Source organism: Delftia sp. JD2, assembly GCF_001682645.1.
Taxonomy (GTDB): domain Bacteria; phylum Pseudomonadota; class Gammaproteobacteria; order Burkholderiales; family Burkholderiaceae_C; genus Comamonas; species Comamonas acidovorans.
In genome coordinates, this window is record NZ_LFJT01000001.1 from 1 (window position 1) to 113654 (window position 113654).

Annotated in this window: 98 protein-coding genes and 1 pseudogene (1 of these 99 running past the window's edge); 44 read left to right on the top strand and 55 right to left on the bottom strand. The window is 69.2% G+C overall.

Annotation, left to right across the window (positions count from 1 at the left end; genetic code table 11):
* From ACM14_RS00005 to ACM14_RS00040, 8 genes and pseudogenes are all read right to left on the bottom strand, one after another.
* Positions 1-928, bottom strand: a pseudogene (locus tag ACM14_RS00005) (Fe-S oxidoreductase); the annotation flags it as partial.
* Positions 929-950: 22 nt separating this feature from the next.
* On the bottom strand, positions 951-2015 hold the full coding sequence (locus tag ACM14_RS00010; protein ID WP_043823294.1) for a homocysteine S-methyltransferase family protein: 1065 nt from the start codon (positions 2013-2015) through the stop codon (positions 951-953).
* 233 nt (positions 2016-2248) lie between these two features.
* Positions 2249-2920, bottom strand: coding sequence for a helix-turn-helix domain-containing protein (locus ACM14_RS00015; protein WP_175403214.1), 672 nt, complete (start codon positions 2918-2920; stop codon positions 2249-2251).
* 53 nt (positions 2921-2973) lie between these two features.
* Complete coding sequence (locus ACM14_RS00020) at positions 2974-4059, bottom strand: membrane protein (protein ID WP_012202106.1); 1086 nt, start codon at positions 4057-4059, stop codon at positions 2974-2976.
* Between the two features lie 61 nt (positions 4060-4120).
* Positions 4121-5275: an FAD-binding oxidoreductase gene (locus ACM14_RS00025; protein ID WP_175403215.1), complete on the bottom strand. Its 1155-nt coding sequence runs from the start codon at positions 5273-5275 to the stop codon at positions 4121-4123.
* 151 nt (positions 5276-5426) lie between these two features.
* On the bottom strand, positions 5427-6860 hold the full coding sequence (locus ACM14_RS00030; RefSeq protein WP_065344901.1) for an efflux transporter outer membrane subunit: 1434 nt from the start codon (positions 6858-6860) through the stop codon (positions 5427-5429).
* Positions 6853-10047 (bottom strand): efflux RND transporter permease subunit, encoded by a 3195-nt coding sequence (locus ACM14_RS00035; RefSeq protein ID WP_034397640.1) that lies wholly within the window; start codon positions 10045-10047, stop codon positions 6853-6855. The genes ACM14_RS00030 and ACM14_RS00035 overlap by 8 nt, the downstream gene beginning before the upstream one ends.
* A 13-nt stretch (positions 10048-10060) precedes the next feature.
* Positions 10061-11275 (bottom strand): efflux RND transporter periplasmic adaptor subunit, encoded by a 1215-nt coding sequence (locus ACM14_RS00040; protein WP_065344902.1) that lies wholly within the window; start codon positions 11273-11275, stop codon positions 10061-10063.
* A gap of 448 nt (positions 11276-11723) precedes the next feature.
* On the opposite strand from ACM14_RS00040, the gene ACM14_RS00045 reads away from it, so the two are divergent.
* From ACM14_RS00045 to ACM14_RS00055, 3 genes are all read left to right on the top strand, one after another.
* Complete coding sequence (locus ACM14_RS00045) at positions 11724-14867, top strand: hypothetical protein (protein WP_065344903.1); 3144 nt, start codon at positions 11724-11726, stop codon at positions 14865-14867.
* A 31-nt stretch (positions 14868-14898) separates the two neighbouring features.
* Positions 14899-16626, top strand: coding sequence for an SWIM zinc finger family protein (locus tag ACM14_RS00050; RefSeq protein WP_065344904.1), 1728 nt, complete (start codon positions 14899-14901; stop codon positions 16624-16626).
* Between the two features lie 307 nt (positions 16627-16933).
* Positions 16934-18910, top strand: coding sequence for a reverse transcriptase family protein (locus tag ACM14_RS00055; protein WP_065344905.1), 1977 nt, complete (start codon positions 16934-16936; stop codon positions 18908-18910).
* A gap of 23 nt (positions 18911-18933) precedes the next feature.
* On the opposite strand, the gene ACM14_RS00060 is transcribed toward ACM14_RS00055, so the two are convergent.
* Positions 18934-19767, bottom strand: a complete 834-nt coding sequence (locus ACM14_RS00060; RefSeq protein ID WP_012202098.1) for an AraC family transcriptional regulator — start codon at positions 19765-19767, stop codon at positions 18934-18936.
* A 31-nt stretch (positions 19768-19798) separates the two neighbouring features.
* Positions 19799-20182, bottom strand: coding sequence for a hypothetical protein (locus ACM14_RS00065; protein ID WP_016447388.1), 384 nt, complete (start codon positions 20180-20182; stop codon positions 19799-19801).
* 223 nt (positions 20183-20405) lie between these two features.
* Here ACM14_RS00065 and soxR point away from each other — a divergent pair, with 223 nt between their 5' ends.
* Positions 20406-20909 (top strand): redox-sensitive transcriptional activator SoxR, encoded by a 504-nt coding sequence (gene soxR, locus ACM14_RS00070; protein WP_065344906.1) that lies wholly within the window; start codon positions 20406-20408, stop codon positions 20907-20909.
* Here the strand turns inward: soxR and hutG are convergent, their stop codons facing one another.
* The 13 genes from hutG to ACM14_RS00135 all read right to left on the bottom strand — a co-directional run bounded on the left by hutG (position 20910) and on the right by ACM14_RS00135 (position 35862).
* Complete coding sequence (hutG, locus tag ACM14_RS00075) at positions 20910-21773, bottom strand: N-formylglutamate deformylase (RefSeq protein ID WP_065345020.1); 864 nt, start codon at positions 21771-21773, stop codon at positions 20910-20912.
* Positions 21774-21787: 14 nt separating this feature from the next.
* Entirely contained in the window at positions 21788-23188 is a 1401-nt protein-coding gene (locus tag ACM14_RS00080; protein WP_065344907.1) for a formimidoylglutamate deiminase, read from the bottom strand.
* Positions 23185-24330, bottom strand: coding sequence for a histidinol-phosphate transaminase (locus tag ACM14_RS00085; protein ID WP_065344908.1), 1146 nt, complete (start codon positions 24328-24330; stop codon positions 23185-23187). Before ACM14_RS00085 ends, ACM14_RS00080 begins: the two co-directional genes overlap by 4 nt.
* Entirely contained in the window at positions 24327-25715 is a 1389-nt protein-coding gene (locus ACM14_RS00090; RefSeq protein ID WP_065344909.1) for an FAD-binding oxidoreductase, read from the bottom strand. Before ACM14_RS00090 ends, ACM14_RS00085 begins: the two co-directional genes overlap by 4 nt.
* A 10-nt stretch (positions 25716-25725) precedes the next feature.
* Positions 25726-27021 (bottom strand): imidazolonepropionase, encoded by a 1296-nt coding sequence (hutI, locus tag ACM14_RS00095; RefSeq protein WP_065344910.1) that lies wholly within the window; start codon positions 27019-27021, stop codon positions 25726-25728.
* A gap of 29 nt (positions 27022-27050) precedes the next feature.
* Positions 27051-27611, bottom strand: a complete 561-nt coding sequence (locus tag ACM14_RS00100; protein WP_063328066.1) for a HutD family protein — start codon at positions 27609-27611, stop codon at positions 27051-27053.
* Between the two features lie 23 nt (positions 27612-27634).
* A complete protein-coding gene (hutU, locus tag ACM14_RS00105) occupies positions 27635-29368 on the bottom strand; it encodes a urocanate hydratase (RefSeq protein ID WP_012202089.1) in 1734 nt (577 codons plus the stop codon).
* Positions 29369-29407: 39 nt separating this feature from the next.
* Positions 29408-30979: a histidine ammonia-lyase gene (gene hutH / locus ACM14_RS00110; protein WP_065344911.1), complete on the bottom strand. Its 1572-nt coding sequence runs from the start codon at positions 30977-30979 to the stop codon at positions 29408-29410.
* Positions 30980-31092: 113 nt separating this feature from the next.
* Positions 31093-31809, bottom strand: a complete 717-nt coding sequence (hutC, locus tag ACM14_RS00115; RefSeq protein WP_034397623.1) for a histidine utilization repressor — start codon at positions 31807-31809, stop codon at positions 31093-31095.
* Positions 31810-31890: 81 nt separating this feature from the next.
* Positions 31891-32670 carry an ABC transporter ATP-binding protein gene (locus ACM14_RS00120; protein ID WP_012202086.1) on the bottom strand — a complete coding sequence of 260 codons (780 nt, stop codon included), beginning with the start codon at positions 32668-32670 and terminating at the stop codon, positions 31891-31893.
* Positions 32671-32819: 149 nt separating this feature from the next.
* Positions 32820-33659 (bottom strand): ABC transporter permease, encoded by an 840-nt coding sequence (locus ACM14_RS00125; RefSeq protein WP_047217588.1) that lies wholly within the window; start codon positions 33657-33659, stop codon positions 32820-32822.
* 63 nt (positions 33660-33722) lie between these two features.
* Entirely contained in the window at positions 33723-34697 is a 975-nt protein-coding gene (locus tag ACM14_RS00130) for an ABC transporter substrate-binding protein (protein ID WP_012202084.1), read from the bottom strand.
* Positions 34698-34971: 274 nt separating this feature from the next.
* Positions 34972-35862 (bottom strand): LysR substrate-binding domain-containing protein, encoded by an 891-nt coding sequence (locus ACM14_RS00135; RefSeq protein ID WP_034397621.1) that lies wholly within the window; start codon positions 35860-35862, stop codon positions 34972-34974.
* Positions 35863-35956: 94 nt separating this feature from the next.
* On the opposite strand from ACM14_RS00135, the gene ACM14_RS00140 reads away from it, so the two are divergent.
* The 3 genes from ACM14_RS00140 to ACM14_RS00150 all read left to right on the top strand — a co-directional run bounded on the left by ACM14_RS00140 (position 35957) and on the right by ACM14_RS00150 (position 40512).
* Positions 35957-37198 carry a CaiB/BaiF CoA-transferase family protein gene (locus tag ACM14_RS00140; RefSeq protein ID WP_065344912.1) on the top strand — a complete coding sequence of 414 codons (1242 nt, stop codon included), beginning with the start codon at positions 35957-35959 and terminating at the stop codon, positions 37196-37198.
* Between the two features lie 10 nt (positions 37199-37208).
* Positions 37209-38360 carry an acyl-CoA dehydrogenase family protein gene (locus tag ACM14_RS00145; RefSeq protein WP_065344913.1) on the top strand — a complete coding sequence of 384 codons (1152 nt, stop codon included), beginning with the start codon at positions 37209-37211 and terminating at the stop codon, positions 38358-38360.
* A gap of 220 nt (positions 38361-38580) precedes the next feature.
* Positions 38581-40512: a RecQ family ATP-dependent DNA helicase gene (locus ACM14_RS00150; protein ID WP_043780224.1), complete on the top strand. Its 1932-nt coding sequence runs from the start codon at positions 38581-38583 to the stop codon at positions 40510-40512.
* Positions 40513-40519: 7 nt separating this feature from the next.
* On the opposite strand, the gene ACM14_RS00155 is transcribed toward ACM14_RS00150, so the two are convergent.
* The 5 genes from ACM14_RS00155 to ACM14_RS00175 form a co-directional block, all read right to left on the bottom strand.
* Positions 40520-40840 (bottom strand): helix-turn-helix domain-containing protein, encoded by a 321-nt coding sequence (locus ACM14_RS00155; protein WP_016452227.1) that lies wholly within the window; start codon positions 40838-40840, stop codon positions 40520-40522.
* Positions 40840-41202: a type II toxin-antitoxin system RelE/ParE family toxin gene (locus ACM14_RS00160; RefSeq protein ID WP_065344914.1), complete on the bottom strand. Its 363-nt coding sequence runs from the start codon at positions 41200-41202 to the stop codon at positions 40840-40842. The genes ACM14_RS00155 and ACM14_RS00160 overlap by 1 nt, the downstream gene beginning before the upstream one ends.
* Positions 41203-41282: 80 nt before the next feature.
* On the bottom strand, positions 41283-42092 hold the full coding sequence (locus ACM14_RS00165; protein WP_065344915.1) for a DUF4198 domain-containing protein: 810 nt from the start codon (positions 42090-42092) through the stop codon (positions 41283-41285).
* Between the two features lie 6 nt (positions 42093-42098).
* Positions 42099-42587 (bottom strand): hypothetical protein, encoded by a 489-nt coding sequence (locus ACM14_RS00170; RefSeq protein WP_065344916.1) that lies wholly within the window; start codon positions 42585-42587, stop codon positions 42099-42101.
* A gap of 172 nt (positions 42588-42759) precedes the next feature.
* A complete protein-coding gene (locus tag ACM14_RS00175) occupies positions 42760-45174 on the bottom strand; it encodes a TonB-dependent hemoglobin/transferrin/lactoferrin family receptor (protein WP_065344917.1) in 2415 nt (804 codons plus the stop codon).
* A gap of 278 nt (positions 45175-45452) precedes the next feature.
* Here ACM14_RS00175 and ACM14_RS00180 point away from each other — a divergent pair, with 278 nt between their 5' ends.
* The 4 genes from ACM14_RS00180 to ACM14_RS00195 all read left to right on the top strand — a co-directional run bounded on the left by ACM14_RS00180 (position 45453) and on the right by ACM14_RS00195 (position 50191).
* Positions 45453-46826 carry an aspartate aminotransferase family protein gene (locus ACM14_RS00180; RefSeq protein ID WP_065344918.1) on the top strand — a complete coding sequence of 458 codons (1374 nt, stop codon included), beginning with the start codon at positions 45453-45455 and terminating at the stop codon, positions 46824-46826.
* Between the two features lie 7 nt (positions 46827-46833).
* A complete protein-coding gene (locus ACM14_RS00185) occupies positions 46834-47907 on the top strand; it encodes a GNAT family N-acetyltransferase (protein ID WP_065344919.1) in 1074 nt (357 codons plus the stop codon).
* Complete coding sequence (locus tag ACM14_RS00190; RefSeq protein WP_065344920.1) at positions 47889-48800, top strand: hypothetical protein; 912 nt, start codon at positions 47889-47891, stop codon at positions 48798-48800. The genes ACM14_RS00185 and ACM14_RS00190 overlap by 19 nt, the downstream gene beginning before the upstream one ends.
* Positions 48801-48868: 68 nt before the next feature.
* Positions 48869-50191, top strand: coding sequence for a cyclopropane-fatty-acyl-phospholipid synthase family protein (locus ACM14_RS00195; RefSeq protein WP_065344921.1), 1323 nt, complete (start codon positions 48869-48871; stop codon positions 50189-50191).
* Here ACM14_RS00195 and ACM14_RS00200 read toward each other — a convergent pair.
* The 9 genes from ACM14_RS00200 to ACM14_RS00240 are packed head-to-tail and all read right to left on the bottom strand — an operon-like array spanning position 50154 to position 58200.
* Entirely contained in the window at positions 50154-51380 is a 1227-nt protein-coding gene (locus ACM14_RS00200) for a DegT/DnrJ/EryC1/StrS family aminotransferase (RefSeq protein ID WP_065344922.1), read from the bottom strand. The two genes, ACM14_RS00195 and ACM14_RS00200, sit on opposite strands and share 38 nt — an antisense overlap.
* Positions 51373-51867, bottom strand: coding sequence for a multidrug efflux SMR transporter (locus ACM14_RS00205; protein WP_012202071.1), 495 nt, complete (start codon positions 51865-51867; stop codon positions 51373-51375). Before ACM14_RS00205 ends, ACM14_RS00200 begins: the two co-directional genes overlap by 8 nt.
* Before the next feature lies 1 nt (position 51868).
* Complete coding sequence (locus tag ACM14_RS00210) at positions 51869-52237, bottom strand: EamA family transporter (protein WP_012202070.1); 369 nt, start codon at positions 52235-52237, stop codon at positions 51869-51871.
* The gene (locus ACM14_RS00215) at positions 52227-53168 is read right to left on the bottom strand and encodes a carboxylesterase (protein WP_065344923.1); all 942 of its coding nucleotides are present in this window, start codon (positions 53166-53168) and stop codon (positions 52227-52229) included. Before ACM14_RS00215 ends, ACM14_RS00210 begins: the two co-directional genes overlap by 11 nt.
* Complete coding sequence (locus ACM14_RS00220; RefSeq protein ID WP_065344924.1) at positions 53165-53869, bottom strand: MtnX-like HAD-IB family phosphatase; 705 nt, start codon at positions 53867-53869, stop codon at positions 53165-53167. The genes ACM14_RS00215 and ACM14_RS00220 overlap by 4 nt, the downstream gene beginning before the upstream one ends.
* The gene (locus ACM14_RS00225) at positions 53862-54806 is read right to left on the bottom strand and encodes an HlyD family secretion protein (RefSeq protein ID WP_065344925.1); all 945 of its coding nucleotides are present in this window, start codon (positions 54804-54806) and stop codon (positions 53862-53864) included. The genes ACM14_RS00220 and ACM14_RS00225 overlap by 8 nt, the downstream gene beginning before the upstream one ends.
* A complete protein-coding gene (locus tag ACM14_RS00230) occupies positions 54803-55561 on the bottom strand; it encodes an ABC transporter ATP-binding protein (RefSeq protein ID WP_013800028.1) in 759 nt (252 codons plus the stop codon). Before ACM14_RS00230 ends, ACM14_RS00225 begins: the two co-directional genes overlap by 4 nt.
* Positions 55562-55576: 15 nt before the next feature.
* Positions 55577-56731 (bottom strand): ABC transporter permease, encoded by a 1155-nt coding sequence (locus ACM14_RS00235; protein WP_012202065.1) that lies wholly within the window; start codon positions 56729-56731, stop codon positions 55577-55579.
* Positions 56728-58200 (bottom strand): efflux transporter outer membrane subunit, encoded by a 1473-nt coding sequence (locus ACM14_RS00240; RefSeq protein WP_043795644.1) that lies wholly within the window; start codon positions 58198-58200, stop codon positions 56728-56730. Before ACM14_RS00240 ends, ACM14_RS00235 begins: the two co-directional genes overlap by 4 nt.
* Positions 58201-58544: 344 nt before the next feature.
* Between ACM14_RS00240 and ACM14_RS00245 the strand changes: the two genes are divergently transcribed.
* From ACM14_RS00245 to ACM14_RS00255, 3 genes are all read left to right on the top strand, one after another.
* Complete coding sequence (locus tag ACM14_RS00245) at positions 58545-59549, top strand: fimbrial protein (protein WP_065345021.1); 1005 nt, start codon at positions 58545-58547, stop codon at positions 59547-59549.
* 133 nt (positions 59550-59682) lie between these two features.
* Positions 59683-60408, top strand: a complete 726-nt coding sequence (locus ACM14_RS00250) for a response regulator (RefSeq protein WP_013800025.1) — start codon at positions 59683-59685, stop codon at positions 60406-60408.
* Positions 60393-61571 carry a cell wall metabolism sensor histidine kinase WalK gene (locus tag ACM14_RS00255; RefSeq protein WP_043823338.1) on the top strand — a complete coding sequence of 393 codons (1179 nt, stop codon included), beginning with the start codon at positions 60393-60395 and terminating at the stop codon, positions 61569-61571. The genes ACM14_RS00250 and ACM14_RS00255 overlap by 16 nt, the downstream gene beginning before the upstream one ends.
* Before the next feature lie 42 nt (positions 61572-61613).
* On the opposite strand, the gene ACM14_RS00260 is transcribed toward ACM14_RS00255, so the two are convergent.
* A complete protein-coding gene (locus tag ACM14_RS00260; protein WP_012202060.1) occupies positions 61614-62222 on the bottom strand; it encodes a TetR/AcrR family transcriptional regulator in 609 nt (202 codons plus the stop codon).
* 96 nt (positions 62223-62318) lie between these two features.
* Between ACM14_RS00260 and ACM14_RS00265 the strand changes: the two genes are divergently transcribed.
* Positions 62319-64013: an acyl-CoA dehydrogenase family protein gene (locus ACM14_RS00265; protein WP_065344926.1), complete on the top strand. Its 1695-nt coding sequence runs from the start codon at positions 62319-62321 to the stop codon at positions 64011-64013.
* A 45-nt stretch (positions 64014-64058) separates the two neighbouring features.
* Positions 64059-65579: a class I adenylate-forming enzyme family protein gene (locus ACM14_RS00270; RefSeq protein ID WP_065344927.1), complete on the top strand. Its 1521-nt coding sequence runs from the start codon at positions 64059-64061 to the stop codon at positions 65577-65579.
* Between the two features lie 33 nt (positions 65580-65612).
* On the opposite strand, the gene ACM14_RS00275 is transcribed toward ACM14_RS00270, so the two are convergent.
* On the bottom strand, positions 65613-66725 hold the full coding sequence (locus ACM14_RS00275; protein WP_065344928.1) for a siderophore-interacting protein: 1113 nt from the start codon (positions 66723-66725) through the stop codon (positions 65613-65615).
* A 147-nt stretch (positions 66726-66872) separates the two neighbouring features.
* A complete protein-coding gene (locus ACM14_RS00280; protein ID WP_065345022.1) occupies positions 66873-67901 on the bottom strand; it encodes an AraC family transcriptional regulator in 1029 nt (342 codons plus the stop codon).
* Between the two features lie 135 nt (positions 67902-68036).
* On the opposite strand from ACM14_RS00280, the gene ACM14_RS00285 reads away from it, so the two are divergent.
* The 3 genes from ACM14_RS00285 (at position 68037) to ACM14_RS00290 (ending at position 71683) form a co-directional block, all read left to right on the top strand.
* The gene (locus ACM14_RS00285; protein ID WP_065344929.1) at positions 68037-69236 is read left to right on the top strand and encodes a threonine ammonia-lyase; all 1200 of its coding nucleotides are present in this window, start codon (positions 68037-68039) and stop codon (positions 69234-69236) included.
* 106 nt (positions 69237-69342) lie between these two features.
* The gene (locus ACM14_RS31935) at positions 69343-69492 is read left to right on the top strand and encodes a hypothetical protein (protein WP_013800017.1); all 150 of its coding nucleotides are present in this window, start codon (positions 69343-69345) and stop codon (positions 69490-69492) included.
* Positions 69493-69817: 325 nt separating this feature from the next.
* Positions 69818-71683, top strand: coding sequence for a phosphoenolpyruvate carboxykinase (GTP) (locus ACM14_RS00290; protein WP_063327825.1), 1866 nt, complete (start codon positions 69818-69820; stop codon positions 71681-71683).
* Positions 71684-71976: 293 nt separating this feature from the next.
* Here ACM14_RS00290 and ACM14_RS00295 read toward each other — a convergent pair whose 3' ends face one another.
* Complete coding sequence (locus ACM14_RS00295; RefSeq protein WP_012202052.1) at positions 71977-72396, bottom strand: hypothetical protein; 420 nt, start codon at positions 72394-72396, stop codon at positions 71977-71979.
* A gap of 141 nt (positions 72397-72537) precedes the next feature.
* Between ACM14_RS00295 and ACM14_RS00300 the strand changes: the two genes are divergently transcribed.
* From ACM14_RS00300 to ACM14_RS00385, 18 genes are all read left to right on the top strand, one after another.
* Positions 72538-73497 (top strand): LysR family transcriptional regulator, encoded by a 960-nt coding sequence (locus ACM14_RS00300; RefSeq protein WP_013800015.1) that lies wholly within the window; start codon positions 72538-72540, stop codon positions 73495-73497.
* A gap of 48 nt (positions 73498-73545) precedes the next feature.
* Positions 73546-74445 (top strand): metallophosphoesterase, encoded by a 900-nt coding sequence (locus ACM14_RS00305; RefSeq protein ID WP_065344930.1) that lies wholly within the window; start codon positions 73546-73548, stop codon positions 74443-74445.
* A 63-nt stretch (positions 74446-74508) separates the two neighbouring features.
* Positions 74509-74931 (top strand): universal stress protein, encoded by a 423-nt coding sequence (locus ACM14_RS00310; protein ID WP_012202049.1) that lies wholly within the window; start codon positions 74509-74511, stop codon positions 74929-74931.
* A gap of 210 nt (positions 74932-75141) precedes the next feature.
* Positions 75142-78813 carry a fibronectin type III domain-containing protein gene (locus ACM14_RS00315; RefSeq protein ID WP_254661978.1) on the top strand — a complete coding sequence of 1224 codons (3672 nt, stop codon included), beginning with the start codon at positions 75142-75144 and terminating at the stop codon, positions 78811-78813.
* Positions 78814-78977: 164 nt separating this feature from the next.
* Entirely contained in the window at positions 78978-79658 is a 681-nt protein-coding gene (locus ACM14_RS00320; RefSeq protein WP_065344931.1) for a fumarylacetoacetate hydrolase family protein, read from the top strand.
* On the top strand, positions 79655-80416 hold the full coding sequence (locus ACM14_RS00325) for a fumarylacetoacetate hydrolase family protein (protein ID WP_065344932.1): 762 nt from the start codon (positions 79655-79657) through the stop codon (positions 80414-80416). Before ACM14_RS00320 ends, ACM14_RS00325 begins: the two co-directional genes overlap by 4 nt.
* A gap of 27 nt (positions 80417-80443) precedes the next feature.
* A complete protein-coding gene (gene hpaE / locus ACM14_RS00330; protein ID WP_017405675.1) occupies positions 80444-81901 on the top strand; it encodes a 5-carboxymethyl-2-hydroxymuconate semialdehyde dehydrogenase in 1458 nt (485 codons plus the stop codon).
* 45 nt (positions 81902-81946) lie between these two features.
* Complete coding sequence (locus ACM14_RS00335) at positions 81947-82939, top strand: tripartite tricarboxylate transporter substrate binding protein (protein ID WP_065344933.1); 993 nt, start codon at positions 81947-81949, stop codon at positions 82937-82939.
* Positions 82940-82959: 20 nt separating this feature from the next.
* The gene (locus tag ACM14_RS00340) at positions 82960-83286 is read left to right on the top strand and encodes an aromatic ring-opening dioxygenase subunit LigA (RefSeq protein WP_065344934.1); all 327 of its coding nucleotides are present in this window, start codon (positions 82960-82962) and stop codon (positions 83284-83286) included.
* Between the two features lies 1 nt (position 83287).
* Positions 83288-84106, top strand: coding sequence for an extradiol ring-cleavage dioxygenase (locus ACM14_RS00345; protein ID WP_065344935.1), 819 nt, complete (start codon positions 83288-83290; stop codon positions 84104-84106).
* The gene (locus ACM14_RS00350; protein WP_065344936.1) at positions 84107-84535 is read left to right on the top strand and encodes a 5-carboxymethyl-2-hydroxymuconate Delta-isomerase; all 429 of its coding nucleotides are present in this window, start codon (positions 84107-84109) and stop codon (positions 84533-84535) included.
* Positions 84536-84694: 159 nt separating this feature from the next.
* Positions 84695-85528 (top strand): 2-oxo-hept-4-ene-1,7-dioate hydratase, encoded by an 834-nt coding sequence (hpaH, locus tag ACM14_RS00355; RefSeq protein WP_065344937.1) that lies wholly within the window; start codon positions 84695-84697, stop codon positions 85526-85528.
* Between the two features lie 45 nt (positions 85529-85573).
* Positions 85574-87028, top strand: a complete 1455-nt coding sequence (locus ACM14_RS00360; protein ID WP_065344938.1) for an NAD-dependent succinate-semialdehyde dehydrogenase — start codon at positions 85574-85576, stop codon at positions 87026-87028.
* A gap of 18 nt (positions 87029-87046) precedes the next feature.
* Complete coding sequence (locus ACM14_RS00365) at positions 87047-87868, top strand: aldolase/citrate lyase family protein (RefSeq protein WP_012202038.1); 822 nt, start codon at positions 87047-87049, stop codon at positions 87866-87868.
* Between the two features lie 86 nt (positions 87869-87954).
* Positions 87955-88443: a homoprotocatechuate degradation operon regulator HpaR gene (gene hpaR / locus ACM14_RS00370; protein ID WP_016447335.1), complete on the top strand. Its 489-nt coding sequence runs from the start codon at positions 87955-87957 to the stop codon at positions 88441-88443.
* A gap of 44 nt (positions 88444-88487) precedes the next feature.
* The gene (locus ACM14_RS00375; protein ID WP_013800004.1) at positions 88488-89123 is read left to right on the top strand and encodes a PolC-type DNA polymerase III; all 636 of its coding nucleotides are present in this window, start codon (positions 88488-88490) and stop codon (positions 89121-89123) included.
* 190 nt (positions 89124-89313) lie between these two features.
* On the top strand, positions 89314-89817 hold the full coding sequence (locus ACM14_RS00380; protein ID WP_065344939.1) for a flavin reductase family protein: 504 nt from the start codon (positions 89314-89316) through the stop codon (positions 89815-89817).
* Positions 89818-90027: 210 nt separating this feature from the next.
* Entirely contained in the window at positions 90028-91461 is a 1434-nt protein-coding gene (locus ACM14_RS00385) for an amino acid permease (RefSeq protein ID WP_065344940.1), read from the top strand.
* On the opposite strand, the gene ACM14_RS00390 is transcribed toward ACM14_RS00385, so the two are convergent.
* Positions 91458-92657, bottom strand: coding sequence for a DUF5666 domain-containing protein (locus ACM14_RS00390; protein WP_065345024.1), 1200 nt, complete (start codon positions 92655-92657; stop codon positions 91458-91460). The genes ACM14_RS00385 and ACM14_RS00390 overlap by 4 nt on opposite strands.
* 148 nt (positions 92658-92805) lie before the next feature.
* Here ACM14_RS00390 and ACM14_RS00395 point away from each other — a divergent pair, with 148 nt between their 5' ends.
* From ACM14_RS00395 to ACM14_RS00405, 3 genes are read left to right on the top strand one after another with little or no spacing between them, the layout of a single operon-like run.
* The gene (locus tag ACM14_RS00395) at positions 92806-93516 is read left to right on the top strand and encodes a PepSY domain-containing protein (protein WP_224986229.1); all 711 of its coding nucleotides are present in this window, start codon (positions 92806-92808) and stop codon (positions 93514-93516) included.
* Entirely contained in the window at positions 93516-94196 is a 681-nt protein-coding gene (locus ACM14_RS00400; RefSeq protein WP_013800000.1) for a response regulator transcription factor, read from the top strand. Before ACM14_RS00395 ends, ACM14_RS00400 begins: the two co-directional genes overlap by 1 nt.
* Positions 94186-95523: a sensor histidine kinase gene (locus tag ACM14_RS00405; protein ID WP_065344941.1), complete on the top strand. Its 1338-nt coding sequence runs from the start codon at positions 94186-94188 to the stop codon at positions 95521-95523. The genes ACM14_RS00400 and ACM14_RS00405 overlap by 11 nt, the downstream gene beginning before the upstream one ends.
* 19 nt (positions 95524-95542) lie before the next feature.
* Here the strand turns inward: ACM14_RS00405 and minE are convergent, their stop codons facing one another.
* The 7 genes from minE to ACM14_RS00440 form a co-directional block, all read right to left on the bottom strand.
* On the bottom strand, positions 95543-95806 hold the full coding sequence (minE, locus tag ACM14_RS00410) for a cell division topological specificity factor MinE (RefSeq protein ID WP_012202033.1): 264 nt from the start codon (positions 95804-95806) through the stop codon (positions 95543-95545).
* 6 nt (positions 95807-95812) lie between these two features.
* Positions 95813-96625, bottom strand: a complete 813-nt coding sequence (minD, locus tag ACM14_RS00415) for a septum site-determining protein MinD (RefSeq protein ID WP_012202032.1) — start codon at positions 96623-96625, stop codon at positions 95813-95815.
* A 49-nt stretch (positions 96626-96674) separates the two neighbouring features.
* Positions 96675-97421 (bottom strand): septum site-determining protein MinC, encoded by a 747-nt coding sequence (gene minC / locus ACM14_RS00420; protein WP_034397562.1) that lies wholly within the window; start codon positions 97419-97421, stop codon positions 96675-96677.
* Positions 97422-97589: 168 nt separating this feature from the next.
* Complete coding sequence (locus ACM14_RS00425; RefSeq protein WP_065344942.1) at positions 97590-98378, bottom strand: crotonase/enoyl-CoA hydratase family protein; 789 nt, start codon at positions 98376-98378, stop codon at positions 97590-97592.
* A 24-nt stretch (positions 98379-98402) separates the two neighbouring features.
* On the bottom strand, positions 98403-99431 hold the full coding sequence (locus ACM14_RS00430) for an acyl-CoA dehydrogenase family protein (RefSeq protein ID WP_065344943.1): 1029 nt from the start codon (positions 99429-99431) through the stop codon (positions 98403-98405).
* 84 nt (positions 99432-99515) lie between these two features.
* Positions 99516-100673 (bottom strand): acyl-CoA dehydrogenase family protein, encoded by a 1158-nt coding sequence (locus tag ACM14_RS00435; protein ID WP_065344944.1) that lies wholly within the window; start codon positions 100671-100673, stop codon positions 99516-99518.
* Positions 100674-100761: 88 nt separating this feature from the next.
* Entirely contained in the window at positions 100762-102825 is a 2064-nt protein-coding gene (locus ACM14_RS00440; protein ID WP_065344945.1) for an acetoacetate--CoA ligase, read from the bottom strand.
* A 195-nt stretch (positions 102826-103020) separates the two neighbouring features.
* Between ACM14_RS00440 and ACM14_RS00445 the strand changes: the two genes are divergently transcribed.
* The 3 genes from ACM14_RS00445 to ACM14_RS00455 all read left to right on the top strand — a co-directional run bounded on the left by ACM14_RS00445 (position 103021) and on the right by ACM14_RS00455 (position 106654).
* A complete protein-coding gene (locus tag ACM14_RS00445; RefSeq protein WP_012202026.1) occupies positions 103021-104328 on the top strand; it encodes a solute carrier family 23 protein in 1308 nt (435 codons plus the stop codon).
* Positions 104329-104535: 207 nt separating this feature from the next.
* Entirely contained in the window at positions 104536-106050 is a 1515-nt protein-coding gene (locus ACM14_RS00450; protein WP_065344946.1) for an acetyl-CoA hydrolase/transferase family protein, read from the top strand.
* Positions 106051-106180: 130 nt separating this feature from the next.
* On the top strand, positions 106181-106654 hold the full coding sequence (locus ACM14_RS00455; protein WP_012202024.1) for a hotdog fold thioesterase: 474 nt from the start codon (positions 106181-106183) through the stop codon (positions 106652-106654).
* Here the strand turns inward: ACM14_RS00455 and ACM14_RS00460 are convergent, their stop codons facing one another.
* The 6 genes from ACM14_RS00460 to ACM14_RS00485 form a co-directional block, all read right to left on the bottom strand.
* Positions 106655-107356 carry an ABC transporter ATP-binding protein gene (locus ACM14_RS00460; protein ID WP_034348629.1) on the bottom strand — a complete coding sequence of 234 codons (702 nt, stop codon included), beginning with the start codon at positions 107354-107356 and terminating at the stop codon, positions 106655-106657.
* Between the two features lie 4 nt (positions 107357-107360).
* Positions 107361-108119, bottom strand: coding sequence for an ABC transporter ATP-binding protein (locus ACM14_RS00465; RefSeq protein ID WP_065344947.1), 759 nt, complete (start codon positions 108117-108119; stop codon positions 107361-107363).
* Positions 108112-109197, bottom strand: a complete 1086-nt coding sequence (locus ACM14_RS00470) for a branched-chain amino acid ABC transporter permease (RefSeq protein WP_065344948.1) — start codon at positions 109195-109197, stop codon at positions 108112-108114. Before ACM14_RS00470 ends, ACM14_RS00465 begins: the two co-directional genes overlap by 8 nt.
* Positions 109198-109200: 3 nt before the next feature.
* On the bottom strand, positions 109201-110073 hold the full coding sequence (locus ACM14_RS00475; RefSeq protein WP_065344949.1) for a branched-chain amino acid ABC transporter permease: 873 nt from the start codon (positions 110071-110073) through the stop codon (positions 109201-109203).
* Between the two features lie 50 nt (positions 110074-110123).
* Positions 110124-111287, bottom strand: a complete 1164-nt coding sequence (locus ACM14_RS00480) for an ABC transporter substrate-binding protein (RefSeq protein ID WP_013799988.1) — start codon at positions 111285-111287, stop codon at positions 110124-110126.
* A gap of 164 nt (positions 111288-111451) precedes the next feature.
* A complete protein-coding gene (locus ACM14_RS00485; RefSeq protein ID WP_065344950.1) occupies positions 111452-113044 on the bottom strand; it encodes a benzoate-CoA ligase family protein in 1593 nt (530 codons plus the stop codon).
* A 174-nt stretch (positions 113045-113218) separates the two neighbouring features.
* Between ACM14_RS00485 and ACM14_RS00490 the strand changes: the two genes are divergently transcribed.
* On the top strand, positions 113219-113654 hold the beginning of the coding sequence (locus ACM14_RS00490) for a helix-turn-helix transcriptional regulator (protein WP_013799986.1). Its footprint extends 479 nt past the window's final position; the window shows 436 of its 915 coding nt (coding positions 1-436); it begins with the start codon at positions 113219-113221; the stop codon falls past the right edge of the window.

Genomic DNA, 113654 nt, shown 5'->3' on the forward strand with positions numbered 1-113654 from the left:
GCAGGCCCGGCTCCGTGGCCTGCGCGCCCGCCAAGGGCAGCGCAGCGCCCGCAGGCAGTGCCGCCGCCGTGAAAGGGGCCGCACCCGGCGCGGAAGCCGATGCGGCCGCCAGCGCCATGGCCGCGCCCTGCGCCTGGGCCCAGGCCTGGGGCACCTGCAGGCTCAGCGTGAAGCCGCGCTCGCCCTGGGGCGTCAGCAGCGTGCCCTGCTGCACCCACCAGCTTTGCAGCGCGGGCAGGGTCTGGGTTGCGCCGCCTGCAACACCTCCAGGCGCGCTGGCACCGGCCTGCGGCGCCAGCCCCGATCCGGCCAGCAGCGCATCCACCACCTTGGCCTTGGCGGCTGCCACGGCCAGCGTCACTGCGGCAGCAGAGGGCTGCAGGGAGGCTGCGGCCTGCAATGCAGGCGAGGAAGACGCCGCCTGCGGCGCGGCGCCGGCCTGGGCAGAGGCCGATGTTCCCGTCTGCGGACTCTGGGATGGCTGCGCTTGCCCTCCGGACGCCGCTGCACCAGCTGTCGTGCCGGCGGCCAGCGCCTGCAGCAAGGCCGCCGAACCCGGCTGGGCCGCGAGCAACTGCAGGGCCTGGCCCTGCTGGGTACCTACTTGGGCCAGCAAGGCCTCCAGCAAACGGCCCAGCGCCTCGGACACGCCGCTGGCCGGCCACTGCGGCGCGGGCGCGCCGGGGCTGGACTGGACCTGGCGCGCCAGCTGGGCCACCAATTGCTCGAAGGCCTGCAGGCGCAGGCTTTGCAGCATCTCGGGCGACCAGCGCACGGCCGTGGCCGCTGGCGGCGTGACGGGAATGGAGGGTGATGCGGGTGACGCGGGTGAAGCCGGCGCCACCGCAGCGGACGGAGCCTGTGGCGCCACCGGCGCGCCAGCGGCCGGGCCGGAGGCAGGCGCCGCCACTGGCAGCGGCGAACTCATGTCAGAGGCTCCGCCCAGGCCATCAGGCCGATTCCGGGTAGAACAGGCGGCGCGTGGGCGTGCTGCCCACGGCCTTGGCGATGGCGCCGATGTGGTCCGGCGTGGTGCCGCAGCAGCCGCCCACGATGTTGACCAGGCCTTCGGACGCGAATTCGTGCACCAGGCGGCTGGTGACTTCTGGCGTTTCGTCAAAGCCCGTGTCGCTCATGGGATTGGGCAGGCCGGCGTTGGGGTAGCAGCTGATGAAGGTCTCGGGCGCGGCCTTGTTCAGTTCCTGGACGTAGGGGCGCATCAGCGCCGCGCCCAGCGCGCAGTTCAGGCCGATGGACAGCGGGTTGGCATGGCGCACGCTGTGCCAGAAGGCCGTCACCGTCTGCCCGGACAGGATGCGGCCCGAGGCATCGGTCACCGTGCCGCTGATCATGATGGGCAGGCATTCGCCGCTTTGCTCGAAGGCCTCGTCCACCGCGAACAGCGCGGCCTTGGCATTGAGCGTGTCGAAGATGGTCTCGACCAGGATGACGTCGGAGCCGCCCTCGATCAGCGCCAGCGTCTGCTCCAGGTAGGCCTGGCGCAGCTGCTCGAAATTCACGTTGCGCGCGCCCGGATCGTTCACGTCGGGGCTGATGCTGGCCGTCTTGGGCGTGGGGCCCAGGGCACCGGCCACGTAGCGCGGATGGCCGGGCGTGCTGTACTTGTCGCAGGCCGCGCGGGCCAGCTGGGCGCTCTTGAGATTCATCTCGCGCGCCAGATCGGCCATGTGGTAGTCGTCCTGCGCAATCGTGGTCGCGCCGAAGGTATTGGTCTCGATCAGGTCGGCGCCGGCGGCCAGGTACTTGTCGTGGATGTCGCGGATCACGTCGGGGCGGGTGAGCGACAGCAGCTCGTTGTTGCCCTTGACGTCATGCGGGAAGTCCTTGAAGCGGTCGCCCACGCTGCCGGGGCCCGTGTAGCCCTGGCCCCGGTACTGGGCCTCTCCCAGCTTGAAGCGCTGGATCATGGTGCCCATGGCGCCGTCAAGAATGACGAGGCGCTTGGCAAGGATGGCGGGAAGCTCTTTGGCGCGGGTGTACTGGGGCAGGCTCATGGGGAGCGATTGTAGGAACTCCGGGGCGGCCGTGCCGGGCACGAGGATTCCCCCAGAAAACCTGTCTGCGCCCCAAACAAGAGGCGCGACCTATGAAACTAGCGCACCCCCACGCCAGAGACACCGAGGAAGGGCCTATGCCGGCCGCGCCGCCCCGCACCGAGGGTGTCGTCCCCCTCCCGCGTAGCGAGAGAGGGGGAAGCGGCGCAGCCGCTCAGGGGGTGCTAACCATTTCAGCTGCAGACAGAGACGACTTGAGCCGGCTGGCGGCTCAGGCTCACATACACATGGCCCACGCCGCTGTCGAAATATGCGGCCTCGTGGCGGCCCAGCTCCACCGATTCGCCGTTCTCGAACAGGATGCGCACCCGGCCCGAGAGCACCATCACGAACTCCTGGCCCGCATGGCGGATGGTCTCCGAGAATTCCCCGGCCTCGCGCGCATTGATCACGGCCACCAGGGGCTGCATCTTCTTGCCCGGGAAGGCGCCGCACAGCACGCTGTAGAGGTACTGGTCGGTCTCGTAGCGCTGCACGTCCTCGAAGCAGTCCTTGACCACGGTGGGCGTGTCGCCGGCCGCCTGCTGGGCGTCACCGACCATGAACAGCCGCGTCATGTCGATGTCCAGCGCGTTGCCCAGCATGAGCACCTTCTCGTAACTCAGCGCGATCTGGCCGCGCTCGGCCTTGGAGATGGTGGACACGGCCAGCCCGCTGCTTTCGGCCACCTGCTGCAGCGTCAGGCCGCGCTCCTTGCGCGCCTTGCGCAGCTTGGCGCCCACTTCGTGCTTGCCCGCAGGCATGGCGGCGGCCGTGCGGGCGCCCGGCAGCACGGCGGCGAGGACCTGGTCTGGCGTGGGGAGAGGGCTGGACCTGGGGCTGGATCTGGTGCGGGGGCTGGGCATGAAGCGGGCGATCGGGGCTGGCGACCGCCCGATTCTAGGGTCAGGCCCGGCCGTCAGGCGCCGCGCAGGCCGGCCCCGGGCGCCTGCCTGCGGCCCATGCGCAGCCAGCCCACCAGCGCGCAGGCCATGAGGGCGAAGCCGATGTAGCCATAGACCGGGTAGACCATGCCCACCAGCGTGATGAAGCCCGCGAAGCTGCCGCCCAGGGCCAGCACGCCCGCCACGCCCGTGCCCCAGCGAAAACGCGGCGTGCCGGCCGGCAGGATGCGGGCCACGAAGGCATAGAGCATGCCCACGGCCGTGTTGAGGATCATGCCGAAGATGACCAGCGACATCAGGTGCCCCAGCCAGGGCGAGATCTGCGTGGCCAGCGACAGCATGGGCATGGACAGGCCGCCCAGCGTGTCCATGCGCCAGTACATCGCGGCCGCGATCATCAGCATCAGCAGGCCCAGCAGCAGCCCGCCCGCCACGCCGCCCCACAGCGCCACGCGGCGCGAGCTGGCCTGCCCGCCCATGATCACCAGGAAGGGCATGCCCGCCACCACGTTGTAGGAGACATAGAGCAGCGCCGCCACCAGCCAGTGGCCCGCGCCCCGGGGCTGGGAGGCGGCGGCGGCCTCCAGCGCGGCCATGTCGCCGTGGGGAGTCAGCAGCACGTAACCGGCGACTACCACGGTCATGAACACCAGCAGCGGCGTGACGGCGCCGATGAAGGCGATCACCCGGCCCACGTCCAGGCAGACGATGAGCACCGTGGCGACGGTGGCCAGCACGCTGCCCCAGACCTCGGGCAGGCCCAGCCACTGGTGCAGCAGCGAGCCTGCGCCCGCCAGCATGACCACGGTGATGGCAAACAGGAAGAAGGTGATCAGCACATCGAACACCATGCCCACATGCCGGCCCAGAAGGGCCTGCACCACCTCCTTGTGCGAGCCGGCCTGCAGGCGCTGGCCCATGGTGGAGAACGCCATGGACAGGAAGACGAAGGCCAGGGCCGCCACCAGGCAGCCCGCCAGGCCGATGGCGCCAAAGCCCGCGAAGAACTGCAATATCTCCTGCCCCGAGGCGAAGCCCGCCCCGACGATGACGCCGACGAAGGCGCCGGCAATCCTGCTCACTTCCTTGAATGCACCCATGCCTGTCTCCTTGGATTGTTGTGTGTTGCGGGGGCTGAAAAGGTGAAAAAGGGATGACGGGTCAGGCCGCGAAGCGCGCCGGACTCAGCCGCAGGGCATCGACGCCTTGGGCCAGCAGCTCGGCGGGCAGCGGCTCGCGCATCAGCAGCGCGGCCGCGGCGGCCGAGGCGCCGGCCGCCGTCTGTATGCCATAGCCGCCCTGCCCGGCCAGCCAGAAAAAGCCCTCGCGCTGCGCATCCCAGCCGATCACGAAGTCGTCGTCGGGCGCAAAGCTGCGCAGCCCGGCCCAGACATGGCGCGGCCGGCGTATGCGCAGGCGGGTCAGTGTCTCGATGCGGTCTATGCCCATGGCCACGTCCAGCTCCTCGGCCACCACATCATGCGGCGGCACGGGATCGGCATTGGCGGGCGAGCCCAGCAGCTGGCCCGCATCGGGCTTGAAGTAGAAGCTCTCGTCCACGCCGATCACGGCAGGCCAGCCGTGGATGTCCTCGCCCTCGGGTGCGGCAAAGGTGAAGGCCGAGCGGCGCCGGGGCTCGATGCCCAGCGGCCGCGCGCCGCACAGCCGGGCCACGGCATCGGCCCAGGCGCCTGCGGCATTGACCACGGCGCGGGCGCGGACCTGCGACCCGTCCTGCAGCACCAGGGTCCACAGGCCCTGGCCATCACCATCCACCTCACGCTCGGCGCCGGACAGTTCGGCGCCGCAGCGCAGCCGCGCACCGGCACGCGCCATGCCGCGCAGAAAGCCCTGGTGCAGTTCGGCCACGTCGATGTCCATGGCGTCCAGGTCATGCACGGCGCCCACGAGCAGGCTCTCCTGCAGGCAGGGCACCAGGGCGCAGGCCTGGCGCGCGTCGATGCGCTCGGCGCGCAGGCCGTCGCGGCGGTACATGGCCAGGGCCTCGTCCAGCTGGGGTTCCTGGCCGGCCGTTCCTATGTAGAGCACGCTGCGCGGCTGCAGCAGCGCGTGCTCGCAAAAACCTTCGGGCGGCGCGCTGTAGAAGCCACGGCTGGCGCGTGTCAGCGCGCGTATCTGCGCGGTGCCGTAGCTCTCCATGAACATGGCGGCCGAGCGGCCCGTGGCGTGGTATCCGGGCTGCGGCTCGCGTTCCAGCACCAGCACCGAGGCGCCCGCACCGGCCAGCCGCCAGGCCACGGAGGCACCGGCCATGCCGCCACCGATCACGGCGAAATCCAGAACCTGGCTTTCCATCATCCATCGCTCCATTTTTTTCCAATGAGAAAATTATCCGATAAGAAAAGAATGAGGCAAGCCCCTGGTCCTCGTGGTTTTCACCGGGTACGCAGCACAAGAAAAAAGGGACGGCGCCTGGCCGTCCCTTGTGGCAATGCGCGCCGCACGCTCAGGCCGGCGGCAGCTTTCCGTCCCAGCCACCGGCCAGGGCCTGGTACAGCGCCACGGCGGCGCGCAGGCCGCGCGCACGGCTGTCGGCGGCCGCGTCCTGGGCCGCATACAGGTCGCGCTGCGCATCCAGCACTTCGTACAGGCCCACGCTGCCCAGGTGGTAGCGGCGCAGCGCCAGTTGCTCGGCACGCTGGCGCTGCTCGGCGGCCTGCGCCAGGTGGGCGTCTTCGCTGCGCGTGCGCTGCAGGCGCACCAGGGCGTTCTCCGTGTCCTCCAGCGCCAGCAGCACGGTCTGCTGGTACTGGGCCAGCGCGGCCTGGGCGCCGGCCTCGCTGGCCGCGATGCGCGCCCGCACGCGGCCCACGTCGAGAAAGGACCAGTCCACGCCCAGGAACACGCTGCTGCGGGCGCTGGCGCCCTCGAACAGCGAGCCGCCGTGCAATGCCGTGCTGCCCAGCAGCCCGCCCAGCGACAGGCGCGGGAACAGGTCGGCCGTGGCCACGCCGATGCGTGCCGTGGCCGCATGCAGCCGTGCCTCGGCCACGGCCACGTCCGGGCGCCGGCGCAGCAGGCCGGCCGGCGTGCCGGGGTCGATGGCCGGCGGCAGCTGCGGCAGGGCGGCAGGCACATCCAGCGCGGCGATCAGCGCCTCGGGCACCTGGCCCGTGAGCACGGCCAGCCGGTGCTGCGCCATGGCGATCTGCGCCTGCAGCGCGGGAATGCGCGAGCGCGTGGCCTCCAGCTGGGCCTGGGCGCGCGCCAGGTCGAACTCGGTGCCGCTGCCGTGCGCCAGGCGCAGCTGCACCAGGCGCAGCGTGTCCTGCTGGTTGGCCGCATTGGCCTGCGCCAAGGCCAGGCGCTGCTGCCAGCCGCGCAGGTCGGCATAGCTGCCCGCCACCTGGGCCGCAATGGCCACCTGCAGGGCCGCCAGGTCGGCCGCATCGGCGCGCAGGTCGGCATGCCGCGCCTCGATGCTGCGCCGCACGCGGCCGAACACGTCGATCTCCCAGCTGGCGGCCAATCCGGCCGTGTAGCTGCGCTGGCTGCGCGGGCCATAGAAGGCCTCGCTCTCGCTGAGCTTTTGCTGCGTGGCCCGGCCCGACATCGTGACCGTGGGCAGCTGGTCGAAGCGGCTTTCGCGCAGCAGCGCCTGGGCACCGTCCAGCCGCGCCAGCGCCACCTGCAGGTCCTGGTTGTCGCCCAGCGCGCGCTCCACCAGCTGCGTCAGTTGCGGGTCCTGGAACTGGCGCCAGAAGGCGGCATCGGGCTCGGCCTGGGGGGTGGCCGGTGCAGGCTCGGCCCGCGCGAACTGCGCTGCGGCCCGCGGCGCCGCAGGCGCCTTGAAGTCGGGGCCGACCGCGCAGCCGCCCACCAGGGCGGCGGATGCCAGCGCCAGCGCGTGGCGGCTCAGGGACTTGCGTATCTCAGGCATGTGGGGACTCCAGGGAGGCGGGCTGGGCAGGCCCGGTGGAATGCGCAGGCGCATGCCCCGTCAGCGCGCGGCCCGAAAGCCGGCGCAGCGTGACGTAGAACACCGGCGTGAGGAACAGGCCGAACAGGGTCACGCCCAGCATTCCCGAGAACACGGTCACGCCCGTGGCCGCGCGCACCTCGCTGCCCGCGCCGCCACCGATGAGCAGGGGCACGGCCCCCGCGATGAAGGCGATCGAGGTCATGACGATGGGCCGCAGCCGCAGGCGACAGGCCTGCAGCGCGGCATCGACGATGCCCACGCCGCGCAGCTCCAGCTCGCGCGCGAATTCCACGATCAGGATGGCGTTCTTGCAGGCCAGCCCCATCAGCACCACCAGTCCCACCTGCACGAAGACGTTGTTGTCGCCGCCGGCCAGCCAGACGCCGAACAGCGCCGCGCAGATGCACACGGGCACGATGAGGATCACGGCCAGCGGCAGCGTCCAGCTTTCGTAGAGCGCGGCCAGCACCAGGAAGACCAGCATCACGGCAATGGCGAAGACCACGGCCGCGGCGTTGCTCTGCTCCACCTGCTGGTAGCTCAGGTCGGTCCAGGCCAGCTCGATGCCGCGCGGCAGCGTGCGCTGCGCGATCTCCTGGAGCTTGGCCAGCACCTCGCCCGAGGACAGCACGCGCGGGTCGGAGTCGCCGATCAGATCGGCCGCCGGGAAGCCGTTGTAGCGCAGCACCGGGTCGGGGCCGAAGCTGGGCACCACGGTGACCATGGAGCCTATGGGCACCATCTCGCCGCGTGCATTGCGCGTGCGCAGACTGGCGATGTCCTCCACGGTCTGGCGGTGGTCCGCGTCGGCCTGCAGCATCACGCGCCAGACGCGGCCGAAGGCGTTGAAGTCATTGACGTAGACCGATCCCAGGTAGGCCTGCAGCGTCTGGAACAGGTCGGTCAGCGCCACACCCTGGGCCTTGGCCTTGGTGCGGTCCACCTTGACTTCCAGCTGCGGGATGTTGGACTGGTAGCTGCTGACCGGGTAGGTCATGCCCGGTGTTTTGGCGATCTCGGCCTGGAAGGCCTGCAGCGCCTGCTGCAGCGCCGCGTAGCCCAGGCCCGCGCGGTCCTGCAGGAACAGCGAGTAGCCCGAGCCGTTGCCCAGGCCCTGGATGGGCGGGGGCATCAGCGCATAGGCGAAGCCGCCTTCGATCTGCGAGAACTTGGCGCCCAGCTCGGCATTGATGGCCTCGGCGCTGCGCGTGCGCTCGCCGAAGGGCTTGAGCATGATGTAGGCGCTGGTCAGGTTGGGCGTGGTCGTGGACTGCAGCGCGTTGAAGCCCGCGAAGGCGGCGACCATGTCCACGCCTTCCACGCTTTTGGCGGCATCGACCATCTGGCGCGTGACCGCATCCGTGCGGTTCAGCGAAGCCCCCTCGGGCAGCTTGGCGCCGCCGAACAGGTACAGCTTGTCCTGCAGCGGGATGAAGCCGCCCGGCACGGCCTGGAACAGCACGGCCGTGCCCGCCAGCAGCGCCGCATAGACCGCGAACACCAGGCCCCGGCGGCGCAGCGAATGCCCCACCGAGTTCTGGTAGCCGTGGGCGCTGCGGTCGAAGAAGCGGTTGAAGGGCCGGAAGAGCCAGCCCAGGCTGCGGTCCAGCCCGCGCGCCAGCGGATCGCGCGGCGCGCCGCGCGGCTGCAGCAGCTTGGCCGCCAGCGCGGGCGACAGCGTCAGCGAGTTGATGGCCGAGATCACCGTGGAGATGGCAATCGTCACGGCGAACTGCTTGTAGAACTGCCCCGTCACGCCGCTGAGAAAGGCCATGGGCACGAAGACCGCGCACAGCACCAGGGCGATGGCGATGATGGGGCCCGAGACCTCCTTCATCGCCAGGTGGGCCGCCTCCAGGGGCGTGTGCCCTTCCTCGATGTAGCGCTCCACGTTCTCCACCACGACGATGGCGTCGTCCACCACGATGCCGATGGCCAGCACCAGGCCGAACAGGGTCAGCGTGTTGATGGAGTAGCCCAGCAGGTACAGCCCCGCGAAGGTGCCGACGATGGACACGGGCACGGCCAGCAGCGGAATGATGGAGGCGCGCCAGGTCTGCAGGAAGACGATGACCACCAGCACCACGAGGATGACGGCCTCGATCAGCGTGCTCTGCACCGCCTTGATGGAGTCGCGCACGAAGACCGTGGGGTCCCAGACCGTCTCGAAGGCCACGCCCTCGGGCAAGTCCTGCGAGAGCTTGTCCATGGCCGCGTAGACCTGCTCGGCCACGCCCAGCGCATTGGCGCCGGGCGACAGGAAGATGCCCACGGCCGCCATGTTCTTCTTGTCGCTCCACGAGCGCAGCGTGTAGTCGCTGGCGCCCAGCTCGATGCGCGCCACGTCGGCCAGGCGCACGACCTGGCCGTCCGCACCGCCCTTGAGCACGATGCTGCCGAATTCCTCGGGCGTCTTCAGCCGCCCGCGCACGTTGATGGACAGCAGCTTGTCCGCGCTCTGCGGACTGGGCTGCGCGCCCAATTGCCCGGCCGAGACCTGGATGTTCTGCTCGCGGATGGCGGCAATCACCTCGGGCGCCGTGAGCTGGCGCGCGGCCACCTTGTCCGGGTCCAGCCACACGCGCATGGCGTAGTCGCCCGCGCCGTAGATGCCCACGTCGCCAATGCCCGGAATGCGCGCCAGCACGTCCTTGATCTTGAGCGTGACGTAGTTGCGCAGGTACAGCGCGTCATGCTGGCCGTCCTGCGACACCAGGCCCACGTACATCAGCGGCGTGGACGACTGCTTTTGCGTGGTCACGCCGAACTGGCGCACCTCCTCGGGCAGACGGCTCTGGGCCTGGCTGACGCGGTTTTGCACGCGCACGGCGGCCGTGTCGGGATCGACGTCGGGGCGGAAGGTGGAGACCACCTGCAGGCTGCCGTCGGACGCCGCGACCGACTTCATGTACATCAGGCCTTCGACGCCGTTGATGGCCTCCTCCAGCGGCACGGCCACCGACTCGGCGACCTCCTTGGGATTGGCGCCCGGATAGGTGGCGCGCACCACCACGCTGGGCGGCACGACCTCGGGATACTCGCCCACGGGCAGCTGCGGAATCGCGACCAGCCCCACGGCGAACAGGATGATGGAGAGCACGACCGCGAAGATCGGCCGGTCTATGAAGAATTTGGAGAAGTCCATGGTGCTTCCCGGTTCACTGCGCGGCCACGGCCGGCGCCTTGGCCACCGCCGCCTGCCCATCGCCGGGCGCAGGCTTGGGGCTGATGGGCATGCCGGGGTAGTAGATGCGCTGCAGCCCGCCGACCACGAGCCTGTCGCCCGCCGCCAGCCCCTTGTCCACCACGCGCCGGCCATCGACCATGCGGCCCAGCTCCAGGTCACGGCGCTCGGCCTTGTTGCCCTCGCCCACCACATAGACGTACTTGCGGTCCTGGTCGGTGAGCACGGCCTTGTCGTCGATCAGCAGCGTCTGCCGCTCGCCGCCCACGCCCTGCGCGTCTTGCAGTTGCACGCGCGCGAACAGGCCCGGCGTCAGCATGCGGTCGGGATTGGGCAGGCGGGCGCGCATGCGCACCGTGCCCGTGCCCGCGTTGAGCTGGTTGTCGGTGAAATCCAGGCTGCCCGCATGCGGAAAGCCTTCGTCGCCGGCCAGCCCCACACGCACGGGCCGCTGCACGCCGGGCCGCCCCTTGGTGTCCTTGGCGGCCTGCTGCTGCCGCAGGAAGCTGTGCTCATCCGCATCGAAGTAGACATACACCGGGTCCTGCGAAACCACGGTGGTCAGCACGCTCTGGTCGGCCTGGGCCAGGTTGCCCACGGTGAGCAGGGCGCGGCCCGCGCGGCCGGAGACCGGCGCGCGCACCTCGGTGAAATCCAGGTTGAGCCGGGCTGCCGCCAGCGCGGCCTCGGCGGCGCGCACCTGGGCGGCGCTCTGGGCCAGGGCGCCGGCGCGCGTATCGGCCTCCTCGCGCGAGACGGCATGCTCGGCCACCAGCTGGCGGGCACGCTGGTCCTGGGTGCGGGCCAGCGCGGCGCCTGCGCGCGTGCGCTCCAGCTCGGCCTCGGCGCGGGCCAGGGCGGCGCGGTAGGGCCGCTGGTCGATCACGAACAGCAACTGGCCCTTCCTGACCTCCTGCCCCTCGCTGAAGGCAATGCGCTCGATATAGCCCGACACGCGCGGGCGCAGTTGGACCGACTCCACGGCATCGATGCGGCCGTTGAACTCGTCCCAGACGCGCACGCTGGCCGGCACGACCTCGCTCACCAGCACCTCGGGCGCAGGCGGCGGGCCGTCGCTGGCGTGGGCATCGCCCACGGCCTGCGGTCGGCAGCCGGCAAGCAGGGCCAGCGCCGCCAGGGCGCCTCCAAACAGGGCACGCCGCAACGGCGGCGGTGGAAGAACGGGCATGGATCGACTCTCCTTGAGGGGGATGGGCAAGGCCCTGCTGCCGGGGCTGCGGCGGGGCCGGAAAAAGGGGCGGGACCGCAGGCTCTGGAGGCCTTCCAGGCGGTTGCTCACAATGGGTTGCATTCTTCAAGTTCAAGTGAACTTGAAGTCAAGATCCGCGCGCAAAGACACCACGAAAATTGAGGACGGTTTACCCGGGACATTGCTGGCCGGATCGGACAAGCGCAGCGGCAATTGACCAGGAACGACCTGAGAAGACCTGGACAGGCGCGCACAGACGGACACACGCGCGTTGCCGCACCTGCAGGACGCCACCACTACACTGCAAGGCCATCTGACCCAGGGTGGCGGCCAGGTATCACCAGGAACCGCCAGGTACCGCCAAAAACGCCGACGAACGCCGACGAACGCCGACACCCTCCATGGAAAAGCACTGGATGCCTGCCGCATGAATCTGCTTGCTCACGCCACACTGTCCCGGCCACAGGGACGCAACGAACGCATCAGCACCGTGAGGGTGCTGGCCCTGGAGATGCCGGGCGGCGACACCACGGCCACCGCAGCGCGCCATGTCGTGACCTTGCAGGTCACGCAATTGAAGGCCGGCGTCGTCGCGCAGGTCGATGACAGCACGCTCACCCCCTTGCCCCAGGCGCTGGAGCCTGCACGCCAGCGCGCGCTGGCCTACCTGCGCCAGCGCCTGGGCGCGGGCGATGTGCTGCAGTCCCATGAGGGCTTTGCGGAGCTGGATGCTGAAGCAGGCCCGGCGCCCTCCCCCGGCCCGGCCCCGGGACAGGCCACGGTGCCGCCAGGCCTGCCGGAGTCGGCCCTGCAGGCCGGCGCCATTTCCGCCCTGTGCAAACGCCTGGACGGCAGCGCCTGGCGGCTGATGCCCTCGGGCCAGCAGGCCCGGCTGGTGTGGCGGCTGGCCGAGTATGCGGACCCCGCGCGCGGCGGCGCCGCCCAGCGCCTGCTGCATGCCCAGGTTCCACGCCTGGTGGCACTGCTGGGCACGGGGGACGATCTGCTCGACTACTGCCTGGCCTACCTCATCGGGCGCCTGGGCGATGGCGGCGCGGCGGTGGCCCTGCAGGCGCTCTCGCAACGCGGCACCAGCGAGGCCACGCGCGATCTGGCACACCAGGCCTGGCTGGCCCTGCTCGCGCCGCAGGAACGCCAGGCGGCGCTGCAGGAGTACCAGGCGCAGTGGGCCGGGATCCCCCCGCAGGAAAACGGCCCGAAAGAGGACGGACCGCAGGCCGAACAGGCCTTCTTCCAGGCCCTTGGGCCACAGGCGCTGCTGGCGGCCGATGCGCTGGGCGCGCACGACGGCGCCGTCCACCAGCAGCTGCTGGCCTGGATGGAGCGCATCCCTTTCACGCGCGCCTGGTGGCCGGCCCTGCGGCGCATCCACAAGCGTGCCGAGTGGCGGCGCGACCACGCCCTGCTGGCCGTGCTGCATGCGCGCTTCGATGGCCCGCGCGACGAGGGTGCCGTCTTCAGCCGCGACACCTCGCTGTACCTGCGCCTGCGCGGCTGGCGCCAGCTGCGGCGCATGGCCTCGGCCGACCACAGCGAAAGCGCCGCCCATGCCGCAGCCCTGCTCCAGGCCATGGACCGCTGCTGCGCGGGCCAGCCTGCCTCGCGCTCCGGCCGCCTGCCCGAATCGCGCTGGCTGCTCGCCGCCCGGCTGCTGCTGCCGCGCTGGCCGCAACTGCATGCCTCGGCCCGCGCCCACACCTGGTACACCGACGAGCCGCTGGACCTGCAGCAGCTGCCTGCGCAGCGCGTGGAAGGGCTTTCGGCCATGTGGGACGCCCACCCCGGGCAACTGCTGCAACTGGTGGGCCGTTCGCAGTCCACGCTGCTGCTGTGGTCGCTCACGCGCGCCCTGCAGGACCAGAAGGCCTTTCTGGACGGCCTCGATGCAGCGGCCACCGCGCCGCTGCTGCACAAAACCTATGCACCGGCGGCTGCGCTGGGCCTTCAGATCGCCCAGCAGCGCATGGTCTCGCTGACCGACGATGCGGCACGCCGGCCCTGGCTGCTGGCGCTTGCGCAATGCGGCGACGGGCCTGCCGCCAGCTACCTGGGCGCCTGGCTGTCGCGTGACCGCGCAGGCGCCGCGCGCGATGCCGAACTGGTGGCCGCCCTGCTGCTGTCACCGGCTGCCAGCTCGCGCACCCAGGGCCTGGCCCTGCTGTTTTATGCCGATGGTGCAGCCGTGGCCCTGGCCTTGCTGGCGGCGCTGCCCACGCTGGATGCCGAAAGCCCCGCGCTGGCCGATATCCGCGATGCTGTGCAGGCGCTGTTCGATGGCAACGGCCCGCTGGCTGCGCAGGCCGCCAGCGTCCCGGCCCCGCCGCTGCACCACCTGCTGGCGCACTCGGTGACGGCGCTGGTGGAGATGGCCACCACCTGGCTGCTGGCGCATCCGCAGGGCCTGCGGACCCTGCCCCCGGCGGCGCTGCGCGGGCTGCTGGAATCCGAGGAACCTGCGCGCATGGCCTGCGGCATCCGGCTCATGGGCAGCCTGGCCGATGACCTGCTGTGCGAGCAGGCCGCCATGCTGGCCGAATTCGCCGTATCGCCGCATGCCGCCTTGCGCGCAGCGGCAGCGCCCCTGGTCGAGCGACTGGCCGGCACCCCCCTCTACAACACGCGCTGCAATGCCCAGATCGCCGAACGCCTGCACGAAGTGCTGTTCCGCGCGGAAAAGGCCGAAGGCGTCCACGACGCGGCGCTGCGGCTGCTCACCGGCCCGCTGGCCGCCGTGGCCCCGGCCCGCGATGGCTCGGGCATCTGGCGCGCCCTGCAGGCGCAGGCCAAGGGCGCACAGCGCTACGGCGCCTGGGGCCTGAAGGCGCTGGACCTGCAGGCCTACACGCTGCGCCAGTGGTCCACGCTGGCCCGGCATGCCGATGCCGACGTGCGCGCCTTGAGCCGCCAGAGCATTGATGCGCAGCTCACCCCCATGGACCGGACCCTGCCCGAGCAGGCCGAACAGCTGATGCCGCTGGCCGACGCCCTGTTTGCCGACACGCAGCAGTACGCACGCGAGATGTTCGGCCAGCGGCTGCCGGACGGCGCCCTGTCGCCGCAGCTGCTGCTCGGCTGGGTCGATCACGCCCAGCCCTGGGTGCAGGCCCTGGGCCGCCAGCGGCTCGCGCAGCACATGAGCGCGCCCGAGGCCAGCCTCTTCCTCACGCGCCTGGCCCAGCACCCCGCCACCAGCGTGCAGCTGTTCGTCACGCAATGGCTGCTCGCCCTGCCCGACGAGCCCGCACCGCAGCGCGCGGCGCGCCTGCAGGAGCTGCAGCCCTACTTCCTGGCCGTGCTCAGCCAGGTGCACCGCGCACGCGCCAGCAAGACGCGCGTGCTGCATTTCCTGCGCAGCCAGGTGCAGGCGCCCGAGACCGCCGCCGTGGTGGCGGCCATCTTTGCGCGGCAGGTGGTCAGCGCCAGCCATGCCGACCAGCCCGACTATGTGGCCGGGCTGCGCGACATCGTGCAGCGCCATCCCCAGCTGGCGCAAAGCTTCATGCAGCCCCTGGCGGCGGAGCGGCGCGGCCAGGCCCCATCTTCAACCTGAGCGCCGCAACAAGGCACGGAGTCGATCGGACATGGAATTTCGCTATCAGTACTACGGCAGCACGCAGGTCAACGACACGGCGGCCGAGCAGGCCTTCTCCTTCGCGCCCGACCTGCTGCGCCCACCCACGCGCTTCGACGGCCTGCTCCGGCGCGACGGCCCGGCCTACCTGCAGGTGCGCGAAGGGCTGTCCGCGCTGCACAGCGTGGTGGTCAGCGACCTGCGCACGCGCGGCCGCGACAAGACGGCCTACCGCGAATGGCTGCAGGAGCACGAAGCGCAAATGCTCGCCACCTTCATGGCCGACACCGGCGGCGCCCAGGCGCGCGCCAAGGAAATCAGCGCCGAACTCAAGGACCTGCGCGAGACCCGCAACCAGGTGCTCTCCCCCTTCTACAAGGCCCAGCGCAAGTACTTCGACTGGCTGTTCGTGGCCAACCGCGATGCCTGGTATGTGCTGGACCCCGTGATCACCGTGCACCCGGACCGGCTGCTGTTCGAGGCCTTCAGCCAGGACGAATCGAGCTACTGCGCGGTCAGCATCCGGCACGAGGCCTTCGAGCATGCGGGCGAGCGCATCTGCGGCACGACCAACATCGATTACTCGGCCAGCCTCTACGAAGAATTCCAGAAGATCCGCAACTACCGGGACACGCGGCTGACGCTGGACCCGGCCGGCTTTGCCGTGCAGGTGGGCGGCGACCCCGCGCTGCGCGAGGAAAAGATCGACCTGCCCGACAGCTGGCTGCGCGGCTTCGTGCAGGTCTCCAGCGCCATGGCCCTGCCTGCCACCGTGCTGGAGCTGCACCCCATGGACCTGTTCAACATCTGCGCGCGTCTGCGTGCCCGGCGCGAGCGCCACGGCCCGCGCGCGCTGCGCTTCGAGCTGGCGCCGGGACAGCCGCCCACCGTGGTCTTCGAGCCCTGGGAGGAGCGCCTGGCCACCCGGCGCTCGCACGTCGTCAGCGATGCCATGGGCACGGGCGGCGGCACCATCCGCCTGTGGGGGCGCCGCCGCCTGCTCACGCTGGAGCGGCTGATCTCCCAGGCCACGCGCGTGCGCGTGCACCTGCTGGGCAGCGGCATGCCCAGCTTCTGGGTGATCGAGCTGGGCCTGGTCACGGTCACGCTGGGCCTGTCGGGCTGGAGCGCCAACGACTGGGCCGCCAGCGCACGCTTTCACCTGATGGCGCCGCAGGCCGAGGTCACGCCTGCCGATGTCCAGACCGTGGGCCGGCAACTGCAGTCGTGCTGGCAGGCCGGCGCGCAGGATCTGGCCCAGGCCACGAGCCTGGCCCCGGCCCAGGTGCACACGGCCATGACACGCTGGATGCAGGCCGGGCGTGCGGTCTACGACCTGGACGCCGGGCGCTACGCCTGGCGCGAGCTGCTGCGCGAGCCGCTGACGGCGCAGCAATTGCAGCCCGCCAATCCAGAGCAAGACAAGGCGCTGGCCCTGGTGCGCGGCAAGGCCATTGCCCCGCCGCGCATCGACCGCAAGGACGGGTTCAGCCGCATCACCGGCCAGATCCCGCGCGCCGACGGCAAGCGCCTGTTCGACACCCAGCTCGAACTCGATGCCGACGAGCGCCTGACCGATGCGCGCTGCAGCTGCAACCACTACCAGCAGTACCGGCTGCGCCAGGGGCCCTGCGAGCACATGATTGCGCTGCGCCTGGTGGCGCAGCCCCAGCTCGAAGCCGCCCGCCAGCCGACCGGCCCGCAGATGAAGGCCGCAGGACAAGGAGAAATCGCGTGAACCGCTTCAATTGCTCTACACTGCCACGCGGAGCGACGCGCAGGCTCTTGCAATCCGGGTGGTGTTTCGCCACCCTTGTGAACTGCCGTTTCATGCACCACGGGCGCCGTTTTCACTGTGCCACCCCAGCGACGGTATGCGTTTTCCTGAGTGGCTTGCCACAAGCGAAACACGCATACCGTCGCGGGGTGGCGTCGAGCGAACAGCTCCCGTCCCGTGAGCCCTGCGGGCTCTTCGACGAGAAGCGCGTCGCTCCATTTCTTTGCCCACCGCACAGCGGCCGGGCCCGCCTTGCCGGGGTGGCCGCATGAGCCAGCCGCAACCCACACGCGCCGAGATCTACGAGCGCATCAAGGCCTCCAGCAAACAGGAAGTCATCCTCGACGAGATGCAGCGCCTGGGCTTCTGGCCCAAGGGCGAGGGACAGCCGCAGCTGGCCGCAGCCCACATCCAGCGCGAAGGCGAGCTGCAGCGCGAGCTGGCCGAGCTGCGCCAGCAGATCGCCGTGCGCCAGAACCCCGAGCGCGCACTGCGCCAGATGCGCAAGGAGCGCATGCAAAAGGCGCTGGCCCAGCGCGAGGAAACCAAACGCCGCCAGGCCCAGGAGCGCCACGACAAGGCGCTGGCCTGGCATGCGAAGCGGGCCACGCACGTGGGCTATCTGGGCCCAGGCGTCTCCGCTGCCCTGCAGGGGCCGCAGGCCGGTGAGGCACCGCCTGCTGCCGGGGAACGCCGGCAGGCCGACCCGCAAAGGCTGGCCCGGCATGGCCTGCCGGAACTTGCCGATGCGGCGCAGCTGGCCGATGCCATGGGCATCACCGTGGCCGAGCTGCGTTTCCTGGGCTTTCACCGCGAGGTGGCCCGCACCCACCACTACCACTCGTTCACCCTGCCCAAGAAGACCGGCGGCGAGCGGCTGATCTCCGCTCCCATGCCGCGCCTCAAGCGCGCGCAGTACTGGGTGCTGGACAACATCCTCGCCAAGGTGCCCGCGCACGATGCCGCGCACGGCTTCCTGGCCGGCCGCTCCATCGTGAGCAATGCCGCGCCGCATGCGGGCCACGACGTGGTCATCAACCTGGATGTGAAGGACTTCTTTCCCAGCATTGCCTTCGGCCGCATCAAGGGCGTGTTCCGGCATCTGGGCTATGGCGAGGCCATGGCCACCCTCCTGGCCCTGCTGTGCAGCGAAAACCGCGCCCAGGCCTGGCAGGTGGATGGCGAGAAGCTCTTCGTCGGCGGCAAGGCGCGCGAGCGCGTGCTGCCCCAGGGCGCGCCCACCAGCCCCATGCTCACCAACCTGCTGTGCCGCCGCCTGGACCGCCGCCTGCTGGGCCTGGCCAGGCAGCTGGGCTTTGTGTACACGCGCTATGCGGACGACCTGACCTTCTCCGCCTCGGGCGAGGCCGCGCGCGACAACGTGGGCCGGCTGCTGGGCCGCGTGCGCTGGATACTGCGCGACGAAGGCTTCACGCCCCACCCCGACAAGGAGCGCGTGATGCGCAAGGGCCGCCGCCAGGAGGTCACCGGGCTGGTGGTGAACGCGGACAAGCCCGGCGTATCGCGCGAGACGCGCAGGCGCCTGCGCGCCGCCCTGCACCGCGCCACGCAGGCCAGCGCCGGCAAGCCGGCGCACTGGCAGGGGCAGGCAGCCCAGCCCTCGCAATTGCTGGGACTGGCGCAGTTCGTGTACCAGGTCGACCCCGTGCAGGGCGGCCCGCTGCTGGGCCAGGCCCGCCAGCTCACACGCAGCCCCATCGACCGCGCCAACGATGCCCTGCTGCAGGCCAGCCGGCAGGACCGCGCGGCGGCGCGTGCGCAGCCGCCCGCAAGCGCACAGTTCCGGCGTCTGGCCGCCAGCGGGCAGGCGCCTGCGCTGGCCAGCGGCAAGACGTGGTGGCAACCGGCCGAGCCGGCGGCACCCGTGATCGAGAAGACCGACCAGCAGCGGCGCGAACAGCGGCTGCAGGAGCGCGAGGCCGCGCGCGCCCAGGCAGCTGCGGCCGCCCGGCCGGCCGTGGACACGCCGCAGCAGCAGCCCGCACAGGCGCCGAGCCCCGACGCACAGGCACCCGGCCCATCGCCGATGCCCGGCCTGCTGACCTACTGGACGCAGATCGTGATCTGCTTCTTGCTGGGCACGGTGTTCCAGGCGCGCCTGATCACGCTGATCGGCATCGTGCTGGTCCTGCTCCTGCGCTACCGGCGCATACGGCGCTGGGATGTCTTTGCCGCTGCGATGGTGGTGGCCGTGCTGCTGGGCCTGGGGCTGCGGCTGTCGTGATGTTCGCGGGGCCGCCGCAGGCCTCAGAGGCCTGCGCCGCCGCCCGCCACGGGTGCGCTGCGCAGCGCCAGGAAGCGGCGCGGCGAGGTGCCCACCGCCTTGCGGAACATGGTCACGAAGGCGGGTGCGCTCTCGTAGCCCAGGGCATCTGCCACGGTCTGTATGCGCAGTCCCTCGGACAGCTTTTGCAGTGCGGTGAGCACATGCAGCTGGCGGCGCCACTGGTTGACCGTAAGCCCGGTCTCGGCCAGGAACAGCCGCGTCATGCTGCGCTCGCTCATGCCGATGCGCTGGGCCCAGTCGGCCAGCCGTGCCTGCAGCTGCGGCTGCTCGCACAGGGCGTTGGTCATGCGGCGCAGGCGCCGGTCGTGCGGCAGGGGCAGGTGCAGTCCTTCGGGCTGCGCCGCCTGGATCTCGTCGAGCAGCACCTGCATGAGCCGGCCATCGCCGCTGTCGGGCTCGTAGTCCTGCGGCAGGCCCTGCACGCGGTCCAGCAGCGCACTGAGAAAGGGCGAGACGGCCAGCGCATGGCAGGGTCCGGGCACGGGGCGCACGGCCCCTGCCTCGACAAAGACCACGTAGCCGCTGGCCGCACCGCTGCAGCTGACGCGGTGCAGCGTGCCGCCCGGAATCCAGGCGGCGCTGCGCGGCGGCACCACGCAGACGCCCGCATCGGTCTCCAGCGTGATCAGCCCCGCATGGGTGACCATGAGCTGGCTCTTGCGGTGGGCATGGAAGTTCATCCCCCAGTCGCCGGGGCCCGACCGCATGGGCAGGACGATCACGGGACGGTCCACATGATCGGGGTCCCATCTCTCGGGCAGGACTTTGAGCAGGGCGGAATCCACGGCATTCATGGTGTTTCTCTCAGTTCATGTCAATCGGTCATCAATCGGACCCGAGCAGCTCCCGTGCACGCTGCTGCGCCTCCTCGGGGGAGGCCACCAGCAGCATGGGATAGCCCCAGGCCTTGCCGAACATCTGTGCGAAGGCCTCGGCCTCGGCGCGCTTGTGCGCATCGGGCTCGGCATGGACCAGGGCGCGCACCAGGCTTTTGAGCTCGGGGCGGCGGGCCTTCATCCACAGCACGACCTGCTTGCGCTCCTCGGGCGAGCGCTCCTCCTGGGACATGTCGCCGTCGCTGAAGAAGACAAAGGCCTGGCCGCGGGCCAGCAGGGCCGAGAAGTCCTCCAGCAAGCGGTCCACGGGCACGGCCTTGTCGCGCTCGTAGCCCATGCGGACCAGGGGAAAGCTGCTGCTGTCGATGTACATGGAAACCTCCGGCCGATGCCATTCAATACAAATGAGACCCATTACTGTATGAATGAACGGCAGCTGCGTCATTGCAGCACTCAGCCAAAGAATTTCGCAGTCCAGCCAGGACGCTCGCATGGGCGGTACAGACCCGGTTGCCCTGTTCCTGCGCTTTCGCTCAGAATGGCCGCATTCTTCGAGTTCAAGTGAACTTGAAGTCAAGCCACAAAGGAAAGCCACCATGAAAACCGAGGATGATCCGCTGCTCAGCATCGGCGATGTGGCGCAGCGCAGCGGGGTCAAGGCCTCGGCGCTGCGCTTTTACGAGTCGCTGAACCTGATCGAGTCCGTGCGCAGCGCCAGCGGCCACCGGCGCTACCACCGCTCGTCGCTGCGGCGCATCGCCTTCGTGGTGTTCGCCCAGCGCATCGGCTTCACGCTGGAGGAGATCGCCGAGCAGCTGGCCAAGCTGCCCAGCCGCCATGTCCCCACGGGCGGGGACTGGCAGAAGATGTCGCGGGTCTGGAAGCAGCGGCTGGACGACCGCATAGGCGAGCTGCAGCGGCTCAGCGAGAGCCTGGACCAGTGCATTGGCTGCGGTTGCCTGTCACTGCGCCACTGCGTGCTGCACAACCCCGGCGACCTGTGCGCACAGAACGGCCCGGGGCCGCGCCGCTGGCTGGGCGACCCGCCGCCCGTGGCCATGGGCGGGACCTGCCCGGGCCACTGCCACGACGAAGGCTGATCAGGACACGCGCCGTGTCGTGACGAAGTCCAGCACCGCCTGCAGCATGCGCTGCAGCGTGGGCTGGATCTGTTCGGCGCGCTCGGGCAGGTAGTCGAAGGGCAGGGCTTCCTGCATGTAGCTGCACTGCGTCATCTCCAGCTGCACGGCGTGGATGCCGGCCTCGGGCTGGCCGTAGTGGCGCGTGATGTAGCCGCCCGTGAAGCGGCCGTTGAGTATGGCGGTGTGGCCCGGCGCGGTCTGCGCAATGGCCAGCAGATGCTCGGCCAGCTCCAGCGCGCAGCTCGTGCCCTTGCCGGTTCCCAGGTTCAGGTCGGGCAGCTTGCCTTCGAAGAAACGCGGCAGCACCGAGCGGATGGAGTGCGCGTCCCACAGCGCCACGGTGCCGTGCACGGCCTTGAGGCGGTCCAGTTCGGCGCGCAGCTGTGCGTGGTACGGGCCCCAGATGGCTTCGCGGCGCGCGGCGATTTCGGCGTCTGCGGGCACATCGGCCGGGTCGGCGTACAGCGGCGTGTCGTCGAAGGTGTCCACGGGGCACAGGCCGGTGACGCTCTGGCCCGGGTAGAGGCTGGCGCCATCGGGCGGACGGTTCAGGTCCACCACATAGCGCGAATGCGTGGCCACCAGGATGGAGGCGCCCATGGCCTTGGCGAACTCGTACAGGCGCGGCAGGTGCCAGTCGGTGTCGGGCACGTGGCGGGCTTCCTCGGTCAGGCGCGCGGCGATGTCGGGAGGCACATGGGTGCCCGCATGCGGCATGGAGATCAGCAGCGGCGCCGTGCCCTGGTGGAAGACGAATGGAGGGGGAGCGGTATCGGTCATGGTGTGATTCTGTAGCGGTTCTGGCGGGTTGTGCGAACCCATGGCATGCATGGGCCTCAGGATTGCAGGGTGGCCGCGCGCGCCGCGACAAAGCCATGGGCTGCCGCCTCGTGCAGCGCATGCCGTCCAGCCTGCACGCGGCGCTCGCCGCCCACCCACAGGCTGTGCAGGGCGCTGCTGCGGTGGCTGCCAAAGACATGGGCCGAGACCATGGCCTGCACCGGCAGGCCGGCCAGTGCCACATGGCCTGCGTCCAGCGCCAGGAAGTCGGCCTGCTGGCCCACAGCCAGCCCGGCCACGGAGCGGCCTGCGGCCTGGGCGCCGCCCTGCACGGCGGCGGTCCACAGCGCGGTGCCCACCTGCGGGTCGGGGCCGGCCAGCACGTTGCGCTGGCGCAGCGACAGGCGCTGGCTGTATTCGAGCATCAGCAGTTCCTCGGCAGCGTTGACGCAGGCATGGCTGTCCGAGCCCACGCCCCAGGCGCCGCCGTGGCCCAGCCATTGCGGCATGTCGAAGATGCCATCGCCCAGGTTGGCCTCGGTGGTGGGGCAGATGCCGGCCACGGCGCCGCTGCGCGCGGCGCCCGCGTATTCACCGGGCGTCATGTGGGTGGCGTGGACCAGGCACCAGCGTGCGTCCACGGGGGCATGCTCCAGCAGCCATTGCACGGGGCGCTGGCCGCTCCAGGCCAGGCAGTCGTCCACCTCCTGGGTCTGTTCGGCAATGTGGATGTGGACGGGCGCGCGCGCGTCCAGCGCCGTCAGGCCCTCCACGGCCACGCGCAGGCTGTCGGGCGGCACGGCGCGCAGCGAGTGCGGCGCCAAGCCCAGGGCCGCACCCTGGTCACGGGCCTCGGGCAGCAGGCGCTGCAGCAAGGCCAGCATGTTGTCGGTGCTGCGGATGAAGCGCGCCTGGTCGGCGCGCGGCGGCTTGCCGCCAAAGCCGCTGGTCTGGTAGAGCACGGGCAGCAGGGTGATGCCCATGCCGGCCTTGCGCGCGGCGCGCAGCAGGGCCAGGGACAGCGTGGCGTCGTCGGCATAGGGCCGGCCATCCCGGTCGTGGTGCACGTAGTGGAATTCGCAGACCGAGGTGTAGCCGGCCTCCAGCATCTCCACGTACAGCCAGGTGGCGATGGCCTCCAGCGACTCGGGCGTGATGCGCGCGGCAAAGCGGTACATGAGGTCGCGCCAGCTCCAGAAGCTGTCCTGGGCCTCGGCGCGGTATTCGGTCAGGCCCGCAAAGGCGCGCTGGAAGGCATGCGAGTGCAGGTTGGGCATGCCGGGCAGCACGGGGCCGGGCGCGCGCGGCGCGCTGCCGGGCGGGGCGTCGGCCTGCACGGCCAGCAGGCGCCCTGCGCCATCCCAGCGCAGCAGCACATTGCGCGCCCAGCCCGTGGGCAGCAGCGCGTGCTCGGCGAACAGCGTGCAGCTGTCGTGTGTCGGGTCGATGCCGCTCATTGCACAGCCTCCAGGATGTCGGCCAGCGCGCGGACGAAGCGCGCGTTGTCGGCCTCCGTGCCCACAGAGACGCGGATGAAGTGCTCGAAGCCCGGCTCCTTCCAGGGCTTGGTGATGATGCCCCGGGCCAGCAGCGCCTCGTTCACGGGGCCGTTGGGACGGCCGATGTCGATGAACAGGAAGTTGGCGGCCGAAGGCGCCATCCGAATTGCGGGCAGTGCAGGCAGGGCGGCCAGCCGCTGCGCCAGCACATCGCGCAGGCGCACGGTCTCGGCCACGCCGCGCTGCATGAAGCCCTCATCGCCCCAGGCCGCCAGCGCCGCCGCCTGGGCCGCCTGGTTGACGTTGAAGGGCGTGCGCACGCGGTCCAGCAGTTGCACCAGGGCCGCGTCGCTGGCCAGGCCATAGCCCACGCGCAGGCCTGCCAGGCCCCAGGCCTTGGAGAAGGTGCGCAGCACGATCCAGGGCATGGCACGGTCGCGCAGCAGGGCCAGCACGTCGGGGTAGCCGTCGGCGCGCAGGGCGTACTCGTAGTAGGCCTCGTCCACCACCAGCAGGGTCTGCGGCGGCGTGGCGTCCAGCAGGCGCGCGAAATCCCCGGCGCTGAACATGCAGCCCACGGGATTGGAGGGATTGGCCAGCATGGCGATCTTGGGGCCGCGCGCCAGCGCCTGGCACCAGGCAGCGACATCGAAGTCCAGCGCGGGCGTCAGCTCCAGCAGCTCGACGCGGGCGCCCATCATGCGCGGGTAGATCTCGTGCAGGCCGAAGGCCGGGCGCTGGGTGAGCACGCGGTCGCCGGGCGAGAGAAACGCCTGGCACAGCATCTGCAGGATGTCCTCGGAGCCGTTGCCCACGGCAATGGCCTCGGCCGGCACGCCGGTGCGCGCCGCGATGGCCGCGCGCAGCGCCGTGCATTGCGCATCGGGATAGGTGCCCACATGCAGGGCCAGGTCGGCCAGGGCGCGGGCCACGGCAGGGCTGGCGCCAAAGGGGTTCTCGTTGCTCGCCAGCCGCGCGATCTCGGTGACGCCGTAGCGCGCCCGCACGGCCTCGGAGGACAGGCCTGCGTTGTACGGCGGCAGCGGCGGCACTTCGGGGCGTGCCAGGGTGTGGATCGCGTGGATGGCGGGAGCGTTCATAGGTCGAATACCTTGCCGGGGTTGAACAGATGCAGGGGGTCCAGCGCCTGCTTGATGGCGCGCATCACGGCCAGTTCGGCCGGCGTGCGGCTGGCGCCGAGATAGGGCTTCTTGTGCAGGCCGATGCCGTGCTCGGCCGAGACGCTGCCGCCGAACTCGCCGACCAGGTGGTACAGCGCGGCCTCGACGCCATCGCAATCACCGTTGGCGGTGGCACCGTCCACCGAGACATGCAGGTTGCCGTCGCCCACATGGCCGAAGAACAGCGAGTGGTGGCCGGGCCAGCGCGCCTCGAACGCGGCGCGGCAGGCATCGGCGAAGCGGCCGATGTCGGCCTGGGGCAGGCTGACGTCGAAGTTGACGGGCGGATGCATGTTCGTGTTGAGCTCGGCCGGCGCCTCGCGCAGCTTCCACAGCTGGCGCGCCTGTGCCACGGACTGGGCGATGACGGCATCGGCCACCTCGCCGGCCTCCATGGCCTCGCCCAGGGCCTCTTCCACGTCGGCGCGCAGCGTGGCCTCGTCCTTGCCGTCCACATCGATCAGGGCCAGCAGCGCATGCGCCTGGCCAAAGGGCGGCTGCAGCTTCTGCCAGCGGATGGAGGCCTGGATGAAGCTGTCCCACATCAGCTCGAAGGCCGCCACGCCGTTGCCAAAGCGCGATTGCATGCGCGAGAGCACGGACAGCGCCGCATCGAAGTCCGGCACGGCCACCAGGGCCGTGGCGCGGGCCTGGGGCGCGGGGCGCAGGCGCAGCAGCACGCGCGTGACGATGCCCAGCGTGCCCTCCGAGCCGATGAAGAACTGCTTGAGGTCGTAGCCCGTGTTGTTCTTGAGCATGGGGCGCAGCATGGGCAGCACCGTGCCGTCGGCCAGCACCACCTCCAGGCCCAGCACCTGCTCGCGCATCATGCCGTGCTGCAGCACGCCGTTGCCGCCCGCATTGGTGGCCACGTTGCCGCCGATCTGGCAGCTGCCGCGCGCGCCCAGGTCCACGCCAAAGACCATGCCTGCGGCCACGGCCGCCTCCTGCACGGCCTGCAGCGTGGCGCCGGCCTGCACGGTCATCAGCGCGGTGCGCGCGTTCACGTCCTCGATGGCGTTCATTCGCTCCATGGAGACGGCCACGGCACCCGGCACGGGCACGGCCGCGCCGGCCAGGCCCGTGAGCCCGCCCTGGGGCACGACAGGCACGCGGTGGGCCGTGCACAGGCGCATGAGCGCGCTGACCTCGTCGGTGCTGCGCGGGCGCACCAGGGCCAGCGGGCGCTGGGGCGGCGTGCCGCTCCAGTCGGTGTGGTAGCGCGCAGGCACATCGTCGCCGCGCTGCGCCACTTCGGCGCCCAGGGTGGAAATCAATTCATCGAGAAACAGTGCATGGGACATGAGCAGGCTTTCAGTGGCTCCCCTGCCTGCGGGTCCGCACGATGCGGCCCTGGCGCACGATGGTGCAGTCCGGCCGGTTGCCGAACCAGTAGGCCAGCTCGGCCGCATGGCGCACGGGCCAGAGCACGAAGTGGGCGGGACGGCCGGCCGCGATCAGGCCATGCTCGTCCTGCAGGCCCAGGGCTCGCGCGGCATGGCGGGTGATGCCCGCCAGGGCCTCGGGCACGGTGAGCCGGAACAGGGTGCAGGCCATGTTGGCCATGAGCAAAAGGCTCAGGCAGGGGGAGGTGCCCGGATTGTGATCGGTAGAGACGGCCATGGGAACGCCCGCGGCGCGCAGGCCCGCGATGGGCGGCATGTGGGTGTCGCGCAGCGTGTAGTAGGCGCCGGGCAGCAGCACGGCCACGGAACCCGCGCCGCGCATGGCGGCAATGCCGGATTCGGACAGGTGCTCGATGTGGTCGCACGACAGCGCGCCATAGCGGGCCGCGAGGGCCGCCCCCTCCATGTTCGACAGCTGCTCGGCATGCAGCTTGACGGGCAGGCCCAGGCGGCGTGCGGCCTGGAAGACCTGCTCGGTCTCGGCCAGCGAGAAGGCGATGCGCTCGCAGAACACATCGACCGCATCGACCAGGCCCTCGGCCGCCAGCGCGGGCAGCATGGTGCCGGCGACGAGGTCGATGTAGTCCTGGCTGCGCCCTGCGTACTCGGGCGGCAGCGCATGCGCGCCCAGGAAGGTGGTGCGCACGGTCACGCCCAGGGCCTGGCCCAGGCGCCGGGCCACGCGCAGCTGCTTGCGCTCGTGCTCCAGCGCCAGGCCGTAGCCCGACTTGATCTCGATGGCGCAGACGCCCTCGTCCAGCAGCTGCTGCAGGCGCGGCAGGGCCTGGGCGAACAGCTCGTCCTCGCTGGCCTCGCGCGTGGCACGCACGCTGGAGACGATGCCGCCGCCGGCGCGTGCCACTTCCTCGTAGCTGGCGCCGTCCAGGCGCATGGCGAATTCGTTGGCGCGCTCGCCGCCATAGACCAGGTGGGTGTGGCAATCGACCAGGCCCGGCGTGGCCAGCATGCCCTGGCCGTCATGGCGCGGCAGGGACGCATATGCGGGCGGCAGGGCCTGCTGCGGCCCCACCCAGGCCACGCGGCCCTGCTGCACCACGATGCAGGCATCCTCCCCGTCACCCACGGCCTGGCCGGCCTCGAACATGTCAGGCGCCAGGCGCAGGTTCTGCCAGCAGCCGTCGGCCGAAGAGGATGGAGCGAGTGCGCAAGCGGATGCAGAAGCGGGTGCGTGGGGCTCGGTCATGGGGGGGATTCCTTGGATGTCGTGGGTCGTCAGCAGGCTTGCAGCAGCACCTGCACCAGCCGCGCGTCGTCGGTCTGCGGCACCAGATGCTGCGGGTCGGGCTGCTGCGCGCTCCACCACAGGCCCTGGCCGGGGATGAGCGCAGCGCCATCCGCCTGCCAGTTGCCCTGCAGCACCATGCACAGGCCGGCGTCGGCGCGGCCGGCGTCGGCAGCGCTGTCCAGCACCTGAACCTGCGCCCGCCACCGGCCGCGCCGCGCCATCACGTTGAAGTCGGTGGAAGTGCCGCCCAGCAGCGAGCAGCCCAGCGCCACATCGCCGGAGAAGGCAAACGGCTGCCAGCGCGCGTCCAGCACATGGTCGATGCCTTCGCCGCGCAGGTGCACGCCGTCGCCATCGAGCAGCATGATCTGCCGGTCCACGCCCGCAAAGGCCGAGAACGGGCCGGGCTGGTCAATGGTGGCCACGCTGATGCGCCAGCCGAAAGCCTCCATGCCCGCCCCGGGCGGCCAGCAGGCGATCTCGCGCGTGCTGCCGCCCCCGTTCTTCCAGGGGCTGGCGGCGATCTGGTTCAGGTCGAAACGCTGCATGGCCGTGGTGTCCTGCAAGCGGCTCACTTGACCATGGGCAGGTTCAGCTGATGGCGCTTGGCCGCAGCCACGGCAATGTCGTAGCCCGCATCCGCATGGCGCATGACGCCGGTGGCCGGATCGTTCCAGAGCACGCGGCCCAGGCGGGCGGCGGCCTCGTCCGTGCCATCGGCCACGATGACCACGCCCGCATGCTGGGAGTAGCCCATGCCCACGCCGCCGCCGTGGTGCAGGCTGACCCAGGTGGCGCCGCCTGCGGTGTTGAGCAGGGCGTTGAGCAGCGGCCAGTCGCTGACGGCGTCCGTGCCGTCCTTCATGGATTCGGTCTCGCGGTTGGGGCTGGCCACCGAGCCGCAGTCCAGGTGGTCGCGGCCGATCACGATGGGGGCCTTGAGTTCGCCGTTCTTCACCATCTCGTTGAAGGCCAGGGCCGCCTTGTGGCGCTCACCCAGGCCCAGCCAGCAGATGCGCGCGGGCAGGCCCTGGAAGCTGATGCGCTCGCGCGCCATGTCCAGCCAGCGGTGGGTGTGCTTGTTGTCGGGGAACAGTTCCTTGATCTTGGCGTCGGTCTTGTAGATGTCCTCGGGGTCGCCGGACAGGGCCACCCAGCGGAACGGGCCCTTGCCTTCGCAGAACAGCGGCCGGATGTAGGCGGGCACGAAGCCGGGGAAGTCGAAGGCGTTCTTCACGCCCTGGTCCAGGGCCACCTGGCGGATGTTGTTGCCGTAGTCCACCGTGGGAATGCCCATGGCCTGGAAGTCCAGCATGGCCTGCACATGCTGGGCGCAGCCCTGGGCGGCGGCGGCCTTGAGCTGGGCATGGCGCGACGGGTCGGCGGCGGCGGCACGCCACTCGTCCACGGTCCAGCCCACGGGCAGGTAGCCGTTGATCAGGTCATGGGCCGAGGTCTGGTCGGTCACGATGTCGGGGCGGGCGCCGCCGGCCTGGGCGCGGCGCACCAGCTCGGGCAGGATTTCGGCGGCATTGCCCAGCAGGCCGATGGAGATGGCCTCGCCCGCAGCCGTGTGCTGGGCGATGAGCTCCAGCGCGTGGTCGATGTCGCGCGCCTGCTTGTCCAGGTAGCGCGTGCGCAGGCGGAAGTCGATGCTGCTTTGCTGGCATTCGATGGCCAGCACGCAGGCGCCGGCCAGCACGCCGGCCAGGGGCTGGGCACCGCCCATGCCGCCCAGGCCCGCCGTGAGGATCCACTTGCCTGTGAGGTCGTTGTTGTAGTGCTGGCGGCCGGCCTCGACAAAGGTCTCGAACGTGCCCTGCACGATGCCCTGGGCGCCGATGTAGATCCAGCTGCCGGCCGTCATCTGGCCGTACATGAACAGGCCCTTCTGGTCGAGCTCGTTGAAGTGCTCCCAGTTGGCCCACTGGGGCACGAGGTTGGAGTTGGCCAGCAGCACGCGCGGTGCGTTCTCGTGCGTCTTGAACACGCCCACGGGCTTGCCCGACTGGATCAGCAGCGACTCGTCGGCCTCCAGCTTCTTGAGCGACTCCAGGATCTGGTCATAGCACTCCCAGTTGCGCGCCGCGCGGCCGATGCCGCCGTAGACCACCAGGGCCTTGGGGTTCTCGGCCACGTCGGGGTCCAGGTTGTTCTGCAGCATGCGGTAGGCGGCCTCGGCCAGCCAGTTCTTGCAGTGCAGTTCGCTGCCGCGCGGGGCGCGGATGACGCGGCTGGCGTCATAGCGGGGATTGGTGGCAGCCGTGGCAGCGTTGGCGTTGAGGATGGCGTCGTTGGCGTTCATGGCGATCTCCTGGATGCGGGGGGTGAGCGGTTGCGGGGTTCAGGCAGCCTGGTGGCTGGGCAGGTGGCGGACGATGACCTGGGGCCAGTCCGTGGCAAGCGCCCACTGGCGCATGGTTTCGATGTCGGGTGCCAGGTAGCGGTCACGGTCCAGGTGCGGAACCTGGCTGCGGATCAGCGCGTACTGCGCCTCGATCAGTTCGGAGCTGTTCAGGCTGCGGTCGAAGTCCATGCCCTGGGCGGCGGCCATGGCTTCCACGCCCACGATGACGGCGGTGTTGCGCGCCATCTCGCCCAGGCGCCGCGCGCCGTAGGTGGCCATGGAGACATGGTCTTCCTGGTTGGCCGAGGTGGGCAGGCTGGTGACGCTGCTGGGATGGGCCAGGCACTGGTTCTCGGCAGCCAGGGCGGCGGCCGTGACCTGGGCGATCATGAAGCCCGAGTTCACGCCGCTGTCGGCAATCAGGAAGGCCGGCAGGCCCGACAGGCCGGTGTCCAGCAGCAGGGCCATGCGGCGCTCGGAGATGGCGCCGATCTCGGCCAGGGCCAGGGCGATGATGTCGGCCGCGAAGGCCACGGGCTCGGCGTGGAAGTTGCCGCCCGAGATCACGTCGCCGTTGTCGAAGACCAGCGGGTTGTCCGAGGCGGCGTTGGCCTCGATCACCAGCACGCGGGCCGCATGGCTGAGGTTGTCCAGGCAGGCGCCCATGACCTGGGGCACGCAGCGGATGGAGTACGGGTCCTGCACGCGGCCGCAGTGGGGGTGGGAGGTGTCGATGGCGCTGCCGTCCAGCAGCTCGCGCACGGCGGCGGCCACGGCGATCTGGCCGAGCTGGCCGCGCGCCTCATGGATGCGGGCGTCAAACGGTTTGACCGAGCCCTTGATGGCCTCCAGCGTCAGGCAGCCCGCCACCAGGCCGGCCGCGAACACGCTCTCGCCCTGGAACAGGCCCACCAGGGCCAGCGCTGTGGACACCTGGGTGCCGTTGAGCAGGGCCAGCCCTTCCTTGGGGCCGAGCACGAAGGGCTCCAGGCCCACGTGGCGCATGGCCTCGGTGCCGGACACCACCTGTCCATCGATCTTGGCCTGGCCTTCGCCGATCAGCACGCAGGCCAGGTGCGACAGCGGCGCCAGGTCGCCCGAGGCGCCCACCGAGCCCTTGGCGGGAATCACGGGCAGCACGTCGGCATTGGCCAGGGCCAGCAGCGCATCGACCAGCTCGGGGCGCACGCCCGAGTGGCCGCGCGCCAGGCTCACGGCCTTGGTGGCCAGCACCAGGCGCACCACGGCGTCAGGCAGCGGATCGCCCGTGCCCACGCTGTGCGACAGCACCAGGTTGCGCTGCAGCTCTGCCAGGCGGTCATGGGCGATCTTGGTGGAGGCCAGCTTGCCGAAGCCGGTGTTGATGCCATAGACGACCTGGTCCTCATCCACGATGTGCTGCACATGGGCCTGGGCGGCGCGCATGCGCTCGTAGGCGGACGCCGCCATGGACAGGCGCACGCCGCCCTGCTGGATGGCCCGCAGCTGGGCCAGGCTGACCTGGCCGGGCTGCAGCGTCAGCGCGGTGCCGGGACGGGAGGTGAGGCCGGGAGTCGTGATGGTGTTCATGGTGATGCCCTGTCGGTGTCTGGGAGGGTGTGCCGGGATGGATGTCTATGCCTGTCTATACAATATCAATCGAAGCGGAACAGCGCAAGAGCGGGAACCCCGCCTTTCAGGCCTCAGCCGTCGTGCGATCCGCCGTCGGTGCGAAAGCGGCTGCCCAGCCGGTAGCGCATGCCCGGATGCACGCAGTGCACCCAGGTCACGGGCGTGCCCAGGTACCAGGTGCGGCGCGTCAGCGTCAGGCAGGGCTGGTCGGCGTCCATCTGCAGCCAGCGCGCCTGCTCGGGCGTGGGCAGCATGGCGTCCACCACATGCTCGATCTGGTCGAAGGGCACGTTGCGCACCAGATACACCGAAGGCTGGATCAGCGAGAAGTCCTGCTCCATGAAGTCCGGTGCCATGCGCGGGTTCACATGGCGGTCTTCCAGCTGCACGGGCACGTCGTTCTCGAAATGCACGCCCTGCAGGTGGAACACCGAGCTGCCCGCAGACAGCTGCAGCGAAGCGGCCGCCTCGGGCGAGGCCGACTCTCGGCGCACGCTGATCAGCTCGAAGCGGTGGTCATGCCCGCGCTGGCGGATCTCCTCGGCGATGTTGGCGATGCGCAGCAGCGTGGACTGCGGCTTTTCCTCGGCCACGAAGGAGCCCACGCCTGCCACGCGCACGATCACGCCCTGCTCGGCCAGCTCGCGCAGCGCGCGGTTGGCCGTCATGCGGGCCACGCCGAACTCCTGCACCAGCTCCTGCTCGGACGGCACGCGCTCGCCGGCCGACAGCGAGCCATCGGCGATCTTGCGCAGCACATGGTCCTTGACCTGCTGGTACAGGGCCATGGGCACCTCCGCCGTCGTTGCGGAAAGTCGGGAAGCCGTGGAACGCGAAGACATGGTGTGGGCAGTGGTCATGGAAAAGCGTCAGTGTGCAGCAGCGGCCAGCGACTCTGCGCGAATCTCTTCGGTCAGCCGGGCTTTCAGCTCCATGAACTCGGGCGAGGTCTTGACCGTGTAGTGGCGCGGATGCGGCAGGTTCACGGGAATATCGGCCTTGATGCGGCCCGGGCGCGCGCTGAACACGGCCACGCGGTTGGCCATGAAGATGGCCTCGTCGATGTCGTGGGTGACGAACATCACGGTCTTGCGCTCGGCCTCCCAGATGCCCAGCAGCAGCTCCTGCATGAGCACGCGGGTCTGGTTGTCGAGTGCGCCGAAGGGCTCGTCCATGAGCAGGATCTTGGGATCGTTGGCCAGCGCGCGCGCAATGGCCGTGCGCTGCTGCATGCCGCCCGACAGCTGCTTGGGAAAGTGGTTCTCGAAGCCGCGCAGCCCCACCTTGGCGATGAAGTAGTCGCTGCGCTCCTTTTGCAGCGCCTCGCTCACACCCTTCTCGCGCAGGCCGAAGCGGATGTTCTGCGCCACCGTCAGCCAGGGGAACAGCGTGTAGCTCTGGAACACCATGCCGCGGTCGGCGCCCGGGCCGTCCACGGCGCGGCCGTCCAGCAGCACCTGGCCCGTGGTCGGAAAATCCAGCCCTGCCGCAATGCGCAGCATGGTGGACTTGCCGCAGCCCGAGGGGCCGAGGATGGTGACGAAGTCGTTCTCGCGGACCTCGAAATCCACAGGCAGCAGGGCCTGCGTGCTCGTGCCCTTGTGGCTGGTGAAGGTGCGCGAAACACCTTGAATAGACAAAAGATTCATCAAGATTCTCCAGGGCGCTTGTCAATATTCACGACGGCTGCAACCGGCGCGACTCACCTCAGAGACACCGAGGAAGGGCCGCCCCGCACCGAGGGTGTCGTCCCCCTTCAAGGGGGAAGCGGCGCAGCCGCTCAGGGGGTAGATCCTTTTCACAGGGTGCTCCACTCGAACATGCGACGGTTCAGAGATTTGAAGATGAAATCGGACACCAGGCCGATGAGGCCGATCACGATGATGCCGAAGATGATCTGGCCCGTGTTCAGCAGCGCCTGGCTGTCGGTGATCATGTGGCCGATGCCCGAGGACGAGCCGATCAGCTCGGCCACGATCACATAGGTCCAGGCCCAGCCCAGCACCAGGCGCAGCGTCTCGGCAATGCCGGGCGCGGCGCCCGGAATCAGCACGCGGCGCACCACGCCGGTGTTGGAGGCGCCCAGCGTGTAGGCGGCCTCCACCAGGTCCTTGCGCGCGCCGCCCACGGTGACGGCCACCATCAGCGTGATCTGGAACACCGAGCCGATGAAGATGACCAGCAGCTTCTGCGTCTCGCCCACGCCGGCCCACAGGATCAGCAGCGGGATGAAGGCCGAGGCCGGCAGGTAGCGGCAGAACGAGACAAAGGGCTCGAAGAAGGCCTCGACCGGCTTCCAGGCGCCCATGGCAATGCCCAGGGGCACAGCCACGACCGAGGCCAGGATGAAGCCGCCCATCACGCGCCAGACCGTCATGCCGATGTCGTGCAGGAAGCCGTACTCGGTGAACAGCAGCACGCCCTCGCGCGCCATGGTCATGGGGCTGGCCAGGAAGGTCGGGGAGACGAAGCCGCCCAGCGTCACAGCCGCCCAGACGAGAAAGAACAGCACGAAGAAGGCCACACCCAGCACCCACTTGGCCGTGGGGCTGACGGGCTCCAGCGGCGCCATGCGGCGGCGGCGGACGGGGGCTGGCGCCGCGGCGGGCGCGGGAGCGTGCGGTGTGGCGTGGGTCATGGGCTTGTTAGCCGGCTGGACTGCGGAAGTGGATGCGGCTTGCATGGTCATCCCCTGGCGGGCTTACTGGATGAAGCTGGCGTCGTACATCACGCCATAGTTCTCGGGGATGGAGCGGATGATGCCGGCCTCCTTGAGGATCACGGCCGACTCCTTCATGAAGGGCACCAGCTCGTTGGCGAAGAATTTCTGGTTGGCTTCCTTGTCGGACCACTTCAGGTAGGAGGCCGACTTGCCGAACTGCTCGCCACCCTGCTTGACGGCCGCGCCCATGATCTCGAAGGACTTGGTCTTGTCGGCCTCGATCATGGCCACCGCATCGAAGTACGACTGGGCCAGGGCCTTGGCGGCGGCCGCGTTGGCCTTGAGCCACTTGGGATCGCAGCCCACCGTGTCCATGACCATGGGGTAGTCGATGGTGGTGGCCAGGATCTTGCCCGCGGCCGGATTGGCGCGGATGGTGGACAGGTAGGGCTCGTAGCTCATGGCCGCATCGTTCTGGCCGGCCACGAAGGCCTGGGCCGCGGGCTGGGGCTCCAGCGAGACGGTCTTCACATCCTTCATGGTCATGCCGTTCTTGTGCAGCATCCAGGCCAGGCCGAAGTACGGCGCCGTGCCCGGCGCGCTCACGGCCACGGTCTTGCCCTTGAGGTCGGCAAAGCCCTTGACGTCATTGCGCACGGCGATACCGTCGGCGCCATAGGACTTGTCCATCTGGAAGATCTGCACGATGGGCACGCCGTTCGTGTTCCAGGCCACATGCGTCTCGATGGTGGTGGCCGCGCACTGGATGGCGCCCGAGGCCAGGGCCAGGTGGCGGTCCTTCTGCGGAATCATCTTCAGGTCCACCGCCAGGCCGTTCTTCTTGAAGATGCCGGCCTTGTCGGCCAGGGTCAGCGGCGCGAAGCCGGTCCAGCCCGACATGCCCAGGGTGATCTTGGTCTCCTGCGCGGCAGCGGGCTGCAGTGCGGCGGCAAGGCAGAGGGCGGCGGCCAGCGGCCCCAGGGGCAGGCGGCGGAACGTGGGGATCGAACTCATGTGGCACTCCTCGGTCGGGAAAGCAAGTTGGCGATGGCAGTTTCGGGGTCCGCAGGCAGACCAGTGCGGGAGCCCGAAGTGTGTTTTTGCCGACCGGACATGTATATACAGGATTACCCGGCAAACCGGTGATGGAGCGAGCATCCTGCATCTACCTGCGATCAACACGGAGAGCAACAGCAAATGCCGTGCCAACCAAGCTTGTCCATACAACCTGGGGAAAATCCCGGGTAACAGCTCACCACCGTGGTGCATGCCACGGGGCTGCGCGCCGCTACGGTGCAATCACGGCACGCGCCACCTTCAAGAACGGTGCAATCAGCGGCGAGGCATTGCCCGCCGGCACGGCCAGCACCACGCCCTGGGGGGCCACGCGGCCCCGGATGCGGCGGCAGGCCAGGCGCTGGCCATCGTGGGCGCGGTCCACCACCGGCCGCGTGGTCAGCACGCTCAGGCCGTGGCCATTGGCTACCATGGAGCGCAGCATTTCGATGGAGGCGAACTCATGGGCCACCAGCGGCGTCACGCCGGCCTCGCGGAACAGCGACAGGAAATACTCGCGGCTGTGCGGCAGGTTGATCAGCACCAGCGGGTAGCGGGCCACCTCGGCCAGCCCCACGCTGGTCCTGGCCGCCAGCGCATGGCGCTGCGGCAGCAGCACATAGGGCGGCAGCGCCGCCACGGGCAGCAGCTCCATGCGGGGACGCGCCAGGCCCGTGTCGTACTGCAGGGCCGCATCGAGCTCGCCGCGCTCCACCTGCTGCGTGAGCGAGGCGATGTCGCCCTCCACCAGCTCCAGCGCAATGCCGGGGTGCAGGCGCTGCATCTGCGCCAGCAGGGCCGGCACCCAGCGCGCGCCCAGCGTGCTCAGAAAGCCCAGGCGCAGCACGCCCGCCATCGCCGCCGTGCGCGGCCCCTGCAGGCTGCGTGCGCCGTCCAGCAGCGCCTGGGCCTCGCGGCTGCGCACCGCGCCCGCCGCCGTGAGATCCAGCCCCCTGGCATGGCGGCGCACGAACAGTGCCTCGCCCCACAGCGCCTCCAGGTCGGCAATCGCCTTGGAGATGGACGGCTGGGACACGCCGATGGCCTCGGCCGCGCGCGCCGTGCTGCCATGGCGTGCGGCGGCCACGAAATACTCCAGCTGGCGCAGGCTGATTTGGATCATCTTTTTGAATGCAGTGAATCAGGAATGAATATTTTCCATTGATTCAATCACGCGCCAGCATGCAGCCATAGACCACCCGTCCAAGGCTGCCCCCATGACCGAGTCCACCCCCCTCACCGCCCGCCCGCTGGACGGCGTGCGCATTCTCGACTTCACGCGCGTGCTGGCCGGGCCGCTGTCCACGGCCCTGCTGGCCGACCTGGGCGCCGAGGTCGTCAAGATCGAGCCGCCGCAGGGCGACGACTACCGCGCCATCGGCCCCATGAACAACGGCGAGAGCGCGCTGTTCACGGTGATGAACCGCAACAAGCAAAGCCTGGTGCTGGACCTCAAGCACCCCGAGGCCGTGGCCCTGGTCCACGAGATGGCGGCCCAGGCCGACGTGGTGGTGGAGAACTTCCGGCCCGGCGTGGCCGAGCGCCTGGGCATAGGCGCAAGCCAGTTGCGGGCACTCAATCCGCGCCTGGTCTACGTCAGCGTCTCGGGCTTCGGCCAGACCGGGCCGCTGGCCCACCGGCCGGCCTACGACATCATCGTGCAGGCCATGAGCGGCCTCATGGAGGCCACGGGCGAGCCCGATGGCGCGCCCACCGTCGTGGGCGAGGCCGTCAGCGACGTGGTGGCCGGCCTGTTCGCCTCCTGGGCCACGCTGGCCGCGCTGCTGCAGGCGCGCGCCACGGGACAGGGCCAGCAGGTGGACGTGGCCATGTTCGACACCACGCTGAGCTTTCTGGCCACCTCGGTGGCGCGCTACCTGTTCACGGGCCGGCCCGCGCGCCGCGTAGGCAACCGCCATCCGCTGTCCGCGCCGTTCGGCGTGTACCGCGCAGGCGACGGCCACTTCGCGCTGGCCGTGCTCAACAACAAGCTGTTCGCCGCCGCCCTGCAGGCCATGGAACTGGGCGGGCTGGCCGGCGACCCGCGCTTTGCCAGCGACGAATCACGCTCGGCCCACGAACCCGCGCTGCGCGAGGCCATCGAAGCCTGGGCCGGCCGGCATGAAGTGGCGCAGGTGGTGGCCGCGCTGGATGCAGCCGGCGTGCCCGCCGCACCCATCTGGAACATTGCCCAGGCGCTGGAGTCGCCCCAGAGCCAGGCGCGCGGCCTGCTTGGCGCGGTGCAGGACCCTCGCCTGCCCGGCCTGCGCCTGCCCACCCAGCCCGTGCATTTCAGCGGCGCCGCACCCAACCGCGCCGAGCGCGCACCGGCCCTGGGCGAGCACACCGACGCCCTGCTCTCGCAGTGGCTGGGCCGGGGCGCCGAAGCCATTGCCGCGCTGCGCGCATCCGGTGCCCTGGGCACGGCAGGCGCGGCCCCCTCTTCCCCATCACATTGAGCGAACCTCCATGAACTTCCAACGACTGGGCACCACCGCCGACGACCACGCCATTGCCGATGCCGTGGCCCGATTTGCCGACGACGCACTCGCCCCGCTGGCGCAGCGCATGGACGAAGAGGCACTGTCCGCCACCTGCCATGTGCCGGGCCTGTCGGCCCTGGGCGTGATGGGCATGAACCTGCCCGAGGCCCTGGGCGGCCCGGGCGTCACGCCCACGGCCATGCTGCTGTCCCTGGTGGCCATCTCGCGCGCCTGCGCGGCCACCTCGTCCATGATCGGCGCCCACTACCTGGGCACGGACGCCGTGCTCATCGGCGGCGACGATGCCCAGCGCCAGCAGTGGCTGCCGCGCTGCGCCAGCGGCGAATGGCTGGCCGCCTTTGCGCTGACCGAGCCGCGCGGCGGCTCCCACCCGGCCGACATGCGCACGCGCGCCGTGCGCGATGGGGACGACTATCTGATCACGGGCGTCAAGCACTTCATCTCCAACGCCGCCGAGGCGCGCTTCATGGTGGTCTTCGCCAAGACCGACATGGAGGCCGGCGCGCGCGGCGTCAGCGCCTTCATCGTGCCGCGCGATCTGCCCGGCATCCAGGTCTCGGCGCCCGAAAAGCTCATGGGCATCCGTGGCGGCCATGCCTTCGAGGTATCGCTGGACGGCGTGCGCGTGCCTGCCAGCCACCGGCTGGGCGCCGAGGGCACGGGCTTCAAGACGGCGATGAAGGTGCTGGACAACAGCCGCCTGGACGTGGCGGCCACCGCCCTCGGCGTGGCCGAGGCCGCCCTGGCCGCCGCAGCGCAATGGGCCAGTCAGCGCCTGGTCGGCGGCGAGCCGCTGGCCACCAAACAGGGCATCCAGTGGAAGCTGGCAGACATGAAGCTGCGCCTGGAGGCATCGTGGGCACTGACCATGCAGGCCCTGGCCTTGCGCCAGGCCGGCCAGCCCTTCACCCAGCACTCGGCCATGGCCAAGCTGCATGCGTCCGAAATGGTGGGCTTCGTCACCGACGAAGCCCTGCAGATCCACGGCGGCTACGGCTACACGCGCGAAATGCCGCTGGAGCGCCTGGTGCGCGATGCACGCATCCTGCGCATCTACGAAGGCTCGTCCGAAGTGCAGCGCAGCATCATTGCGCGTGGGGTGCTGGGCGGCAGCTGAATGCAGCAGCGGGTGGCTAGGAGAAATCTGAAAATGGCACCCTCGCGCCCGGAAAAGGCCGTTGATGCAGAGCGGCTCAAACCCCAGGTCTTCCCTGGACCTTGCGAGGGGGCGCAAAATGGCGCCTGTTGCGGCCTTCGGGCCGCAGCGCATTTTTTGCGGGAAGCGCCCGCATCCCGCTCCCTCCCGCGCCAGCCGCCTCTGCCGAAAGAAGTCCCCGTTGTCCGCCGCGCATTCCGTCCTGCAAGCCGTGTTCGGCTACGAACAATTCCGCGGTCCGCAGGAAGCCATCGTCTCGCACGTGGTCGCCGGCGGCGATGCGCTGGTGCTCATGCCCACGGGTGGCGGCAAGAGCCTGTGCTACCAGGTGCCGGCCATCGTGCGCCAGCAGCAGGGCCACGGCGTGGCGGTGGTGGTGTCGCCGCTGATCGCGCTCATGCACGACCAGGTGGGCGCGCTGCACGAGGCCGGCGTGAGCGCCGCCTACCTGAACTCCACGCTGTCCTATGACGAGACGCAGGAAGTCGAATGGCGCCTGCAAAGCGGCGACATCACCTTGCTGTATGCCGCGCCCGAGCGCCTGAACACGCCGCGCTTCCTGGGCCTGCTCGACGACCTGCATGCCCAGGGCAAGCTGTCGCTGTTCGCCATCGACGAGGCCCACTGCGTGAGCCAGTGGGGCCATGACTTCCGGCCCGAGTACCGCGCGCTGAGCGTGCTGCACGAACGCTATGCGGGCGTGCCGCGCATTGCGCTCACGGCCACGGCCGATGCACTCACGCGCGCCGACATCGTCGAGCGGCTGCAGCTGGAGAGCGCACGGCATTTCGTCAGCAGCTTCGACCGCCCCAACATCCGCTACCGCATCGCCGAGAAGAAGGACGTCAGCAACCAGCTGCTGCGCTTCATAGAGCGCGAGCACGAGGGCGAGGCCGGCGTGGTCTATTGCCAGTCGCGCAAGCGCGTGGAGGAGCTGGCCCAGACGCTGAGCCAGGCCGGCGTGCCCGCCCTGCCCTACCACGCGGGCCTGCCCTTCGAGACGCGCCAGTTGCACCAGGACCGCTTCCTGCGCGAGGACGGCATCGTCATCGTCGCCACCATCGCCTTCGGCATGGGCATCAACAAGCCCGATGTGCGCTTCGTGGCCCACGTGGACATGCCCAAGAACATCGAGGGCTACTACCAGGAAACCGGCCGCGCGGGCCGCGACGGGCTGCCCGCCGATGCCTGGATGGCCTACGGCCTGTCCGACGTGGTCAACCAGCGCCGCATGATCGACGAAAGCCCGGCCGAGGACACCTTCAAGCAGGTCATGCGCGGCAAGCTCGATGCCCTGCTGGGCCTGGCCGAGGCCACGGACTGCCGCCGCGTGCGGCTGCTGGCCTACTTCGGCGAGCAGTACGGCCTGGGCGCACCGGGAGAAGACGCAGAGACGGACCTTGAAGGCCGGCCGCTGCAGCGCGTGGCAAAGACCGCCTGCGGCAACTGCGACAACTGCATGGAGCCCCCGGCCCTGTGGGATGGCACGGACGCCGCGCGCAAGCTGCTGTCCACCATCTACCGCGTGCACGAGGCCAGCCAGCTGACCTTTGGCGCGGGCCACATCATGGACGTGCTGCGCGGCAAGGACACCGAGAAGGTGCGCCAGTACGGCCACGACAAGATCTCCACCTTCGGCCTGGGCAAGGACTACAGCGAGCCCCAGCTGCGCGGCGTGATGCGCCAGCTGCTGGCCACGGGCGCCCTGGGCCTGCACAAGATCACCAGCGAGAACAGCGGCCACAGCTTCGACACGCTGTGCCTGGCCGATGGCTCGCGCGACGTGCTGCGCGGCAATGTGCCCGTGCAGCTGCGCGAGGCCGTGGCCGCGCCGCGCACGCGCACCTCCAAGCGCGCCACCCAGCCCAACGCGGCCGCTGCCAGCCTGGGCCCCGATGCCCAGGTGCGCTTCATCAACCTCAAGGCCTGGCGCGCCGAGGTCGCGCGCGAGCACAACCTGCCCGCCTACGTCATCTTCCACGACGCCACGCTGGCGGCCATTGCCGAACGCAACCCGGCTTCGCTGGACGACCTGCAGGGCATCAGCGGCATGGGCGCCAAGAAGCTGGACGCCTATGGCGCCGAGGTGCTGCGGGTGGTGGCCACGGGTTGAGTGAGCTTCAGGGCGCCACCGTGATGCCGGCCGCGTGCGCACGGCGCGCAGGCCGCACGACGATCTCGACCTGCTGGTCCAGCGACACCAGCGCCTGCATCAGGCGCTCCAGAGAGATGTTCTGCAGCTTGTAGCGCCGGACCTGGGAAATCTTGGGCTGCGTCATGCCCGTAATGCCTGCAGCCTCGGTCTGACTGAGCCCGCGCTTGTCCATCAGCTCGTTGAGCTTCATGGCCAGCACGGTTTTGGCCGACAGTTCCTGTGCGTCCTCGAAGCCCAGATCGACCAGCACATTGGCTGTTCCCTGCGAAGAATCCTGGCGATGCATCATGTTCTCCCGCCCGCTCCATAGCGGGCCAGTACGGACTTCAAACGCTTCTCGATCAGATCCACGTCGGGCTGCGGCGTGGCAATGCCGGATTTTGATTTTTTCTGAAACGCATGGAGCACATGGACGGCGTCGCCGATACGGACACTGTAGACGGCACGGAAAGCGTCTCCCCTGTGGTCTTCGACCAACTCATATACGCCTGGGCCCAGCCCTTTCCACGGCTTGGCCGAGTTCGGCATGCCGCCCAACTGGACAACGAACAGCGCCACGCCCATATCCTTCTGAACGCCGATGGGGAAGTCCTTGAAGTCCTTCTTCGATGAGCCTTCCCAGTACAGCAGTTTGCGTTGGTTCGTCATGAATTATATCCGTTCAGATATAAATTTCTCCATGCTTGCATCCAGCAAAAAGAAGAGCCCGCATCAGCGGGCTCTCTTCATCACTGCGCCAGCACCCTGAAGGTCAGCGTGTAGTTGTTGCCGTACTGCGGCGCGGCGGCGCCGGCCGGAGCATCGGCGCGGTAGCGCACCAGGGCCAGGTAGATGCCGGACTTGGGCAGGGCGTAGGAGATGCGGCCCTCGCCATCGGTGGTCAGTGCATCCACGCTGTGCTGGCTGGCCAGGTCCATGGCCGAGCGGAAGATTTCCACCTTCTGCGCGGCCAGCGGCTTGCCGTCGTATTGCACGGTGAAGTCGAACTTCTCGCCCGCGAACAGGTCGGCCGGATGCGTGACGGGCACGATCTCCAGGCCCTTGCCTGAGGGCGCGAGCGCGGCCCGGCTGGGCTTGCCCACTGTGATGTAGGTCTCGGAGACCGACAGCGATTGGTAGTGGCTCAGCAGCTTGGCATCGGCCGGCGTGGGCGTGGCGAGATCACGCGCGGTCTCGACCTTGCCGTTGCGCTCCCACGAACGGAAGATGGCGCCCAGGCGCGGGCCGGTGCTCACGCGGTAGGTGCCCTTCTCGTCGGGCAGTTGGTGCTCGGCCACGGTGCGGGTCTTGAACTGGCGCACATCGACCATGGGCGTGACCGAGCCGTCGGGCGCCGTCACGGTGAAGCGCGTTTCGCCAAAGGCCACTTCGGGGATGAAGAACTTGTCGGCGAAGCTGGCGTCCACGCTGATGACGGCCCGGGGCGAAGCCTCGAAGTTCGTGGGCAGCAGGTAGGGCGTGTGGGCCTGGGCGGAGATGCACACGGCCGACAGCAGCGGCAGCCACCAGGCCAATCGCTTGGATGGGGTTTTGGCCATGTCCGCTCAGGGCTTCTTGACGTCGTTCTTGTCCACGACGCCATCGGCATTGACGTCGGCTTCCTTGAAGCTGCGTTCGGCGATGGCCATGTCTTCTTCCACGGTGTATTTGCCGTCGCGGTTCCTGTCCACGATGCCGAAGCGCACATGGGCCTGTTTCATGGACTGGGCATAGCGCTCGTCGGGCTGGCGGCCCGCGTACTGCTGCTTGAGGCGGGCCTCGAACTCGTCCACGTACTCCTTCTCGCTGAGCCAGCCGTCGCCATTGGTGTCGCCTGCCAGGAAGCGCTGCTTGCGCACGGTGTCGTACTCCTGGCGCGTGACCACGCCATCACGGTTGGCGTCGTAGCTGCCCATGAAGGCAGACTGGCCATGCCCGCCCGCAGGCTGGGCCGGGCCGCTGGCGGACGGTGCCGTGGGCGATGCGCAGGCGGTGAGCATGGCCGCCAGGCCGGCAGCGGCCAGCATGCGGTGGGACAGAGAGAACTCGATCATGAAACGACTCCTGAAGTAGGCAGATACAGCGGCGGCTGCGATGGTGGTGGAGGCTTTCCGGCCGACACCGCCGCTGTAGGGAAGGCCGGCCGGCCCCTGGAGAAACTCCTCGGATCCGCGCCACGCGGCAAGTGAAGGTGGCGTGGATGCAATGGCATGGTGCGCAGGGTGCTCAGAACGCAACGTTCATGGACACGGCGAAGGTGCGGCCCGGGTTGCTCAGCAGCTCGATGTCGCGGCGGTCGCGCGCCACGCCGGGCTGCAGGCTGCGGGTGCTGGAATAGTCCCAGTAGCGCTTGTCGCCCAGGTTGTAGATGCCTGCGTTCAGGCGCACGTTCTTTGCGACCTGCCAGTAGCCGGCCAGGTCGAAGATGGCATAGCCGGGCACGCGGAACAGCTCGGTGGTCGAGTCGGTCAGGCCGGTGCCCGCGTTCAGGTAGCTGTCGCGGTTGGTGGCCACGGCCTGCTTGCCCGCGACGAAGGTGCCGGTCAGGTTCAGGCCCCATTGCCGGGCCGGTGCGTCATAGCCCACGCCGACGATGGCCTTGCGCGGCAGCACGCTGTCCAGCGGCACATCCTTGTCGCCTGCGTAGTAGGACTTGGAGGTGCCGCGGCTGATGCCCAGCGCCCAGGTGGAGTACAGGCCCCTGGCGGCGGGCATCCACTGGCCGTGGTCCAGGCGCGCGCTGGCCTCGAAGCCGTAGATCTTTGCGCTGTCGCGGTTCTCGGCCTGGTAGATGGTGCCGATGTGGGCGGGCACGTTGACGAACAGGTCGGGACGGCCCGCGCGCAGGTAGCGCGTGTAGGCGATGAAGTCGGAGTACCTGGTATAGAAGACCGAGCTGTTGAAGGTCACGCCCGGCGTGGGCGAACCCTTGAGGCCGAAGTCGAAGGCATTGCTGCTTTCCTCCTTCAGGTTGGGGTTGCCGACCAGGGCGTACTGGCCTGCCGCGTTGTAGTTGCTGGCCATGTTCCACGAGCCGAAGATCTCGCCGGCCGAGGGCGCTCGCCCGCTGCGCTTGAACTGGGCATAGGCGCTGAACGTGGGCGTGAGGTCATAGACCAGGGCCAGGCTGGGGCTGAGGATGGTGTTGCCGCGCGTGCCGCCGTAAATCTTTTCCACATCGGCGGCCGTGAGCACGCCCGAGACGAAGTTGTCCAGGTCGCGCGTCTTGATCTCCACGCGGTCCACGCGCAGCGCGGGAATCAGCGCCAGGCGGCGGCCACCGGCCTGGAAGCTGATCTCGTCCTGCAGGAAGGCGCCGTAGCGGCGGGTGGTGGTGTCGGGCTGGGGCTTCATAACGGGCGTGCCGGTAGCGAAAACGTTCCACGGACGCTCCGTGTCCTGTGTCGATGCATTCACGCCAAAGCTCAGGCGGTGGCGGTCGATGCGCTTGTCGCCCGTGCTCGAGAAACCCCAGGTGCGCGTCTCGTTGCCAGAGACGTTGTGCACCTTGGCGCCCGTGGCCAGCGTGGTGGTGTCGGTGACGTCGTTGGTGTCCGTGTTCTGGAAGTACAGCCGCGTGTCCAGCTGGTCCACCCAGGCGCCGGCCGGTGTCCACAGGTGCTGCAGCTGCAGCGTGTTGCGACTGGTGTCGCTGTTCTGGCGCGAGCTTTCGGTGATGCTGGTGTTGGTGGTGTCCCAGCCGTGGAAGGAGGTGTCGTTCTTGCGGCGGTACAGGTCGGCCGACAGCACCAGGCGGTGGGCCGGGTTGATGCGCAGGCCGCCCTTGACCAGCAGCGCGTTGGAGTTCCAGTCATCGGGATAGCTGTTGACGATGGCGCTGTGGTTGCGCGTCTCGTGGCCGTCGCGGCGCGAATAGGCGATCAGGCCGTCGAGGTCGCCCGAGCGGCCAGCGGCCGTGAAGCTCTCGTTCCAGGAGCGGTCGGCCGTGTCGTGGCCGATCTTGCCGCCCAGGTAGGAGGTCTTTCCGCCCACCAGGTAGTCCTCGGCGGACTTGGTGTGAAAGCCCACCGATCCGCCGATGCCACCGGCCGCGCGCCGCGCCGTGGTGGTGCCGGAGAGGATGTCCACGGCCGAGAACATCTCGGGGTCGATGAAGTCACGGCCCACGCCGAAGGTGTTGGCGCCGACACGGCTCACATAGGGGCGCGTGGTGGCGTCGGGCATCTCGACGCCGTCCACATCCATGCCGATGCGGTTGCCCTCGATGCCGCGGATGTTGTAGCCCGTGGTGCCCGAGCGGTCGAAGCTGCTGCGGTTGCGGCTGGTGCCCGAGGCCGTGCCCGGCGCTGAGACCAGCGGCTGGTAGCGCACCACGTCGGCCATGCTGCCGGCCTGCTCCAGCGCCGGGCCGCTGACGGTGGTGGAGGCGCCGGGCGTGCGCTGCACGGGCTCGGCAGCATCGACCACATCGACCTGGGCCAGCGCCTTGGTGGGAGCCTGTGCCATCAGCCGGGCCTCATCGTCCGCAGTCTGCGTCTGCGTCTGTGCCCAGGCGCCGGGCACGGCCAGACCGATCACGGCGGCCTGCACGGCCACGGCCAGCAGGCTGTGCCGCAATACCGGCGTGCGCGAGGGATTGCAGGAGAGGGAGAGGAAAGACGAACGCGAAGACACAGCCATGGCGGGAATCGGGGAAAGAGGGTTGCTGGCTAGCTGCCGACCTGTCCGCGGAGTGCTCTTGCGAGACCATTGCTCCCCCCGTGTGTGATTGTTCCTGCTGGCTTTCCGCGATTCTCCCATCAATTGATAATGATTATCATTTGTTTTGTCTCATTTACGTCACAGGGGCCGATCCAGGCACCGCGCGGGCCTCCTCCACAAACCCCACACAAAGACTCGACAGCGCAGCAAGATTGCCCGCTCACACTGCGGCGGCTGAATATCTGGAGCCCTTTGCTGTGATCAATAACGCCCAACTTCTGGCCGACGAAGCCAAGTACTGCTCGTTCGGGGATACCGTCCACTACGTCAACCCGCCCAAGATCTTCTCGGGCTGCGAAGGCAGCTACATGTACGACGAGGCCGGCACGCCCTACCTTGATCTGCAGATGTGGTATTCGGCCGTGAACTTCGGCTACAAGAACAAGCGCCTCGAGCAGAAGATGATCGAGCAGCTGCAGACCCTTCCCCAGGTCGCCAGCCAGTACCTGCACCCCACCAAGATCGAGCTGGCCAAGTTCATCGCCCAGGATGCGGAGCGCAAGTGGGGCCACGCCGGCCGCGTGCACTTCAACGTGGGCGGCGCCCAGGCCATCGAGGACTCGCTCAAGGTCGTGCGCAATGCCAGCGGCGGCAAGAGCCTGATGTTCGCCTTCGAGGGCGGCTACCACGGCCGCACGCTGGGCGCCTCCAGCATCACCTCCAGCTACCGCTACCGCCGCCGCTACGGCCACTTCGGCGACCGCGCGCAGTTCATCCCCTTCCCCTACCCGTTCCGCCGCCCCAAGGGCATGACGTCCGAGGAATACGCGGACTCCATCGTCCGGGAATTCGCGCGCAAGTTCGAGAACGAGTACCACGCCATCTGGGACCCCAAGACCAACCAGTGCGAGTACGCGGCCTTCTACGTCGAACCCATCCAGGGCACGGGCGGCTACGTCGTGCCGCCGCCCAACTTCTTCAAGGGCCTCAAGAAGGTGCTGGACGACCACGGCGTGCTGTTGGTGGTCGATGAAATCCAGATGGGCTTCTGGCGCACCGGCACGCTGTGGTCGGTGGAGAACTTCGGCGTCAAGCCCGACGTGCTGGTCTTTGCCAAGGCGCTGACCAACGGCCTCAACGCCCTGTCGGGCCTGTGGGCGCGCGAGGAGCTGATCAACCCCACCATCTTCCCGCCGGGATCGACGCACTCCACCTTCGCCTCCAACCCGCTGGGCACGGCCCTGGGCCTGGAAGTCATGAAGATGACCCACGAGATGGACTTCGGCCGCCAGGTGCGCGAATCGGGTGCCTACTTCCTCGAAGGCCTCAAGGAGCTGCAAAAGCGCCACAAGGAAATCGGCGATGTGGACGGCCTGGGCCTGGCGCTGCGTGCCGAGATCTGCACCGAAGACGGCTTCACGCCCAACAAGGCGCTGCTGGACAAGATGGTGGACATCGGCCTCGAAGGCGGCCTGGAATACCAGGGCCAGAAACGCGGCCTGGTGCTGGACGTGGGCGGCTACTACAAGAACGTGATCACCTTCGCGCCCTCGCTGATGATCTCGCGCCCCGAGATCGACGAAGCCATGGTCCTGCTGGACCAGTTGCTCACGAAAGCCAAGGCGGCCTGAAGGCGCGATGCCCGCAGAGCGCCTGCACAACCAGCTCGAACCCCCAGGCCTGCTCGCGCAGTTCGCGGCCCATCCTCCCGAGGGCTTCGCACTGCTGCAGGACTGGCCGGCGCCGGCCTTCACGGCGCCCTTCGATCTTCTGACCACGGCGGACGACGCGCTCAAGGCGCGTCTTTTGTCGTTGCCCGGTGGCGGCTGGCTGTCGCGCCGGCTGCGCCTGTCCACCGACTTCGTGGGCACCACGGTCAGCGAGTACGCCGTGCTGCCCATGGGCATCCCTGCCGCCCAGCAGGCTGTCGCGCTGCGTGCGCGCGCAGGCCGGCGCATGCTGACCATCGTCAAGGACCTGCCCCAGGATTCACCGCTGCTGCCGGACGCCGACAACGCCCATGCACGGGCGCTGGCGCAGTCGCTGGCCGATGCGGGCTTCATCCTGGTCGAGGGCCAGGCCCTGGCCCATGTGCCCATCGACTTCTCCAGCCTGGACGAATACCTTGCACGCCTGTCCAGGAGCCGCCGCCAGAACCTGCGCCGCAAGCTCAGGAGCCGCGCGCAGCTGCAGGTGCAGCGCATTCCCACGGGCGCGGCCTTTGCCGATGACGCCTGCGTCGATGCCTACTACGCGCTGTTCGATGCGGTGTATGCGCAAAGCGAGATCCACTTCGACAAACTCACGCGCGATTTCTTCGCGGCCCTGCTGCGCGATGCAGGCAACGGAGGCACCGTGTTCGAGTACCGCGCGCTGCAGGACGACGGCACGCCCGGCGCGCTGCTGGGCTGGAACCTGTGCTTCGAGCACGGCGGCAAGCTGATCGACAAGTACATCGGCCTGTCCTACCCGGCCGCGCGCGAGGCCAATCTCTACTTCGTGAGCTGGATGGTCAACCTTGAATACGCCATCGAACGCGGCCTGAGCCACTACGTGGCCGGCTGGACCGACCCCGAGGTCAAGGCCCAGCTGGGCGCCAGCTTCACCTTCACGCAGCATGCGGTCTTCATCCGCAATCCGCTGCTGCGCGCACTGGGCCGGCGCTTTGCCGGCCACTTCGAAAGCGATCGCCAATGGAGCGAACAGAACTGAATGCCCAGCCGGTCGTGCTGGATGTGGATGGCTCGGTGGGGACCCTGCCCGGCGAGCTGCGCCTGCCGCTGCAGGACTGGCAGGAGCAGGTGCGCTTTGGCTGCGGCCTGCGCCGCTTTGCGCAGTTCCGCGCGGCGCTTGACGCGCAACTGCCCGCCGCGCATGGCACGGCCCTCATGGGCAGTGGCGACTTCCACCACCTGAGCTGGCCGCTGATCGAGCGCTGCATCACCGCCCAGGCCCTGTCCGTAGGCCGGCCGCTGCGCGTGGTCGTGCTCGACAACCACCCCGACAACATGCGCTTTCCCTGGGGCGTGCACTGCGGCTCCTGGGTGCGGCGCGTGGCCCTGCATCCGGCCGTCTCGCATGTGCATGTGGCCGGCATCACCTCCGGCGACATCGGCCGCGCGCACGCCTGGGAGAACTACCTCACGCCGCTGCGCGCCGGCCGTCTGAGCTACTGGAGCGCGGGCGTGGACACGGGCTGGGCGCGCCGCCTGGGCGTGGATGCCGCCTTTCGCGGCTTTGCCAGCGTGGCCGACCTGTCGCGCACGCTGGCGCGCATGCTGCGCGAGCAGGCCCAGCCCACCTACCTGAGCATCGACAAGGACGTGTTCGCGCCCGAGGTGGTGCGCACCAACTGGGACCAGGGCCGCATGCAGGAAGGCGAGGCCCTGGACATCATCGGCGCACTGGCCGGCCAGATCGTGGGCAGCGACATCACGGGCGATGTGTCCTCCTGGCGCTACACGACCTGGTGGAAGCGCTGGATGAGCGCCGGAGACGGCCAGGACACGCAGATCGACGCGCAGACGCTGGCCACCTGGCAGCTGGGCCAGCATGCCTTCAACGAACGGCTGGTCGAATACATCCAGACCTGCACCAGCCCCTAGGATCCGTTCACACCCCGCATCCCCCACGTCCGCGCACCGCGGCCGACCGCAAGACAGGAGGCAACCCCATGATCGACCGGCTGACCGAAAGACTGCTGCAGCGCAGTTTCACACCCCTGGTGCGCAAGGGACTGCTCGAAATCTGCCTGCCCTGGGGGCGCATGCTGGCCTTCGGCGATGGCGGCCAGCCGCAGGCACGCATCCGCTTCACGGACAGGCGTGCGCTGTGGGCCCTGATGCGCGACCCGGACCTGAACCTTGGCGAGATGTTCATGCAACAGCGCCTGGTGGTGGAGCGGGGCAGCATCTACGACGTGCTGGAGCTCGTGCTGCGCAACGCGCGCAACCTGCCCGTGCCGGCCAGCGTGCGGCTGCTCGATGCCTGGCGCATGCGGCTGCGCCCGCTGCTGCAGCACAACCGCCGCAGCAAGGCGCGCGCCAACGTGGCGCACCACTATGACCTCGACGACCGGCTCTATCGGCTCTTTCTGGATGGCGAGCGCCAGTACTCCTGCGCCTACTTCGAGCATGGCGACGAAAGCCTGGAGCAGGCCCAGCGGGCCAAGATGCGCCACATCGCCGCCAAGCTGCTCGTGGAGCCCGGCCACCGCGTGCTGGACATAGGCTGCGGCTGGGGCGGACTGTCGCGCTACCTGGCCGAGGTGGCTGGCGCGGGCCATGTGACGGGCGTGACGCTGTCCGGCGAGCAGTTGGCGGGCGCCCGCCAGCGTGCCGGCCAGTCCCCGTGCGCGGACCGACTCAGCTACCGCCTGGAAGACTACCGCGACACGCGCGGCACCTTCGACCGCATCGTCTCGGTGGGCATGTTCGAGCATGTGGGCACGCGTTTTCACGACGCCTTCTTCCGCCAGTGCCGGGAGCTGCTGTCCGACGATGGCGTGATGCTGCTGCACTTCATCGGCAACAGCGATGTACCCGACTTCAACAATCCCTGGATAGAGCGCTACATCTTCCCGGGCGGCCACATTCCATCCCTGTCGGAGTTCACGCCGGCCATCGAACGCAGCGGCCTGGTGGTCACCGATATCGAAGTGCTGCGCCTGCACTATGCGCGCACGCTGCGGCTGTGGCGCGAGCGCTTCATGGCGCGCCGCGACGAGGCTGCCGCGCTCTACGACGAGCGCTTTTGCCGCATGTGGGAGTTCTATCTGTCCATGTCGGAAGCCGCCTTCCGCTACCAGGACATCGCCATTTTCCAGGTGCAACTGGCACGCCGCCAGGAAGCGGTTCCGCTCACGCGCGACTATGTCGCCGAACGCAGCCAGGCCCTGCGCGGGCGCGAGCCACCGCCCGGCGCCACGACACTACCCGGCGCCACGCAGGCCACAGCCGTCAGCCAGGCGCGGCGTGCGGCCTCTCCAGCAGACTGAGCAAGGCCTCGAAGCGCGCGTCGTCGAACCACAGGCTGTTGCCCACGGCCACCAGGCGCCGTGCCCAGTCGCGCCCCTGGTCCACCACGTCCTGGCGCGCCAGGCCCAGCACATGGTCGTAGCGGCCATAGTCGGGCAGCACATGGACGAAGGGCAGCGACAAGCCCCAGCCCCGCCCCCATTGCGCGCGCAGCAGCGCATCGCGCGTGGCCGCATCGCGCAGGCGCAGCAGCAGCACGGGCCAGACGCCTTGCGCGCCCGGCACGGTGTCGCCCACCACCTCGATCCCATCGATGGCCGACAGCCAGGCGCCGCGCTCACGGGCCTGGCGCTGCAGTTGCTGCTGGAAATCCGCCAGCCGCGCCAGCGCGCGCCGGCCCACGCGGCGGCGCCAGGCGCCCAGTTCATGGCGGGCAATGGCGTCGTCGAAATCATCGCCGGCGGCCTGCACCCAGTCGCTGCGCGACAGCGCATCGCGCAGGGGACGGCCATAGGCCAGGTCCAGCCCGGCGGGGCGGTACAGCGCCGCATAGCCCAGCAGCTCCAGGCTGCGGCGCAACTCCCAGCCCCGGTCCTGGCGCACGCTGGCCGCATGTGTCTCGCGCAGTGCCTCGCGCAGCGCGGGGTCGCGCGCCAGCAGCACGCCACCCTCGAAGGTGGTCAGGCCCTTGCCCACGGCCAGGCTGTAGAAGCCCACATCGCCCTGCCAGCCCACGGGCTCGCCGCGCAGGCGTGCGCCCAGGGCCTGGGCCGCGTCCTCCACCACCCAGGCGCCCACGGCGCGCGCGCAGTCCACGGCCGTGGCCACGTCGGCCACGCGGCCGCACAGATGCGTGGGCAGCACGGCCAGGGTGCGTTCGCTGCCCAGGGCGCGCAGGCGCGTGGGGTCCATGTCCAGCGTGTCGGGATGCAGATCGCACAGGCGCAGTTGCAGGCCGCAGTGCGCCACGGCCAGGGCCACCAGCGGGCAGGTATAGGCGGGGGCGATGACTTCGCTGCGGCCCGGCGCCAGGCGGCGCAGGGTCTGCAGCGCCACCATCAGCGCCGAGGTGCCCGAGCATTCAAGCTGCACGGCGGGCAGGCCCAGCCATTGCGCCAGCGCCGTCGCCAGGTCCGCATCGCCCCAGGGCAGCAGGTCGGCCGCGCGCAGCGGCAGGCCCGCCGTGGGCGGCAGCACGCGTTCAGCCACGGTGCGTGCCGTGCTCGGCCGAGGCCGCCAGATGCGCGGCGCCCGCGCTGGCCGAGCCCGCGCCCGGGTTGCCGCCCGCATGGCCCGGCGTGTCATCGTCTGCGCCGGGCCCCTCGGCCTCCTGCGTCTCGCTGACGGCCAGGCAGGCGATGCCGGCCACGATGAACAGGCAGCCGATGATCTGGGGCATGCCTATGCGCTCGTCGAACAACCAGTACGACAGCGCCAGCACGGAAAGAATCTCCAGGTGCGATGCCGCAAAGGCCGGGCCGATGGGCGCGCGCTTGAGCAAGGTCATCCACGAGAAAAAGGCGCCGATGTAGCCCACGAAGGCGCCATAGATCCAGGGCTGGCCGAACACGCGCGCCAGCCAGGCCGTGGAGAACTCCAGCGGCAGCGCCGCATTGCCGGCCTGCTTGAAGCTCAGCTGGGCCAGCGTGTCGAAGGCCATGAGCACCAGAAAGCCGATGAAATAAAAGCGCTTCATTTCAATGCAGGCCCACGATGGCGACGCCTATGGACACGAGGACAATTCCGGCGACCCGCATGGGTGCCAGCTTCTCGGCAAACAGCAGCCGGCCCGCGATCATGATGGCCACGATGTTGATGGAGCCCAGCAGCACGCCTTCGGACAGCGGCACCAGCGAGAGAAAGGCCAGCCACAGCACGAACTCGGCCACGTAGCAGCCCACGCCCAGCCACAGCCAGGGCCTGGAGGCCATGAAGCGCCAGCGCGCCAGGCCGTCGAGGTCACCGGGCTGGCTGGCGGCGGCCTTGAAGGCCAGCTGGCCCCCGCTGTCCACCAGCACGTTCAGCACCCACAGCGTGATGACCAGCGGCGAGAGATCACTGCCCATGCCGTGCGGCCTCCGCAGCCCGCACCTCGCGGGGGGCGGCACCGCTGGCGATGCGCGCCACGAACTCGGTGGTGCGCGCGATCACGGTGCGGCGGTCGCGGTCGATGGTGACCATGTGGTAGCTGTTGTCCAGCAGCACCAGCTCGACATGGGCCTGGCTGGCGCCATGCACGATGTCATGGGCGTTGGCCACCGACGAGATGTCGTCGTTGCGCGCATGGATGACCAGGCATGGCGAGCGCAGCTGGGGCAGGCGCGCCAGCACATGGGCCGAGAGGCGGCGCAGCTCGATGATGGACCACCAGGGATTGCCCGGCAGGCCGGCCGCCGCGCTGTCGCCCGAATGCATTTGCTCGACCACGCGCGCGCGCAGGGCCTCGTCCTTGATGCCGTAGGGCGGCTGCTCCATGAACACGCTGTGGCGGCCAATGCCCAGCGCGCGGAACAGCGGCAGCAGGAAGGCCAGGCGCGTGTAGAAGGGAATGCTCCAGCCGTCGTAGCGGAAGGTGGTGGACAGGGCGCAGACGCCATCCACCTTGTCGGGGTGGCGCTGGGCCACGGCCAGGGAGAGCACGGCGCCCATGGACAGGCCGCCGACCACCACATGGTCCATGTGCTGCGACAGTCGCTGCAGCCCGGCCTCCACGCTGGCCAGCCAGTCGGTCCAGCGCGTGTCCACGAGATCTTCCATGCTGCCGCAATGGCCGGCCAGCTGGACCGCATAGACGGTGAAGCCCTGCTTGTTCAGCCCCTTGGCCAGCAGGCGCATTTCGGCAGGCGTGCCCGTAAGCCCGTGCACCAGCAGCACGCCGGTGCGCGCAGCCGCGCCCGTGCCGGGCATGACGAATTCATGCTCGGTCACGCAGATGCTGTCCAGCCCCGTGGCAGGCTCGCTGCGCTGAACGACGTCGAATCCATCGGCCATGTTCATGCCAGCGCCTCCAGGCCCAGGACGACCTTGTCGAGGAGGGCCGTGGCCTGCTCGAAATGCTCGAAGGGCGCATGGGCGATGCCCCGGCTTTCGCAGTGGGCGATGAGCTTGTACTTGGCCAGCACGAAGTCGGCCCGGCCCGAGACGCAGAAGTCCGAGGTGCTGTCGCCCACGTAGAGCACGCGGCCGTGCAGGGCCTGCTGCTCGGCCAGGCGCTCGCACTTGCAGTTGCCGCTGGCGCGCGCGCACTGCGCGCTGGCCCAGGGAGAGTCCAGGCGCCAGCTGCGCTCGCCGGTCGGCACCAGGCGGTTGGCGATGACCTGCAGATGGCCCAGGCCATGGCGCTCCAGCACATGGCGTATGGCGTAGTCGATGCCGTCGCTGACCACCTGCACCACCATGCCGTGGGCCTGGGCGGCCGCCACGAAGCCGGCAAAGCCGGGGTCGATCTCGATGGTGTCCAGGTGGGCGCGCAGCTCGGCCTCGTCCATGTCCAGCAGCGCGACCTGGCCCTTCATGCATTCGCGCGAGCCGATCTCGCCGCGCTCCCAGGCGTCTTCCAGTTCCTGCCAGCCGGGCTTGCCGAAGCGGTTGAGCAGGGTGTCGGTCACGTCCAGCAGGCTGATCGTGCCGTCGAAGTCGCTTTGCACCATCCAGCCGGGGGCGGCGGTGTCCAGATACAGGGGAATGCGCTTATTCATGGAACTGCACCCTTACGTTTTGACCCACGCGCACGGCGGCGGCGGGAGCTTGCTCGAAGACCAGCACGCACTCGATGACACGCACCGGCCCGCGCTGCTGGTCGTCCTGCAGCCGCGCCGTGCCATAGACGGGGCTGATGCGCAGCACGCGTGCCGAGGGCAGTTGCTGCTGTGCGGCGCCATCGGCGTCCAGCGTCACCGTGGCCCGCATGCCTTCGCGCACGGCGGCGGCGAAGCTTTCGTTGATTTCGGCGCGCACCTGCAGCGGGCGCTGCGGCAGCAGCACCACGGCCGGCGTGCCGGGCACGGCCTGGCTGCCCGCGTGGGTGGCCAGGCGCACCACGGTGCCGGCCTCGGGCGCGCGCAGTTCCTGGCGCTTGTGCTGGGCGCGCAATTGTTCGAGCTTGCGCTGTGCCACCTGGGCCTCGGCCGCGGCCACGTCGATCTCGGCCTGGGCATCGCGCAGCGCCTGCGCGGCCTCGTCCACGTTCTGCGCATCGGCGGCGCCCTCGCGCGCTGCGGCCTGCCAGCGAGACAGGGTCTGCTTGAGCTGGGGCAGGCGCGCGGCGCGTGCCTTCTGGCGGGCCTTGGCCAGCTGGGCCTCGGACTCGGCCACGGCCAGGTCGGCCTGGCCCGTATCGTCGGCCAGCCTCAGCAGCAACTGGCCGCGCTGCACGGACTGGCCTTCCTTGACGGACAGCTGCTGCACCACGCCGGCCACGGCAGGCGACAGGTCCAGCAGGCCGCCTTCCACCTCGATCTTGCCGCGCGCCATGGCCACGGCCGCCGGGCCGTTTTGCTGCGCCTTGGCGCTGGCCTGGCCGGCATTGGCAGGCGCATCGTGCGAAGGACCGCAGCCCGCCAGCAGCGCGGCGGCGGCCAGCGCTGCAGCCAGACCGGCAGTGGACGCGGCAAGGCCGCTCAGGGGGTACTTCATTCTTTTTCCTTCAACGGGGAGGTCTGGCGCCAGTCGCTGCGGATGGCGCCGTCCTCCATGCCGAGCACGCGGTCGGCATGGCGCACCAGGCGCGGGTCATGGCTCACGCACAGCACGGTCGTGCCATGGTTGCGCGCCGCGCGGTGCAGGATGTCGATGACGCGCTGGCCGCTTTCGGCATCCAGCGCACTCGTGGGTTCGTCGGCAAACAGCAGCTGCGGCGCCTTGGCCATGGCGCGGGCGATGGCCACGCGCTGCTTTTCGCCGCCCGACAGTTCGGCCGGGCGCATGTGGGCGCGGTGGGACAGGCCGACCTCGTCCAGCGCCTGCTGCGCGCGGCGCAGGGCCTCGTCGCTGCGCAGGCCCATGTAGCCCAGGGGCAGCTGTACCTGCTCGATGGCCGTCAGCGCCGGGAACAGGTTGAAGCCCTGGAAGACGAAGCCCGTATGGCGCAGGCGGAATTTCTCCAGCGCCCGCGTGCCCAGCTTGCCCAGGTCCTCGCCCAGCGCCATGGCGTGGCCGCTGTCGGGCGCCTGCAGGCCCGACATCAGCGACAGCAGCGTGCTCTTGCCGCAGCCCGAGGGCCCGGAGATCAGGCTCAGCTCGCTCGGGTACAGCGACACGGACAGGCCTTGCAGCACCTGCACGCTGACCATGCCCGACAGGAAGGACTTGCACAGGCGCACGGCCTCCAGGCTGGGTGCCGTACGGGGCGCCGCCGTGGGCGCGGGGGAGTGGGCATTCATCACGTTCATGGGGTCTGGCCGTCTTCAGCGCAGCAGCGTGGCCGGGTCGGCACGCAGCAGGCTGCGCATGGCGCCCAGGCCCGACAGCAGGGACAGCACGGCCACCAGCACGGCGCAGGCCAGCACGGCCGATGCGTTCAGCGCCACGGGCACGCGGTAGGCCATGGCCAGGGCCAGCAATACGGCGCTGGCCAGCGCGGCCATCACAAAGCCCAGGCCACCGATCCAGCAGGCCTGCTCGACCACCACACGGCCCAGTGCCGCGCGGCTCACGCCCAGCGCGTTGAGCACGGCGTACTCGCGCGAGGAAGCGGCCACCACGGCCTTGAGCGACTGGCTGGTGACCACCGAGCCCACCAGGCAGACGATGACGGCCATGAACAGCACGCCCGCGCCGGCGCCCGTGTCGAACATCCAGTAGCGCTGCGAGCGCCGCGCGAATTCCCTGGCCGTCCAGGCTTCGTAGGGGCCGAAGCTGGGCGTGGGCTGGTTCAGGCGCTGCTTCACGGCCTTGGCCGAGGCGCCCGGGCGCACGCGCGCCACGAAATAGGTGCTGCCCTGGCCGGGGTCGCCCGCAATCTCGCGGGCCGTGGCCAGCGAGGCCAATACGTTCACGCCGCCCAGGCCACGCAGGCCGTCCACGGCCGCCACCACCTGCACGCGGTGGTTGTTGACCCAGGCCACGCCGCCTTCGCTGGTGCCCAGGGTCTGCAGGTCGGCCCGGTCCACGATCACGGCGCCGGTCTCGCGCAGGCGCTGGCGCTGCCAGGGCTGGAGCACGTGGGAAAACAGCATGGAGGCGTCATCGGTGGCAATGCCCGACAGGTAGACCGACACGCCGCCACCGTGCTCGCTCGCCGCGCCACCGGCCGCCGAGTCCGAGCGCCAGTCGCCGTCCACCCAGACATAGGGCTCGACCGCCGCGACATCGGGGTCCATGCGCAGGCGCATGTCCACGTCGCGGCCGATGGTGCGGCCGAAGTTCACGCTCTGCGTGCCCGGGTAGCCGATCCACAGGTCGGCCGAGGAAGCCGTCACATACAGCGCGGCCGAGCCGAAGATGCCCAGCACCAGCGCAGCCTGCATGGCCAGCAGCACGCCGGAGAAGCCCACGGCGAAGACGGAGGGAATGAAGCGGCGCCACTCGTGCACCAGCGTCTTGCGTGCCAGGGCGATCATGAGGGCGCTCCTTGTGCGAGCGGAGCCAGTGGAGCCATGCCGCTGTCGGCAGCGTCCTGGTCCTCCGCCGGCAGCGGCGCGCCGCCCAGGGCCTTGTACAGCGCCACGTAGGCCAGCGCATGGGCGGCCAGGGCCGTGGTCTGCTCGCTGCGCGCCTGCAGCGCGGCGCGACGGGGCGCCAGGCCGCCGAATTCGCTGTCCAGGCCCAGCTTCAGGCGCTGGTCCTGCACGCGCTCGCGCTCGGCCAGCACCTGCTGGGTGGACTGCAGCGAGGCGATGCGCTCGCGCTGGGCGTCCAGCGCGGCCAGTGCGGACTCGACCTCGGCCACGCCGTCAAGCACGCTCTGGCGGTAGGCCTGGATGGCGGCCTGCAGCGCCAGCTCGCTGGCGTCGGCCTGGGAGCGGCGGCGGCCCCAGTCGAACAGGGGAATGTCGATCTGCGGCCCGAAGGTGGGTGCGTTGTCCTGCGTGGTACGCAGGTTCTGGGTGATGTTGAACGAGTACAGCAGCGAGCCGCCGATCACGAAGCGCGGATACAGCGCCGCATGCGCAATGCCCTGCTCGGCCGCGGCGCGTTCCACGGCGGCCTGCGCCACCTGGATGTCGGGGCGCGTGCGCAGCAGGTCGGCCGGCAGGACGGCCACGCCCAGCGCCTGGGGGCCGGGCAGCGGGGCCTTGGCATCGGCCTGCAGCCACTGCGCATCGGGCCGCGTGCGGCCCAGCAAGGCGGCCAGCATGTGGGCGCTGCGGGCCTGGGTTTCGCGCAGGCTGGCACGCAATGCCGCGCTCTGGCCGGCCTGCAGTTGCAGCTGGTGCACGGCCTCGGCCGTTCCCAGGCGCTGCTGCTGGCGCACCTGGGCCAGTTGCAGGGCACGCGCATCCAGCAGTGCCTGTTCGTCGATCAGGGCGCGCTGGCGCTGCGCCATGCGGATGTCCAGATAGCGGTGGACCACATCGGCCACCAGGGCCACGCGGGCCGCCTGCAGTCGGCCCCGTGCGTCAAGCACGGAGGCGGCGGCATTGCGCTCGCCGGCCTCGCGGGCGCCGAACAGGCCCAGGTCCCAGCTCACGTCGATGCTGGCGTGGAAATACGAGTCGATGGCCGCAATGTCCTGCAGCGTGCGCGCACCGGCCGTGAACACGGGCCGGAAGGCCGAGCCGGCCGTGCCGGCCAGCAGCCGTTGCTGGCGCAGGCGCGACTGGGCCTGGGACAGGTCGAGGTTGGCGGCCAGCGCCTCCTCGACCAGGGTGTTCAGGGATTCGTCGCCCCAGGCCTTCCACCAGCCCTGCAGGTCGGGCGCTGCGGCCGAGCCAGGTGCACCCGGCGCGGCGGCGGGCAGGGGCTGCGTCCACTGCGTGGGCACCGAGCCGTCAAGCTGCGCCGGAGGCGGCGAGGAGCAACCGGCCAGCGCCAGGGCGGCGCCCAGGCACAGGCTGGAGAGGCGATGCGTCGCGGCGGCGTGGTTCACGGGATGGACAGGCGGGAGGGGATGATCGAGGGGAGGGCCGGGAAAACGGGGCCAGGGAACCATGTCCCCGGATAGCCATTGGACGCGGCCAAGCTTGCGCGAGGTTGCAGGCTTTATGGAGGAAACATGGAGAGCGCAGCGCCTTGCGGGAGCCTCTCTGCCCCAACCCGGGCAAGAGCCAGTTGCGGACCGCCCGATCACCGCGGACTCGGATGATTCCGAGTTTATTTTCAGAACGCTCCAATTCCAAGGCCGCATGCAGGTCAGTACATTGGCCGGATATCGCGCCCTATGCCACCTGTCCCAAGGCATTGATCCATATCTTCCAGGCTGGAGTTCACAGCATGTCTTTCACAGCCATCTTGCGCCATGCATTGGCCACGCCTCTCCTCTTGATTTTTTGTATGGCCCCTATTTCATCCTGGGCCCGTTGTTCCTCCCAGGGCTGGAATGCCCAGTTTCCGGGTTCAGCCAACACCCCCACCATCGTCAATGAAAATTATCCGATTGGCAGCGTTGTCTATTCCAGGACAATGAATTTACAAAATACCGGAGCCGGCAGCTACCACATTTATTGCGACAATGATTTTTATTACATAGAAGGCATTGGAACGGAAAGCGGTGGAATATATTCCACCGCCATCCCCAACCTGGGCATGAAAATCACGTGGGAAAGAGCCGCGCCTTATTCAGGGTCCATGCTGAAACAGGGCATATTCCATTCACTGCCAAGCAACAACATGACCCTCGAGCTCGTGAAAACCGGAGAACTCACCTCTGGCGGTTCCCTGAATGGCAGCTTTGCACGAATCTACTCAGGAACCAGCAATGCCCGCGACTTGCTGGCCACGATATTCTTTTCAAGTGGCATCACCGTCAACGTCAGCAGCCGCCCCAGGCCGCCGACCTGCCGGGTGTCCACGGGCAAGATCGACGTGACCATGGCCCCCGCCCCGTTCGCCGATTTCAAGGGAATCGGGTCCGTCACGGCAGCCAAGGACTTCAGCATCGAGTTGACCTGCGCGGGAGGCGAAGCCAATACACGCCTGACCGCCTTCATCACGCTGACGGATGCCACCCAGGCGACCAACCGATCGAGCACGCTGACGCTGGCCCAAAATTCCAAGGCCCGGGGTGTCGGCATACAGGTACTGAGAAACAACGTGCCCGTGAGCTTCGGCCCCGACTCCGGCAGCCTGGGCAATGCCAACCAATGGAATGCGGGCCAGGTCGCACAGGGGCAGAACAGCCTGAAGATTCCGCTGAGCGCGCGCCTGGTGCAGACGGCCGGCAGCGTGACACCTGGCATGGCCTATGGCAGGGCGACCTTCACGATGAGCTACCAATAGCCGCTGATGGGTCCGCAGGAAATGAACAGCGCCAGCCTTGCGCGCGATTGCAGACTTCGTGGAGCCAATATGGAGGGGCGGCGGCATCCAGGGCATCGCACCATAATGTGCGCCTGGCCCTGCCAGCTTTCCCATGAACTCCACAGCACAGCCAACGGCAACCACCCCCCTCGTGCTCGTCGTCGAAGACGAGCCCGCCATCGCCAGCATCCTGACGGCCTATCTCGAGCGGGACGGGCTGCGTTCGCGCATGGCCTCGGACGGCCAGGAGGCGCTGCAGCTGTTCCGCCTGCTGCGGCCCGACCTGGTGCTGCTGGACATCCACCTTCCCGGCATGGACGGCATCGACGTGTTGCGCGCGATCCGCGATGACAGCCAGACGCCCGTGATCATGGTCACGGCGCTGGCCGACGATGTGGACAAGCTGCTGGCCCTGCGCCTGGGCGCCGACGACTACGTGGTCAAGCCCTTCAATCCGCCCGAGGTCGTGGCCCGCGTGCGCGCCGTGCTGCGCCGCACCCAGGCACGCAAGAACCCGGCGCCCGCGCCCATCCGCGTGGGTCCCATCGAGATCGACTCCGAGGCGCACAGCGCCGTGGTCTACGACAACGAGGGCCGCGCCCTGCCGCTGCCCCTGACGCTGACCGAATTCCGCCTGCTGGCCTGCCTGGCGGCCCAGCCCCGGCGCTGCTTCTCGCGCTCCCACCTGATCGAGCACTGCCTGCCCGAGAGCGATGCGCTGGAGCGCGTCATCGACTCCCATCTGTCCAAGCTGCGCCGCAAGCTGCAGCTGGCCGGCCAGGAAGGCCTGATCGAGACCGTGCGCGGCATTGGCTACCGGCTATGGCCCTGGGACTGAGGCCCAACCGCATCTGGGTGCGCTTCGGCCTGTGGATCACGGCCACCGTGCTCAGCACCATTGCCCTGCTGGCCATCGGCGTGCTGGTGTTCTCGGAGATCCAGTACCGCGACTTCTACAGCAGCCTGCCGCCGGCCGTGCAGATCGAGCTGGACGAACTCAACGCGCAGTCGCTGGAAGACAGCCCGCGCGCCATGCAGATCTACGGCCAGTACTGGACGGGCGATCTGCTGTTCGGCGAGAAATGGTCCCTGGTCATCGGCCTGCTGGTGTGCCTGCCCTTCGGGCTGGCCGTGGGCTTCTGGGTCTCGCGCCTGGTGACGCGGCCCCTGGCGTCCATGGTCGAGGTGGCCAAGCGCGTGGAGCTGGGCGACTTCAGCGCGCGCGCCCTGCCCGGCAAGGCCCATGGCGAGATGGCCGAGATGGTGGTGGCCTTCAACCGCATGATCGATTCGCTGGAGACGCTGGAGGCCGAGCGCCGCGCCACGGCGGCCTCGATCTCGCACGAGCTGCGCACGCCGCTGACCGTGCTGCAGGCGCGCCTGCATGCCATCTGCGACGGCGTCATCGCCGCAGACGACACCGAGCTGAACACGCTGCTGTTCCAGGTCGAGCACCTGGGCCGGCTGGTCGGCGACCTGCACACGCTGTCCATGGCCGATGCCGGCCAGCTGTCGCTGCAAAAGCAGCGCCTGGACCTGGCCGAACTCGTGGCCGAGACGCTGGACCACCTGCACCCCCAGCTCCTGCAGCATGGCATGCAGCTGGAGATGCACCTGCCCGCGCCCAGTGACATCGGCATGGCCGACATCCGTGCCGACGCCGACCGCATGCGCCAGATCCTCTCCAACCTCGTCAGCAACGCCATCCGCCATGCGGCCAGCGGCGCATGGCTGGGCGTGGCGCTGACGGTGGAATCCGATATCGAAGGCCGTGCCTGGGCCGTGCTGCGCATCAGCGATGCCGGTCCCGGCCTGCCCAGCGAGCTGCGCTCCCACCCCTTCCAGCGCTTTGCCCAGGTGCCCGGCAAGCGCCGCCGCGAGGGCTCGGGCCTGGGCCTGTCCATCGTCAAGGCACTGACCGTCTCCCAGGGCGGCAGCGTGGAGGCCGACGACTCCGAGCAGGGCGGCGCCCGCTTCACGCTGCGCTTTCCGCGCGTCTGATCCTGCGCCACTGAAGGCCGCCGGGGTCCGCTGCGGGGTCCGCTACGCGGACGGAGCCTGCGCCTCGCGCAGCAGCGCATGGATGGCCCAGCCCAGCGGCGCGCGCAGCTGCTGCAGCGTCTGCTGCGGCCCCAGCGCCAGCAGCGACTGCGACACCCAGCCATAGGTCAGCGTGTGCAGCAGCCGTGCCAGGGGCTGGGCCGGCGCGGGCAGCGGCGGATCGCAGTCCTGCAATGCCGTGCCCCACAGCTGTACATAGGCCTGGTAGTGGCGGCGGAAGGGCTCGGGCGCGGACACCTTGCGCTCCAGCATGAACAGCGCGGCCCACATCGGCGCCTCGCGCGCAATGCCGTCGACCAGGGTGTCCAGCAGGCGGTCCACGCGCGTGGCCAGCGGCATGCCGGCACTGTCCTGCAGCGTCTGCAGCCCCTGGGCGTGCAGGGCCTGCACCTGGCGGTGGATGCACATGGCCGCCAGCGTGTCCATGTTGCCGAAGTATTCGTAGAAGGTGCCCAGGCCCACGCCGGCCACGGCGGCCACCTCGCGCACCGTGGTGCGCTCGTAGCCCTGCTCGATCACAAGCCGAACAAAGGCGTCCTGCAGCGCCTGCGAGGTGGCCTGCGCGCGCGATTGCAGGGGGCGGCGCCGCACTTTGGGCGGCTGCGGCTGCTGCCGTGAAACCCGAACACCTTTGCTGGGCATTTTTCCTAGACTTTTGCGTTGAGACCAACGATCACGGAGACACGCATGAGCACCGGCCAGACATTGCAGACAGGGCGCACCTGGAACACGCACGACGTACTGAACCAGGTCGACGAACTCACCGACTTCAACCTGCTGGAGGCCGATCCTGCCCTGGCCGAGGCCCTTCAGCGCAACGGCGCCGCGCGCCACATTCCTTCGCTGTCGCGCTATGCGCAGCAGCTGGGCGAGCGCGCCACCTGGGAGCTGGCCGAGCAGGCCAACCGCCACACGCCCGAGCTGCACCGCTTCGACGCGCGCGGCCGCATCATCGACGCCGTGGAGTTCCACCCGAGCTGGCACACGCTGCTGGGACTATACCGGCAGCAGGGGCTGATCTCCCTGCCCTTCGAGGACAGCAGCGCGGGCCGCTGGAGCGCCTGGGCCGCAGGTTTTTACCTGCACGGCCAGGTCGAACAGGGCACGCTGTGCCCGGCCACCATGACCACGGCCGCCATCCCGCTGCTGCAAAAGGAACCGGCGCTGTGGCAGCAGCTGCAGGGCAAGCTGTTCAGCCACGAATACGATCCGCGCGACCTGCCCGTGGCCGACAAGGCATCGATGTGGCTGGGCATGGGCATGACCGAGAAGCAGGGCGGCTCCGACGTGCGCGCCAACACGACGGTGGCCATGCCGGTGCACGCCGGCGGGCGTGGCGGCGAGTACCTGCTGCGCGGCCACAAGTGGTTCTTCTCGGCACCCATGTGCGATGCCCACCTGGTGGTGGCGCGCATGGGGGAAGGCGGTGGGCAGGCCTGCTTCTACGTACCGCGCTGGCGCCCGGACGGCAGCAGGAATGCCGTGCGCGTGCAGCGCCTGAAGGACAAGGTGGGCAACCGCAGCAACTCCAGCAGCGAAGTGGAGTTCGAGGACGCCTGGGGCATCCTGATGGGCGAGGAAGGCCGGGGCATTCCCACCATCATCGAGATGGCCACCTACACCCGCCTGAACTGCGTGCTGGGCAGCGCCGCCATCCTGCGCTCGGCCACGGTGCAGGCCCTGGCCTATGCGCGCCGGCGCAGCGTCTTCGGCAAGCAGCTGGCCGAGCAGCCGCTGATGCGCACCGTGCTGGCCGATCTGGCGCTGGAAAGCGAGGCCGCGCTGCAGATCGCCATGCGCCTGGCCCAGGCCTATGAGCGTGGAGGCGACGAGGGTGATCCGCTGGAGCGCGCCTGGAAACGCATCATGACGCCAGCGGCCAAGTTCTGGGTCTGCAAGCGCGGCGTGGAGCTGACGGGCGAGGCCATGGAGGTGCTGGGCGGCAACGGCTATGTGGACACGGGCGTGATGGCGCGCCTGTTCCGCGAGGCGCCCGTGAACTCGATCTGGGAAGGCTCGGGCAACGTCATGTGCCTGGACGTGCTGCGCGCCATCTCGCGCGAGCCCGACGGCGCACAGCTGCTGCTGCAGGACCTGATCGACACGGCAGCGGGCGAGCCCGCGCTGCTGCAGCAGGCGCAATCGCTGGCACGGCGCCTGTCCGGCCCGCCTGACCAGCTCGAGGCCCAGGCACGCCGCCTGGTGCAGGACCTGGTGCTGCTGGCCCAGGCCTGCCTGCTGCGCCGCCATGCGCCGCCCGCCATGGCCGATGGCTTCATCGCCACGCGCCTGGGGGCGCAGCAGGGCGCCATGGTGGCGGGCGCCTTCGACCCGGCAGGCCTGGACATCGCCGCCATCCTTCAGCGCGCGCTGCCCGCCTGAAGCGGCCGCCGGCCCACCACACAACAAAGCACAAGGAGACAAGACATGAACCTGCTCGACGCCTTCGACAGCGCCGTGCGCAAGACGCCCGCCAAGGCCTTTCTGCGCGACCGCGGCGCCTCCATCAGCTATGCCGACATGCAGCGGCGCTCGCAACGCGCGGCCGCCGTGCTCCAGGCCCAGGGCGTGGGCCGGGGCGATACCGTGGCCCTGATGTGCCTGAACACGCCGGGCTTTGTCGAAGCCCTGTTCGGCGCCTGGCGCCTGGGCGCCGCGCTGGTGCCCGTCAACCACAAGCTGCAGGCGCCCGAGCTGCAGTACATCCTCGACCACGCGCAGTGCAAGGCCCTGGTGTTTGACGCCGCACTCGCGCCCGTGGTCGCCGCCGCGCCACACCCCTGCGCCCGCCTTGTGACCGAGGCGCAAGAGGCCGTCCCGGGTGTCCAGGACTGGGACACGCTGGTGGCGGCCGCCAGGCCCATGGAAGGCACGCGGCCCGCCGATGGCGACATCGCCCAGGTGCTCTACACCTCGGGCACCACGGGCCGGCCCAAGGGCTGCCTGCTGAGCCACCGCGCCGTCACGCTGGCGGCGATCACAGCGGCGCTGGGCCTGTCCATCACGCGCGAGGAACGCACGCTGATGGCCATGCCCATCTGGCACTCCTCGCCGCTCAACAACTGGTTTGGCGGCACGCTGTACATGGGCGGCACCGTGGTGCTGCTGCGCGAGTACCACCCCCAGCATTTCCTGCAGGCCGTGCAGGACGAGGGCGTGACGCTGTACTTCGGCGCCCCCGTCTCCTACTTTGCGCCGCTGCAGATGCTGCCCGACTTTGCCCGCTACGACCTGAGCAGCGTGCGCGCCTGGGTCTACGGCGGCGGCCCCATCGGCGCCGAGATGGCACACAAGCTGGCCACGGCCTACCGCAGCGACCGCTTCTACCAGGTCTACGGCATGACCGAGACCGGCCCCACGGGCACCACGCTCTACCCCGAGGAGCAGGTGGAGCGGGCCGGCTCCATCGGCCGCGTGGCCCTGCCCGGCGTGGACATGCGCGTGGTGCGCGACGACGGCGAGGATGCCGGCCCGGGCGACACCGGCGAGATCTGGCTGCGCACCGGCAGCGTGATGGACGGCTACCTGCACGACGCCCAGGCCACGGCTGCCGCCTTCGCACCGGGCGGCTGGTACCGCACGGGCGATCTTGCGCGCCTGGACGACGCGGGCTATCTCTTCATCGTGGACCGGACCAAGGACATGGTCATCACGGGTGGCGAGAACGTGTATTCCAAGGAGGTGGAGGACGCGCTGTCGGCCCATCCCCAGGTCGCCGATGTCGCCGTCGTGGGCAGGCCCCACGCCGAATGGGGCGAGACCGTCGTCGCCCACGTGGTGACGCGCGGCGAGGCCGCGCCGGAGGCCGAGGCACTGCAGCAGTTCCTGGCCGACAGGCTGGCGCGCTACAAGATCCCGCGTGAATTCGTCTTTGCGGCCAGCCTGCCGCGCACGCCCACAGGCAAGCTGCAGAAATTCCTGCTGCGTCAGGAGCGCAGCGCCACCTGAGGTGCCGGCCTCCTGCGTGGCCTGCTTCGCGACCTACTTCGCTGCCTTGAAATCCGACTCGCTCATGCCGCGCCGCCAATAGGCCACGACCAGCTGCTCGTGCTTTTCCAGCCCGCGCTCCTCGCGCGCCCACTGGCGCACGGCCTGGGCGGTGTCGAACTCGCCAGCGGCCCAGACGAAGCGGCTGGAGGGATGACCGGCCAACGCATCCGGCCAGCGCACGGCGCGCAGCGCGTCGATCAGCAGCGTGGTGGTGCCGGCCTCGGCAGCGCCCCGGTGCAGCCAATGCCATTGCAGGCCTGCGGGCGCCTGCACGGGCTGCTCGTCCTGCGGGCCCTGGACCTCGGCAAACACATGGCCGCGCGTGTGCGCCGGCAGGGCGGCCGCAATGCGCAGCATGGCCGGCAGGCCGGTGTCGTCGCCGGCCAGCAGCATCCAGTCGGCCGGCGTGGCCGTGCGCCCGCCGGGGCCGGTCATGCCGATGCGCTGGCCCGGCTGGGCGCGCGCGGCCCAGGCGGACCCGGGGCCGGCGTCCTCGTGCAGCACGAAGTCCACGTCGATCCATCCGTCGGCGCCGTCTTGGGCCATTCCCATCGCACGCATGGTGTACGTGCGCATGTCCAGGCGCATGTCGCCCTCGGGCAGGCGCAGCAGGCCGCTGGCCGACAGCGTGGGCCATTCGGGCTCGGTCACGCCGGGCTGGGGGAACAGCAGCTTGACGTGGATGTTGGTGTCCTGCGCATAGCGCGCCATGTCGTCGCAGGCAAAGCGCACGCGGCGCATGTGCGGCGTGAGATCGCGCACGGCCAGCACCCGCAGTTCGCGGAAGGCCGGCGGGCGCTGCAGCGCGGCGCCGTCACCCTCCCAGGCAAGGGAGCCGTCGGCGGCGCCCGTGGCCTCCAGCAGCAGGTGGGCCAGCATGAGCTTCATGTCCTGCAGCAGCTCCACGCCGGGTGCCGCCACCTCGGCATGGACCTGCTGGTCCTCCAGCCACAGCTGGCCCCGGCCGCCTTCGTAGTCGGCCACCCAGCGCGCGCCTTCGCGGCGCACGGTGATGTCGTGCTCCTGCATGTGCCCGACGATGGCGGCGATGGCCTCCTCGGCCCTGTCCATGCGCACCGAAGTGCGTGCCTGCAGCTGTGTCATTGACGGATGTCCTTTCGTTCGGTGATTGCAGCATCGCCCGGCGCCCGCGGGGTTTGCGCCAGCCCCGCCGACGTTTGCGCAGCGCGCCCATAAGCCCATCAACCCATAGGCCCATACGCCCATAAACCCATACAGCGGCCCAGGCCCTCAGAGCCTGGCGCGCACCAGCTTGGGAGAGATGCCGAAGCGGCGCTTGAAGGCCGTGGAGAAATTGGCGGCGCTGGAATAGCCGGCCGCATGCGCGACCTCGGAGACGCTGCAGCCCGTCTGCTCCAGCGCGGCCCAGGCGCGTTCCAGCCGCTGCTCGCGCCGGTACCCGTCGATGCTCGATCCGTAGGCCAGGCGGAACTGGCGCTGCAGGGCGCTGGCGCTCAGGCCGACCTCGCGCGCGATTTCGGCCAGCGGGCGGCAGCCGTCGCCGCCGCTGTCCAGCAAGGCCTTGAGGCGCGCCATGCGCCGGTGTTCGCGCACGCCCAGCACGCCCGGCACGGTCTGCGCTGGGTCGGGCTCGGGCGCGTCCAGCGCCTGCACGGCCTCGTGCACCAGCTCCAGCGCGCGGCTGGCCAGCAGCAGGGGGGCAGAGCCTTCACGCGCCAGCTGGATGATCTGCTCGGCCACCGCCACGGCGCGCGGCGATGGCTGCCAGGGCTGTATGGCCAGCAACTGCTGCTCCATCCAGTGCCGCAGCAGCGGTGGCGCGACCATAGGCAGGGCCTGGGCGGCAAACCATTGCGGCTGAACGGTGATGCTGAGCTTGCGCTCGAACTTGCCGCGCCGCCAATGCCGCATGAACATGTCGCCGGGCCGCGAATGGATGACGGCGCCGCAGGCCTGCGCATGGGCACCGGCCGGGCTGGCGGGCGCCACCTGCATCTGCAGGCCCTGGCTGCCAAAGGCCACGTCCACGCAGCCCTCCAGCAGCACGACCAGATGCAGCCCCGGCACGGCCGGCGAACGCGTGCTCATGGTGCGCAGGTCGCGCGCCTCCACGCCATGCAGCCACAGGCCGGGCTGGACCTGCCAGGACTGCAGGTGCCCGGCCAGCAGCGCGTCCTCGGCCGTGACCTCGGCGTCGAGGATGCGGTAGTCGGGACCGCTGAAGTCGCAGGCACGCAGCGTGCCCCGCCCCAGCCAGCGCGGAGGGCGTGCAGGTGTTTGGACAGAGGAAAGAGCCATGGCCAGCCGGAGCGGTGTGCGCCCCAAAGACAAGAATGATTCTCATTTTATGGATCGCGCCGGTGCGGCGCTTTCTGCGGGGAATCCATGGCGTGCCCTGCCGCGCGCCCGGGCCGCCGTGCGCCACAATGCGTGATGCTCAGCCTCCAAGACATCCAGAACGCCGCCGACCGCCTGCGCGGCGCCGTGCTCGAAACGCCCTGCGTGGAATCGCGCACGCTGTCCCAGATCACGGGAGCGCAGGTCTACCTCAAGTTCGAGAACCTGCAGTTCACGGCCTCGTTCAAGGAACGCGGCGCCCTCAACAAGCTGGCCCAGCTCTCGCCCGAGGAGCGCGCGCGCGGCGTGGTCGCCATGAGCGCCGGCAACCATGCCCAGGGCGTGGCCTACCACGCGCAGCGCCTGGGCGTGCGTGCCGTCATCGTCATGCCGCGCTTCACGCCGGGCGTGAAGGTGGAGCGCACGCGCGGCTTCGGCGCCGAGATCGTGCTGCACGGCGACTCCCTGGCCGAGGCGCGCCAGCACGCCTACACGCTGGCCGAGCAGCAGGGCCTGTGCTTCGTCCACCCCTATGACGACGAGCAGATCGCGGCGGGCCAGGGCACGCTGGCGCTGGAGATGCTGGCCGAGCAGCCCGACCTGGACCAGCTCATCGTGGCCATCGGCGGCGGCGGCCTGATCGCGGGCGTGGCCACGGCCGCCAAGGGACTGAACCCGGGCATCGAGATCATCGGCGTGCAGACCCAGCGCTTTCCGTCCATGTTCAATGCCGTGCGCCAGGCCGGGCTGCCCATGGGCACCTCGACCATCGCCGAGGGCATTGCCGTCACCCAGCCCGGCGCGATCACGCAGGAAGTCGTATCGCGCCTGGTGGACGACATGCTGCTGGTCGATGAAGGCGACATCGAGCAGGCCGTGCTCATGCTGCTGGAGATCGAGAAGACCCTGGTCGAGGGTGCGGGCGCCGCGGGCCTGGCCGCGCTGCTGCGCCATCCGCAGCACTTCGCGGGCAAGAAGGTGGGGCTGATCCTGTCGGGCGGCAACATCGACCCGCTGCTGCTGGCGGCCATCATCGGGCGCGGCATGGTGCGCTCCGGGCGGCTGGCGCGCATCAAGGTCAGCGCACGCGACGTGCCCGGCGTGCTGGCGCGCATCACGGCCACGGTGGCAGCGGCGGGCGCCAATATCGAGGAAGTCCACCACCAGCGCGCCTTCACCATGCTGGCTGCGCAGAGCGTGGAAATCGAGCTGGTGCTGCAGACCCGCAACAAGGCCCATATCGAAGAGGTCATCGCTGCCCTGCAGGCAGAAGGCATGCAGGTCAACGCCGTCTAGAGCCCTAGCAGGCCCCTGGCCCCTTGTGTCATGGCTTTCCCCGAAGGCGCTGGCGGGCAGGCCTGCCTAGAATGGGGCATCCCCATTGGCAGCCAGGAGCTTTTGCATGTCGCATGATCCCGCAGCGAACCACGGCGAGCAGTCGCCCCCCGAAGACGCCACCGAGGCCATCGTCCCCTACATGCCCGTCATCCTGCCCCTGGCAGGTGCCGTGATGATGTTTCTGCTGGCCTTCATCGCCGTCAACATGGCCTGATACGGCCCCTTCGCCCCCTGCACCGAGCCCCGCTTTGCGGGGCTTTTTGTTTGCCTATTGCATAGGCAAACAGACAGATCATCTTGCATATTTCAATGCACAGAATGCATAGTTTTTGCCATTCGTTTGCTGACAAATTCGTGACCGCTCCCTAGAATCGAATCCCCAGCCGGTGCGCCGCCAGCTTCCGCCAGCGCCGCCTCGCCGCCCCGAGAAGAGCTTCCTTCGCGCGCCGACTGAACAAGAGCCCGTTTCTCAAAGTTGGTGCGGCAACAGGCGCGTCCCCTTTGAAAAACTGGTTTTTTCAATTGAAGGAAGCTCCGCGATGAACGCACCCGTCATGCAAGGCCTGAACATCCAGGCCCCTGCCTACGTCAAGAACAGCCGACTGATCGCCTGGGTGGCCGAGATGGCCGCACTGTGCAAGCCCGCCCGGATCCACTGGTGCGACGGCTCCCAGGAAGAGTACGAGCAGCTGTGCCAGCAGCTCGTCGATGCCGGCACCTTCAAGAAGCTCGATCCCGTCAAGCGCCCCGGCAGCTACCTGGCCTGGTCCGACCCGTCCGACGTGGCGCGCGTCGAGGACCGCACCTACATCTGCTCGGCCAACAAGGAAGATGCGGGCCCGACCAACAACTGGATGGCCCCGAACGAGATGCGCGCCACGCTGCAGCCGCTGTTCGACGGCTGCATGGCCGGCCGCACCATGTATGTGGTGCCTTTCTCCATGGGCCCCCTGGGCTCGCCCATCGCCCACGTGGGCGTGGAGCTGTCCGACAGCGCCTATGTGGCCGTCAACATGAAGATCATGACCCGCATGGGCCGTGCCGTGTATGACGTGATCGGCGTCGAAGGCGAGTTCGTTCCCTGCGTGCACACCGTGGGCGCGCCCCTGGCCGAAGGCGAGAAGGACCAGACCAGCTGGCCCTGCAACAAGACCAAGTACATCGTCCACTACCCCGAGACGCGCGAAATCTGGAGCTATGGCTCGGGCTACGGCGGCAACGCCCTGCTGGGCAAGAAGTGCTTTGCGCTGCGCATCGCCTCCACCATGGGCCGCGACCAGGGCTGGCTGGCCGAGCACATGCTCATCCTGGGCGTGACCAACCCCCAGGGCAAGAAGTACCACGTGGCTGCGGCCTTCCCCAGCGCCTGCGGCAAGACCAATTTCTCGATGCTGGTGCCGCCCAAGGTCTTCGAAGGCTGGAAGGTCACCACCATCGGCGACGACATCGCCTGGATCAAGCCCCAGGCTGACGGCTCGCTGCGCGCCATCAACCCCGAAGCCGGCTACTTCGGCGTGGCCCCGGGCACGAACTACCACACCAACCCCAACTGCATGGCCAGCCTCGACAAGAACGTGATCTTCACGAACGTCGCGCTGACCGATGACAACGACGTGTGGTGGGAAGGCATGGACAAGGACACCGGCAAGCAGCCCGATCACCTGATCGACTGGCAAGGCAAGGACTGGACGCCCCAGATCGCCCGCGAAACCGGCGCCAAGGCCGCCCACCCCAATGCCCGCTTCACCGTGGCCGCGACCAACAACCCCGCGCTGGACGAAGCCTGGGACGATCCCAAGGGCGTGAAGATCGACGCCATCATCTTCGGCGGCCGCCGCTCCACCACCGTGCCGCTGGTGACCGAGGCCCGCAACTGGACCGAAGGCGTCTACATGGCCGCCACCATGGGTTCGGAAACCACGGCCGCCGCCTTCGGCGCCCAGGGCGTGGTGCGCCGCGACCCCTTCGCCATGCTGCCGTTTGCCGGCTACAACATGAGCGACTACTTCCAGCACTGGCTCACGCTGGGCGCCAAGATCGAAGGCCAGGGCGCCGTCCTGCCCAAGATCTTCACCACCAACTGGTTCCGCAAGAACGCCGACGGCAAGTTCGTCTGGCCCGGCTACGGCGAGAACATGCGCGTGCTGAAGTGGATGATCGACCGCCTCGAAGGCCAGGCACAGGGCGAGCAGACCGCCTTCGGCATTGCGCCTCAGTACGCCGAGATCAACTGGACCGGCCTGGACTTCTCCGCAGACCAGTTCGCCAGCGTGACCAGCATCGACAAGGCCGCCTGGGCCGAGGAAATGCAGCTGCACACCGAGCACTTCGACAAGCTGGCCCACAAGCTGCCCCAGGAGCTGCTGGTGACCAAGGCCGAACTCGAAAAGCGCCTGGGGACATAAAGCTCCCCCTGAGCGGCTACGCCGCTTCCCCCTCTCGCTTCGCGGGGGGGACGGCACCCTCGGTGCGGGGCGGCCCTTCCTCGGTGCCCCTTGCTTTGGACAGCGCCAGTTTCATGGACTGTGGAAGATGCACAGAACAATGAATCCCTGAGTAGCTCTCGACCCATAGAAAAAGCCTCGCAGTGCGAGGCTTTTTTGTGGCGTTTCAACGACGCTCCCCAGACAACAAAAAAGCCGCGCCTTGTGGGCAGCGGCTTTTTTGGAGGAGCGCCGCAAGGCGCCCCAGGCAGAGATCAGTTGCCTTGACGATCCATGGCGCGGGCCAGGTCGGCCATCAGGCGGGCGTCCTGCAGGGCGGCATTCCAGATGCGCTCGTCGGCAGCGGCCTGCTGGCGGCTCTCGGTCCAGGCACGGTAGCCGGCGCGGGCCGTCATGGCAGCGCGGCGGGCGGGAGCGGAGAACAGGGCCAGGCCCATGAAGGCGGCAACCCACAGCACCACCCAGGCGCCCAGCATGTGGCCGTCGGTCCAGTTGTGGGCGACCTCGTTGACCACCACCATCAGCGCGGCCACCAGGGCAGCGAGCAGCAGGGCGCTGGCGCCACGCTTGCCGGAGAAACGCTTGGCAGCGCTCTTGCGGTCATCGGCGGCTTGATAGACATGCACCACACCAGGGTGCTCGACACAGTAGGAGTTGTAAATGAAGTTGCTCATGGCAGATAAACCCAGTTAAATAGCCGCTTTTGACGGCGTGGCGGGCGACTAGGTGTAACTATAGGGTTTACCCTAGAGCTCTTCAAATTTATATCTTGAATCTGTAGCATTCACGCCAGTGATGACTCAGCGCCCGCCGCCATGTCTGCCCTGAACTTCCGCACACTGGATCTGAACCTGCTGCGCGTCTTCGACGAGGTGATGGCAGAGCGCAGCCTGACGCGGGCGGCCCACAAGCTGGCCATCACCCAACCGGCCGTGAGCAACGCCCTGCGCCGCCTGCGCGAGGCCCTGGGCGACGAGCTCCTGGTGCGCCAGGGCCAGGGCGTGGAGCCCACGCCGCGCGCGCTGGCGCTGTGGCCCGTGATCCGGGAGGCGCTGCAGCAACTGCAGGACACGCTGACGCCGGGCGAATTCCATCCTTCCACCGCCACCGCCACCTTTGTGCTGGCCATGGCCGACGCCACGGCGGCCACGCTGATCCCGCCCATGTTCAGCCTGCTGGAGCGCGAGGCGCCCGGCGTGGGCATCCGCGTGCTGCCGCTGACCACGCGCGACCCGCGCGGCCTGCTGGAGGCCGGCGAGGCCGACATGGCCGTGGGCTACTTCCCCGCCGCGCTGGCCGACCTGACGGCGCGCGCGCAGTCGGGCGCCCTGGTGGCCTTCGACAGTCGGCGCCTGTACGAAGGCGAGTACCTGTGCGTGATGCGCCAGGGCCATCCCCTGGCCGATGTGCCGCTGACGCTGGACAACTACTGCGCGGCGCGCCACATGCTGGTGAGCTTCTCGGGCCGCTCCTTCGGTTTCATCGACGAGGCCCTGGCCTCGCTGGGCCGCACGCGCCAGGTGGTGCTCACCGTCAACCAGTTCTTCACGGCCGGGCGCGTGGTCATGAACTCCAACCTGCTGACCATCCTGCCGCGCCACTTCGTGCCCGTGACCGGCATGGCCGACAAGCTGGTGCTGCGCGAACTGCCCTTCGACGTGCAGCCCGTGCATGTGGATGCGCTGTGGCGCCGGCGCGGCCAGCATCCGCAGGCCTATGAATGGCTGCTGCGCACGCTCACGCGCTCGGCCGAGGCCACCTTCCCGCACACCTGAGAGCGCGTTGCGGGGGCGCGCGCCAGCGCAGGTTCTACACTTGGCCGCATGAAGATCCAGCTGCTGTCCGACCTGCACCTCGAGGCCCATCCGCATTTCATCGCCGAGCCCGCACCCGATGCCGACGTGCTGGTGCTGGCCGGCGACATAGGCTCCTACCAAAGCGGCAGCCTGCTGCAAGGCGAGCACTTCGGGCTGGAGCGCTTCTCTCCCCTGCCCCAGTACGCGGGCTGGCCCTGCCCCGTGATCTTCGTGCCGGGCAACCATGAGTACGACATGCAGGACTTCGACGCCGCCCATGCCCGCCTGCGCGCCGCCTGCGAGCGCATGGGCATGGTCTGGCTGGAGCGCGAGACCGCCGTGCTGGGCGGCGTGCGCTTCGTGGGCACCACGCTGTGGAGCGACTACGACGCCATGTCCATGCACGAAGGCGTGAGCGACCTGACCCGACTGCTCAAGCTGCGCGAGAAGGCCTTTCGCGCCGCCAACTTCTACCTGCACAAGACCGGCGGCACGCGCGGCGGCGAGCCCTTCCTGGCCGAGCCCATGCGCGAGCAGTCGCTGGTCTGCCAGCAATGGCTGCGCCAGGCGCTGGCCCGGCCTTTCGACGGCCCCACGGTGGCCGTCACGCACTTCGCGCCCAGCCTGCGCAGCGCCGATCCGCGCTATGGCCTGGTGCCCGGCACGGCCGGCTTTTGCAATGTGCTCGACGACCTGCTGCCCTTTGCCGAACTGTGGCTGCACGGCCACCTGCATTCGCCCAGCGACTATGTGGCCGAGGGCCTGCGCGACGATGGCAGCGCCTGGCGCTGCCGCGTGGTGGCCAACCCGCTGGGCTATGCACGCAAGGGCGAGCAGGAGGGCTTTTTCCCGCGCTCTACCATCGAGTTGCCGGTGCACATGACCGCAGGGGCGGCAGAGGTGGCAGATGCGCCGGTCCGCGCTTGACCTGGATCAAGCACTCCATCCCGGCTTGGGCTTAGTCTTGGGCCATACCAAAGGAGGACTTTCATGAACATCCTGCTCGCAGTCGATGGCAGCCCCTACACCCAGAAGATGCTGGCCTACCTGACCTCGCACCCCGAGATCCTGGGCTCCGCCCACAGCTACAGCGCCATCACCGTCCAGCCCCAACTGCCGGCCCGCGCGCGCGCCGCCCTGGGCAAGGAGGTGGTGGACGAGTACTACGCCGAGGAATCGACCAAGGTGCTGGACCCCGTGTGCAGCTACCTGGCCGAACACGGCGTGCAGGCCACGCGCCTGAGCAAGGTGGGCCCGGTCGCCGACTCCATCATCAAGGCCGCCGAGGAAGGCAAGTTCGACCTGCTGGTCATGGGCACGCATGGCCATGGCGCGCTGGGCCGCCTGGTCATGGGCTCGGTCAGCACCCAGGTGCTGGCCGGCAGCCAGGTGCCGGTGCTGCTGATCCGCTGATCCACTGCACCGTGGACATGCGGCGCCCATAACCAGAAAAAGCAAAGCGCAGGCTTCACGGCGCAATGAACCAAAGACGGCTCCCCCGCGGGAGCCGTCTTTTTTTGCATGGCAGCTTGCCGCCGTCGTGCATGGCCTGCCGTCACCGGGCTGTCACAGCCGCCTTTTACAGTCGCGCGATTTGTCACACAGGGGATGGTGAGCATGCGCATGGATACTTTGGATTGGCGGCACAAGGCGATTGCAACGGCCTGCCTGGCCCTGTGTGGCGCTGCATGGTCCGCGCCGTTCACCCCGGGCAACCTGGTGGCCTACCGCGTGGGCACCGGCACGGGCGCCCTGCCCGTGTACCTGGACGAGTACCGCGTGGACGGCACGCTGGTGCAATCGCTGCCGCTGTCAGGCGGAGCAACGCCGCTGACGGCCAGCAGCAAGGGCTCGGAAGGCCTGCTCAACCGCTCGGACAATGGCCTGTGTCTGGTGGTTCCCGGCTATGCCGTGGCCACCGGCGGCACCGAGCCCAACGGCGTCACGGCAGCGGCGGCCCAGCGCGCCGTGGCCGTGGTGGGGTTCGACTCCGACGTGAAAAGCCTGCGCCCGCTCGGCACCACGGCCTTCAGCAAGGACACCATCCGCGGTGCAGCCAGCAGCGACTGTGGCGCCGTCTGGGCCAGCGGCAAGGGCACGGCCACGGCCAACAATGGCGTCTGGCACGTGGCTGCCGACGGCACGGGCATCTCCCAACTGAACAGCAGCAATGTCCAGGGCCTGGCGGTCGCCGGCGGCCAGTTGATCGCCGCCATCAACGGCGGCTCGCTCAACCAGATCGGCACGAATTTGCCGACCACGGGCATCCAGACGGCCCTGCCCCTGGCGGGCCTGACGCCCTCCACCTACCGCGGCATCGCCTTCCTGCAACTCGATGGCGGCCCCGCCCTGGCGAACACCGTCTACGTGGCGGACAACGATACCGGCGCCATCAGGAAATTCCGCCTTTCGATGGACGGCACCAGCTGGCAGCCCGCAGGCTCCATTGCCGGCCTGTCCAAGGTCCACGGCCTGGCCGCCTTCGATACCGGCGGCGGCAATGTGATGCTGATGGCCACCGACACCACGGGCCGCCTGTACCGCGCCTTCGATCACGGCGGCTACACCGGCACGCTGTCGGGCACGGCCGAGTCCATCGCCGCGCCGCAGGACGGCGTGTTCTATGGCGTGGCCTGGGCCCCGCTGGAGACCGTGCCGGCGACCGTGCCCGCCGCCCCCTCCAACCTGGCGGCCACCCCGGCCGGCAACCGCGTGACGGCCGCCTGGGACGCCGTGCCGGGCGCCGCCTACTACGTGGTGGAGCTGTCGCAGGACAGCTTTGCATCGGTAGCCTCCACGGCCTTGGCCCTGGGCAACAGCCAGGCGCTGGAAGGCCTGCAGCCCGGCAGCTATACGCTGCGCGTGCGCGCCGTCAACGGCCTCGGCGGGAGCACGGCTGCAGTGAGCGTGCCTTTCATGGCCTCGGCCCCGCCGACGGCTTCGCTGCCCGAACTGACCGCGTTTTCCGGCGTGGTCGGCGACGCCAACGACCCGCTGGCCTCGGCAGGCATCGGCTTCACGGTGCAGGATGCGGGGAGTGCTGGCGGCGTACAGGTCACTGCGCGTTCGAGCAACCAGGCCGTGGTGGCCGACGCCGGCCTGGCCGCGTCCAACCAGGCCGGCAACGCCGTGCTCAGGATTACGCCCACCGGCGTGGGCTATGCCGACATCACCGTCACGCTGACCAACGCGGGCGGCGCCTCCGTCAGCCGCACCATCAAGTACGCGGCCTCGGCCAACACCGCAGCCAACACCAGCCCGCGCTGGCTGGCCGGGCGCTCGGACGCATCGACGGCCATCGTCATCGATGCCGCCACCATGCTGGTGGGCGACGACGAAGCGCCCGCCCAGGATGCCTCGGGCAATGCACTGCCGGCCGGCAACTCCTTCTCGGCCTATGGCCCCGCCGGCGGGCTGCCCATCAAGCCGCTGATGCTGGACAGGACCGCTCTGGGCCTGGCCGATGCCGCCGCCTGCACCGGCGCCGGCCTCACGGGCCTGGACAGCTGCAAGAGCGACGAGGAAATGGACATCGAGGCCAGCTTTGCCCTGGGCAGCCGCGTGTACGTGGCGGGCTCGCACTCCAACAACAAGAGCGGCAAGTCGCGCACCGACCGCTGGCGCCTGGCGGCGATGGATGTGACCGGCTCCGGCGCCTCCACGGCGCTGACCGCCAGTGGCTACTACCGCTGGCTGCGCGAGGACCTGCGCAGTTGGGACGCGGCCGCGCATGACGGCCTTGCCGCCAACTACCTGGGCCTGGTGGCCAGCTCGGACGGCGGCGCCACCAAGGCGCCCGAGGCCGAGACGATGAGCGGCTTTTCCATCGAAGGCATGTCCACCAGCCCCGACAACGGCGCCGCCTGGCTGGGCTTTCGCGCGCCGCTGGTGCCGGCACCGGGCGCGCCCGCCGTCACGGCCGACGACGCCACGGGCCGCACGCATGCGCTGATCGTGCCCGTGACCAACTTCGCGGCCCTGCCTGCGGCCGGTGGCGGCAGCAAAGGCAGCGCGACCATGGGCCAGCCGATCCGCCTGGACCTGGGCGGCCGCGGCATCCGCGAAATCCGCAAGAACGCAGCTGGCGAGTACCTGATCATTGCCGGTCCCTCGGCCAGCGCCACGGGTACCGCGCCGCGCAACTTCCAGCTCTATTCCTGGGATGGCCGCGTGAACGGCGCAGGCCTGGCCCTGAACCTGCGCCCGCGCGCTGCCGACCTGGCCGCCATTACCGTGCCCAATACCGCCTGCTCGGCCGAAGGCATAGGCGCCATGCCGGCCAGCCTGGACGCAGGCGGCAGCGTGGACATCATCAGCGACTGCGGCGATGCCGATTTCTACGGCGATGGCACCGTGGCCAAGGACCTGCCCTATGCCGCCTGGAAAAAGGCGCGCCTGGACAGCCTGGCGGTGCCGGCGCTGTCCACCGTGGCCCTGTCCGCCCAGGCCGTGGACCAGACATCGGCCGTGGTCCAGGCCACGCCCGGCGTGGGCGGCAGCCTGCGCGCCGTGGCCCTGCCCGCCAATGCGCCCGTCCCCAGCTGGGAACAGGTCATGGCCGGCCTGGATGCCGCCGGCCTGCCAGCCCCTGCCAGCAACACGGTCAGCACCACAGCAGGCACGGCCGCCACGCTGTCCTTCACCGGCCTGGACCCTGCCGTGAGCTATCGCGTGCATGCGGTCAACCTGCCGGCCTCGGGCACGGCCAGCGCGCCGGCTGTGCTGGCCCTGAGCAAGCCTGTGCCCATCGGCACGCAGATCGGCACGGGCAGCAACACGGCGGGCGTGAGCAACGGCACGGGCAACGTGGGTGCGGACCAATGGCAGTTCGCCTCGAACTCGGCAGGCTTTCAGCCCGCGCCCTCGCAAAGCCCGCTGCCGGGCAACCTGCGTCTGCCCTACGGCAGCCTGAGCTTCGTGCTCATGGGCGGCACGCCGGGCTCCATGGCCACCATCCGCATGGACCTGCCTGAAGCCGCACCCGCCCAGGCCACGCTCTGGAAGTACGGCCCCACGGCCGCCACGCCCACGGCGCACTGGTATGAGCTGAGCGCCTCGGCCTACCGCTTCGCACCCGACCGCCGCTCGGTGAGCTTCGACATCACCGACGGGCAGACGGGCGACAGCGACCTGACCGTCAACGGCGTCATCGTGGACCCCGTGGCGGTGGCCGCGCCTGCGGCCCTGCCGCCCGGCGCCACGGCCACCCCCGTGCCCGGCCTGTCCACACTGGCCCAGGCGCTGCTGGCGCTGGCCCTGGGCGGCATGGCCGCACTGCGCCGCCGCCGCGGCTGACGCCCGCGCGCCTTCTGTACCGGCCGCACCCGGTACCCCCTTCAAGCCCCTGCACGGTTCGCCGCGCAGGGGCTTTTTGCTGCGGCCTGGGAAAACCCTGAATCCACCGTGTTGACGGGGCTTGTTGCAAAAACAATAATTACCACGTTAACTAAATCCACACCATGCAGATTCAGCCCTTTCTCCTGGATGACGGCCTTGCGCTGGGCACGGTCTACGGCACGCTGCTCAACCAGCAGGCCACCGTGCAGCGCCTGTCGCCGCAGTTCGACAGCGCGCCCTACAAGGCCGCTCCGCGCGCCCCCGTGCTCTATCTCAAGCCGCGCAACACCTGGGCGCGCGATGGCGCTGCAGTGGCCGTGCCGGCCGATCCCGGCGAGGTCCGCGTCGATGCCAGCATCGGCCTGGTGATCGGCCGCAGCGCCACGCGCGTCAGCGAAGCAACGGCCCTGGACCATGTGGCCGGCTGGCTGATCGCCAGCGACCTCACGCTGCCGCACGAGAACTACTACCGCCCCGCCATCCGCCAGCGCTGCCGCGACGGTTTCTGCCCGCTGGGCACGCTGGTGCGCGGCGCAGGCTTCGATGCGCAAGCGGCAGAACTCACGGTGTCCATCAATGGTGAACAGGTCTGGCAGCGCGGCTTTGCCGACCTGGTGCGCCCGCCCGCAAGGCTGCTGGCCGACGTGACCGAATTCATGACGCTGTCGCCCGGCGACGTGCTGCTGCTGGGCCCGGGCGAGGGCGCGCCGCTGGCGCGGCCCGGGGACCGCGTGGTCATCGAGGTGCCCGGCCTGGGCCGGCTCACGCATTCGGTGGTGGCAGAACAGGGAGCAGCAGCATGAAGCACGGACGCGTCATCTTCGAAGGCCAGACCCTGCAGGTCACCGAAGGCCCGCACGGACAGGTGCAGCTGCCCGGTGGCCGCCTGGTGGCGGAGACCGCCGTGCAGTGGCTGCCGCCGCTGCAGTTCGGCACCGTCTTCGCGCTGGGCCTGAACTATGCGGACCATGCCAAGGAAATCGCCTTCAACAAGGCGCCCGAGGAGCCGCTGGTCTTCCTCAAGGGCCCGAACACGCTGAACGGCCACCGCGGCCGCACGTACCGGCCCGCCGACGTGGCCTACATGCACTTCGAGTGCGAGCTGGGCGTGGTCATAGGCAAGACCTGCCGCAACGTGCGCCGCGAAGACGCCTACGGCGTGGTCGCCGGCTACTGCACGGCCAACGACTACGCCATACGCGACTACCTGGAGAACTTCTACCGGCCCAACCTGCGTGTGAAGAACCGCGACGGCGCCACGCCCGTGGGCCCATGGTTCGTCGATGCGGCCGATGTGCCCGACCCCATGAACCTGCGCCTGCGCAGCTGGGTCAACGGCGAGCTCAAGCAGGACGGCAGCACGCGCGACATGGTGCATGACATCCCCTCGCTGATCGCCCACCTGTCGGGCTTCATGACCCTGAACCCCGGCGACCTCATCCTCACCGGCACGCCCGACGGCGTGGCCGACTCCCGCGTGGGCGACGAGATCGTCACCGAGATCGAAGGCCTGGGCCGCCTGGTCAACACCATCGTCGGCGACGCGCCGGCCGCCTCCTGAACCCACCGCACACGCCAAGGAATCCCCATGCGCATTGACCACCTGATCGACGGCAAGGCCGTCGCCGGCAAGGACTACTTCGAGACCGTCAACCCCGCCACCCAGGAGGTGCTGGCCGAGGTTGCCGCTGGCGGCGAGGCCGAGGTGCAGGCCGCCGTCGCCGCCGCGAAGAACGCCTTCCCGAAATGGGCCAACACGCCCGCCACCGAACGCGCCAAGCTCGTGCGCAAGCTGGGCGACCTGATCGCCCGCCATGTGCCCGAGATCGCGCAGACCGAGACCAACGACTGCGGCCAGGTCATCGCCCAGACCGGCAAGCAGCTGGTGCCGCGCGCGGCCGACAACTTCTACTACTTTGCCGAGATGTGCACGCGCGTGGACGGCCACACCTATCCCACGCCCACGCACCTGAACTACACCCTGTTCCACCCCGTGGGCGTGTGCGCGCTGATCTCGCCCTGGAACGTGCCCTTCATGACGGCCACCTGGAAGGTGGCGCCCTGCCTGGCCTTCGGCAACACGGCCGTGCTCAAGATGAGCGAGCTGTCGCCCATGACGGCCGCGCGCCTGGGCGAGCTGGCGCTGGAGGCGGGCATTCCGCCCGGCGTGCTCAACCTGGTGCACGGCTACGGCAAGGACGCGGGCGAGCCCCTGGTGCGCCACCGCGATGTGCGCGCCGTCTCGTTCACGGGCTCGACCCAGACCGGCAACCGCATCGTGCAGGCCGCCGGCCTCAAGAAATTCAGCATGGAGCTGGGCGGCAAGAGCCCCTTCGTGATCTTTGACGACGCCGACTTCGAGCGCGCGCTGGATGCGGCCGTGTTCATGATCTTCTCCAACAACGGCGAGCGCTGCACGGCCGGCAGCCGCATCCTGGTGCAAAAGGGCATCTACGCGAAGTTCGTGGACCGCTTCGTGGAGCGCGCCAGGAAGATCACCGTGGGCGACCCGCTGGACGAATCCACCATCGTCGGCCCCATGATCAGCGCCAGCCACCTGGCCAAGGTGCGCCACTACATCGAACTGGGCCAGAAGGAAGGCGCCAGCATGCTGTGCGGCGGGCTCGATGCGCCCGTGCTGCCCGAGCGCGTGCGCAAGGGCAACTATGTGCTGCCCACGGTGTTTGCCGACGTGGACAACCGCATGCAGATCGCCCAGGACGAGATCTTCGGCCCCGTGGCCTGCATCATTCCCTTCAGCGACGAGGCCGAGGCCGTGCGCCTGGCCAACGACATCCAGTACGGCCTGTCCAGCTACGTCTGGACCGAGAGCGTGGGCCGCGCCCACCGCGTGGCCGCCGCCATCGAGGCCGGCATGTGCTTCGTCAACAGCCAGAACGTGCGCGACCTGCGCCAGCCCTTCGGCGGCACCAAGGCCTCGGGCACGGGCCGCGAGGGCGGCAGCTGGAGCTACGAGGTCTTCTGCGAGCCCAAGAACGTGGCCGTATCGCTGGGCTCGCACCATATTCCGCACTGGGGCGTCTGAACGGGCGACCAACGACAACGACAAAGAGAACCGAGGAGACAAGACATGCAACGCCGCCATTTCCTGCAATCCACCGCAGCCACCACGGCCGCAGCGCTGATGCTCCCGGGCCTTTCCCAGGCCCAGCCCGGTAGCCCGGCCGGCACCTGGCCCGCAAAGCCGCTGCGCATCATCGTGCCCTTCACGCCGGGCGGCACCACCGACCTGGTGGCGCGCCTGGTGGGCACCGAGCTGGGCAAGTCCCTGGGCCAGCCTGTGATCGTGGAGAACAAGCCCGGCGCGGGCACGGTGATCGGCGTGGACTATGTGTCCAAGCAGCCGGCCGACGGCTACACCCTGGTGTGCGTGGCCAACAGCTTCACGGCCAACAAGACGCTGGTGAAGAACCTGCCCTACGACACCACGCGCGACCTCAAGCCCGTGGCGCTGATGGGCCTGTCCGAGCATGTGCTGGCCACCCACCCGGGCAGCGGACTGAAGACGCTGGCCGATCTGCGCAGCCGCGCCAAGGCCAGGCCCGGCGAGCTCAGCTATGCCTCGTTCGGCAACGGCACCTCGGCCCATCTGTCGGGCGCGCTGCTGTGCCAGGAGATGGGCATCGAGATGGTCCACATCCCCTACAAGGGCCAGGGCCCGGCGCTGGCCGACCTGCTGGGCGGCCAGGTGGACGTGATGTTCGGCAACTGGCCCGAGTTCCGTGGCCATGTGCAAAGCGGCAAGCTGGCGGCACTGGGCATGGCCACGCGCCAGCGCTCGCAGTTCGCTCCCCAGGTGCCCACGCTGGCCGAGCAGGGCGTGGCGCTGGAATCCAACTCCTGGCAGGGTCTGCTGGCACCCGGCGCCACGCCCGATGCGCTGGTGCAGCGCATCAACGCCGCCGTGGTCAAGGCCCTGGCCGAGCCCGCCGTGGTGGACGCCTTCGCGCGCGGCGGCATCGTCTCGCAGGCCGGCACGGCGCAGCAGTTCGCAGCCTTCGTCACCAGCGAAATCGCCAAGTACGAAGCCATCATCCGCCGCGCCAACATCACGCTGGGCTGAGGCCGACACCGGGAGCCGCCATGAGCCTGTACACCATGCAGAAATTCCTGTTCCAGCTCAACCGCGAGCCCGAGGTGCAGCGGCGCTTTGCCGAGGACCGCGCCGCGCTGCTGGCCGAGTACGCGCTGGAGCCCGAGGAGTACGAAGCCATGTTCCACGGCGACATCGGCAAGCTCTACGTGCTGGGCTGCAACGGCCAGCTGCTGATGCACTTCGCGCCGCTGCTGGGCATGCCCTGGGCCGACTACCTGCAGGCCATGCGCGAAGGCGTGCAAAAGCACGGACCGGTGCGCGCGGGCGTCTACGCGATGACGACAGCCACCAACGAAAAGATCGCAGGAGTTTGAGATGAGTCTGGTATTTGCAGGCGTTTGCAGCCACGCGCCCGGCATCACGGGCCGCGCACACCTGGCCGATCCGGCCACCAGGGATGCTTTCCATGCCGCCTTCCGCGACATGGGCGCACGGCTGGAGGCGGCGCGGCCCGATGCCGTGATCGTCATCGCGGCCGAGCACTTCGCCAACTTCTTCATGAACAACATGCCGGCCTATGCCATCGGCATGGCAGACCACTACGAAGGGCCCATCGAGGACCCGGCCTGGCTGGGCATAGAGCGCCACCGCATCCCCGGCAATGCCGAGCTGTCGCGGCGCCTGATCACCGAGGTCATGCAGACCGTGGACGTGGCCTTTGCCGAGGAGTGGAAGTTCGACCACGGCATCATGGTCCCGCTGCACTTTCTGACGCCGGCCTATGACAAGGACATCATCCCCGTCAACATCAACTGCCAGGGTCCGCCGCTGACGCCGCTGCACCGCGCCTGGGCCTTTGGCGAGGCCCTGCGCCGCGCCTGCGACAAGGCGCCCGAGCGCATCGCCATCGTGGGCACGGGCGGCATCTCGCACTGGCCGGCCACGCCCGACTCGGGCAAGGTCAACTGGGAATGGGACCAGCAGTTCATGGACCGCTGGTGCCGCAACGACCGGGACGCGCTGCTGTCGTACACCGACGAAGCCACCTACCGCGACGGCGGCCAGGGCGGCTTCGAGATCCGCAGCTTCATCGCCGTGGCCGCCGCCGCGCGCGGCGCGGGCCAGGTGCTGTACTGCCAGCCCATTCCCATCTTCGCCGTGAGCTGCACGGCAGCCACCATGGAGGTGGCCTGAATGCCGCACTTGGTCATCCTCTACACGGCCAGCCTGGACGCGCATACCGACATGACGCAGCTGTGCCGCGCCCTGGCCGACACCATGCTCACCGTGCGCGCCGAAGACGGCGCCCAGGTCTTTCCCACGGGCGGCACGCGCGTGCTGGCCTACCCCGCGCCGCACAGCGCCGTGGCCGATGGCGGGGCTGCGGGCCGCGCAGCGGGCGGCGATGGCGACTACGGCTTCATCTACATCAACCTGCGCATGGGCCGGGGCCGCTCGGCCGCCGTGCAGCAGCAGGCCGGCGACGCCCTGCTGGCCTGCGCGCGCCGCCATCTGCAGCCGCTGTTCGCGCAGCGCCACCTGGGCCTGACCGTGCAGGTCGATGAAAGCCCGGGCCAGGTCTACGACGGCAAGCACAGCACCCTTCATCCTCTGTTCGGGTGAGCCACCCCCTGAGTCGCTTCGCGCCTTCCCCCTCTCTCGCTTCGCGGGAGGGGGACGACACCCTCGGTGCGGGACGGCCCTTCCTCGGTGTCCCTCCTTTGGAGCGCGCCAGTATCAAACGCCTCAAGTGAAGCAACAACGTACTGAATAACTGAAAAAATGTTTACCCAAGAACTGTTGACCCAACTGGCCCAGGAGCTCGACCGCAGCGAGAAGACGCGCGTTCAGGTCGAGCATTTCTCCAAGCGCTTTCCCGGCATGACCGTGGAGGATGGCTACCGCGTCTCGCGCGAATGGGTGCGCCTGCAGATCGCGGCGGGGCGCAAGGTGATCGGCCACAAGATCGGCCTGACCTCGCGCGCCATGCAGATATCGAGCCAGATCGACGAGCCCGACTACGGCACCCTGCTCGACAGCATGCTCTACCGCTGCACGCCGGGCCAGGTGCTGGACATCCCGGCCGCCCACTTCATCGCGCCGCGCGTGGAAGTGGAGCTGGCCTTCGTGCTCAAGGCGCCGCTGCGCGGCCCGGGCCTGCCCGGCGGCAAGGAGATCACGCTGCAGGACGTGCTGGACGCCACCGACCACGTGACGCCGGCCATCGAGATCATCGACGCGCGCATCGAGCAGTTCGACCGCCACACCAAGGCCATGCGCAAGGTCTACGACACCATCAGTGACAACGCGGCCAATGCGGGCATCGTGGTCGGCGCCGGGCAGGCTGTTCCCGGGGTGCTTGACCTGCCCTGGTGCGGCGCCATACTGCGCTGCAACGGGGTGGTCGAGGAGACCGGCCTGGCTGCCGGCGTGCAGGGCCATCCCGCCATCGGCGTGGCCTGGCTGGCCAACAAGCTCTCGCCCTGGGGCGAGGCCCTGGAGGCCGGCCAGACCGTGCTGGCCGGCTCGTTCACGCGCCCCGTGGCGGCCAGGGCCGGCGACCTGTTCGATGCCGACTACGGCCCGCTGGGCCGCCTGCAGTTCCGCTTTGTCTAGGCGCCGTCGTCCCGACGCCTGCCCCGCCCTTATTGGAGATTTCCCATGCCGCTTGCACTGCGCGACCCCAGCCTGCTCAAGAACCTCTGCCTGATCGACGGCCAATGGCTGGCCGCCGACGATGGCAGCCGCATCGACGTCCACAACCCCGCCACGGGCGAGTCCGTGGGCCATGTGCCCCGCATGGGCGAGGCCGAGACGCAGCGTGCCATCGCCGCCGCCGAACGCGCCTTCGCCCTCTGGAAGCAGCAGACCGCCGAGGCCCGCGCACGCCTGCTGCATCGCTGGTTCGAGCTGATGATGGAGAACCAGGAGGACCTGGCCCTGATCATGACCAGCGAGCAGGGCAAGCCCCTGGCCGAGTCGCGCGGCGAGATCGCCTATGCGGCCTCCTACGTGCAGTGGTTTGCCGAGGAAGCGCGCCGCATCTACGGCTCCACCGTGCCCGCACCCTGGGCCGACAAGCGCATCATCGTGACCAAGGAGCCCGTGGGGGTCTGCGCCGCGATCACGCCCTGGAACTTCCCGGCCGCCATGATCACGCGCAAGGTCGCGCCCGCCCTGGCGGCGGGCTGCACCATCATCGTCAAGCCCGCGCAGCAGACACCGCTGTCGGCCCTGGCCATGGCCGAGCTGGCCCAGCGCGCGGGCATTCCGGAAGGCGTGTTCAGCGTGATCACGGGCTCCTCGCGCGCCATCGGCGGCGTGCTCACGGCCAGCATGGCCGTGCGCAAGCTGACCTTCACGGGCTCCACCGAAGTGGGCCGCGTGCTGGCCGAGCAATGCGCGCCCACGCTCAAGAAGATGTCGCTGGAGCTGGGCGGCAACGCGCCCTTCATCGTCTTCGACGACGCGGACCTGGATGCCGCCGTCGAAGGCGCCATGGCCTCCAAGTACCGCAACACCGGCCAGACCTGCGTGTGCGCCAATCGCCTGCTGGTGCAGGACGGCGTGTACGACGCCTTCATGGCCAGGCTCAAGGTCGCCGTGCAGGCCCTCAAGGTGGGCAACGGGCTGGAGGCCGGCGTGGGCCAGGGCCCGCTGATCGACCAGGCCGCCGTGGACAAGGTCGAGGAACTGGTGGCCGACGCCGTGAAGAACGGCGCCGAGGTCGTGCTGGGCGGCAAGCGCCATGCGCTGGGCGGCACCTTCTACGAGCCCACCATCCTGGCCAACGCCACGGACCGCATGCGCATCGCCAGGGAAGAGGTCTTCGGCCCCGTGGCGCCCGTGTTCCGCTTCAAGACCGAGGAAGAGGCCATCCGCATGGCCAACGACACCGAGTACGGCCTGGCCGCCTACTTCTACGCCCGCGACGTGGGCCGCGTGTGGCGCGTGGGCGAGGCGCTGGAGTACGGCATGGTGGGCATCAACAGCGGCATCATCAGCACGGCCGTGGCGCCGTTTGGCGGCGTCAAGCAGTCGGGCATGGGCCGCGAGGGCGGCGCCGCCGGCATAGAGGAATACCTGAGCACCAAGTACCTGTGCATGGGCCACTGAGGCCCGGACAATCACACCATGCAGACACCTGTGAACCGCTTCAAGGCCGCCATTGCGGCCGACCAACCCCAGATCGGCCTGTGGCTGGGCCTGGCCGACGCCTATTCGGCGGAAATCTGCGCGGGCGCCGGCTTCGACTGGCTCCTGATCGACGGCGAGCATTCGCCCAACGACACGCGCACCCTGCTGGCGCAGCTGCAGGCCATCGCGGCCTATCCCGACAGCCATGCCATTGCCCGCGTGCCCATGGGACACGGCGAGGTCGGCGAGATGCTGATCAAGCAGTACCTGGACATCGGCGTGCAGACCCTGCTCGTGCCCATGGTGGACACGGCCGAGCAGGCCGCGCGCATCGTGCGTGCCGCGCGCTATCCGCAGGCCGACGGCCAGGGCGGCATCCGCGGCATGGGCGGGGCGCGCGCCTCGGCCTGGGGCCGGCGTGCCAACTACGCCCATGAAGCCAACGCCCAGGTCTGCGTGCTGGTGCAGGTGGAGACACGCCAGGCGCTGGCCCACCTGGACGCCATTGCCGCCACCGAGGGCGTGGACGGCGTCTTCATCGGCCCGGCCGACCTGTCGGCCTCCATGGGCCACATCGGCAACCCCGGCCACCCCGAGGTGCAGGAGGCGATTGCCGACGCCATCGCGCGCATACGCCGCGCGGGCAAGGCGCCCGGCATCCTCACGCCCAACGAGGCCCTGGCGCGCAAATACCTGGAGCTGGGCTGCACCTTCACGGCCGTGGGCCTGGACACCAGCGTGCTGGTGCAGGCCACCAGCGCGCTGGCTGCGCGCTTCAAGCAGGCAGCGGCCCCCGCGCCGAAAAGCCAGACCTATTGAGGCCCCGGCCTGACAAGGCGCCCGCAACGCCGCTCCGGGGAGGGAGCGGCGGCTGCATAGAATCCAGCCGACAGATGCTGCCGAACATGCCCCAGACCACGACCTCTTTTGCCCCCGAGCCGCTGCGCGCCTTCTCGCGCTCCCTGCCCATGGCGCTGCTGCGCGCCCGCGAATCGGTCATGGTGCGCTTTCGGCCCATGCTGCGCGCCCATGGCCTGACCGAACAGCAGTGGCGCGTGCTGCGCGCTATGGCGGCGGTCACGCACAGGCTGCGGCCCATGGAGCTGTCGCAGGCCACCTACATCAGCATGCCCAGCCTCTCGCGCCTGCTCAAGACGCTGGAAGGCCGGCAGCTGGTGGAGCGCTCGCGCCACGCCAGCGACATGCGCGGCGCCGAGTTCGAGCTCACGGCGGCCGGCCACGCCATCGTGGCCGAGATCGCGCCGCATTCCTCCGAGACCTATGCCGAGATCGAGCGCCTGGTGGGCCATGAAGAGATCGAGCAGCTCTACGCCCTGCTCGACCAGGTCGTGCAGCGCCTGGGCGCGGCCGACGGCAGCCAGGCCGAGGAATAGCCGCCCCGGCACGCCGGTCGGGCACTGCCGGGCACAATCGCCCCATGCCGCAGCCGATTGCCGTCATCGACTTTGAAACCACGGGCATGGCGCCCGCCCAGGGCGCGCGTGCCACCGAGGTCGCCATCGTGCTGATCGAGGGCGGCCAGGTCGTGGACCGCTTCCAGAGCCTGATGCGCACGGGCGCCTGGATACCGCCCTTCATCACGCGGCTGACCGGCATCACCAATGCCATGGTCGCAGCCGCGCCGCCCGCCGAGGACGTGATGCGCGATGCCGCGCGCTTCGTGGGCAGCGCCCCCATGGTGGCGCACAACGCGGCCTTCGACAGCAAGTTCTGGCAGTCCGAACTGGCCCTGGCCGGCGAGGCCGCGCCCCAGCCCTTTGCCTGCACCGTGCTGCTGTCGCGCCGCATCTACCCGGAGGCGCCCAGCCACAGCCTGAGCCGGCTCACCGCCCACCTGGGCCTGCCCGTGGCCGAGCGTGCCCACCGGGCGCTGGCCGATGCCGAGATGGCCGCCGCCCTGCTGGCGCGCATGCAGCAGGACCTGTGCCTGCGCCACGCGCTGGCCTGGCCCGAGCATGCCCTGCTGATGCAGCTGCAGCGCTGCACGCGGGCCCGCATGAAGGCCTGGCTGAACGAGAACGCCGCGCCCGCCCAGATGAGCATGGCGCTGTGAGCCGGCGCCGCGCACACAGGGCAAAGACCTCCCTGGCAGAGGCCCCATCGGCCGCTTCTGCCGGCATCCGCACCCATAATGCAAGGTTGCTGCCCGGCTCCGGGCGCCCGTCCCAAACGCTGCAGCCCTGCTGCGGCCTTGCTGCCGCCTGGTTCTTGCTCCCGTGAATTCCGCACTGCCTCCCGCCGCCATGGCCGCCCTGCCTACACAGTCCCCGTTCTCGTCGCGCGAGTTCCGCGACGCGCTGGGCCAGTTCGCCACGGGCGTAACCATCGTCACCGCACGCAGCCCGCAGGGCCATCCGGTGGGCGTCACCGTGAGCTCGTTCAACTCCGTCTCGCTCACGCCGCCGCTGGTGCTGTGGAGCATGGCGCTGTCGGCGGCCTCGCTGCCCGTGTTCCAGCATTGCTCGCACTACGCCATCCACGTGCTGTCGGCCTCGCAAAAGCCCCTGGCCGAGCTGTTCGCGCGCAAGGGCGTGGACCGCTTCGCCAACACCGCCTGGCGCAGCTCGGCCCAGGGCGTGCCGCTGCTGTCCGAAGCCACCACCGTCTTCGAGTGCCGCAACCGCCATCGCCATGAAGAAGGCGACCATGTGATCTTCATCGGCGAGGTCGAGCAGTGCAGCCATCAGGCCGGCCACACGCCGCTGCTGTACCACGCAGGCCGCATGCACACGGGCGGCCTGGGCTGATACCGGGGCCTGCGGCAGCACTCCCGTCGCCTCTTTCGGCGCCTTCCCCATTCCCGTTTCTTCCCGCCTCCGGGTAATCCCCGGTCCGGGAAATTGCTGTCTGCGCATATTGTATATACAGGCTTATACATCTGATCGCAGACCCATCCGCAGGCTGATGCAGCCTGTGGATGCGGCAGCCATTTCACCAATGACGGGGGGAGACAGCGCATGAGTTCACCATCTGCAGGCAGCCTGCACCGAGGGCTGTCGGCCCGCCATATCCGCTTCATGGCACTGGGCTCGGCCATAGGCACGGGGCTGTTCTACGGCTCGGCCAAGGCCATACAGCAGGCAGGCCCCTCGGTGCTGATCGCCTACCTGCTGGCGGGTGCGGCGGTCTACATGGTGATGCGCGCGCTGGGCGAGATGGCCGTGCACAACCCCGTGCCCGGCTCCTTCGGCCAGTACGCCAGCGATTACCTGGGGCCGTTCGCCGGCTTCGTCACGGGCTGGACCTATACCTTCGAGATGGTCATCGTCTGCCTGGCCGACGTGACGGCCTTCGGCATCTACATGGGCTTCTGGTTTCCCGAGGTGCCGCGCTGGATCTGGGTGCTGTCCATCGTCTGCTTCATCGGCGCGCTCAACCTGTGCTCGGTCAAGGTGTTCGGCGAGATGGAGTTCTGGCTGTCCCTGCTCAAGGTGGCGGCCATCATCGCCATGATCGGCGGCGGCCTGGGCATCATGGTGTTCGGCTTCGGCATGGCGGCCGATCAGGCGCCGACCGGCGTGCAGAACCTGTGGGTGCACGGCGGCTTCATGCCCCATGGCGTCTCGGGCCTGATCGCCTCGCTGGCGGTGGTGGTGTTCGCCTTCGGCGGCATCGAGATCATCGGCATCTCGGCCGGCGAGGCCAAGGACCCGGCGCGCGTGATCCCGCGCGCCATCAACGCCGTGCCGCTGCGCATCCTGCTGTTCTACGTGCTCACGCTGTTCGTGCTGATGAGCATCTTCCCCTGGCCCCAGATCGGCAGCCAGGGCAGCCCCTTCGTGCAGATCTTCAGCGGCCTGGGCATTTCCTCGGCCGCCACCATCCTCAACATCGTGGTGATCTCGGCGGCCGTGTCGGCCATCAACAGCGACATCTTCGGTGCCGGCCGCATGCTCTACGGCATGGCGCACCAGGGCCAGGCCCCCGCCGGCTTCGGCCGTGTCTCGCGCCATGGCGTGCCCTGGATGACGGTGGTGGTGATGGCCGTGGCGCTGCTGGCCGGCGTGGTGCTGAACTACCTGATCCCCGAGGACGTGTTCCTGCTGATCGCCTCCATCGCCACCTTCGCCACGGTCTGGGTCTGGCTGATGATCCTGCTGTCGCAGTTCGCGGCGCGCCGCCGCATGAGCCCGCAGCAGGTGGCCGCGCTGAAGTTCCCGGTCCCGCTGTGGCCCGCCGCGCCGCTGGCCGCCATCGGCTTCATGCTGCTGGTGCTGGGCGTGCTCGGCTACTTCCCCCACACCCGTGCAGCCCTGGTCGTGGGCGGCCTGTGGATCGTGCTGCTGGGCGCCGCCTACCTGCTGTGGGTGCGCCCCGCCGCCGCGCGTGCGCAGAGCGAGGCGATGCGGCCTGCGGCGAACGCGAACCACACTAGTGTGTACAGGCCTTAGTCGAACTCGACCTCGGTGGCCACCACCATCGCGCCATCAACCGAGAGCCGGCCCTTGACCTCCACCACGCGCCCCACGGCAATTTGGGCAGCGCTGCCATCCTCGAAGCGCGCATTGCGATAGTCCACGCGCACACCGCGCAGCTCGAAGATGCCGGCCAGGCTGTCGACAGCGGTGATGCGACCCTCGATCTCGAAGCCATCGTCACTGTCCAGCCGCAGCTTGCGCTCGACCTCGGAGGCGCGAAGCACCCCGTCCTGGAACATGCCCTCGACCTCGACCAGGTCGCCCACGGCAAGGCCGGCGGGCAGGCGTGTGGCGCTGCCCGCGTCCACGCTCAGGCCGTCCACGACGAAGCGGGTCGGCGAGTCCATGCGGGTGATATGGCCGGTGACGTCGGCCTCCACTCCCGCCTGTTCGGGCAGCGTGGGACGCTGCACCGACAGTGCGGTGGCCACCCACAGGCCGGCGGCATCGGGCTGGCGCGCCAGGCGCAGGCTGACCACGTCGCCGGCAGCCAGCGCGGCGGCAACCTGCACGCCGCTCCAGTTGACGACGGCCTCGCCGATGCGCAGGGTGCGGCGCGACGCGTCAACGGCATCCACAGGCGCGCGCAGGCGCCAGGGCTCGTCGGCGTCATCCTCGATCTCGATGCGGCTGGCAAGAATGCGGCCCTGCGCATCGCGCAGGCCGTGGACTTCCAGCACACGGCCGACCTGCAGCGCCGCCGCGCGGCCGTCCTCGAACACCGTGGCCGCATCGACGATCACGGTCTGGCCCAGTACGGTCAGCCGGTCGCCCACGACCGCGCTCAACGGACCTTCCAGATCGCTGCGCACAAGAATCTGGCGGGCCATGGCGCGCGCCACACCATCGCTGCCGGTGGTCACGGGGTCGGCCGTGACATGGACCGCCATGCCCAGCTTGAGCGCATCGCCGGCCAGCAGGACGCCATCGCCATCGGTGATCCGGGCCTGGCGCTCGTCATACCGCACCCCATTGACCAGGATGGAGCCGAAGCCGTCAATGGTGCCCGACGCATAGCTGGCGCTGGGAGTGACCGGCGTGGGGGCGGGCTTGTCAGCCCCGCCGCCGCCACCGCCGCAGGCGGCCAGCAGCACGGACAGCGAGAGCGCGCCAGCGCCCAGGACCCGGTGCAATGGCGGGGCAGAGCGGGAAAAGCGAAGAAAATGCATGGTGTTCGATGCCAGAAAGAAACAGATGAAAAGGCACCGCGGCGGGGCCATCGGTGCAACCGCCTGCAGTGTCGGCAAAGGCGCCTAAACCGCGCATGAATGGTGCGTTCATTCACTGTTTAAGAACGTGCACATAAGATGCGTGGCCGTGAAACTCCGCCTCGCACTTGCTGCCTTGCTGGCCTTGCCGCTGGCGCCCGCCTCTGCCACCACGCCAGCGGAGCATGAAAGCGTGCGCCGCGAGGTGCAGTCGAAGCGCCTGCGGCCCTTGGCGGAAATCCTCCAGGACGTGCAGCAGCGCCACAAAGGGCGCGTCATCGACATCGAACTCGAGCGCGGCGCCGACGGCCGGCGCTGGTACGAAATCAAGCTCGCCAATGGCCAGCGCACGGAGATCTATATCGATGCAGTCACGGGACAGGACATCCCCCGGCCGGGCGCGACCACCGCCGTGCTGATACCCATGTCCGCCGTGGCGGCAGCCGTCACCCGCTTGCATCCCGGCACCGTGCTGCAGATCGAGCTGGAGGAAACGCGCAGCCCCAGGCCCTACTACGAGATCCAGCTGCTCACGCGCGAAGGCCGTGAGCAGCTGCTGCGCGCCGACGCCCAGACGGGCCGCATCCTGGTGGAGCCTGTCCTGAGCCGGGAGCAGGCCGCCACGCTGCAACCGCTGCCGCGCATTCTTGAGGAACTGGAGCGCAAGTACCAGGCCCGCGCCACAGAGGCCGAGCTCAAGATCGACGTCCGGCAGCGCGCCTACTACGAGGTCGAGTTGCAGCTGAGCGCCGGCCGCAGCATCGAAGTGCATGTGGATGCGTACAGCGGCCAGCCCATCGAAGAGGACGGACTGCGCTGATGCGGGTGCTCATCGTCGAAGACGACGCCGATCTTGCTGCAGGCCTGCAGGCCATCCTGCAGGAGGCCGGCATGCTGGCCGAGTGCTGCGCGGACGGCCGCCTCGCCCAGGAACTGGGCAGCGTCGAACACTATGACGCCGCCTTGCTGGACCTGGGGCTGCCAGGACAGGACGGCGTCTCGGTGCTGCGCCATTGGCGCGAGCAGGGCCGCTCCTTTCCCGTGCTGGTGCTCACGGCCCGCAACCGCTGGAGCGACAAGCTCACGGCCTTCCAGGCCGGCGCGGACGACTACCTGACCAAGCCCTTTCTGCACGAGGAGGTCGTCACGCGGCTGCGCGTGCTGCACCGGCGCGCAGCAGGCGGCAGCCGGCCCCTGGTGCAGATAGGCCCGCTGGCCTACGACACCATGGCAGACCGCTTCACGCTCGAAGGACGGCCGCTTGCGCTGACCGCGCAGGAGCAACGCATCCTGAGCTTTCTGACCAACCGGCATGGACAGCTCGTCAGCCGCGCCGACATCAGCGAGCATGTCTACGCACGCGACCTGGACCCGGACTCCAACACCGTGGACGTGCTGGTCGGCCGCATCCGCCGCAAACTGTCCCCGCATGGCCTGATCCATACCGAGCGCGGACGGGGCTTTCGCCTGCAGCAGGCCAGCGGCGACCATGCGTCCTAGGCACTGGGGCCTGTCGGAGCGCCTGCTGGCACTGAGCCTGGTGGCCACGCTGGCCTGCGGCACGGCCGCCAGCTGGCTGCTGCGCGAGCAGTTGCACGATGCGGTGCTGCGCAGCTTCAAGGCCGGCCTGCAGGACCGTGCCGAGCGGCTGCAGGCCGAGCTGCAGTCCCCGGGGCCCCTGACCGGGCAGGGCACGCGGCTCAATCGCGGCGAGTTCGGCCGCATTTTCTCGGGCTGGTACTGGACACTGGAGCAGGACGGGCGGCTGCAGCAGTCGCGCTCGGTCTGGGACGACAGCCTGGAGCTGGACGACGCCCGTCCCTGGCCCCGGAACAAGGGCAGCGAGACGCTGCTGTCGCTGCGCGGGCCGCAGGGGCGCGAACTGCTGGGCCTGCGCCGCAGCTTCGATGTCGCGGGCAGGCGCGTGCAGCTGCATGTCTTCGGCCCGCTGGACGGTACGCGCCAGGAATGGCGCCGCATCGACCGCATCCTGCTGGTCACCGAGCTGGGCCTGGTCGCCGCGCTGCTGCTGTGCACGGTGGCGCTGGTGCGCCTGGGATTGCAGCCGCTGCGCAGCCTGCAGCAGGCGCTGCAGGACATGGAAGACGGCACACGCACGCAGCTGGGGCGGCACTTCGGCCCCGACCTGGACCCGATTGCCGAGGCCGTGGACCAGGTGCTGCAGCGCAATGCCCAGGTCGTGGAGCGCGCGCGCCACCAGGCAGCCGACCTGAGCCATGCGCTCAAGAAGCCGCTGGCCGTGCTCGGCATCCAGGCACGCGGCCATCAGGTCGATGGCCCGTGGCTGCGTGACCAGGTACAGGCCATGTCCCACACCATCGACCGCCATCTGGCGCGCTTCGCCAGCGGCGCCGGCAGCGCCGGCAGCGTGGCGCTGGATGAGGTGCTGGCCCGGCTGCTGGATGCCATGCGCCAGATCCACGCCCAGCGGCGCCTGTCCTGGTCCATCCAGACCTCCACGCCGCTGCCCGGCCATGGGCTGCGCTGGCGCGGCGCGGCCTCGGACCTGGAGGAGATGGCGGGAAACCTGCTGGACAACGCCGGCAAGTGGGCACGCAGCCGCGTCACGCTGACCGTATGCCAGGATGGCACGACGACGCTGCTGCAGATCGATGACGACGGCCCAGGTCTGGCGCCGGAGCATCTCGCGCAGGCCATGGAGCGCGGTGTCCGCTTCGACGAACAGGCCCAGGGCCACGGCCTGGGCCTGGCCATCGTGCGCGACATCGCCGAGACCTATGGTGGATCGCTGGAGATGGGGCCGAGCCCGCTGGGCGGGTTGCGCTGCACGCTGCGCCTGGGCTGAGCACGGCGCCGGGCGGCGCTCAGCGCGAGGCGTCGGGCAGTTCGATCTTGACTTCGAGCACTTCCAGGTTTTCCTGGCGCTCCAGGTGCACCTTGATGTCGTTGACGTCGATGTCCACGTACTTGGAGATCACCGCCATCAGCTCCTTTTGCAGCGCAGGCAGGTAGTCGGGGCCACCGCCATTGCCGCCCACGCGTTCGCGCGCGAGGATGATCTGCAGGCGCTCCTTGGCCACCGAGGCCGTCTTCTTCTTTTCTCCGAGCAGGAAAGAGAGCATGGACATGGCCGCTTACCTCCCCCCGAACATGCGTTTGAAGAAGCCGGGCTTTTGCGCTTCGGTGAAGCGCATGGGCTTTTCCTCGCCCAGGAAGCGCGCGACCACGTCCTGGTAGGCCTCGGCCACGTCCGAGCCCTGCATGTGCACGGCGGGAATGCCCTGGTTGGAGGCCTGCAGCACGGTTTCGGACTCGGGCACGACGCCGATCAGCTCGATGCGCAGGATGTCCTGGATGTCCTCCAGCGACAGCATCTGGCCGTCCTGCACGCGGTTGGGGTTGTAGCGCGTGATCAGCAGGTGTTCCTTGACGCTCTCGCCCGCAATGGCGCGCGCGGTCTTGGAGCTGAGCATGCCCAGGATGCGGTCGGAGTCGCGCACGGAGGAGACTTCCGGGTTGGTCACGACCAGGGCCTCGTCGGCGAAGTGCATGGCGATCAGGGCGCCGCTTTCGATGCCGGCCGGCGAGTCGCAGATGATGTACTCGAAGTCCATGCCCGCCAGGTCGTCCAGGATCTTCTTGACGCCGTCCTGCGTCAGCGCATCCTTGTCACGCGTCTGGGAGGCGGCCAGCACGAAGAGGTTGTCGCACTGCTTGTCCTTGATCAGGGCCTGGTTGAGGTTGGCCTCGCCCTGGATGACGTTGATCAGGTCGTAGACCACGCGGCGCTCGCAGCCCATGATCAGGTCCAGGTTGCGCAGGCCCACGTCGAAATCGATGACGGCGGTCTTGTGCCCGCGCAATGCGAGGCCCGATGCGAAGCTGGCACTGGTGGTGGTCTTGCCCACGCCACCCTTGCCGGAGGTCACGACGACTATTTTGGCCATGTTTGCACGGTTCCTTAAAGACTGGAGAGCAAAGAAGAGGGGTCCGGTGTCATACCGGCTCGATGAGGATTTTCTCGCCGTCGAGACGCACCTTGGCGGGCCTGGCAGCCACGTCCGCTGGGAGATCGGTCTCGATTGTGCGATAGATGCCGGCAATCGACAGCAGCTGTGCTTCCATGCAGGTGCTGAAGATGCGCGCCTCGGTGTTGCCGCGTGCCCCGGCGATGGCCCTGCCGCGCAGCGGCGCGTAGACATGGACGTTGCCGTCGGCGATGACTTCGGCACCATAGCTGACCATGGCCAGCACCACGATGTCGGTGCCGCGCGCATAGACGCGCTGGCCCGAGCGCAGCGGCTTGTCCACGATGAGGGCGTCGGCCTGGGGAGCAGGCACCTCGCGCACCACCTCGATCTCGCGCACGACCTCCTGGATCTCGATCTCGGGCACCGTGGGCCGCACGGGTGCGGCCTCGGGCGCGGGCGCCAGGCCTGCGGCACGCGCCGCCTCCATCTGGGCGGGGCTGCCGCCGCGCACGGCCACGGGCACGGTGCGGTGAAAGCGCAGCGCCTCCACGAGCACGGCGAAGTCGATGGCCTCCTCGGCATCACGCACATGGGCCAGGTCGATCAGTACGGGGTCGTTGTCGAAGAAATCCGGGTCGTCGGCCAGGCGCTGGGCCAGGTCGGCCACGAGCGCACGTACGTCGGTATCCCGCAGGGCCACGGCCACCACGGGCAGCTGCGCGCTCTTGAGGTCGAAGCTGGGGCGGGCAGTACTCGTCGTTTCAACGGCCATGGGACTGGGAGTGCGGTGGATGGGAGAGTTGCCTCTCGACGCGCAAAGTGTACTGTGTGCGCAGTACATGGGCGCCCACTCCCGCCGGGAGGCCGGCACCGGGGAGTGTCCATTTGTGTTGTGTCACACACGGCCCATGCCCCCGTGGCGGGGGCCGGGCGGGCCCGGTCACTGAAACCGGGGCTTACGCTTCTCCACGAAGGCCATCACGGCCTCGCGGTGGTCGGCGGTCTTGTGGGCCAGGGCCTGGTAGCCGGCCGACAGCTCCAGCAGCGACTCCAGCGTGCTGTGCTCGCCCTCGCGCAAGAGGCGCTTGGTCATGCGCATCACGGCGCCGGGGTTGGCGGCGATCTTGTCGGCCAGCGCGCGCGCCGTGGGCAGCAACTGGTCGGCGGGCACGACGCGGCTGACCAGGCCGCAGGCCAGGGCCTGCTGCGCGTCGATGGCCTCGCCCGTGAACGCCATCTCGGCCGCCTTGGCGCGGCCCACGGCGCGCGGCAGCAGCCAGGCGCCGCCGTCCCCGGGGACGATGCCCACGCGCACGAAGCTCTCGGCAAAGGTGGCCGTCTCGCTGGCGATGCGGATGTCGCACATGCAGGTCAGGTCCAGCCCCGCGCCGATGGCCGGGCCGTTGACGGCGCAGATCACGGGCACGTCCAGCTGGTTGAGGGCACGCGGAATGCGCTGTATGCCCTGGCGGTATTCCTCGCGGATGGCGTCGGGCGTGAGCGCGTCGTCGAAGAAGCGCTGCATGTCCTTGACGTTGCCGCCCGAGCTGAAGATGGGGCCGGCGCCCGTGAGGATGACGGCCTTGACCGAGGCATCGCGCCGGATCTCGTCGCATACCTGCACGAATTCCTCCACGGCGGTGTTGCCCGTGAGCGCGTTGCGCGTCTCGGGCTGGTTCATGGTGAGGGTCCAGATGGCGCCGTCGCGCGCGATGTTCAGAAAGGGCATGGATGGGGTTCCTTCGAGAGCCTGTCAGGCGGTGAGATCGGCGGTGATATCGGTGGTGGAGCGGATCAGGTCCAGCGTGCTGCCCGCGTGGCCATGGACCAGCGCGGCGCCTGCCACGCCATGCCAGTACGACTCGGAGCCCGCCGTCTGGCGCCAGGCGTGCAGGCGGCGCGTGAGCAGTTGCAGGTCGTATTCCTCGGTGAAGCCCATGGCGCCGTGGATGGCGTGGGCCGCCTCGGCCACGGCCAGCGCGGCCTGGCTGCAGCGCGCCTTGGCCACGGCCACGCGCAGCCGCTCGGGGAAGATGCCCTGCCCCGCGCAGCCCAGCCGGGCGGCCATGCGCGCGGCGAAGACATGCTCGCTCATCACCGCCAGCTGGTGCTGTATGGCCTGGAACTTGCCGATGGGGCGACCGAACTGCTGGCGGTCATTCGCATACTGCAGCGTGCGCTGGAACACCTCCATGAGCGCGCCCGCGAGCTGCGCCGCCACCAGGCCGGCCTGCAACGTGCGCAGGTCCAGCCCACCCGGCAGGGCGATAGCGGGAGCAGGCGCCGCGCGGACCTGATCGGCGCTCCAGCGCAGGTTCACGTCCAAGCAGAAGGCCGCTGGCTCGGACTGCGCCTGCGCCACGGGCAGCAGGCTCCAGCCCTGCGCATGCTGCACCAGCACGCTGTCCGCCACCGCTCCCAGGCGCACGGGTGCGCAGTGCAGGCTGCCATCCGCCTGGAGCAGGCCTTGCGCCAACGCGATGGCGCCTGAAGGGTGCTCGGCGCCCTCCCCCGCCAGCAGCGCGCGCGCCAGCATGGTCTCGCCCAGCGGCACGGGCAGCGCATGGGCGCCGGCCTGCGACCACACATCGAACAGCTGCGCCAGCGCCAGCCCCGCGCCGCCCGCGTGCTCAGGCACCAGGGCATCGGCAAAGCCGGCCTGCTCCAGCGATTGCCACAGCGCCCGGGGCGAGCCCCCGGCCTCGATGGCGCGCACCCGCGCGGGCGTGCACTCGCCCTGCAGCAGCTGGCGTGCGGCATCGGCAAACAAATCGTCTTCCATGTCTCTCTCCATTCATGACACATGACGCCAGGCCTTGGGCGTTCCGTTTGAAACTGGCGCGCCCCAACTCAAGGGGAACCCTATTCAACGCAGGCCGAGGCCACGCGCGATCATTCCGCGCAGAATGTCGCGCGTGCCGCCGCGCAGCGAGTACGAAGGTGCCACCTCGGTCACGTAGTTGAGGGTGCGCAGCAGCTCCAGCGGAACATCGGACGCCTCGCGTGCGAACAGGTCGTCGGCGATGGCGGCGGGAATGGACTGCTCCAGCGTCGTGCCCAGCTCCTTGACCAGGGCCGCCTCGACGATGGGGCTTTCGCCGCGCACCAGCTTGTCCTGCACGGCCACCGACATGGCGCGCAGCGGGGCCAGCTCGGTGAACACGCGGCCGGCCAGGCGCAGCGCGCCTTCGCTGCGCTCGCCCGTTGCACGCAGCCAGGCCAGCCATTCGTCGAACAGCACGATGCTGGAGAACAGCCGCTCGGGCCCGCTGCGCTCGAAGGCCAGCTCGGCCGTGACCTGCTCCCAGCCCTGGCCTTCCTGGCCGATCAGGGCGTCGGGCGGCAGTTGCACGTTGTCGAAGAAGACTTCGCAGAAATGGCTGTCGCCCGAGAGGTCGGTGATGGGCCGCACGGTCACGCCCGGCAGCGACAGGTCCACGATGACCTGGGACAGGCCCTTGTGCCGGTCACCCGCCTCGCCCGAGGTGCGCACCAGGGCGATCATGTAGTGGCAGTGGTGGGCGTTGGTGGTCCAGATCTTCTGGCCGTTGAGCACGAAGCCCTTGCCGTTCGGTACGGCGCGCGTCTTCACGCTGGCCAGGTCCGAGCCCGCGCCGGGCTCGCTCATGCCGATGCAAAAGAAGGCCTCGCCCCGGCAGATGCGCGGCAGGTAGAACCGCTTTTGCGCCTCGGTGCCGTACTTGAGGATCAGCGGGCCGCTCTGGCGGTCGGCAATCCAGTGCGAGCCCACGGGCGCGCCGCAGGCCAGGTATTCCTCCACCAGCACGTAGCGCGTGAAGGCGCTGCGCCCGCCGCCGCCGTACTCGCGCGGCAGGGTGACGCCTATCCAGCCCTTTTCGCCCAGCTGCCGGCTCAGTTCGGCGCTGTAGCCGCCCCAGGAGCGCGCACGCACATGGGGCGGCAGGCCGCTTATGGCCTGGGCGAGGAAGGCGCGCACCTCGGCGCGCAGGGCTTCGTCCTCGGCGGGGATGCGGGTCAGGGCAAGGGAATCAAGCACGCTCATTGCAGGGCTCCATGGTTGGACCCCACTCTAGGCAGCCGGTCTGTCGCAGTCCAATATTAAAAACCGAGCCACTGATACCGTTTGAATATCAGGCGGCCTGTGCCTTGGCATGCTGCGCCGCAAAGCCCACATACCAGTCCAGGCAGCCCGGGTTGGCCATGGCCTCCTTGTTGACCACCTTGTCCAGCGGCTGGCCCAGCATCAGCTTCTTGATGGGCAGCTCCTGCTTCTTGCCGCTGAGCGTGCGCGGGATCTCGGCCACCTGCACGATCTCGTCGGGCACGAAGCGCGGCGACAGGGCCTGGCGGATGGCGCCCTGCAGGCGGGCGCGCAGGGCGTCGTCCAGATCCACGCCCGGGCGCAGCACCACGAACAGCGGCATGTAGCTTTCGCGGCCCAGGTATTCGAGGTCCACGACCATGGAGTCCAGCACTTCGGGCAGGGCCTCGACGGCGCTGTAGATCTCGCTGGTGCCCATGCGCAGGCCGTGGCGGTTGATGGTGGCGTCGCTGCGGCCGTAGATGATGCAGCCGCCCTCCGGGAGGATGCGTATCCAGTCGCCGTGGCGCCAGACCGGGCCCATGGCGGCGGGGCCGTCGCCGCCGCCGGGCGCGCGGCCATGGCCGGCCGGGTACATGTCGAAGTAGCTGGACAGGTAGCGCTTGCCGTCCGCATCGCCCCACAGGTACAGCGGCATGGAGGGGATGGGCTGGGTGCAGACCAGCTCGCCCACCTCGTCGATGACGGGCTGGCCCTGCTCGTTCCAGGCCTCGACGGCCGCGCCCAGCTGGCGGCACTGCATGATGCCCGGCTGCTGGGGCAGCTCGCGGTGGCCGCCGATGAAGGCGCCCGCGAAGTCGGTGCCCCCCGAGATGTTGTTCCACCAGATGTCAGGCCGCCCCATGCCTGCGAACTGCGCCGTGCCCCAGCTTTGCACCTCCGGCGACAGCGGCGAGCCTGTGGTGCCCAGGCTGCGGATGCGCGACAGGTCGCCGCACTGGGCCAGGTCCACGCCGGCCTTCATGCAGTTGGCGTAGAAGGCCGCGCCCGAGCCGAAGCTGGTCACGCCGGTCTCGGCCGCGAAGCGCCACAGCACGCCCCAGTCGGGCCTGTCCTTGCTGCCGCCGGGGCTGCCGTCGAAGATCACGCAGGTGGTGCCGCCCAGCAGGCCCGAGACCTGGGCGTTCCACATCACCCAGCCCGTGGAGCTGTACCAGTGGTAGCGCTCGCCCCAGCTGTTGGGGTGGTAGCTGCAGCCCACGTCGTTGTGCAGGGCCTTGAGCTGCAGGGCCACCAGCACCATGCCGCCATGGCCGTGGACGATGGGCTTGGGCAGGCCGGTGGTGCCGCTGGAGTAGACGATCCACAGCGGGTGGTCGAAGGGCAGCCATTCGGGTTCGAAGGCCGCCGTGGCCGCGTCGTCGCGGGCCGTGACCTGCACGTAGTCGGCGGCATCGGCCAGCCTCGCCTGCAGATCCAGGTTGGGCACAAGGACCACATGCTCCACGCTGGGCAGGCCTGCGCGCAGCTCGGCCAGCACGGCCATGCGGTCGATATCGCGCCCGGCGTAGTGCACGCCATCGACGGCGATCAGCGCCTTGGGCGCGATCTGGCGAAAGCGATCCAGCACCGCGTTGGTGCCCATGTCGGGCGCGCAGATGCTCCAGACGGCGCCCAGGCTGGCCGTGGCCAGCAGGGCGACCATGGCCTCGGGAATGTTGGGCAGGTAGGCGGCCACGCGGTCGCCGCGGCCCACGCCCTGGGCCTTCAGGTGCAGGGCCAGGGCGGCGACCTGCCGGCGCAGCTCGGGCCAGGACAGTTCGCGGTGGCGGCCCGTCTCGTTGCGGCTGACCACGGCGGGCATGCCGGCCGCATGGGCGGCATCCACATGGCGCAGCGCCTGGCGCGTGTAGTTGATCTGGGCACCCGGGAACCACTGGGCGCCGGGCATGGTGTTGCGCTCCAGCACGGCCGTGTGCGGCGTGGGCGACTGCAGCGCGTTGTAGTCCCAGATGCTTTGCCAGAAGGCGTCCAGGTCGGTCACCGACCAGCGCCACAGGGCGTCGTAGCTGTCGAACTGCAGGCCGTGGCGCTCGCGCAGCCAGTCCTGGTACAGGCGGATCTGGGGGATGAAGGCAGGGGTATGGCTCATGACCGGCCACGGTACGCGCGCGCTGCCCGCGAGCCCAGACGGGAAAGCCACTAGCCTGGCACCTGGGCGACAAAGTCTGCGGGCCGGATCGCGTATCTGCGCACAAACACTGGGAAAAAATTTCCGCTCCACCCCACCTGCCAGAAAACAAATGCCTCTAATATCGCGCCAATTTTTTACAAGGAGCGATGCCACATGGGCCTTTTCCAATGGACGGAAAAATCCGCCAACCAGCTGCAACGGGGAGGCGTGATCGGCCCCGATGAGCGCCTGCCCTGGCCACAGACCGGGCTGATGGGCATACAGCACGTGATCGCCATGTTCGGCTCCACCGTGCTGGCGCCCATCCTCATGGGGTTCGACCCCAACGTGGCCGTGCTCATGAGCGGCATCGGCACGCTGATCTTCTTCCTGATCACGGGCGGCAAGGTGCCCAGCTACCTGGGCTCGTCCTTTGCCTTCATCGGCGTGGTGATCGCAGCCACGGCCTATGGCGGCAAGGGCGCCAACGGCAACATCGGCGTGGCGCTGGGCGGCATCATTGCCTGCGGCGCGGTCTATGCGCTGATCGGCCTGGTGGTGCAGATGGTGGGCACGCGCTGGATCGAGCGCTTCATGCCGCCCGTGGTCACGGGCGCCGTGGTGGCCGTGATCGGGCTGAACCTGGCGGCCATACCCGTCAAGAACATGGCGGCCAACAACTTCGAGTCGTGGATGCAGGCCCTGACCTTCGTCTGCGTGGGCCTGGTGGCCGTGTTCACGCGCGGCATGGTGCAGCGCCTGCTGATCCTGGTGGGCCTGATCGCCGCCAGCCTGCTGTACGGCCTGTTCACCAATGTGCTGGGCATGGGCAAGCCCGTGGACCTGTCGGGCGTGATCAACGCCGCCTGGTTCGGCCTGCCCCAGTTCCACGCGCCCGTGTTCAGCGGCCCGGCCATGGTGCTCATCGTGCCCGTGGTCATCATCCTGGTGGCCGAGAACCTGGGCCACATCAAGGCCGTGACCGCCATGACCGGCAAGAACCTGGACCAGTACATGGGCCGGGCCTTCATCGGCGACGGCGTGGCCACCATGGTCAGCGGCGCGGCCGGCGGTACCGGCGTGACCACCTATGCCGAGAACATCGGCGTGATGGCCGCCACGCGCATCTACTCGACGGCCGTGTTCTTCGTGGCCGCCGTCCTGGCCGTGCTGCTGGGCTTCTCGCCCAAGTTCGGCGCGCTGATCCAGGCGATCCCGCTGCCCGTGATGGGCGGCGTGTCCATCGTGGTGTTCGGCCTGATCGCCGTGGCCGGCGCCAAGATCTGGGTGGACAACCGCGTGGACTTCTCGCAGAACAAGAACCTGATCGTGGCGGCCATCACCCTGATCCTGGGCACGGGCGACTTCACGCTCAAGTTCGGCGACTTCGCGCTGGGCGGCATCGGGACCGCGACTTTCGGCGCCATCATCCTGTACGCGCTGCTGGATCACGCACGCGACGATCAGCCACTGATCCATTGAATGTGAGCGCACGCAAACATTCTTTGAGCCTTTGACTGCGCGGCAGGGCCTTTACGGGGAAACCCGAGGGCCGCTGCCAGCGCTGCTACCATCGGTTTCCGGAGATATACCGCCCTTGCGTTCTTGCATGGGGCGGTTTTTTTTAGGCTTGCAAGCCAGCGCTGCGGCACCCTGCCGGCTGGCGCGAGCCGTCAGCCGGAGCCATAGATGTCCCTCGCAGACCGCGTACGTTTCCCAGAATTCCTTTCGCGCACCATGACGGCCGAGCAGGCCGCCGCCCTGATCCCCCACGGCGTCAACGTCGGCATGAGCGGATTCACGGGCGCGGGCTACCCCAAGGCCCTGCCCCAGGCCATCGCCCAGCACGCCAAGAGCGAACACGCGGCCGGCCGGCCCTACAAGATCAATGTCTGGACCGGCGCCTCCACGGCCGCCGAGATGGACGGCGCCCTGGCCGAGGCCGGCGCACTGGGCCAGCGCCTGCCCTTCAACACCGACCCGACCTGCCGCGCCAGGATCAATGCCGGCGAGATCGACTTCATCGACATGCACCTGTCCCACGTGGCCCAGCATGCGTGGTTCGGCTTCCTGGGCCCCATGAGCGTGGCCGTGGTCGAGGTGCTGGGCGTGACCGAGGACGGACGCCTCATCCCCTCCACCGCGGTGGGCAACAACAAGACCTGGCTGGAGATCGCCGACAAGGTGATCCTGGAGGTCAACACCAAGCCGCCGGGCAAGATGGAAGGCATGCACGACATCTACTACGGCACGGCCATCCCGCCGCGCCGCGTGCCCATTGCCCTGACCCATGCCGATGACCGCATCGGCGAGCCCTATCTGCGCGTGGACCCGGCCAAGGTGGTCGCCGTGGTCGAGACCCACAAGGGCGACCGCGACAACGTCTTCGCCCAGCCCGACGCCAACTCCAACCTGATCGCCGCGTCCATCATCGACTTCCTCGCGCACGAGATGAAGATGGGCCGCCTGCCCAAGGAGATGCTGCCCATCCAGTCGGGCGTGGGCAACGTGGCCAACGCCGTGCTGGCCGGCCTGCTGACGGGTCCGTTCGAGAACCTGCTGGGCTTCACCGAGGTGCTGCAGGACGGCATGCTGGACCTGCTGCGCGCGGGCAAGATGAGCCGCGCCTCGGCCACCTCGATCTCGCTGTCCGGCAGCGCCTACAGGGACTTCGAGGAGAACATCGACTTCTACCGCGAGCGCATCATCCTGCGCCCCCAGGAGATCAGCAACCACCCCGAGCTGGTGCGCCGGCTGGGCGTGATCGCCATGAACTCCATGATCGAGGCCGACATCTACGGCAACATCAACTCCACCCACGTCATGGGCACGGGGATGATGAACGGCATCGGCGGCTCGGGCGATTTCGCGCGCAACGGTTACCTGTCCTTCTTCGTCACGCCCTCGGTGGCCAAGGGCGGCAAGATCAGCTGCATCGTGCCCATGTGCTCGCACGTGGACCATACCGAGCACGACACGCAGATCATCGTCACCGAGCAGGGCCTGGCCGACCTGCGCGGCCTGTCGCCGCGCAAGCGCGCCCAGGTCATCATCGACCGCTGCGCCCATCCCGACTTCCGCCCCCAGCTGCAGGACTACTTCGACCGCGCCCAGCGCCAGGGCGCGCTGCACACGCCCCACATCCTGGGCGAAGCGCTGAGCTGGCACCAGCGCTTTGTCGAAACGGGCGACATGCGCGCCTGACCCGCACAAGCGCGCCAGCGCGCAGTCTCCTGGGCTACAGGCAGCCATCGGCATGGCTGCCTGGACTGGCGTAGCATGCAAGGACGGCCCGCGGGGCCGTCTTTTTCGTTGCACCCACAGGACTTCTCCCATGCCGATCTGGAAGCGCAGCTTCACCCTTGAAGACATCACCTCGCTGAGCGCCGACACGGCCGTCTCGCACCTGGGCATCGAGTTCACCGAGATCGGTGACGACTTCCTGCGCGGCCGCGTGCACGTGGACCAGCGCACCTGCCAACCCTACGGCATCCTGCACGGCGGCGTGAACGTGGTGCTGGCCGAAACCCTGGGCTCGGTGGCGGCGGCCTGCTCCATCCCGGAAGGCTGGCGCAGCGTGGGCCTGAACGTCTCGGCCAACCATGTGCGCGCCGCGCGCCAGGGCTGGGTCACGGGCACGGCCCGCCCCGTGCACCTGGGCCAGACCACCCATGTCTGGGCCATCGAACTGCACGACGAAACCGGCCGCCTGACCTGCACCTGCAGCCTGACCATGGCGCTGCTGCCGCCCACGCATGCGCAGAACGTCAAGCTCGCGGCGCAGCCGCCGGTGGCGGCCCAGCCCTGATCAAACCCCCAGCAACTCCGACAGGCGCTCCGGCTGCGCCAGCAGCTCCCGCGAGTCGGCCTGCAGCGCCAGCCGGCCCTTGGCCATGACCACGGCGCGGTCGGTGTGGGCCAGGACCTTTTTGTAGTCGCGGTCCACGATCAGGGTGGAGATGCCGGTGCTGCGGATGGCGGCGATCACGCGCCAGATTTCGGCGACGACCAGGGGGGCCAGGCCTTCGGTGGCTTCGTCGAGGATGAGCAGGCGCGGGTGCGTCATCAGCGCGCGGCCTATGGACAGCATCTGCTGCTCGCCGCCAGAGAGCTGGTCGCCGCCATTGGCCAGGCGCTCCGCGAGCCGGGGGAAGGTGTCGAGCACGCGCTCCAGCGTCCAGTGGCGCTCGCCCTGCAGGCCGGGGCGGGCGCTCATGACCAGGTTCTCGCGCACGCTGAGGTTGGGGAAGATGCCGCGCCCCTCTGGCACATAGCCAATGCCCAGCCGCGCCATGCGTTCGGGCGGCGCGCCCGTGCAGTCGCGGCCATCGGCGCGCAGGCGGCCGGAGCGTGCCGGCACATAGCCCATGAGCGTGCGGATCAGCGTGGTCTTGCCCATGCCGTTGCGCCCCAGCAGGCCCACGGCCTGGCCCGCGCCCAGCGCCAGGCTCACGCCCTGCAGGATGTGGCTGTCGCCGTAGTAGGTATGCAGCTCGTCGATGGCGAACATGGGCTCAGTCATCGTCTTCTCCGAGATAGGCAGTACGGACCACGGGATCGACACGGATCTGCGCGGGCGTGCCCGTGGCCACCACGCTGCCGTTGACCATCACGGTGATGCGGTCGGCGATGCGGAACACGGCGTCCATGTCGTGCTCGACCAGCAGTACCGCATGGCCGCGCTTGAGCTCCTGCAGCAGGGCCAGCATGCGCTCGGTCTCCTCGGCGCCCATGCCGGCCAGCGGTTCGTCCAGCAGCAGCACGCGCGGGCCGGTGGCCAGGCACATGGCCACTTCCAGCTGGCGCTTGGCGCCATGGCTCAGCGTGCCGGCCACGGACTGGGCCTGCCCGGCCAGGCCCGCACGCTCCAGGGCCGCATGGGCCTGGCGCAGGCTGGCCGCGCAGCGCTGTGCGGACAGGCCCAGCTGCCAGGGCCTGAGCGCCATTTGCGCCTGGGCCGCGAGCCGGCAGTTCTCCAGCGCCGAGAACTCGGGAAAGATGGTGGTGCGCTGGTAGCTGCGGCCCACGCCGGCACGCGCACGCCGGGGCTGGGGCATGCGCGTGACGTCCTGGCCGGCGAGCGCAATGCGCCCCGCGCTGGCCGCCAGTTCGCCCGAGAGCATGTTGACCAGGGTGGACTTGCCCGCGCCGTTGGTGCCGATCACGGCATGGACCTCGCCCTCATGCAGGTCCAGGTCCACGCCGCCCACGGCCGTGAGCCCGCCGAAGCGGCGCGTGAGGCCGCGCACCGAAAGCAGTGCCGCATCAGCCATGTCCGGCCTCCTTGTGGTGGACCTCGTTGTGCACTCCAGCGCGTTGCCGTGCAAGGCCCGCCAGCCCGATCAGCCCCATCAGTCCTTTCGGCAGCAGGGCCACGAGCACGATGATGGTCAGGCCCAGGCTCAGCTGCCAGTGGTCGGCCATGGGGCCGACGATGGCATGCGTGGACAGCACCTCCTTGAGCGCGACGAAGGCCACCGTGCCCAGCACGGCGCCGCGCAGCGAGCCCAGGCCGCCGAGGATGACCATCAGCAGCACCTCACCCGAGTGGTGCCAGGACAGCAGCTCGGGGTTGACCACGGCATCGCGCACCGCCAGCAGAAAGCCTGCCACGCCGGCCAGCATGCCGGCCAGCACGAAGGCCGTGAGCTTGTACCCGTAGGTGGTGAAGCCGGCCGCACGCATGCGCTGTTCGTTGACGCGTATGCCCGCCAGCGCCGCGCCAAAGCGCGACTGGCGCAGCCGGGCCAGGAAGGCATAGACCAGCACCAGGGCGGCCAGCACCACGTAGTACTGCACGCGCGGGATTTCCATGTCGATGGCGCCCAGCGCGGGCCGGGCCATCAGGTAGATGCCGTCGCTGCCGCCGCCGATGCCCGTGTCGTGGACCACGAAGTAGGCCATCTGTGCGAAGGCCAGCGTCACCATGATGAAGTAGATGCCGCGCGTGCGCAGGCTCAGCAGGCCCACCAGCAGCGCATAGCCGCCCGAGGCCAGCAGCGCCCAGCCCAGCATGGCCGGCAGGCTGCCGCCCTCGTTGCCTGCGGACAGCACGGCGGCATAGGCGCCCAGGCCCATGAAGGCCGCATGCCCCAGGCTCACCAGGCCCGTGCCGCCCACCAGCAGCTGCAGGCTGAGCGCGAAGATGGCCAGGATCATGGTCTTGACCACCAGGCCCGACAGATAGTCCGACCACCAGGGGCCGGCCAGCGCCAGCAGCGCCACGCAGGCCAGCGGCACGGCGCAGGCCTGCCATCGGCAGGCGCGCTGCTGCATCTCTACGGGCTGCACAGGCTGCAGGGGCTGCACGGCGGCCGCCAGCAGGGCCGGAGAAGGATTGGATACGGCCATTGTTCAGCTCCTTTGCCCCATCAGGCCCTGGGGCCGCCACACCAGCACCACCGCCATCAGCAGGTAGACGCTCATGCCGCTGAGCTCCTGGAAGAACAGCTTGCCGAAGGTATCGACAAAGCCCACCAGCAGCGAGGCCAGCAGCGCGCCCGTGATCGAGCCGATGCCGCCGATCACCACCACCACGAAGCAGATGATGAGCACGTTGCCGCCCATGCCCGGATAGACCGAACTCATGGGCGCGGCGATCATGCCCGCCAGTGCCGCCAGCGCCACGCCGATGGCGAAGACGATGCGGTACAGGCGCTTCACGTCGATGCCCAGGCCGCGCACCATGTCGCGGTTGCTGGCGCCCGCGCGCACCATCATTCCCAGGCGCGTGCGGTTGACCACCCAGTACAGCGCCAGCGCCACCAGCAGGCACACGCCCGAGGCGAACAGCCGGTACCACGGATAGCTCATGAGCCCGCCCAGCGAGAAGCTGCCCGACAGCCAGCTGGGCAGCGGCACGCCATGCACGTCATTGCCCGCCAGCAGCGAGCGCAGCTCCTCGAACACCAGGATCAGCCCGAAGGTCATCAGCACCTGCTGCAGGTGCTCGCGCTCGTAGAGGTAGCTGAAGAAGGCCCACTCCAGCGCATAGCCCAGCACCACGGTCAGCGCCACGCCCGCCAGCAGCATGGTGATGAAGTGCTGGCCCAGCAGCGGGGACAGCGCAAAGGCCATGTAGGCGCCGATCATGTAGAAGCTGCCATGGGCCAGGTTGATCACGCCCATGATCCCGAAGATCAGCGTCAGGCCCGAGGCCAGCAGGAACAGCAGCAGCCCGTACTGGACGGCGTTCAGGCACTGCACGAGAAAGGTGGCAAGGTCCATGGCGATGTCCGTATGCGTGCGTATTCGTCCGTATGAGTGCACCCCGCGCCTCACATGCGGCAGCCGCGGCCCGTATCGCCCAGGGCCTTGATGGCCACGCCCATGCGCTGGTTCTCCTTGCCCACGACCTTGCGCAGGTACATGTCCTGCACGGGGTTGTGCGACTTGCTGATGGTGAAGTCGCCGCGCGGGCTGGGGATGGTGGCCTTCTCGATGGCCTGGCGGAACTCGGCCTTCTTCGCGATGTCGCCGCCCGCCGCCTTCAGGCCCACGCCCAGCATCTGGGCGGCGTCGTAGCCCTGCACGGCATACACATCGGGCATCAGCTTGTAGGCCTGGGCATAGGCGGAGCGAAAGCGCCGGTCGCGCTCCGTGCCCAGCTCGTCGGCGTAGTGCAGCGTGGTCAGCACGCCCTGGGCGGCCTCGCCCTGGGCCTCCAGCGTGCCGTCGGTCAGAAAGCCCGAGCCGTACAGCGGGATGGTCTTGTGCAGGCCGGCCGCGTGGTAGTCCTTGACGAACTTGACGGCGCCCGCGCCCGCGAAGAAGGCAAACACCGCATCGGGCCTGGCCGCCGCGATCTCGGTCAGCAGGGCCTGGAACTCCACGTTGGGAAAGGGCACGGTGAGCTGCTTGCTGACCTTGCCGCCCTCCTTCTCGAAGCCTTCCTTGAAGGCATTGGTCATCTCCTCGCCGGCCGCGTATTTCCAGGTGATGGTCATGGCGGTTTTCCTGCCTTCCTGCCTGGCCGCCACCACGCCCATGGGATAGGAGGACTGCCAGTTGGAGAAGGACGAACGGAAGATGTTGGGCGCGCACATGGCGCCCGTGACCGCATCGGCGCCCGCATTGGGCACGATGAGCACGGTGCCGCTTTCCTTGGCCGCGCGCGCCATGGCCATGGCCACGCCCGAATGCACGGTGCCCACCAGCACATCGACCTTGTCGCGCTTGATCAGGCGGTTGACGTTGTCCGTGGCCTTGGCCGGATCGGACTCGTCATCGACCTTGAAGAACTCGATCTCGCGCCCGCCCAGCCTGCCGCCCTGCTCGTTCACGAACATGCGAAAGCCGTTTTCTATGGCCGAGCCCAGCGCCGCATAGGTGCCGCTGTAAGGCAGCATGAAGCCGACCTTGATCCTGTCCTGCGCATATGCGCCGCAGGACAGGGAGGCCGTCAGGGCGAGGACGGCCCAGTGTTTGCGATCGGTGTTCATGCGTGTCTCCTTGTGGTGGATGGGTCTTGCTTTGCGGGTCTTGCTCACACAATTCATTTCGGTTCTCCATGGCACTGCCACGCCCCTTGAAACTGGCGCGTCCCAAAGCGAGGGACACCGAGGAAGGGCCGCCCCGCACCGAGGGTGTCGTCCCCCTCCCTCGCTCAGCGAGTAGAGAGGGGGAAGCCGCGTAGCGGCTCAGGGGGTGTACTGGCCTCGCGCTCTCGGAGCCTGAAACGCTGGATCTTTCCGGTGGCGGTCTTGGGAAGTTCGTCCACGAACTCGATGAAGCGCGGGTACTTGTAGGCGGCCAGGCGCTGCTTCACGAAGGCCTTGAGCTCGGCCTCGGTGGCGCTGCAGCCGTCCTTGAGCACGACGAAGGACTTGGTCTTGAGCAGGCCGTCGGCGTCGGTCTTGCCGATCACGGCGGCCTCCAGCACGGCCGGGTGCTGCATCAGCGTGGCCTCGACCTCGAAGGGCGAGACATAGATGCCGCTGACCTTGAGCATGTCGTCGCTGCGCCCGGCATAGGTGTAGTAGCCATCGGCGTCGCGCACGTACTTGTCGCCGCTCTTGAGCCAGCCGCCCTGGAAGGTCTCGCGCGTTTTGTCGCGGTTGCCCCAGTACATGAGGGCGGCGCTGGGGCCCTGGATGAACAGGTCGCCCACCTCGCCATCGGCCACGGGGCGGCCGTCCTCGCCGCGCAGCTCCACGCGGTAGCCGTCCACGGGCTTGCCCGTGGTGCCGTAGCGGATGTCGTCGGGCCGGTTGGACAGGAAGATGTGCAGCATCTCGGTGGAGCCGATGCCGTCCACGATGTCGGCGCCGAAATGCGCCTTGAAGCGCTGGGCGATCTCGGCCGGCAGCGCCTCGCCGGCCGAGGAACACATGCGCAGGCTGACCTGCTCGCGTGCGGGCAGCAGCGGCGAGGCCAGCATGCCCGCAAAGCCCGTGGGCGCGCCGAAGAACACCGTGGGCCGGTGCTGCACCCAGCGCGCAAAGGTGGCCTCGGGTGTGGGCCGCTCGGCCATCAGCAGCACGGTGGCGCCCACGCTCAGCGGAAAGCTCAGGGCATTGCCCAGGCCGTAGGCGAAGTAGAGCTTGGCGGCGGAAAAGCAGATGTCGCCCTCGCCCAGGCCCAGCACCGGCGTGCCATACAGCTGCGCCGTCCAGTACGGATTGGCATGCGTGTGGACCGCGCCCTTGGGCTTGCCCGTGGAGCCCGAGGAATACAGCCAGAAGCCCGGGTCATCGCCCAGCGTGGGCGCCGGTGCGGGCAGCGGCGGCTGCGCCGCCAGCCAGGGCTGCAGCGGCGCAAAGCCTGCGGCGCGCGCCGCCGCTTCGTCGCCAGCCACCCAGACATGGCGCACCTCGTTGGGCGCCCGGTCCAGCGCCTGGCGCAGCAGGGGCAGCAGTGCATCGCAGGTCAGCACGGCCTGGGCGCGGCTGTGGCCCAGCATGTAGGCGTAGTCGTCGGCCGTGAGCAAGGTGTTCACCGCCACCGGCACCACACCAGCATACAGCGCGCCCAGAAAGGCCACGGCCCATTCATGGCGGTCGTGCATGAGCAGCAGCACGCGCTCCTCGCGGTGGATGCCCGCCGCCAGCAGGCCGCTGGCCATGCGCTGCGCCTGTTGCTGCAGCTGGCCGTAGCTCAGCGTGCCGTGGTCGTCGATGTAGGCGATCTTGCCGGGCCGCCCCTCATTGAGCGCGAACAGGTGCGCGGCGAAATTGAAGGGCTGGGTGAAGTCGATCATCGGGGTCTCCTTCGACATCGGGCATCTGGCCCGACTTGTGATCTTCCGCACAACATGCAATATTGTGCGTGCATCAGAAAGATAGTTAGAACACCACCGAGCGTCAAGCACTATATTGCATGGCTGGTGTTAACCCCGACTGTTTATCATTCACGCCCTCTTCAAGGAAACTCTATGGACCAGTTCGAGACGGCAGCCCAGTCCGCCGGGGCGGCGGATTCCCTCTCAGAAGCCCCCAGGAACCAGGTGCTGCAGGCGCTGGGCGAGCGTGTGCGCAGCCTGCGCTCGCGCCGGGGCATGACGCGGCGCGCCCTGGCGGCGGCGGCCGATGTCTCGGAGCGCCACCTGGCCAACCTCGAATACGGCACGGGCAATGTGTCGGTGCTGGTCCTGCACCATATTGCACAGGCCCTGCAATGCTCCATGGCCGAGCTGCTGGGCGACGTGACCACCACCAGCGCCGAATGGCTGCTGATCCGCGAACTGCTGGAAGGCCGCGATGAAGAGGATCTGCGCCGCGTGCGCCTGGCCGCAGGCGAGCTGCTGGGCACGGCGCCCAGCGACCGCCAGCGCCACACGCGCATCGCCCTGATCGGCCTGCGCGGCGCAG

Excerpts from the sequence above, each read along its gene's own strand:
- ACM14_RS00015 (WP_175403214.1), bottom strand. The coding sequence starts at position 2,920 with ATGCCCAGCCCCCGCACCAGATCCAGCCCCAGGTCCAGCCCTCTCCCC.
- ACM14_RS00285 (WP_065344929.1), top strand. The coding sequence starts at position 68,037 with ATGCTCAGCCTCCAAGACATCCAGAACGCCGCCGACCGCCTGCGCGGC.
- ACM14_RS31935 (WP_013800017.1), top strand. The coding sequence starts at position 69,343 with ATGTCGCATGATCCCGCAGCGAACCACGGCGAGCAGTCGCCCCCCGAA.
- ACM14_RS00430 (WP_065344943.1), bottom strand. The coding sequence starts at position 99,431 with ATGGAAGACGATTTGTTTGCCGATGCCGCACGCCAGCTGCTGCAGGGC.
- ACM14_RS00090 (WP_065344909.1), bottom strand. The coding sequence starts at position 25,715 with ATGTCCCATGCACTGTTTCTCGATGAATTGATTTCCACCCTGGGCGCC.
- ACM14_RS00270 (WP_065344927.1), top strand. The coding sequence starts at position 64,059 with ATGAACCTGCTCGACGCCTTCGACAGCGCCGTGCGCAAGACGCCCGCC.
- ACM14_RS00010 (WP_043823294.1), bottom strand. The coding sequence starts at position 2,015 with ATGAGCCTGCCCCAGTACACCCGCGCCAAAGAGCTTCCCGCCATCCTT.
- ACM14_RS00045 (WP_065344903.1), top strand. The coding sequence starts at position 11,724 with ATGAATCTGCTTGCTCACGCCACACTGTCCCGGCCACAGGGACGCAAC.
- ACM14_RS00225 (WP_065344925.1), bottom strand. The coding sequence starts at position 54,806 with ATGAAGTACCCCCTGAGCGGCCTTGCCGCGTCCACTGCCGGTCTGGCT.
- ACM14_RS00475 (WP_065344949.1), bottom strand. The coding sequence starts at position 110,073 with ATGGACCTTGCCACCTTTCTCGTGCAGTGCCTGAACGCCGTCCAGTAC.
- ACM14_RS00165 (WP_065344915.1), bottom strand. The coding sequence starts at position 42,092 with ATGGCCAAAACCCCATCCAAGCGATTGGCCTGGTGGCTGCCGCTGCTG.
- ACM14_RS00255 (WP_043823338.1), top strand. The coding sequence starts at position 60,393 with ATGGCCCTGGGACTGAGGCCCAACCGCATCTGGGTGCGCTTCGGCCTG.
- ACM14_RS00350 (WP_065344936.1), top strand. The coding sequence starts at position 84,107 with ATGCCGCACTTGGTCATCCTCTACACGGCCAGCCTGGACGCGCATACC.
- hutU (WP_012202089.1), bottom strand. The coding sequence starts at position 29,368 with ATGAACGCCAACGACGCCATCCTCAACGCCAACGCTGCCACGGCTGCC.
- ACM14_RS00125 (WP_047217588.1), bottom strand. The coding sequence starts at position 33,659 with ATGACCCACGCCACACCGCACGCTCCCGCGCCCGCCGCGGCGCCAGCC.
- ACM14_RS00145 (WP_065344913.1), top strand. The coding sequence starts at position 37,209 with ATGAACTTCCAACGACTGGGCACCACCGCCGACGACCACGCCATTGCC.
- ACM14_RS00140 (WP_065344912.1), top strand. The coding sequence starts at position 35,957 with ATGACCGAGTCCACCCCCCTCACCGCCCGCCCGCTGGACGGCGTGCGC.
- minC (WP_034397562.1), bottom strand. The coding sequence starts at position 97,421 with ATGGCCGTTGAAACGACGAGTACTGCCCGCCCCAGCTTCGACCTCAAG.
- ACM14_RS00315 (WP_254661978.1), top strand. The coding sequence starts at position 75,142 with ATGGATACTTTGGATTGGCGGCACAAGGCGATTGCAACGGCCTGCCTG.
- soxR (WP_065344906.1), top strand. The coding sequence starts at position 20,406 with ATGAAAACCGAGGATGATCCGCTGCTCAGCATCGGCGATGTGGCGCAG.
- ACM14_RS00160 (WP_065344914.1), bottom strand. The coding sequence starts at position 41,202 with ATGACGAACCAACGCAAACTGCTGTACTGGGAAGGCTCATCGAAGAAG.
- ACM14_RS00195 (WP_065344921.1), top strand. The coding sequence starts at position 48,869 with ATGATCGACCGGCTGACCGAAAGACTGCTGCAGCGCAGTTTCACACCC.
- hpaE (WP_017405675.1), top strand. The coding sequence starts at position 80,444 with ATGCGCATTGACCACCTGATCGACGGCAAGGCCGTCGCCGGCAAGGAC.
- hutC (WP_034397623.1), bottom strand. The coding sequence starts at position 31,809 with ATGGCCCTGTACCAGCAGGTCAAGGACCATGTGCTGCGCAAGATCGCC.
- ACM14_RS00080 (WP_065344907.1), bottom strand. The coding sequence starts at position 23,188 with ATGAGCGGCATCGACCCGACACACGACAGCTGCACGCTGTTCGCCGAG.
- ACM14_RS00025 (WP_175403215.1), bottom strand. The coding sequence starts at position 5,275 with ATGGAAAGCCAGGTTCTGGATTTCGCCGTGATCGGTGGCGGCATGGCC.
- ACM14_RS00320 (WP_065344931.1), top strand. The coding sequence starts at position 78,978 with ATGCAGATTCAGCCCTTTCTCCTGGATGACGGCCTTGCGCTGGGCACG.
- ACM14_RS00470 (WP_065344948.1), bottom strand. The coding sequence starts at position 109,197 with ATGGCCGTATCCAATCCTTCTCCGGCCCTGCTGGCGGCCGCCGTGCAG.
- ACM14_RS00205 (WP_012202071.1), bottom strand. The coding sequence starts at position 51,867 with ATGAAGCGCTTTTATTTCATCGGCTTTCTGGTGCTCATGGCCTTCGAC.
- ACM14_RS00265 (WP_065344926.1), top strand. The coding sequence starts at position 62,319 with ATGAGCACCGGCCAGACATTGCAGACAGGGCGCACCTGGAACACGCAC.
- hutI (WP_065344910.1), bottom strand. The coding sequence starts at position 27,021 with ATGACCGAGCCCCACGCACCCGCTTCTGCATCCGCTTGCGCACTCGCT.
- ACM14_RS00405 (WP_065344941.1), top strand. The coding sequence starts at position 94,186 with ATGCGTCCTAGGCACTGGGGCCTGTCGGAGCGCCTGCTGGCACTGAGC.
- ACM14_RS00175 (WP_065344917.1), bottom strand. The coding sequence starts at position 45,174 with ATGGCTGTGTCTTCGCGTTCGTCTTTCCTCTCCCTCTCCTGCAATCCC.
- ACM14_RS00170 (WP_065344916.1), bottom strand. The coding sequence starts at position 42,587 with ATGATCGAGTTCTCTCTGTCCCACCGCATGCTGGCCGCTGCCGGCCTG.
- ACM14_RS00465 (WP_065344947.1), bottom strand. The coding sequence starts at position 108,119 with ATGGCTGATGCGGCACTGCTTTCGGTGCGCGGCCTCACGCGCCGCTTC.
- ACM14_RS00030 (WP_065344901.1), bottom strand. The coding sequence starts at position 6,860 with ATGCCTGAGATACGCAAGTCCCTGAGCCGCCACGCGCTGGCGCTGGCA.
- minD (WP_012202032.1), bottom strand. The coding sequence starts at position 96,625 with ATGGCCAAAATAGTCGTCGTGACCTCCGGCAAGGGTGGCGTGGGCAAG.
- hpaR (WP_016447335.1), top strand. The coding sequence starts at position 87,955 with ATGCCCCAGACCACGACCTCTTTTGCCCCCGAGCCGCTGCGCGCCTTC.
- ACM14_RS00220 (WP_065344924.1), bottom strand. The coding sequence starts at position 53,869 with ATGAATAAGCGCATTCCCCTGTATCTGGACACCGCCGCCCCCGGCTGG.
- ACM14_RS00380 (WP_065344939.1), top strand. The coding sequence starts at position 89,314 with ATGGCCGCCCTGCCTACACAGTCCCCGTTCTCGTCGCGCGAGTTCCGC.
- minE (WP_012202033.1), bottom strand. The coding sequence starts at position 95,806 with ATGTCCATGCTCTCTTTCCTGCTCGGAGAAAAGAAGAAGACGGCCTCG.
- ACM14_RS00295 (WP_012202052.1), bottom strand. The coding sequence starts at position 72,396 with ATGAGCAACTTCATTTACAACTCCTACTGTGTCGAGCACCCTGGTGTG.
- hutH (WP_065344911.1), bottom strand. The coding sequence starts at position 30,979 with ATGAACACCATCACGACTCCCGGCCTCACCTCCCGTCCCGGCACCGCG.
- ACM14_RS00190 (WP_065344920.1), top strand. The coding sequence starts at position 47,889 with ATGGAGCGAACAGAACTGAATGCCCAGCCGGTCGTGCTGGATGTGGAT.
- ACM14_RS00305 (WP_065344930.1), top strand. The coding sequence starts at position 73,546 with ATGAAGATCCAGCTGCTGTCCGACCTGCACCTCGAGGCCCATCCGCAT.
- ACM14_RS00385 (WP_065344940.1), top strand. The coding sequence starts at position 90,028 with ATGAGTTCACCATCTGCAGGCAGCCTGCACCGAGGGCTGTCGGCCCGC.
- ACM14_RS00275 (WP_065344928.1), bottom strand. The coding sequence starts at position 66,725 with ATGACACAGCTGCAGGCACGCACTTCGGTGCGCATGGACAGGGCCGAG.
- ACM14_RS00460 (WP_034348629.1), bottom strand. The coding sequence starts at position 107,356 with ATGTTCGCCATCGACGAGCTGCATACCTACTACGGCGACAGCCACATC.
- ACM14_RS00425 (WP_065344942.1), bottom strand. The coding sequence starts at position 98,378 with ATGCCCTTTCTGAACATCGCGCGCGACGGCGCCATCTGGACCCTCACC.
- ACM14_RS00375 (WP_013800004.1), top strand. The coding sequence starts at position 88,488 with ATGCCGCAGCCGATTGCCGTCATCGACTTTGAAACCACGGGCATGGCG.
- ACM14_RS00035 (WP_034397640.1), bottom strand. The coding sequence starts at position 10,047 with ATGGACTTCTCCAAATTCTTCATAGACCGGCCGATCTTCGCGGTCGTG.
- ACM14_RS00365 (WP_012202038.1), top strand. The coding sequence starts at position 87,047 with ATGCAGACACCTGTGAACCGCTTCAAGGCCGCCATTGCGGCCGACCAA.
- ACM14_RS00210 (WP_012202070.1), bottom strand. The coding sequence starts at position 52,237 with ATGGGCAGTGATCTCTCGCCGCTGGTCATCACGCTGTGGGTGCTGAAC.
- ACM14_RS00390 (WP_065345024.1), bottom strand. The coding sequence starts at position 92,657 with ATGCATTTTCTTCGCTTTTCCCGCTCTGCCCCGCCATTGCACCGGGTC.
- ACM14_RS00440 (WP_065344945.1), bottom strand. The coding sequence starts at position 102,825 with ATGAGCCATACCCCTGCCTTCATCCCCCAGATCCGCCTGTACCAGGAC.
- ACM14_RS00480 (WP_013799988.1), bottom strand. The coding sequence starts at position 111,287 with ATGAACACCGATCGCAAACACTGGGCCGTCCTCGCCCTGACGGCCTCC.
- ACM14_RS00185 (WP_065344919.1), top strand. The coding sequence starts at position 46,834 with ATGCCCGCAGAGCGCCTGCACAACCAGCTCGAACCCCCAGGCCTGCTC.
- ACM14_RS00300 (WP_013800015.1), top strand. The coding sequence starts at position 72,538 with ATGTCTGCCCTGAACTTCCGCACACTGGATCTGAACCTGCTGCGCGTC.
- ACM14_RS00120 (WP_012202086.1), bottom strand. The coding sequence starts at position 32,670 with ATGAATCTTTTGTCTATTCAAGGTGTTTCGCGCACCTTCACCAGCCAC.
- ACM14_RS00280 (WP_065345022.1), bottom strand. The coding sequence starts at position 67,901 with ATGGCTCTTTCCTCTGTCCAAACACCTGCACGCCCTCCGCGCTGGCTG.
- ACM14_RS00235 (WP_012202065.1), bottom strand. The coding sequence starts at position 56,731 with ATGATCGCCCTGGCACGCAAGACGCTGGTGCACGAGTGGCGCCGCTTC.
- ACM14_RS00310 (WP_012202049.1), top strand. The coding sequence starts at position 74,509 with ATGAACATCCTGCTCGCAGTCGATGGCAGCCCCTACACCCAGAAGATG.
- ACM14_RS00455 (WP_012202024.1), top strand. The coding sequence starts at position 106,181 with ATGCCGATCTGGAAGCGCAGCTTCACCCTTGAAGACATCACCTCGCTG.
- ACM14_RS00135 (WP_034397621.1), bottom strand. The coding sequence starts at position 35,862 with ATGATCCAAATCAGCCTGCGCCAGCTGGAGTATTTCGTGGCCGCCGCA.
- ACM14_RS00335 (WP_065344933.1), top strand. The coding sequence starts at position 81,947 with ATGCAACGCCGCCATTTCCTGCAATCCACCGCAGCCACCACGGCCGCA.
- ACM14_RS00055 (WP_065344905.1), top strand. The coding sequence starts at position 16,934 with ATGAGCCAGCCGCAACCCACACGCGCCGAGATCTACGAGCGCATCAAG.
- ACM14_RS00325 (WP_065344932.1), top strand. The coding sequence starts at position 79,655 with ATGAAGCACGGACGCGTCATCTTCGAAGGCCAGACCCTGCAGGTCACC.
- ACM14_RS00230 (WP_013800028.1), bottom strand. The coding sequence starts at position 55,561 with ATGAACGTGATGAATGCCCACTCCCCCGCGCCCACGGCGGCGCCCCGT.
- ACM14_RS00060 (WP_012202098.1), bottom strand. The coding sequence starts at position 19,767 with ATGAATGCCGTGGATTCCGCCCTGCTCAAAGTCCTGCCCGAGAGATGG.
- ACM14_RS00450 (WP_065344946.1), top strand. The coding sequence starts at position 104,536 with ATGTCCCTCGCAGACCGCGTACGTTTCCCAGAATTCCTTTCGCGCACC.
- ACM14_RS00340 (WP_065344934.1), top strand. The coding sequence starts at position 82,960 with ATGAGCCTGTACACCATGCAGAAATTCCTGTTCCAGCTCAACCGCGAG.
- ACM14_RS00130 (WP_012202084.1), bottom strand. The coding sequence starts at position 34,697 with ATGAGTTCGATCCCCACGTTCCGCCGCCTGCCCCTGGGGCCGCTGGCC.
- ACM14_RS00215 (WP_065344923.1), bottom strand. The coding sequence starts at position 53,168 with ATGAACATGGCCGATGGATTCGACGTCGTTCAGCGCAGCGAGCCTGCC.
- ACM14_RS00100 (WP_063328066.1), bottom strand. The coding sequence starts at position 27,611 with ATGCAGCGTTTCGACCTGAACCAGATCGCCGCCAGCCCCTGGAAGAAC.
- ACM14_RS00345 (WP_065344935.1), top strand. The coding sequence starts at position 83,288 with ATGAGTCTGGTATTTGCAGGCGTTTGCAGCCACGCGCCCGGCATCACG.
- hutG (WP_065345020.1), bottom strand. The coding sequence starts at position 21,773 with ATGGGTTCGCACAACCCGCCAGAACCGCTACAGAATCACACCATGACC.
- ACM14_RS00250 (WP_013800025.1), top strand. The coding sequence starts at position 59,683 with ATGAACTCCACAGCACAGCCAACGGCAACCACCCCCCTCGTGCTCGTC.
- ACM14_RS00020 (WP_012202106.1), bottom strand. The coding sequence starts at position 4,059 with ATGGGTGCATTCAAGGAAGTGAGCAGGATTGCCGGCGCCTTCGTCGGC.
- ACM14_RS00400 (WP_013800000.1), top strand. The coding sequence starts at position 93,516 with ATGCGGGTGCTCATCGTCGAAGACGACGCCGATCTTGCTGCAGGCCTG.
- ACM14_RS00445 (WP_012202026.1), top strand. The coding sequence starts at position 103,021 with ATGGGCCTTTTCCAATGGACGGAAAAATCCGCCAACCAGCTGCAACGG.
- ACM14_RS00155 (WP_016452227.1), bottom strand. The coding sequence starts at position 40,840 with ATGCATCGCCAGGATTCTTCGCAGGGAACAGCCAATGTGCTGGTCGAT.
- ACM14_RS00085 (WP_065344908.1), bottom strand. The coding sequence starts at position 24,330 with ATGAACGCTCCCGCCATCCACGCGATCCACACCCTGGCACGCCCCGAA.
- ACM14_RS00360 (WP_065344938.1), top strand. The coding sequence starts at position 85,574 with ATGCCGCTTGCACTGCGCGACCCCAGCCTGCTCAAGAACCTCTGCCTG.
- ACM14_RS00065 (WP_016447388.1), bottom strand. The coding sequence starts at position 20,182 with ATGTACATCGACAGCAGCAGCTTTCCCCTGGTCCGCATGGGCTACGAG.
- ACM14_RS00050 (WP_065344904.1), top strand. The coding sequence starts at position 14,899 with ATGGAATTTCGCTATCAGTACTACGGCAGCACGCAGGTCAACGACACG.
- ACM14_RS00435 (WP_065344944.1), bottom strand. The coding sequence starts at position 100,673 with ATGAGCGTGCTTGATTCCCTTGCCCTGACCCGCATCCCCGCCGAGGAC.
- hpaH (WP_065344937.1), top strand. The coding sequence starts at position 84,695 with ATGTTTACCCAAGAACTGTTGACCCAACTGGCCCAGGAGCTCGACCGC.
- ACM14_RS00245 (WP_065345021.1), top strand. The coding sequence starts at position 58,545 with ATGTCTTTCACAGCCATCTTGCGCCATGCATTGGCCACGCCTCTCCTC.
- ACM14_RS00485 (WP_065344950.1), bottom strand. The coding sequence starts at position 113,044 with ATGATCGACTTCACCCAGCCCTTCAATTTCGCCGCGCACCTGTTCGCG.
- ACM14_RS00290 (WP_063327825.1), top strand. The coding sequence starts at position 69,818 with ATGAACGCACCCGTCATGCAAGGCCTGAACATCCAGGCCCCTGCCTAC.
- ACM14_RS00040 (WP_065344902.1), bottom strand. The coding sequence starts at position 11,275 with ATGCCCGTTCTTCCACCGCCGCCGTTGCGGCGTGCCCTGTTTGGAGGC.